Source organism: Micromonospora sp. NPDC050417 (assembly GCF_044458865.1).
In the GTDB taxonomy this organism is placed as follows: Bacteria; Actinomycetota; Actinomycetes; order Mycobacteriales; family Micromonosporaceae; genus Micromonospora_G.
On the sequence record NZ_JBITIH010000005.1, the window covers coordinates 57,260 to 172,602 of the forward strand.

99 protein-coding genes and 1 tRNA gene (1 of these 100 cut by a window edge) are annotated in these 115,343 nt (G+C 70.6%); 47 read left to right on the forward strand and 53 right to left on the reverse strand.

The annotated features are described in order from the left end of the window. The 4 genes from ACIBF5_RS08660 to ACIBF5_RS08675 form a co-directional block, all read right to left on the reverse strand. A protein-coding gene (locus tag ACIBF5_RS08660; RefSeq protein WP_396809522.1) for a hypothetical protein crosses the window boundary here: on the reverse strand, positions 1-94 show its 5' portion. Its footprint begins 257 nt before the window's first position; 94 of the gene's 351 nt are visible here — the first part of the coding sequence; its start codon is at positions 92-94; its stop codon lies beyond the left edge, outside the window. Between the two features lie 86 nt (positions 95-180). Beyond that, positions 181-924 (reverse strand): GntR family transcriptional regulator, encoded by a 744-nt coding sequence (locus tag ACIBF5_RS08665; protein ID WP_396809524.1) that lies wholly within the window; start codon positions 922-924, stop codon positions 181-183. A gap of 103 nt (positions 925-1,027) precedes the next feature. Next, complete coding sequence (locus tag ACIBF5_RS08670; protein WP_396809526.1) at positions 1,028-1,582, reverse strand: two-component system response regulator; 555 nt, start codon at positions 1,580-1,582, stop codon at positions 1,028-1,030. A 24-nt stretch (positions 1,583-1,606) separates the two neighbouring features. Next, the gene (locus ACIBF5_RS08675; protein ID WP_396809528.1) at positions 1,607-5,971 is read right to left on the reverse strand and encodes a HAMP domain-containing protein; all 4,365 of its coding nucleotides are present in this window, start codon (positions 5,969-5,971) and stop codon (positions 1,607-1,609) included. Positions 5,972-6,138: 167 nt separating this feature from the next. On the opposite strand from ACIBF5_RS08675, the gene ACIBF5_RS08680 reads away from it, so the two are divergent. Next, positions 6,139-8,211 (forward strand): SpoIIE family protein phosphatase, encoded by a 2,073-nt coding sequence (locus ACIBF5_RS08680; protein ID WP_396809530.1) that lies wholly within the window; start codon positions 6,139-6,141, stop codon positions 8,209-8,211. Positions 8,212-8,324: 113 nt separating this feature from the next. Next, the gene (locus ACIBF5_RS08685) at positions 8,325-8,951 is read left to right on the forward strand and encodes a TetR/AcrR family transcriptional regulator (RefSeq protein WP_396809532.1); all 627 of its coding nucleotides are present in this window, start codon (positions 8,325-8,327) and stop codon (positions 8,949-8,951) included. A gap of 79 nt (positions 8,952-9,030) precedes the next feature. Here ACIBF5_RS08685 and ACIBF5_RS08690 read toward each other — a convergent pair whose 3' ends face one another. After that, the gene (locus ACIBF5_RS08690; protein ID WP_396809534.1) at positions 9,031-10,338 is read right to left on the reverse strand and encodes an FAD-binding oxidoreductase; all 1,308 of its coding nucleotides are present in this window, start codon (positions 10,336-10,338) and stop codon (positions 9,031-9,033) included. A gap of 81 nt (positions 10,339-10,419) precedes the next feature. Here ACIBF5_RS08690 and ACIBF5_RS08695 point away from each other — a divergent pair, with 81 nt between their 5' ends. Further along, positions 10,420-12,507, forward strand: a complete 2,088-nt coding sequence (locus ACIBF5_RS08695) for a S9 family peptidase (protein ID WP_396809536.1) — start codon at positions 10,420-10,422, stop codon at positions 12,505-12,507. 148 nt (positions 12,508-12,655) lie between these two features. Then, positions 12,656-13,891 carry a family 16 glycosylhydrolase gene (locus ACIBF5_RS08700; protein WP_396809538.1) on the forward strand — a complete coding sequence of 412 codons (1,236 nt, stop codon included), beginning with the start codon at positions 12,656-12,658 and terminating at the stop codon, positions 13,889-13,891. Positions 13,892-14,022: 131 nt separating this feature from the next. Here ACIBF5_RS08700 and ACIBF5_RS08705 read toward each other — a convergent pair whose 3' ends face one another. Continuing rightward, positions 14,023-14,967 carry a threonine/serine dehydratase gene (locus ACIBF5_RS08705; RefSeq protein WP_396809540.1) on the reverse strand — a complete coding sequence of 315 codons (945 nt, stop codon included), beginning with the start codon at positions 14,965-14,967 and terminating at the stop codon, positions 14,023-14,025. A 119-nt stretch (positions 14,968-15,086) separates the two neighbouring features. On the opposite strand from ACIBF5_RS08705, the gene ACIBF5_RS08710 reads away from it, so the two are divergent. The 5 genes from ACIBF5_RS08710 (at position 15,087) to ACIBF5_RS08730 (ending at position 18,133) form a co-directional block, all read left to right on the forward strand. Continuing rightward, a complete protein-coding gene (locus ACIBF5_RS08710) occupies positions 15,087-16,142 on the forward strand; it encodes a DUF4352 domain-containing protein (protein ID WP_396809542.1) in 1,056 nt (351 codons plus the stop codon). A 200-nt stretch (positions 16,143-16,342) separates the two neighbouring features. After that, entirely contained in the window at positions 16,343-16,699 is a 357-nt protein-coding gene (locus ACIBF5_RS08715; protein WP_396809544.1) for an STAS domain-containing protein, read from the forward strand. Between the two features lie 155 nt (positions 16,700-16,854). Continuing rightward, the gene (gene mscL / locus ACIBF5_RS08720) at positions 16,855-17,376 is read left to right on the forward strand and encodes a large conductance mechanosensitive channel protein MscL (protein WP_396809546.1); all 522 of its coding nucleotides are present in this window, start codon (positions 16,855-16,857) and stop codon (positions 17,374-17,376) included. A gap of 65 nt (positions 17,377-17,441) precedes the next feature. Then, positions 17,442-17,678 carry a hypothetical protein gene (locus ACIBF5_RS08725; RefSeq protein WP_396809548.1) on the forward strand — a complete coding sequence of 79 codons (237 nt, stop codon included), beginning with the start codon at positions 17,442-17,444 and terminating at the stop codon, positions 17,676-17,678. Positions 17,679-17,755: 77 nt separating this feature from the next. Next, complete coding sequence (locus tag ACIBF5_RS08730; protein ID WP_396809550.1) at positions 17,756-18,133, forward strand: hypothetical protein; 378 nt, start codon at positions 17,756-17,758, stop codon at positions 18,131-18,133. Between the two features lie 31 nt (positions 18,134-18,164). Here ACIBF5_RS08730 and ACIBF5_RS08735 read toward each other — a convergent pair whose 3' ends face one another. Beyond that, a complete protein-coding gene (locus tag ACIBF5_RS08735) occupies positions 18,165-19,097 on the reverse strand; it encodes an SCO2521 family protein (protein WP_396809552.1) in 933 nt (310 codons plus the stop codon). Positions 19,098-19,433: 336 nt separating this feature from the next. Here ACIBF5_RS08735 and ACIBF5_RS08740 point away from each other — a divergent pair, with 336 nt between their 5' ends. Beyond that, positions 19,434-20,405 carry an FAD-dependent oxidoreductase gene (locus ACIBF5_RS08740; RefSeq protein WP_396809554.1) on the forward strand — a complete coding sequence of 324 codons (972 nt, stop codon included), beginning with the start codon at positions 19,434-19,436 and terminating at the stop codon, positions 20,403-20,405. 128 nt (positions 20,406-20,533) lie between these two features. Next, a complete protein-coding gene (locus ACIBF5_RS08745) occupies positions 20,534-24,883 on the forward strand; it encodes a HEAT repeat domain-containing protein (RefSeq protein WP_396809556.1) in 4,350 nt (1,449 codons plus the stop codon). 41 nt (positions 24,884-24,924) lie between these two features. On the opposite strand, the gene ACIBF5_RS08750 is transcribed toward ACIBF5_RS08745, so the two are convergent. The 4 genes from ACIBF5_RS08750 to ACIBF5_RS08765 form a co-directional block, all read right to left on the reverse strand. Next, entirely contained in the window at positions 24,925-25,884 is a 960-nt protein-coding gene (locus ACIBF5_RS08750) for an SCO2522 family protein (RefSeq protein ID WP_396809557.1), read from the reverse strand. After that, positions 25,881-26,801 (reverse strand): SCO2523 family variant P-loop protein, encoded by a 921-nt coding sequence (locus ACIBF5_RS08755; RefSeq protein WP_396809559.1) that lies wholly within the window; start codon positions 26,799-26,801, stop codon positions 25,881-25,883. Before ACIBF5_RS08755 ends, ACIBF5_RS08750 begins: the two co-directional genes overlap by 4 nt. Positions 26,802-26,803: 2 nt before the next feature. Continuing rightward, positions 26,804-28,645: an SCO2524 family protein gene (locus ACIBF5_RS08760; RefSeq protein WP_396809561.1), complete on the reverse strand. Its 1,842-nt coding sequence runs from the start codon at positions 28,643-28,645 to the stop codon at positions 26,804-26,806. A gap of 323 nt (positions 28,646-28,968) precedes the next feature. Next, positions 28,969-30,000: a LuxR C-terminal-related transcriptional regulator gene (locus ACIBF5_RS08765; RefSeq protein ID WP_396809563.1), complete on the reverse strand. Its 1,032-nt coding sequence runs from the start codon at positions 29,998-30,000 to the stop codon at positions 28,969-28,971. A gap of 63 nt (positions 30,001-30,063) precedes the next feature. Between ACIBF5_RS08765 and ACIBF5_RS08770 the strand changes: the two genes are divergently transcribed. Continuing rightward, positions 30,064-30,783: a PP2C family protein-serine/threonine phosphatase gene (locus ACIBF5_RS08770; protein WP_396809565.1), complete on the forward strand. Its 720-nt coding sequence runs from the start codon at positions 30,064-30,066 to the stop codon at positions 30,781-30,783. Between the two features lie 63 nt (positions 30,784-30,846). Here ACIBF5_RS08770 and ACIBF5_RS08775 read toward each other — a convergent pair whose 3' ends face one another. Together ACIBF5_RS08775 and ACIBF5_RS08780 are read right to left on the reverse strand one after the other, a co-directional pair. Beyond that, the gene (locus tag ACIBF5_RS08775) at positions 30,847-31,158 is read right to left on the reverse strand and encodes a hypothetical protein (RefSeq protein ID WP_396809567.1); all 312 of its coding nucleotides are present in this window, start codon (positions 31,156-31,158) and stop codon (positions 30,847-30,849) included. A gap of 120 nt (positions 31,159-31,278) precedes the next feature. Next, complete coding sequence (locus ACIBF5_RS08780) at positions 31,279-32,184, reverse strand: NAD-dependent protein deacetylase (protein WP_396809569.1); 906 nt, start codon at positions 32,182-32,184, stop codon at positions 31,279-31,281. A 213-nt stretch (positions 32,185-32,397) separates the two neighbouring features. Here ACIBF5_RS08780 and ACIBF5_RS08785 point away from each other — a divergent pair, with 213 nt between their 5' ends. Continuing rightward, entirely contained in the window at positions 32,398-33,192 is a 795-nt protein-coding gene (locus tag ACIBF5_RS08785; RefSeq protein WP_396809571.1) for a DUF4184 family protein, read from the forward strand. Between the two features lie 59 nt (positions 33,193-33,251). Here the strand turns inward: ACIBF5_RS08785 and ACIBF5_RS08790 are convergent, their stop codons facing one another. Then, positions 33,252-33,524: a helix-turn-helix domain-containing protein gene (locus tag ACIBF5_RS08790; protein ID WP_396809573.1), complete on the reverse strand. Its 273-nt coding sequence runs from the start codon at positions 33,522-33,524 to the stop codon at positions 33,252-33,254. Positions 33,525-33,559: 35 nt separating this feature from the next. Between ACIBF5_RS08790 and map the strand changes: the two genes are divergently transcribed. Beyond that, positions 33,560-34,327, forward strand: a complete 768-nt coding sequence (gene map, locus ACIBF5_RS08795; RefSeq protein WP_396809575.1) for a type I methionyl aminopeptidase — start codon at positions 33,560-33,562, stop codon at positions 34,325-34,327. 109 nt (positions 34,328-34,436) lie between these two features. Here the strand turns inward: map and ACIBF5_RS08800 are convergent, their stop codons facing one another. The 9 genes from ACIBF5_RS08800 to ACIBF5_RS08840 form a co-directional block, all read right to left on the reverse strand. Next, positions 34,437-35,123, reverse strand: a complete 687-nt coding sequence (locus ACIBF5_RS08800) for a hemerythrin domain-containing protein (protein WP_396809576.1) — start codon at positions 35,121-35,123, stop codon at positions 34,437-34,439. A 362-nt stretch (positions 35,124-35,485) separates the two neighbouring features. Continuing rightward, on the reverse strand, positions 35,486-38,821 hold the full coding sequence (locus ACIBF5_RS08805) for a BTAD domain-containing putative transcriptional regulator (protein WP_396809578.1): 3,336 nt from the start codon (positions 38,819-38,821) through the stop codon (positions 35,486-35,488). A gap of 141 nt (positions 38,822-38,962) precedes the next feature. After that, positions 38,963-39,361 carry a hypothetical protein gene (locus ACIBF5_RS08810; protein ID WP_396809580.1) on the reverse strand — a complete coding sequence of 133 codons (399 nt, stop codon included), beginning with the start codon at positions 39,359-39,361 and terminating at the stop codon, positions 38,963-38,965. 140 nt (positions 39,362-39,501) lie between these two features. Beyond that, positions 39,502-39,574, reverse strand: a tRNA-Lys gene (locus ACIBF5_RS08815). 137 nt (positions 39,575-39,711) lie between these two features. Next, on the reverse strand, positions 39,712-41,037 hold the full coding sequence (locus ACIBF5_RS08820) for an ABC transporter permease (protein ID WP_396809582.1): 1,326 nt from the start codon (positions 41,035-41,037) through the stop codon (positions 39,712-39,714). Continuing rightward, positions 41,034-41,810: an ABC transporter ATP-binding protein gene (locus tag ACIBF5_RS08825; RefSeq protein WP_396809584.1), complete on the reverse strand. Its 777-nt coding sequence runs from the start codon at positions 41,808-41,810 to the stop codon at positions 41,034-41,036. Before ACIBF5_RS08825 ends, ACIBF5_RS08820 begins: the two co-directional genes overlap by 4 nt. Then, on the reverse strand, positions 41,807-42,691 hold the full coding sequence (locus ACIBF5_RS08830) for an efflux RND transporter periplasmic adaptor subunit (protein ID WP_396809586.1): 885 nt from the start codon (positions 42,689-42,691) through the stop codon (positions 41,807-41,809). The genes ACIBF5_RS08825 and ACIBF5_RS08830 overlap by 4 nt, the downstream gene beginning before the upstream one ends. Before the next feature lie 257 nt (positions 42,692-42,948). Then, positions 42,949-43,701, reverse strand: coding sequence for a YoaK family protein (locus ACIBF5_RS08835; protein ID WP_396809588.1), 753 nt, complete (start codon positions 43,699-43,701; stop codon positions 42,949-42,951). Positions 43,702-43,831: 130 nt separating this feature from the next. Further along, a complete protein-coding gene (locus tag ACIBF5_RS08840; RefSeq protein ID WP_396809590.1) occupies positions 43,832-45,352 on the reverse strand; it encodes a condensation domain-containing protein in 1,521 nt (506 codons plus the stop codon). Positions 45,353-45,601: 249 nt separating this feature from the next. On the opposite strand from ACIBF5_RS08840, the gene ACIBF5_RS08845 reads away from it, so the two are divergent. Continuing rightward, positions 45,602-45,748 (forward strand): hypothetical protein, encoded by a 147-nt coding sequence (locus tag ACIBF5_RS08845; RefSeq protein WP_396809592.1) that lies wholly within the window; start codon positions 45,602-45,604, stop codon positions 45,746-45,748. A gap of 21 nt (positions 45,749-45,769) precedes the next feature. Here the strand turns inward: ACIBF5_RS08845 and ACIBF5_RS08850 are convergent, their stop codons facing one another. After that, entirely contained in the window at positions 45,770-46,636 is an 867-nt protein-coding gene (locus tag ACIBF5_RS08850; RefSeq protein ID WP_396809594.1) for an SDR family NAD(P)-dependent oxidoreductase, read from the reverse strand. 128 nt (positions 46,637-46,764) lie between these two features. On the opposite strand from ACIBF5_RS08850, the gene ACIBF5_RS08855 reads away from it, so the two are divergent. The 3 genes from ACIBF5_RS08855 to ACIBF5_RS08865 all read left to right on the forward strand — a co-directional run bounded on the left by ACIBF5_RS08855 (position 46,765) and on the right by ACIBF5_RS08865 (position 49,443). Then, on the forward strand, positions 46,765-47,331 hold the full coding sequence (locus tag ACIBF5_RS08855) for a TetR family transcriptional regulator (protein WP_396809596.1): 567 nt from the start codon (positions 46,765-46,767) through the stop codon (positions 47,329-47,331). Between the two features lie 71 nt (positions 47,332-47,402). Beyond that, on the forward strand, positions 47,403-48,143 hold the full coding sequence (locus ACIBF5_RS08860) for a class I SAM-dependent DNA methyltransferase (RefSeq protein ID WP_396809598.1): 741 nt from the start codon (positions 47,403-47,405) through the stop codon (positions 48,141-48,143). Positions 48,144-48,279: 136 nt separating this feature from the next. Then, on the forward strand, positions 48,280-49,443 hold the full coding sequence (locus tag ACIBF5_RS08865) for an NADH-quinone oxidoreductase subunit D (protein WP_396809600.1): 1,164 nt from the start codon (positions 48,280-48,282) through the stop codon (positions 49,441-49,443). A gap of 48 nt (positions 49,444-49,491) precedes the next feature. Here ACIBF5_RS08865 and ACIBF5_RS08870 read toward each other — a convergent pair whose 3' ends face one another. The 4 genes from ACIBF5_RS08870 to ACIBF5_RS08885 all read right to left on the reverse strand — a co-directional run bounded on the left by ACIBF5_RS08870 (position 49,492) and on the right by ACIBF5_RS08885 (position 54,423). Beyond that, positions 49,492-51,603 (reverse strand): hypothetical protein, encoded by a 2,112-nt coding sequence (locus tag ACIBF5_RS08870; protein ID WP_396809602.1) that lies wholly within the window; start codon positions 51,601-51,603, stop codon positions 49,492-49,494. Positions 51,604-51,749: 146 nt separating this feature from the next. Further along, on the reverse strand, positions 51,750-52,754 hold the full coding sequence (locus tag ACIBF5_RS08875) for a glycine betaine ABC transporter substrate-binding protein (protein ID WP_396809604.1): 1,005 nt from the start codon (positions 52,752-52,754) through the stop codon (positions 51,750-51,752). Between the two features lie 260 nt (positions 52,755-53,014). Then, on the reverse strand, positions 53,015-53,737 hold the full coding sequence (locus ACIBF5_RS08880) for an ABC transporter permease (protein WP_396809606.1): 723 nt from the start codon (positions 53,735-53,737) through the stop codon (positions 53,015-53,017). Next, positions 53,734-54,423: an ABC transporter permease gene (locus ACIBF5_RS08885; protein WP_396809608.1), complete on the reverse strand. Its 690-nt coding sequence runs from the start codon at positions 54,421-54,423 to the stop codon at positions 53,734-53,736. The genes ACIBF5_RS08880 and ACIBF5_RS08885 overlap by 4 nt, the downstream gene beginning before the upstream one ends. Positions 54,424-54,533: 110 nt before the next feature. On the opposite strand from ACIBF5_RS08885, the gene ACIBF5_RS08890 reads away from it, so the two are divergent. Beyond that, entirely contained in the window at positions 54,534-55,496 is a 963-nt protein-coding gene (locus ACIBF5_RS08890) for an ABC transporter ATP-binding protein (RefSeq protein ID WP_396809943.1), read from the forward strand. Positions 55,497-55,655: 159 nt separating this feature from the next. Here ACIBF5_RS08890 and ACIBF5_RS08895 read toward each other — a convergent pair whose 3' ends face one another. The 7 genes from ACIBF5_RS08895 to folP form a co-directional block, all read right to left on the reverse strand. Beyond that, positions 55,656-56,147, reverse strand: coding sequence for a hypothetical protein (locus ACIBF5_RS08895; protein ID WP_396809610.1), 492 nt, complete (start codon positions 56,145-56,147; stop codon positions 55,656-55,658). 175 nt (positions 56,148-56,322) lie between these two features. Continuing rightward, positions 56,323-56,637, reverse strand: coding sequence for a hypothetical protein (locus ACIBF5_RS08900; protein WP_396809611.1), 315 nt, complete (start codon positions 56,635-56,637; stop codon positions 56,323-56,325). A gap of 81 nt (positions 56,638-56,718) precedes the next feature. After that, on the reverse strand, positions 56,719-58,134 hold the full coding sequence (locus ACIBF5_RS08905; protein ID WP_396809613.1) for an ABC transporter permease: 1,416 nt from the start codon (positions 58,132-58,134) through the stop codon (positions 56,719-56,721). A gap of 180 nt (positions 58,135-58,314) precedes the next feature. Then, positions 58,315-58,833, reverse strand: a complete 519-nt coding sequence (locus ACIBF5_RS08910) for a DUF3180 domain-containing protein (protein WP_396809615.1) — start codon at positions 58,831-58,833, stop codon at positions 58,315-58,317. Positions 58,834-58,931: 98 nt separating this feature from the next. Continuing rightward, on the reverse strand, positions 58,932-59,456 hold the full coding sequence (gene folK, locus ACIBF5_RS08915) for a 2-amino-4-hydroxy-6-hydroxymethyldihydropteridine diphosphokinase (RefSeq protein WP_396809617.1): 525 nt from the start codon (positions 59,454-59,456) through the stop codon (positions 58,932-58,934). Next, complete coding sequence (folB, locus tag ACIBF5_RS08920; protein ID WP_396809619.1) at positions 59,453-59,818, reverse strand: dihydroneopterin aldolase; 366 nt, start codon at positions 59,816-59,818, stop codon at positions 59,453-59,455. Before folB ends, folK begins: the two co-directional genes overlap by 4 nt. Continuing rightward, entirely contained in the window at positions 59,815-60,636 is an 822-nt protein-coding gene (gene folP / locus ACIBF5_RS08925; protein ID WP_396809945.1) for a dihydropteroate synthase, read from the reverse strand. The genes folB and folP overlap by 4 nt, the downstream gene beginning before the upstream one ends. Positions 60,637-61,086: 450 nt before the next feature. On the opposite strand from folP, the gene ACIBF5_RS08930 reads away from it, so the two are divergent. From ACIBF5_RS08930 to ACIBF5_RS08960, 7 genes are all read left to right on the forward strand, one after another. Then, a complete protein-coding gene (locus ACIBF5_RS08930; protein WP_396809621.1) occupies positions 61,087-61,401 on the forward strand; it encodes a hypothetical protein in 315 nt (104 codons plus the stop codon). A 16-nt stretch (positions 61,402-61,417) separates the two neighbouring features. Then, positions 61,418-61,780 (forward strand): hypothetical protein, encoded by a 363-nt coding sequence (locus ACIBF5_RS08935; protein WP_121158026.1) that lies wholly within the window; start codon positions 61,418-61,420, stop codon positions 61,778-61,780. A gap of 124 nt (positions 61,781-61,904) precedes the next feature. After that, positions 61,905-65,537: an ATP-binding protein gene (locus ACIBF5_RS08940; protein WP_396809623.1), complete on the forward strand. Its 3,633-nt coding sequence runs from the start codon at positions 61,905-61,907 to the stop codon at positions 65,535-65,537. A gap of 1 nt (position 65,538) precedes the next feature. Next, complete coding sequence (locus tag ACIBF5_RS08945; protein WP_396809625.1) at positions 65,539-67,506, forward strand: MFS transporter; 1,968 nt, start codon at positions 65,539-65,541, stop codon at positions 67,504-67,506. After that, complete coding sequence (locus ACIBF5_RS08950; RefSeq protein WP_396809947.1) at positions 67,507-68,058, forward strand: hypothetical protein; 552 nt, start codon at positions 67,507-67,509, stop codon at positions 68,056-68,058. A 19-nt stretch (positions 68,059-68,077) separates the two neighbouring features. Further along, positions 68,078-69,232: a peptidoglycan DD-metalloendopeptidase family protein gene (locus ACIBF5_RS08955; protein WP_396809627.1), complete on the forward strand. Its 1,155-nt coding sequence runs from the start codon at positions 68,078-68,080 to the stop codon at positions 69,230-69,232. Between the two features lie 46 nt (positions 69,233-69,278). Continuing rightward, positions 69,279-69,896 (forward strand): hypothetical protein, encoded by a 618-nt coding sequence (locus ACIBF5_RS08960; RefSeq protein WP_396809629.1) that lies wholly within the window; start codon positions 69,279-69,281, stop codon positions 69,894-69,896. A gap of 18 nt (positions 69,897-69,914) precedes the next feature. Here ACIBF5_RS08960 and ACIBF5_RS08965 read toward each other — a convergent pair whose 3' ends face one another. Beyond that, the gene (locus ACIBF5_RS08965; RefSeq protein ID WP_396809631.1) at positions 69,915-70,439 is read right to left on the reverse strand and encodes a hypothetical protein; all 525 of its coding nucleotides are present in this window, start codon (positions 70,437-70,439) and stop codon (positions 69,915-69,917) included. A 260-nt stretch (positions 70,440-70,699) separates the two neighbouring features. Between ACIBF5_RS08965 and ACIBF5_RS08970 the strand changes: the two genes are divergently transcribed. Further along, positions 70,700-73,348, forward strand: coding sequence for an FtsK/SpoIIIE domain-containing protein (locus ACIBF5_RS08970; RefSeq protein ID WP_396809633.1), 2,649 nt, complete (start codon positions 70,700-70,702; stop codon positions 73,346-73,348). Beyond that, a complete protein-coding gene (locus ACIBF5_RS08975; protein WP_396809635.1) occupies positions 73,345-73,800 on the forward strand; it encodes a hypothetical protein in 456 nt (151 codons plus the stop codon). Before ACIBF5_RS08970 ends, ACIBF5_RS08975 begins: the two co-directional genes overlap by 4 nt. Positions 73,801-73,818: 18 nt before the next feature. Here ACIBF5_RS08975 and folE read toward each other — a convergent pair whose 3' ends face one another. The 4 genes from folE to ACIBF5_RS08995 form a co-directional block, all read right to left on the reverse strand. Further along, positions 73,819-74,487, reverse strand: a complete 669-nt coding sequence (gene folE / locus ACIBF5_RS08980) for a GTP cyclohydrolase I FolE (protein WP_396809949.1) — start codon at positions 74,485-74,487, stop codon at positions 73,819-73,821. 29 nt (positions 74,488-74,516) lie between these two features. Continuing rightward, positions 74,517-76,541 (reverse strand): ATP-dependent zinc metalloprotease FtsH, encoded by a 2,025-nt coding sequence (ftsH, locus tag ACIBF5_RS08985; RefSeq protein WP_396809637.1) that lies wholly within the window; start codon positions 76,539-76,541, stop codon positions 74,517-74,519. A gap of 482 nt (positions 76,542-77,023) precedes the next feature. Next, positions 77,024-77,599, reverse strand: a complete 576-nt coding sequence (gene hpt, locus ACIBF5_RS08990; protein ID WP_396809639.1) for a hypoxanthine phosphoribosyltransferase — start codon at positions 77,597-77,599, stop codon at positions 77,024-77,026. Between the two features lie 98 nt (positions 77,600-77,697). Next, positions 77,698-77,832 carry a hypothetical protein gene (locus tag ACIBF5_RS08995; protein WP_396809641.1) on the reverse strand — a complete coding sequence of 45 codons (135 nt, stop codon included), beginning with the start codon at positions 77,830-77,832 and terminating at the stop codon, positions 77,698-77,700. A gap of 150 nt (positions 77,833-77,982) precedes the next feature. On the opposite strand from ACIBF5_RS08995, the gene ACIBF5_RS09000 reads away from it, so the two are divergent. After that, on the forward strand, positions 77,983-78,936 hold the full coding sequence (locus ACIBF5_RS09000; RefSeq protein ID WP_396809643.1) for a GlxA family transcriptional regulator: 954 nt from the start codon (positions 77,983-77,985) through the stop codon (positions 78,934-78,936). 87 nt (positions 78,937-79,023) lie between these two features. Here the strand turns inward: ACIBF5_RS09000 and ACIBF5_RS09005 are convergent, their stop codons facing one another. The 4 genes from ACIBF5_RS09005 to dacB are packed head-to-tail and all read right to left on the reverse strand — an operon-like array spanning position 79,024 to position 84,297. Then, a complete protein-coding gene (locus ACIBF5_RS09005) occupies positions 79,024-80,676 on the reverse strand; it encodes a gamma-glutamyltransferase family protein (protein WP_396809645.1) in 1,653 nt (550 codons plus the stop codon). A 9-nt stretch (positions 80,677-80,685) separates the two neighbouring features. After that, positions 80,686-81,732 carry a tRNA lysidine(34) synthetase TilS gene (gene tilS / locus ACIBF5_RS09010; protein WP_396809647.1) on the reverse strand — a complete coding sequence of 349 codons (1,047 nt, stop codon included), beginning with the start codon at positions 81,730-81,732 and terminating at the stop codon, positions 80,686-80,688. Between the two features lie 10 nt (positions 81,733-81,742). After that, positions 81,743-82,813: a zinc-dependent metalloprotease gene (locus tag ACIBF5_RS09015; protein ID WP_396809648.1), complete on the reverse strand. Its 1,071-nt coding sequence runs from the start codon at positions 82,811-82,813 to the stop codon at positions 81,743-81,745. A gap of 47 nt (positions 82,814-82,860) precedes the next feature. Continuing rightward, a complete protein-coding gene (gene dacB / locus ACIBF5_RS09020; protein ID WP_396809951.1) occupies positions 82,861-84,297 on the reverse strand; it encodes a D-alanyl-D-alanine carboxypeptidase/D-alanyl-D-alanine-endopeptidase in 1,437 nt (478 codons plus the stop codon). A gap of 915 nt (positions 84,298-85,212) precedes the next feature. Between dacB and ACIBF5_RS09025 the strand changes: the two genes are divergently transcribed. After that, positions 85,213-85,722 carry an inorganic diphosphatase gene (locus ACIBF5_RS09025; protein WP_396809650.1) on the forward strand — a complete coding sequence of 170 codons (510 nt, stop codon included), beginning with the start codon at positions 85,213-85,215 and terminating at the stop codon, positions 85,720-85,722. Between the two features lie 120 nt (positions 85,723-85,842). Here ACIBF5_RS09025 and eccD read toward each other — a convergent pair whose 3' ends face one another. Then, positions 85,843-87,270, reverse strand: coding sequence for a type VII secretion integral membrane protein EccD (gene eccD, locus ACIBF5_RS09030; protein WP_396809652.1), 1,428 nt, complete (start codon positions 87,268-87,270; stop codon positions 85,843-85,845). 133 nt (positions 87,271-87,403) lie between these two features. On the opposite strand from eccD, the gene eccCa reads away from it, so the two are divergent. From eccCa to ACIBF5_RS09045, 3 genes are all read left to right on the forward strand, one after another. After that, on the forward strand, positions 87,404-91,411 hold the full coding sequence (gene eccCa / locus ACIBF5_RS09035; RefSeq protein WP_396809654.1) for a type VII secretion protein EccCa: 4,008 nt from the start codon (positions 87,404-87,406) through the stop codon (positions 91,409-91,411). 86 nt (positions 91,412-91,497) lie between these two features. Then, complete coding sequence (mycP, locus tag ACIBF5_RS09040) at positions 91,498-92,922, forward strand: type VII secretion-associated serine protease mycosin (protein WP_396809655.1); 1,425 nt, start codon at positions 91,498-91,500, stop codon at positions 92,920-92,922. A 35-nt stretch (positions 92,923-92,957) separates the two neighbouring features. After that, positions 92,958-93,500: a GNAT family N-acetyltransferase gene (locus tag ACIBF5_RS09045; RefSeq protein WP_396809657.1), complete on the forward strand. Its 543-nt coding sequence runs from the start codon at positions 92,958-92,960 to the stop codon at positions 93,498-93,500. Between the two features lie 95 nt (positions 93,501-93,595). On the opposite strand, the gene ACIBF5_RS09050 is transcribed toward ACIBF5_RS09045, so the two are convergent. The 5 genes from ACIBF5_RS09050 to ACIBF5_RS09070 all read right to left on the reverse strand — a co-directional run bounded on the left by ACIBF5_RS09050 (position 93,596) and on the right by ACIBF5_RS09070 (position 98,218). Then, positions 93,596-94,774: a MarP family serine protease gene (locus ACIBF5_RS09050; protein ID WP_396809659.1), complete on the reverse strand. Its 1,179-nt coding sequence runs from the start codon at positions 94,772-94,774 to the stop codon at positions 93,596-93,598. Positions 94,775-94,834: 60 nt separating this feature from the next. Further along, positions 94,835-95,560, reverse strand: a complete 726-nt coding sequence (locus ACIBF5_RS09055; RefSeq protein WP_396809661.1) for an NUDIX hydrolase — start codon at positions 95,558-95,560, stop codon at positions 94,835-94,837. Further along, positions 95,557-96,192 (reverse strand): TlpA family protein disulfide reductase, encoded by a 636-nt coding sequence (locus tag ACIBF5_RS09060; RefSeq protein WP_396809663.1) that lies wholly within the window; start codon positions 96,190-96,192, stop codon positions 95,557-95,559. The genes ACIBF5_RS09055 and ACIBF5_RS09060 overlap by 4 nt, the downstream gene beginning before the upstream one ends. After that, positions 96,189-96,914, reverse strand: a complete 726-nt coding sequence (gene nth / locus ACIBF5_RS09065; protein ID WP_396809953.1) for an endonuclease III — start codon at positions 96,912-96,914, stop codon at positions 96,189-96,191. Before nth ends, ACIBF5_RS09060 begins: the two co-directional genes overlap by 4 nt. A gap of 110 nt (positions 96,915-97,024) precedes the next feature. Beyond that, a complete protein-coding gene (locus tag ACIBF5_RS09070) occupies positions 97,025-98,218 on the reverse strand; it encodes a CapA family protein (RefSeq protein ID WP_396809665.1) in 1,194 nt (397 codons plus the stop codon). Between the two features lie 338 nt (positions 98,219-98,556). Between ACIBF5_RS09070 and ACIBF5_RS09075 the strand changes: the two genes are divergently transcribed. The 9 genes from ACIBF5_RS09075 to ACIBF5_RS09115 all read left to right on the forward strand — a co-directional run bounded on the left by ACIBF5_RS09075 (position 98,557) and on the right by ACIBF5_RS09115 (position 108,798). After that, entirely contained in the window at positions 98,557-99,234 is a 678-nt protein-coding gene (locus ACIBF5_RS09075) for a Crp/Fnr family transcriptional regulator (RefSeq protein ID WP_121158004.1), read from the forward strand. 138 nt (positions 99,235-99,372) lie between these two features. Then, complete coding sequence (locus ACIBF5_RS09080) at positions 99,373-100,122, forward strand: metallophosphoesterase family protein (RefSeq protein ID WP_396809667.1); 750 nt, start codon at positions 99,373-99,375, stop codon at positions 100,120-100,122. An 81-nt stretch (positions 100,123-100,203) separates the two neighbouring features. Beyond that, positions 100,204-100,863, forward strand: a complete 660-nt coding sequence (locus tag ACIBF5_RS09085) for a TetR/AcrR family transcriptional regulator (protein WP_396809669.1) — start codon at positions 100,204-100,206, stop codon at positions 100,861-100,863. Then, on the forward strand, positions 100,851-101,723 hold the full coding sequence (locus ACIBF5_RS09090) for a TIGR03084 family metal-binding protein (RefSeq protein WP_396809671.1): 873 nt from the start codon (positions 100,851-100,853) through the stop codon (positions 101,721-101,723). Before ACIBF5_RS09085 ends, ACIBF5_RS09090 begins: the two co-directional genes overlap by 13 nt. Continuing rightward, entirely contained in the window at positions 101,720-103,495 is a 1,776-nt protein-coding gene (locus ACIBF5_RS09095) for an acyclic terpene utilization AtuA family protein (protein ID WP_396809672.1), read from the forward strand. Before ACIBF5_RS09090 ends, ACIBF5_RS09095 begins: the two co-directional genes overlap by 4 nt. A gap of 86 nt (positions 103,496-103,581) precedes the next feature. Next, positions 103,582-103,815, forward strand: coding sequence for a hypothetical protein (locus tag ACIBF5_RS09100; RefSeq protein WP_396809674.1), 234 nt, complete (start codon positions 103,582-103,584; stop codon positions 103,813-103,815). Positions 103,816-103,879: 64 nt separating this feature from the next. Beyond that, positions 103,880-105,451: an acyl-CoA carboxylase subunit beta gene (locus ACIBF5_RS09105; RefSeq protein WP_396809955.1), complete on the forward strand. Its 1,572-nt coding sequence runs from the start codon at positions 103,880-103,882 to the stop codon at positions 105,449-105,451. Between the two features lie 37 nt (positions 105,452-105,488). Continuing rightward, entirely contained in the window at positions 105,489-107,546 is a 2,058-nt protein-coding gene (locus ACIBF5_RS09110) for a biotin carboxylase N-terminal domain-containing protein (RefSeq protein WP_396809676.1), read from the forward strand. Between the two features lie 88 nt (positions 107,547-107,634). Next, positions 107,635-108,798 carry an acyl-CoA dehydrogenase family protein gene (locus tag ACIBF5_RS09115; RefSeq protein ID WP_396809678.1) on the forward strand — a complete coding sequence of 388 codons (1,164 nt, stop codon included), beginning with the start codon at positions 107,635-107,637 and terminating at the stop codon, positions 108,796-108,798. Positions 108,799-108,874: 76 nt separating this feature from the next. Here the strand turns inward: ACIBF5_RS09115 and ACIBF5_RS09120 are convergent, their stop codons facing one another. Next, positions 108,875-109,789 carry a CU044_5270 family protein gene (locus ACIBF5_RS09120; protein WP_396809680.1) on the reverse strand — a complete coding sequence of 305 codons (915 nt, stop codon included), beginning with the start codon at positions 109,787-109,789 and terminating at the stop codon, positions 108,875-108,877. Then, positions 109,782-110,402 carry an RNA polymerase sigma factor gene (locus ACIBF5_RS09125; protein WP_396809682.1) on the reverse strand — a complete coding sequence of 207 codons (621 nt, stop codon included), beginning with the start codon at positions 110,400-110,402 and terminating at the stop codon, positions 109,782-109,784. The genes ACIBF5_RS09120 and ACIBF5_RS09125 overlap by 8 nt, the downstream gene beginning before the upstream one ends. Positions 110,403-110,567: 165 nt before the next feature. Here ACIBF5_RS09125 and ACIBF5_RS09130 point away from each other — a divergent pair, with 165 nt between their 5' ends. Next, positions 110,568-110,792 carry a hypothetical protein gene (locus ACIBF5_RS09130; RefSeq protein ID WP_396809684.1) on the forward strand — a complete coding sequence of 75 codons (225 nt, stop codon included), beginning with the start codon at positions 110,568-110,570 and terminating at the stop codon, positions 110,790-110,792. A gap of 82 nt (positions 110,793-110,874) precedes the next feature. On the opposite strand, the gene ACIBF5_RS09135 is transcribed toward ACIBF5_RS09130, so the two are convergent. After that, positions 110,875-113,331, reverse strand: a complete 2,457-nt coding sequence (locus ACIBF5_RS09135; RefSeq protein ID WP_396809686.1) for an alkaline phosphatase D family protein — start codon at positions 113,329-113,331, stop codon at positions 110,875-110,877. Positions 113,332-113,565: 234 nt separating this feature from the next. Between ACIBF5_RS09135 and ACIBF5_RS09140 the strand changes: the two genes are divergently transcribed. The 4 genes from ACIBF5_RS09140 (at position 113,566) to ACIBF5_RS09155 (ending at position 115,072) form a co-directional block, all read left to right on the forward strand. Then, positions 113,566-114,048 (forward strand): NUDIX domain-containing protein, encoded by a 483-nt coding sequence (locus tag ACIBF5_RS09140; protein ID WP_396809688.1) that lies wholly within the window; start codon positions 113,566-113,568, stop codon positions 114,046-114,048. 14 nt (positions 114,049-114,062) lie between these two features. Further along, positions 114,063-114,350, forward strand: a complete 288-nt coding sequence (locus ACIBF5_RS09145) for a helix-turn-helix domain-containing protein (protein WP_396809690.1) — start codon at positions 114,063-114,065, stop codon at positions 114,348-114,350. A 73-nt stretch (positions 114,351-114,423) separates the two neighbouring features. Beyond that, the gene (locus ACIBF5_RS09150) at positions 114,424-114,708 is read left to right on the forward strand and encodes a hypothetical protein (RefSeq protein ID WP_396809692.1); all 285 of its coding nucleotides are present in this window, start codon (positions 114,424-114,426) and stop codon (positions 114,706-114,708) included. 133 nt (positions 114,709-114,841) lie between these two features. After that, complete coding sequence (locus ACIBF5_RS09155; RefSeq protein ID WP_396809694.1) at positions 114,842-115,072, forward strand: hypothetical protein; 231 nt, start codon at positions 114,842-114,844, stop codon at positions 115,070-115,072. Positions 115,073-115,343: the final 271 nt, after the last annotated feature.

Sequence of the window (115,343 nt, forward strand, 5' to 3'; positions counted from 1 at the left end):
CCGGTTCGTCGGCGATCAGTTCCAGCAGGTCCCGATCTTCGATCTCATAACCGAGGTCGACCGCGAGCCTGCACACCTTTTCACGAAGGTCCATGCCATCCCCCACTCCACGGAGATATCGATGGGACCAACTCTTGCAGAGACTTCCAACTCTTGGCAAGAGTTACCGGGGAGCAAGAGTTAGGCCGGGAAGCTGTACTCCAACTCGTAGGCGGAGGCGTCGAGCACCATCCGGGTCACCTCTACGCAACGGTCTGCCCCGGTGTACGCGTACCGGGTGATCTCGATGACTCGTGCGCCGGCCGTGGACAGGGCCAGCCGGTCCCGCTCGTCCGGGTGGGGCGCCCGGTCGGTCAGACGTTCGACGAACCGCGCCGGCCCGAAGCCCAACTCGGCAAGTCGGGCGTACGCGCCACCCGGCCCGGTGTCTGTGTAGGTGATCGCCGTTCCGCGTACCAGTTCGAGCGGGAGGTAGGAGGTGGCCAACTGGACCGGACGTCCGTCGACCTCGAACCGCCTGGACCTGCTGAGCACCGCGTCACCGACGTCGACGCCCAACGCGGCCGCCACGTATTCCGGGGCGGGCACCTCACTGACGACTACGTCCAACACCCGCGCCCGGACGCCGGTGTCGTGGTCCTGGATGGCCAGACCCTGTCCCCAGTGCGATCGGGACAGCCTCCCCGGCGAACTACGGAGGATCCGTTCAAAGCGACGGATGAAGGCGCCCGCACCCTGCCGGGTCACCACCAGACCCTCGCCACGGAGCACGTTGACCGCGCTGTGCGCGACGGTCGTGGTCACACCGAACTGGGCCGCCAACTCCGGCAGCGACGGCATCCGGTCACCCTGCGCCAACTCGCCGGAGAGGATGGCTGCGCGGATCTCGTCCGCGACCCGCTGATACGCCGGCCCACTGCCCACGATTCTGCCCAGATCCCTTTCCTCCGCGAACAGTGCGACTCTACGCGGCTTGCACCGTCGCGGCGGTTGCCGTCCGCGATCGCTGGCGCCGGGCGGCGAACGGTCAGGAGGTGGTGCCCCAGCGGGCGTGTTCGAGGATTTCGACGGCCTGGTCGCGGGCGTCGGTGTCGTCCGAGCGGAGCAGCCGGGTCGCCTCGTCCACCGCGTCGGTGAGGTTGCGCCACTGGGCGTTACGTTCTCGTACCACCTCGGACTGGGCCACGAGCTGCCGGTTCTTGGTCCAGAGGTCGACGAAGACCGACACCTTCGCCCGTAGCACCCAGGGGTCGAACGGCTTGGTCAGGTAGTCGACCGCACCGACGGCGTAACCCCGGAGCGCGAGCTGGGCGTCACGGTCCGCAGCGGTCAGGAAGATGATCGGTACGTGCCGGGTCCGCTCCCGCCGTTTGATGTGGCTGGCGGTCTCGAACCCGTCCATGTCCGGCATCTGTGCGTCGAGCAGGATCACCGCGAAGTCGTCCACGAGAAGCTGCTTGAGTGCCGCCTCGCCGCTCTCGACCGCCACCGAGTGCACCGGCAGGCCCTGCAGGATCGCCTCCAGGGCCAGCAGGTTCTCCCGCCGGTCGTCGACCAGGAGTGCCTTCGCCACCTCGCTCATCGGACTACCGCTTCGCTGCCGTGCTCACTCACTGGGCATCTCCCGTCCGCCGCCGTTGACCCAGGAGGCCATCAGTTCGATCAGCTCATCCAGGTCGACCGGCTTGGTGATGTAGTCACTGGCTCCGGCACCGAGCGCCGACTCACGGTCGCCCGGCATGGCCTTCGCGGTCAGGAAGACGACCGGCAGGTCAGTGAATCGGTGGTTACGACGAATCGCCCGGGTGGTCTCGTAACCGTCTTGATCCGGCATCATCGCATCCATCAACACAATATCGACCTCGGGATGTTCGGCGAGCAGCCGTACGCCGTCCACCCCGTTGTCCGAGTAGAGCACCGTCATCCCGTGCAGCTCCAACGCGCTGGTCAGCGCGAAGACGTTCCGTACGTCGTCGTCGATGATCAGTACGGTGGCGCCGTCGAGTTGGCGGGTGACCGGGGCGTTCATCCGTTCGACCTCGGTCGGACGCAGTAGCGGCGGCAGGTCGTTACGGACCGGTGCGGCCGGCAACGGCATCGGAGCGACCACCGTGTCCGGGGCCAGCACGTCCGGTACGAACAGGGTGAAGGTCGAGCCCTGGCCGGGTGCGGACGAGACGGTGATCGTGCCACCGATCAGGCGGGCCAGGTCCCGGCTGATCGAGAGCCCGAGACCGGTGCCGCCGTAGCGGCGACTGGTGGTTCCGTCCGCCTGCTGGAACGCCTCGAAGATCAACGAGAGCTTGTCGTCGGAGATGCCGATACCCGTGTCGATCACGGTGAACGCGACCACCTGGCGGGCCGTGGCCAGGGCCGGCACGTCGAAGTACGTCCCCTCCTGTGCCGGCGCGATCCGGAGTGTCACCGCCCCGTTGTCGGTGAACTTGACCGCGTTCGAGAGCAGGTTGCGCAGAATCTGCTGGAGTCGCTGGGCGTCGGTGATCACCGCGGCCGGCAGGTCCCGGGAGACGCGTACCTGGAAGTCCAGGTGTTTCTCCTCGGCCTGCGGCGCGAACGCCTGCTCGACATAGGCTCGGATCTCGTCGAACCGCACCTCGGTCGGCTCGACGTCCATCCGGCCAGCCTCGATTTTGGACAGATCCAGGATGTCGTCGATCAGCCGGAGCAGGTCGGAGCCGGCACTGTGGATGGTCCTGGCGAACTCGGTCTGCTTGTCGGTCAGGTTCTGCTCCGAGTTGTCCGCCAGCAGCCGGGCCAGCAGCAGCAACGAGTTGAGCGGCGTACGCAGCTCGTGGCTCATGTTGGCGAGGAACTCCGACTTGTACGCCGAGGCGCGGGTGAGCTGCTGCGCCTTCTCCTCCAGACCGATCCGGGCCATCTCGATCTCCCGGTTCTTGGTCTCGATGTTGCCCTTCTGCTCGGAGAGGAGCTGCGCCTTGTCCTCCAGTTCGGCGTTGGTGCGCTGGAGTTCGGCCGACTGTTCCTGCAACTCGTGCGCCAGCCGCTGGGACTGGGCCAGCAGCTCCTCCGTACGCCGGTTGGCCTGGATGGTGTTGACCGCGATGCCGATCGTCGTGACCAGCCGCTCCAGGAAGGTCAGGTGCAGCTCGGAGAAGGCGGCGACGCTGGCGAACTCGATCACGCCGAGCAGTTCGCCCTCGAAGAGCACCGGCAGCACCACCAGGTCAGCCGGGGGTGTCGCGGCGAGCCCGGAGCGTACGGTCAGTTTCCCGTCCGGTACGCCCACCCGGATCGTCCGGCGGGAGAGCGCCGCCTGTCCGACGAGTCCCTCGCCGGGGCCGAAGGTGACGTTGTGGTGCCGGGCGACATAGCCGTACGAGGCGGTCAGCCGCAGCCGCATCACCGCCTCTTCGGTGTCGGCGAGGAAGAACGCACCGAGCTGCGCGTCGACCAGCGGAGTGACCTCCATCATGATCATCCGGCAGACCTCACCGAGATCCCGCTGCCCCTGGAGCAGGCCACCGATCCGGGCCAGGTTGGAGTCAAGCCAACCCTGCTCGGCGTTCTTCTTGGTGGTCTCCCGGAGGGTGACGATCATCTGGTTGATGTTGTCCTTCAGCTCGGCGACCTCGCCCTGCGCCTCGACCGTGATCCGCTGGGTCAGGTCACCCCGGGTCACCGAGGTCGACACCTGCGCGATCGCGCGCAACTGGGTGGTCAACGTGGAGGCGAGCTGGTTCACGTTCTCGGTCAGATCCCGCCAGGTGCCGGAAACCCCCTTCACCTGCGCCTGACCACCGAGCTTGCCCTCGATACCGACCTCGCGGCCGACCCGGGTCACCTCGTCGGCGAACGACGACAACTGGTCCACCATCGTGTTGATGGTGTTCTTCAGCTCCAGGATCTCGCCCTGCGCGTCAACGGTGATCTTCTGCCCCAGGTCACCCCGCGCGACCGCGGTGGTCACCGAGGCGATGTTCCGCACCTGGGAGGTCAGGTTCGACGCCATCGAGTTCACGTTGTCGGTCAGGTCCCGCCAGGTCCCCGAGACGCCCTTCACCTCGGCCTGACCACCGAGCTTGCCCTCGGTCCCCACCTCACGGGCCACCCGGGTCACCTCGTCGGCGAACGACGACAACTGGTCCACCATCGTGTTCACCGTCGACTTCAACTCCAGGATCTCACCCCGGGCATCAACGGTGATCTTCTGCGACAGGTCACCCCGGGCGACCGCCGTGGAGACCTGGGCGATGTTGCGGACCTGGGAGGTCAGGTTCGACGCCATCGAGTTCACGTTGTCGGTCAGGTCCCGCCAGGTGCCGGCGACTCCGCGTACCTGGGCCTGACCACCGAGCTTGCCCTCGGTCCCCACCTCACGGGCCACCCGGGTCACCTCGTCCGCGAACGACGACAACTGGTCCACCATCGTGTTCACCGTCGACTTCAACTCCAGGATCTCACCCCGGGCATCAACAGTGATCTTCTGCGACAGGTCACCCTTCGCCACCGCGGTGGTCACCGAGGCGATGTTCCGCACCTGGGAGGTCAGGTTCGACGCCATCGAGTTCACGTTGTCGGTCAGGTCCCGCCAGGTCCCCGAGACGCCCTTCACCTGGGCCTGACCACCGAGCTTGCCCTCGGTCCCCACCTCACGGGCTACCCGGGTCACCTCGTCGGCGAACGACGACAACTGGTCCACCATCGTGTTCACCGTCGACTTCAACTCCAGGATCTCACCCCGGGCATCAACAGTGATCTTCTGCGACAGGTCACCCTTCGCGACGGCGGTGGAGACCTGGGAGATGTTGCGGACCTGCGAGGTCAGGTTGCCGGCGAGCTGGTTCACGTTCTCGGTCAGGTCCCGCCAGGTGCCGGAGACGCCGCGTACCTGGGCCTGACCACCGAGCTTGCCCTCGATGCCCACCTCACGGGCCACCCGGGTCACCTCGTCGGCGAACGACGACAACTGGTCCACCATCGTGTTGACGGTGTCCTTCAGCTCCAGGATCTCGCCCTGCGCGGCCACAGTGATCTTCTGACTGAGGTCGCCCCGGGCCACCGCAGTCGACACCTGGGCGATGTTGCGGACCTGCGAGGTCAGGTTCGACGCCATCGAGTTGACGCTGTCGGTCAGGTCCTTCCAGGTTCCGGCGACGTTCGGCACCTCGGCCTGGCCGCCGAGCTTGCCCTCGGTGCCCACCTCACGGGCCACCCGGGTCACCTGCTCGGCGAAGAGCCTCAGCGTGTCGGTGAGCGAGTTGAAGGTGTGGGCCAGCTCGGCCACCTCACCCTTCGCCGACACGGTGATCTTCTGCGACAGGTCGCCACGCGCCACTGCCGTAGCAACCTGTGAGATCGATCGCACCTGATACGTCAGGTTCGAGGCCATGGTGTTGACCGACTCGGTGAGGTCCTTCCAGGTCCCGGCGACCCCGCGTACGTCGGCCTGGCCGCCCAGCTCACCCTCGGTGCCCACCTCGCGGGCCACCCGGGTCACCTCGTTCGAGAAGGACGAGAGCTGGTCGACCATGGTGTTCACGGTGCGGCCGATCCGGAGGAACTCACCACGCAGCGGGCGACCGTCCATCTCCAGCGCCATGTGCTGGGACAGGTCACCGTCGGCGACCGCCACGATGACCCGGGCGATCTCGGTGGTCGGATTGGTCAGGTCGTCGATGAGCGAGTTGACCGCCCGTTGCCCGTCGGCCCAGGCCCCGTCGAAGCCCTCCTCGTCGAGCCGCTCGGTGAGCCGGCCGTCCCGGCCGACGATCCGGCTGACCCGCCTCAGGTCGAGATTCTGCCGCTCTTGAAGGGAGACCACCTCGTTGAAGGCGTCCGCGACCTCGCCCGCAACCCCCGCGCGGCGCGGCAGCCGTACCTTGAGATCACCACGGCGAACCCGCCGCAGCGCCTCGGCGAGTTCGCCGAGCAGGACCGCGTCATCCGAGGTCGACGGGTCCGCGACGGGCAATTGTTTCGCCGTGGTCATACTTCCTCGCTCAGTTCGCCGGAGGGGGGACAGGGCGTCTGACCGGCCCCGTGCCATGGCAGCACCCCCATCATTGTGCTCCGACAGCGTCGATACCAGCCCGCGCTGACCTGCGGCGGCGTGCCGCCAGGCTTGGCACCGGGAGCCTGTCAGTGGAGGATGAAACAGTGTCAGCGGAAATCGGGGGGCCGTTCAGTGACCGGACGGACGAGCGCGTCCGGCGGGTAAGGCTTCCCGCCGACCGGCGCACGCCGGCCGCGGCGCGGGCCATCGTGCGGTCGGTTCTGGCCGAGGCGAAGCTGGACGAGCTGCTCAACGAGGCACTACTGCTGACTACCGAGTTGTCCACCAATGCAGTGGAACACGCCGGGACAGAATTGGACATCGAGGTCGTCGCGGACGAGAGCGGACTGACCGTCACGGTCTCCGACTTCGCCGTCGGACCGATCGAAAAGGTGACCGCCCGGCCGAAAAACGACCTGACAGATATTTCTGAGGTGTCGGAACGAGGGCGGGGCCTCCTCCTCGTCGACCACTTCGCCAGCCGCTGGGGAACCACCCACCTCCCCACCGGCAAGGGCGTCTGGTTCCGGCTGGACCGCAAGGCCCCGACACCCACCGGCACCGCGTCGCCACAGGGCACCCAGACGTCACCTGCGGCCGGTCAGGTCACCGTCCCCGCGCCGAGCGCCGGCGCGCTCAGCGCGCTGATGCAGATCGCCCCCGACTCGTACGCGGACGACCCGCTGCCCGACTTTGCCGGCGCCCTGCTGGCCCGGGTCGGCGAGATGGTCGGGGCGGCCGGCGGCACCGTCCGGCTGGACCGGGGCGACGGCAACGGATCCCAGGTGCTGGCCCGTTACGGCCGGCAACCCCGCCTCGGCGACGACCTGCTCCGGGTGCCGCTCGCCGTGCACCGGCCGTACAGCGGAGAACTGGAGCTCGACGCGGCGCCGTCGGGTTACGCCCAGCCGCTCGCCGCGCTGATGGCCGAGCGCCTCTCGTTGCACCTGGAGAACGACCGACTCCGTCGGGCCGACGTACGTCGACAGAGCTGGCTGACCTTCCTGGCGGAGGCGAGCGAACTGCTGGCCCAGTCGCTGGACGTCGAGCTGACCATGGCGCTGATCCCGCAACTGGTCGTACCCCGCCTGGGGCAGTGGTGCGCGGTGCACACCACCGACGAGTGGGGGCGGCTCAAGCTCGCCGCGGCCAGCCACGCCGACGAGGCGGTCCTGCCCGAGCTGCACAAGGTGCTCAACGACGAGGGTGCGGACTCGGTCCAGGCCCGGCTGCGGGAGGCGTCCCGCAGCGGATCCCAGGTGCCGATCGGCGGCCCGATGGACGGCTTCGCCGTCCCACTGGTCGCCCGGGGGCAGCGGCTCGGCACCCTCGCGGTCGGCCGCCACCTCCGCCACCGGCACGACCCGGACGAGGTCGCGGTGCTGGAGGACGTGGCCCGGCGGGCGGCACTGGCGATCGAGAACGCACGCATCCACGCCGAGCGGCGCCGGGTGGCGCACACCCTGCAACAGTCGCTGCTGCCACCGGTCCTGCCGGTCGTCGACGGCATCGGCTTCGCCGCCGAGTACGTACCGACCGGCGACGATGCCGACGTGGGCGGCGACTTCTACGACGTACTGCCGCTGCCGGACGGCCGGTGGCTGGTGGTGGTCGGCGACGTCTCCGGCAAGGGCGTGCAGGCTGCGGCGGTGACCGGGCTGGTCCGGGACGTGATCCGGGTGCTGGTCGGGGACGGCAAACCGCTGCCCGAGGCGCTGGCCCGGCTCAACGAGACGCTGGTGGAGCGGGGCGGCGGACGCTACTGCACGCTCGCCCTGGCGGCGGTGGAACAGGACCACGACGGTCGGCTCGCGGTCGAACTGCACCTGGCCGGGCACGACCGCCCGGTCCTGGTACGCGGCAACGGCCGTACCTCCTTCGTCGGCACCGGTGGGACCGCACTCGGACTCCTCGACTCGATCGCCACCCCGGCGATGACCGTGCCGATGGCTCCGGGCGACGCGCTGATCTTCTACACCGACGGGGTGACCGAGCGGCGGCGCGGCCGGGAACTGTTCGGCCTCGACCGGCTCCGGGACGCGGCCGCGCCGTTGGCCGGCTACTCCGCCGACGTGGTCGCCGCCCGGCTCCGCTCCACCGCGATCGGGTTCTCGGGTGAGACCCCCCGCGACGACATCGCCATCCTCGTGCTACGCAACGATGCGGTCCCGGTCTGAGGCGGTCCCGGTCTGAGCCCTGGCCGCGCCGGGTGCGGGCCACCACCTCGGTCGCCTCGGCGGCGGGCACGCCATGGAGAGTCCGCCCCGAGCAGCCGATTTAGACTGCGGCAATGCCATCGATCACCCGACGCGCGACTGATCCCGGCCGCCGTGCCTCGGTCGAAGCCCAGATCCTCGCCGCGACCGAACGGCTGCTGGCCGGCGGGGCGAGTTTCACCGAACTCGGCGTGCAGCGGATCGCCGCCGAGGCGGGTGTCGCCCGGTCGACCTTCTACACGCACTTCCGGGACAAGAGTGAGCTGCTCGTGCGGTTGGCCCACGAGATGCGGACCATCGGCTACGACACCGGCATCGACTGGAAGCCCTCCGACGGGCTGGACGTCCTGATCGACGTCTTCCAGCGGATCGTGCGGGTCTACCGGGAATACGCCGCCGTGCTCGCCGCGATCAGCGAGGTCGCCGCGTACGACGCAACGGTGCGGGATTTCTGGATCGCCGGGCACAGCCGGTTCGTCGAACACACCGTGCAGGTGTTGACCTCCGAACGGGACGGCAACCGGATCCCTGACCTGCACGTGTCGTACGCCGCCCAGGTGATCGTGATCGGTGGCGACCGTGCCATATCCGAGTACGTGGCGACGACCCCCGGTGACAGCAGCGGCGACGACGCGTTCGGTGAGGAGCTGGCCAAGATCTGGTGGTACGGCGCCTACCAGCGCCGCCCGCAACAGGGCTGACGCCTGGCGCCCTGCTGGTGGGCGGCGCCAGGCGTCAGCGGCACAGGGGCCGGCGGGGAATCAGGTGCCGGCGGCGGACTCAGAGGCCCCCGACGTAGCGACCCGGGGCGAATCGGTGGTCCGGGTCGAAGCGTTCCTTCACCCGGCGCAGCAACGGCAGAGTGGGCAGGGTGCCCCAGAAGTCGATCTCCCCTCGGATCCGGGGCGGGGCCGACAGCACCACGCAGCGACCGTTACGAGCCGACAGCACGCGGCGCACCACCGAGAGGATCGATCCGATCTGCTCGGGGGCGACGTAGCCGGGCAGCGCGGCGTACACCACGCCGAGGCCGGCAGAGCCGCGGACCGAGATCGGGGTACCGGCGGCGTCGCCCAGCGCGTAGAGCACGGCGTGCAGGTCGGTCGAGGGTACGTCGACACGTACGGCGACGTCGTCGGCCGTGAACGGGTAGCGGCCCCACCAGGCCGGTGCCCTGGTGTCGACCCGACTGTCACCGTCGAGCAGCTCGACGAGACGGGCCACCCGCCCACCGACGTCGGCCTGGCCGCCCTCCAGCAGGACGGAGAGGCTGCCGGCGGCTGGCAGCCCGGTGCGGTGGCCGCCGCCGATGCCCTCCTTCGGCAGATCGACCTCGATCGCCGCCGGGCTCAGCCAGGCGCCGTGGATGGACCGGACGAGCTGGTGCACCTCCAGCGGAGACCGGACCGAGCGGGACACCCAGATCCGGGTCGCCGGGGTCGTCTGGAGCCGCATCGTCGCCGAGACCAGCACACCGAGTGCACCGTTGGAGCCGCAGAGCAGCCGGGCCAGGTCGTAGCCGGTGGTCTCGCCGGCCGCCCAGCCACCGGCGTGGTGCAGCGCCCCGGTCGCGTCCACGTAACTGACTCCGACGAGCCGGTCGCCGGGCGAGCCATGCCGGTGACGCATCGGGCCGGTCTCGTCGGCGGCCACCATGCCACCGATGGTCGCGTCGGGTGACGGCAGGTCGAGCGGGAGCCGTGTACCGGTCCGGGCCAGCGCGGCCTGCACCGCGCGGACCGGCGTGCCGGCCCCGACCTCGGCCACCATCTCGTCGACGGCGTGGTGCCAGATTCCGGCCAACCGACCGGTGTCGAGCACGACGTCCACCCGTGACGGTGGCGCACCCCAGTCCATTTTGGTGCCGGCACCGCGGGGCACCACCGAGAGCGCGTGGTCGGCGGCGACCCGCAGCACGGCACTCACCCCGTCTGCGGTGCCGGGCGCCGCCACCCAGTTCGCCGCCCTTCCGGCCACCCCGTCGGCCATGCCGGCCGGGCGGACGAACCGTTCCCCACAGATGTCGGCCAGTCGCTGGCCGATCCCCCCACGAGCTGCCCGCTCCACCGCTGTCATCGATGTCCCCACGACGCTTATCGTACACATGTTCTAATCTTTGCCAACGGTCAGTGCCGGTCCGGCGCCGTCGGGGGCGGTAACGTGGCCGTCGTGAGCACTGAGACACCCGCCGCCCCCATCGCCAACCGGGTCCCGAGCGAGCGCACCCACCACGGCGACACCGTCATCGACGAGTACGCGTGGCTCGCCGCGAAGGAGGAACCGTCGACGATCGCCTACCTGACCGCCGAGAACGACTACACCGAGGCCGTGACGGCACCCCTGGCCACGCTGCGGGAGACGCTCTTCGTCGAAACCAAGGACCGCACCCAGGAGACGGACCTCTCGGTGCCGGCCCGAAAGGGCGGCTACTGGTACTACACCCGCACCGTCGAGGGTCAGCAGTACGGCATCCACTGCCGACGCCCGGTCGCCGAGGGCGAGACCGAGCCACCGGCCACCGGTGACGGCGCCCCGCTCGACGGCGAGGAGATCCTGCTCGACGGCAACGCCCTCGCGCAGGGCCAGGACTTCTTCGCGCTCGGCACCTTCGACGTGAGCCCGGACGGGAACTGGCTGGCGTACTCCACCGACTTCGCCGGTGACGAACGCTTCACGCTGCGGGTGAAGGACCTACGCACCGGGGAGGTGCTCGCCGACGAGGTCCCCGACACCTTCTACGGCAGCGCCTGGTCCGGGGACGGCTCGACCCTGTTCTACCTGACCGTGGACGAGGCATGGCGGCCGAACCAGGTGTGGCGGCACACCGTGGGCGGGGCTGCCGCTGACGACGTCGTGGTCTACCAGGAGGACGACGAGCGGTTCTGGGTCGGTGTGGAGCTGACCCGCTCGGAGAAGTTCATCGTCGTCGAGTCGCACAGCAAGGTCACCAGCGAGGTACGGGTCATCCCGGCCAGCAACCCGACCGGCGAGCCGGCGGTGGTCGCACCCCGCCGACAGGGCGTCGAGTACTCGATCGAGCACCACGGGCACCGGTTCCTGATTCTGCACAACGACGGCGCCGAGGACTTCGCGCTCGCGTACACGTCGGCGGACAACCCCGGCGACTGGGTGCCGTTGATCGAACACACGCCCGGCACCCGACTGGAGTCGGTGGACGCGTTCGCCAACCACCTGGTGGTCTCGCTGCGCAGCGAGGGTTTGACCGGGCTGCGGGTGCTCACCACCGGCAGCACGGACTCGTACGACATCGACTTCCCGGAGCCGATCTACAGCGTCGGGCTGGACTCCAACCCGGAATACCAGACCAGCACCGTGCGGTTGCGCTACACCTCCCTGGTCACCCCGGACTCGGTCTACGACTACGACCTGGTGACCCGGGCGATGGTGCTGCGCAAGCAGAAGCCGGTGCTGGGCGGCTTCGACCCGGCCGCGTACGAGCAGCACCGGGACTGGGCGTTGGCCGACGACGGCACGCGGGTGCCGATCTCGCTGGTCTGCCGCGCCGGTACGCCCCGCGACGGCTCGGCCCCCTGCGTGCTCTACGGCTACGGCTCGTACGAGGCGAGCATGGACCCGTGGTTCTCGATCCCCCGGCTCTCGCTGCTGGACCGGGGCGTCATCTTCGCGGTCGCACACGTCCGGGGCGGCGGTGAGCTGGGCCGGCACTGGTACGACGAGGGCAAGATGCTGGCCAAGAAGAACACCTTCACCGACTTTGTCGCGGTGGCCCGGCACCTGGTCAAGTCCGACTGGACCACGGCCGACAAGCTGGTGGCCCGGGGCGCGTCCGCAGGCGGCCTGCTGATGGGCGCGGTGGCGAACCTGGCACCGGAGGCGTTCGCCGGCATCGTGGCGCAGGTGCCGTTCGTCGACGCGCTGAACTCGATCCTCGACCCGTCGCTGCCGCTGACCGTGACCGAGTGGGAGGAGTGGGGCAACCCGCTGGCCGACCCCGAGGTGTACGCGTACATGAAGTCTTACACCCCGTACGAGAACGTGGCGGCGGTGAGCTACCCGGCGATCCTCGCGGTGACCAGCCTGAACGACACCCGCGTGCTGTACCACGAGCCGGCGAAGTGGATCGCCCGGCTGCGGGCGGTGGCACCGGAGGGGTCGTACCTGCTGAAGACGGAGATGGGGGCTGGGCACGGCGGGCCGAGCGGGCGCTACGACTCGTGGCGCGAGGAGGCGTTCATCACGGCGTGGACGCTGGACCGCTTCGGTATTTCCCACTGAGACGGCTCGCCGTCTCGTCCGGAGGCCTACCACCGGGGCCCGGCAACCTGTCGCTGGGCCCCGGCAACTCACGAATATTGCCGGAATTGACGCAGTTATTAGTTAACAACCTTGTTAAAAAGCCATCAGTTGTTATAGAAGTATGTCCATGCGTACACGACGGATCGCCCTGGCCCTCGCCCTGCTCGGGGCGAGCCTGGCCACCCTGCTGACGGCTCCCGCGCCCGACGCCGCCCAGGCGGCGCCGGGCGCACTCACCTGGAGCGACGAGTTCAACGGAGCCGCGGGCACCGGCCCGGACGGCAACAAGTGGAAGTTCGACATCGGCGGCGGCGGCTGGGGCAACAACGAGCAGCAGTACTACACCAACTCCACGCGCAACGCCGCGCACGACGGCAACGGCAACATGGTGATCACCGCTCGCCGCGAGAACCCGGCGAACTACCAGTGCCACTACGGCACCTGTCAGTACACCTCGGCCCGGTTGCTCACCGCGGACCGGTTCAGCCAGACGTACGGTCGCTACGAGGCCCGCATCAAGATTCCGCGTACGCAGGGCATCTGGCCCGCGTTCTGGATGCTCGGCGGTTCACAGTGGCCGGACAACGGCGAGATCGACATCCTGGAGAACATCGGCCGGGAGCCGAGCACTGTCTGGGGCACCCTGCACGGTCCCGGTTACTCCGGCGGGAACGCGATCAGCAGCAGTTACACCCTGCCGAACGGGCAGGCGTTCGCGGACGCCTTCCACACCTTCACCGTGGACTGGGCACCGGACTCGGTGACCTGGTACGTCGACGGCATCCAGTACGCCCGCAAGACCCCGGCCGACCTGCGCGGCAATCGTTGGGTCTACGACCACCCGTTCTTCATGATCATGAACGTGGCGGTCGGCGGCTACTGGCCCGGTTACCCGGACGGCAGCACCCAGTTCCCCCAGCAGATGCTGATCGACTACGTCCGGGTCTGGGCCTGGAACACCGGTGGCGGCGGAAACCCCGGCACCGGCGGGCCACTGATCGGGTACGGCAACAAGTGCGTCGACATCCCCGGCGCGAACCCGATCGACGGCGCCCAACTCCAACTCTGGGACTGCAACGGCACCGATGCCCAGCGGTGGAGTTTCCCGGGCGACGGTACGGTCCGGGCGATGGGCAAGTGCATGGACGTGGCGTGGGGCTCGACCGCCAACGGGGCGAACATCCAACTCGCCACCTGTAGCGGCAACGCGGCCCAGCAGTTCGTCCTCACCGGCGCCGGTGACCTGGTCAACCCGCAGGCCAACAAGTGCGTGGACGTACGGGACTGGAACACCGCGAACGGCGCCAAGCTCCAGACCTGGACCTGCGGCGGGGGCGCGAACCAGAAGTGGCGCCGAGGCTGACGACACGTTCAGCGGAGGCGGCACCAGGTAGCACGGCTACAGCAGTCGGCATCGGCTACAGCATCGGCATCGGCATCGGCATCGGCATCGGCATCGGCTGACCGTCGGTGGTCGCCCGGGTGGAAGAGCACTCAGGCGGCCACCGCGGCGGCGAGCACGGCCGGGTCGACGTTGCCGCCGCTCACCACCGCCACGGTACGTCCGGACGGCAGTTCGTCCCGGTGGAACAGCCGGGCGGCGGCAGCCACCGCGCCGCTCGGCTCGACCACCAGCCGGGCGCCCCGGACCAGCTGAGCGGTGGCGGCGGCGATCTCGGACTCGGTGACCGTGAGGATGCCGTCGAGCCGCTCCCGCAGATGCGCCAGGGTGAGTTCGGAGAGGCTGGTACGCAGCCCGTCGGCGCTCGTGCGGTGGGTCCGTGCCAGGTCCCAGACCACGAGTCTCCCGCTCTCCAGCGACTCCCGCGCGTCGGCCGCGTACGCGGGCTCGACCCCGTAGACCCTGGTCAGTGACGGGAGCGCCTTGATCGCGGTGGCGACACCGGAGGAGAGACCACCGCCGCCCACCGGCACCAGCACCACCTCGACCCCGGGCAGGTCCTCAACGATCTCCAACCCGATCGTGCCCTGTCCAGCGATCACGTTCCGGTCGTCGTAGGGCGGGATCAGGGTGCGGCCCCGCTCGGCGACGATCCGCTCGGCAGCGGCGAGACGTTCGGCCGCGGGTACGAGCACCACCTCGGCACCGAGCGCCCGTACCTGTTCGATCTTGATCGACGGCGCCCCCTCCGGGATCACCACCGTGCAGGGCGCCCCGGCGTCGCGGGCCGCGTACGCCAGCGCCTGACCGTGGTTTCCGGAGGAGTGGGTGACCACGCCCCGGGTTCGCTCGGCATCCGTGAGCCGCGCGACCGCGTTGGTGGCACCACGCAGCTTGAACGAACCGACCGGCTGGAGGCTTTCCGGCTTGAGCCAGAACTCCCGATCCCAGCCGACCGGGAGCAGTGGGGTACGGACGACCCGGCCGGCGATCCGCGTTGCCGCGTCCCGGACATCGTCCAAGGTCACCAGGTCCATCCGATCATCTAACCGCAGTATGGGCTGCTGTGGCGGGGTCAGAAACGGCGATCTCGAACGGACAAAGAGGCACCTAAGCCTAGAATCAGGCAAAGTGTTCGCGTGATCGGGGGACCGCGATGCCCACGTCCGACCGACCGGAGAACGAGCCGCCCGAACCCCGTCCCGAGCCCACCCCGCGACCGGATCCGGGGCCCGAATCCGGAAACGACGCCCCTGGCCCGCACGCACAGCCGTGGAGTTGGTCGGTCGACCCGGACCCGCCCACCAGCGAGCCGACCCCGGATCCGGAGGGAGGCTCCACGGTCGACGAGCCACTTCCGCCTCCCCCGGTCGACGGACCGGCAGCCGCCACCGGTCCACCCGACCCACGGCCCGACCCCCCGCCGGACTGGTCCACCCCGGACACCCCCGTGGTGGCCCCACCGATCGGCGGCGACCCGCCACTGCCCCACCCCGACCCACCACCGTCGTACGCCGACCAGTCGCGGCCCGACCCGCCGCCCGACGAGCAGTGGCATGTCGAAGAGTCGTTTCCGGACCAGCCGCGATCCGAGCAGCCGCCCCCGGACGACTGGTCACCGGGCCAGTCGGTCTCCTGGCTCGACGACCCCGACGCGGACCCGCACCCGGTGCGTCCGGAACGCCGACGACGACTCTGGCTGCTGCTCGGGGTCAGCGTGGCACTGGTGATCTGCTGCTGCGCCGGCGTCGTGGGTACGGCGCTGACCTGGGGCGGTGACATCTACACCCGGGTGGAGAGCCGGGGGCAGCGGGTCGTCGGGCTCAACCAGGCCGGTCGGGACGGGGATCTTGAGTTCCTGGTGAGCGGGATCCGATGCGGCGTCGACCAGGTCGGTGACCGCCTGGTCAACCAGGCCGCCGTCGGCCAGTTCTGCCTGGTGGAGCTCGCCGTCCGCAACGTCGGGAAGCGTCCGGCGTTCTTCACCGACGCGCTCCAGCGGGCGTACGGGCCGGACGGGGCGCTGTTCACCGCCGACAGCGAGGCGAGCCTGCTCGCCAACGCCGACCAGCAGGTCTTCCTCAACGAGATCAACCCGGGCATCCTGGTGACGGGCGCACTGGTCTACGACATCCCGGTCCGCGCCCGGATCGTCCGGCTACGGCTGTACCACGTACCCTCCTCGCCCGGTCTCGTCGTCCGCGTCGAATAGCCGCCGCTCCAGCCGCTCGGAAGCAGTCACGGTCACCTCCGTCCGCCGGGAGTTGGCGGATCGTTCGGCGGAGTGTCGGCAGGGGCGGCTCCCGGCCGCCGCCACCCGGTAAGGAAAATGGTGTTCGCCAACCGGGCGTCCCGGTCCTGCCACCACACCTCTCGGTGGAGTACCGTTCTGTCGATAACAGGAGGTCGCGAATGTCCTTGACGGTGCACACGGAGCAGCGCGGCGACGTGGTCGTCGTAGCGGTCGCGGGCGAGCTGGACATGGCCACGGCCCCGCAGTTGCAGGACGAGATCACTGATCTGCTCGACCGGGGCAAGTCTCGGCTGGTCTTCGACCTGACCGAACTCACGTTCTGCGACTCGACCGGGCTTTCGGTGTTCGTACGCGCGAAGAACAGCTCCGACGAGGCCGGTGGGGTGGTACGACTCGCCTCCCCGCAGCGCGGCGTGTTGCGCATCCTGGAGGTCAGCGGGCTGGTGGAGGTGCTGCAGACCCACCCTTCGGTGGAGCAGGCCATCGCCGCGGACCAGAGCCCGGCCTCGTCCTAGTACGCCCATCGTCGCCCCGCGCGGCGGTGCCTCGCTCGGTGGTGGAACGGTCGCCGCCTGGTCCGCCCCACCCGGCCGACCAGGCGGCACTTTTCTTCGCGCCCTTCCCGGGGCATAGGTTGTCGGTCGACACCGCCAACCTTCCGGAGACGCGAATGCTCAAGGGTTTCAAAGACTTCATCATGCGTGGCAACGTCGTCGACCTCGCGGTCGGCGTCGTCATCGGCGCCGCGTTCACCACCGTGGTCACTCAGCTCACGCTCTCGTTCCTCAAGCCGTTGATCCAACTGCTGGGCGGTTCCGTTGCCACCCCTGCCCCGACCGGCACCCCCGCCGCGCCCGGCACGGAGGTGCCTCCGGCGCCTGGCGCCTGGCACCTCAACGGTGTCGTGTTCGACTGGGCCGCCTTCGTGAACGCGGTGATCACCTTCTTCATCACCGCCGCGGTGCTCTACTTCCTGGTGGTGCTCCCGCTGAACAAGCTGGCCGAGCGCCGCCGCCGCGGCGAGGAGCCGCCGCCGGCCGCGCCGAGCGAAGAGGTCAAGCTGCTCACCGAGATCCGGGACGCGCTGGTCGCCGGCGGTCGGGTGCCGTCGCAGCACCGGGAGGCATTCGACAACCTGACCGGTCGGGACTACCCGCCGGCGGGACGGGACTACCCCACGCCGGGCCGCTGACCCGCCACGTCTCGAATTTCCGCCTCCCCGCACCCTATCGAACACACGTTCGATAGGGTGCGATCATGGAACAGCGGAAGCACTGGTGGAACGGCAAATGGGGGCACCTCGCCCGGCGGGACGTCTACCTGCGTACGGATGCCGACCAGTGGTACCTGGAACAACGGGCCGGCGGCGCCGAGGGGATCTCCCGGTTCTTCGAGTACGACAGCGAGGACGAGGCGTACGAGGCGGTACGCGGCCTGCTGGTCGGACCGGACAACTGGCGGGAGCTCTCGGCCCGGCCGCCCGGACTCGGCTGAGCGCGGCCACTCGCGGTGCCGTCCGCCGGGCCCCGCGTCCGGGTTTAGCGCGGTGACCAGCAGGGAATCGCCCAGACATGCACAGCAACGTCCCAACCAGCCCCGAGCCCATCGCCCAGGTGACCACCGGCATGCGGGTCGTCGACCCGGTCGGCGAGGAGGTCGGTACGGTCGTCGCGGTCCGCGTCGGCGACCCGAACGCGGTGACCGCGCACGACCCCCCGGGTGGTGACGGCGTGCTCGGTGACCGGGTGCCGCACACCGAGTACGGGGAGGAGCCGGACGTACCGCCAGACCTCGCCGCCCGGCTGCTGCGAACCGGGTATCTGAAGGTGGACAGCCCCGGCCTGCTCGCCCGTGACCTCTACATCGAGGCCGACCAGATCGCCGACGTGAACCAGGATGTGGTGGAGTTGACCGTCGGTCGGGCCGAGCTGATCCCCGAGGCCCACTGACCCGTCTCCGCGGTCTCGGACCGGCCGACGCTCAGCGACTCGGGGTTTCGAGCAGGGCGATGGCGCTGAGGCTGACCTGGTCGCGAATGCGGTTCACCGACGACTCCCACTGCCGGGTGAAGCCGGGGCGCCGTTCGAGCGCCTGCCAGACCGAGAGCACGGACTCGTCGAGGCGGGCGGCGGGCATCCAGAGGTGCAACAGGCAGTCGATCGCCGGCCGGAGCCGGTCGAGCTTCTGCGACCGGCTACCCGGACCGGTGAGACTGGCCTCCATCAGGGCGAGCAGCGTGGTGAGCAGCCAGTCGTGCAGTGCCAGGTCCTCGCAGAGTTCCACGATCGTCTGCACGTCCCGGTCCGCCGCGGTCAGTTCGAGCGTACGGAGGGTGTCCGACTCGACCCGGAAGGTGCCGCTCAGTTCGGCCTCGGGGTCTTCGGACGGCAGCAGGACCCAGCGCAGGCAGGTTCTCTGGGCTCGGAACGGCGGGCGGTGGTCGAGCGTTGCCGACGCCTGCACCGTGTCCATGCTGCGGGCGCTGATCGCGCCGAGGTTGAGCGCGGGAGACTGGTACGCGGCGCCGAGGAACCCCCGGGTCATGTCCCGTACGTCAACCTTGCCGATCGTCTCCACCTGCCCCGGCCGGGAGAGGTAGTGCGACCAGACCAGCCGACGGTTGGCGGCGGCGCGGGCGATCCGGGTGTGGGTGGAGCCCTGCAACACGTGCCCGCCGGTGACGGCGGCGTGCGAGACCACCGTGCCGACACCCCGGCTCCGACTGCCGGTGCCGGTCGGAAGTCGGCAATCGACTCCGGTGAGCTGGTCCGGCGAGACGGCGTACGCGATCGGCCGTTCCGAGCGACGAACCCGTTCACCGGTCAGCAGGTCCAGCAGTTGGGCGGTCCGATCCAGCGACAGCGCGGTCGAGTTCTGGAGCAGCCCGGTGTGGACCTCGCCCACGGTCAGCATGGCACCTCCGCAACGTCACGCGCCGCCCTGCCGCGGCTTGCGACCAGGACGTCTCATCGATCGACCGGTTTTCATCCCATCATCGGACCGGCGTGCAACGTGAGGGACACGCGAAATGCACGCGTAACGATCGTCGCTCAGGTGTGGCGGGCTTCGGCCGGGCGGATCAGCCGTGCCTTCGGTGCCTCCGGCGGCGAACGGCGTACCCGGGTCCGGGTGTTCATGCCGAACGGCACCGGTTCCGCACAGGCTTTTACGACGGAAGTCCCGGATACACCTTTTCACTGAACTTCCAGGGGTCGACCGGCAACGCAATCCGCGCCATAGGCTCAAGTGGTGACGGCTGCCAACATAGACGTACTTGTTGTCGGTGCCGGGGTGACCGGCCTGACCACGGCGGTATGTCTTGCCGAGAGCGGACGGTCGGTTCTGGTCCGGACCCGGGAGCGACCGGCGGAGACGACCTCGTACGCGGCCGGCGCGATCTGGGGACGGGTGATCGCCGCGCACGAGCGGGCGGCCCACTGGGGCCAGCAGACGCTCGCTGCGCTCAAGCCGCTCGCCAGGGCGACCGGGACCGGGGTACGCCTGGTGACCGGCATGGAGGCCACCCGCACCTGGTCACCACCGCACCCGTGGCTGACCGAGGTCGACGACTTCGCACTCTGCCGACCGGCCGAGCTGCCCAGCGGCTTCGTCTCCGGCTGGCGGTACACCGCACCGGTCATCGACATGCCGCGCTACCTCGACTACCTGGTGCGCCGACTGCACCGGGCCGGTGGCCGGATCGAGCGGGCCACGGTCGGCTCGCTCAGCGAGGTCGCCGCCGAGGCTCCGGTGGTGGTGAACTGCACCGGTTCCAGCGCCCGGGAGCTCGTGCCGGACAACGAGGTACGACCGACCCGGGGACAACTGGTGGTGGTGGACAACCCCGGCGTTGACTGGTTCTTCGCGGAGAGCAGCAACGATCTCGCCGAACTGACCTACTTCCTCCCGCACGGGGACCACATCGTGCTCGGCGGCACCATGGAGCCCGAACGCTGCGACGCGACACCCCGGGCGGAGACGGCGGCAGCGATCGTACGACGCTGCGCCGCCGTCGAACCCGCTCTGGCACGGGCCCGGATCCTGAGTCACCGGGTAGGTTTCCGGCCAGTTCGCTCGCAGGTCAGACTGGATCTGATCAATGTGGACGGAACGCGGATCATCCACAATTACGGCCATGGCGGCAGCGGGATCAGCCTTTCCTGGGGCTGCGCTCTCGACGTGCTCGACATGATCGAATCACGTACCGCAACCTCGTCCTGAAAATCATCAACGATGATGCCTTCTTCGACCGCCGATACTGCTGTCGGGGGCTCGATGACGGGCAAATTATTCTTGCGTCCTATTGATACGGTTACGTCACGCGCCGCTCACGCCGCATAGGAGCCGCCGTGACCAAGGTCTACGTGTCAGCCACTTTCCGGGATCTACAGGAATGTCGCGCCGCGGTGCAGCTCGCGCTGCGCCGGCTCCGGGTCGAGGACATGGCGATGGAGTCCTATGTCGCGGAGGATCGGCGCCCGCTGGAACGATGCCTCGAAGATGTCCGGGAATGTGATGTCTACGTGGGCATTTTCGCCTGGCGCTACGGTTTCGTGCCGCCCGGCTACGGCCGCTCGATCACCGAATTGGAATACCGTGAGGCGCTGAACAGCGGAAAGCCCTGCCTGATCTTTCTGCTCGACGAGGAAGCGCCGTGGCCACGAACCTTCGTCGACCGGGGCGCGGACGCCGAACAGATCGAGGCGCTCCGCGCCGAACTGGCTGATCGGCACATGTGCAGCATCTTCACCGACGCCGCCGACCTGGCCGCCCGGGTCACCGCCGCGGTGGCCGTACGGCTGGCGGAGACCGGGTGGCCCGGTCACGGGCTGAACGCCCTCGGCCAGGACACGGTCAAGCGCTACTTCGCCCGGCTGCGCCAGCACTACGGCGTACTGGACCTGGACGCCCTCACCCCGACACAGAGTGAGGACTACCTACAGATCGGTCTCGCGTCGGTCTTCGTGGAACAAACCGTACGGGCGGATCCGCCGCCGGCCGAGGTTCCCCGCGAGTGGCGGCAGCGGGCGCCGGTCGACGGGAACCTGTCCCCGGAGAACGTGCCGGCCGAGGTGAGCCCGAGTGAGCTGGCCCATCTACAGGAGTCCTACCGGGCCAAACCGTTGCAACGACTCTTCGACGTGCTCGGCTCACCCGAGCAACGGACCGTGGTGCTTCTCGGCGACCCCGGCTCGGGCAAGTCCACCGCCGCCCGCTACCTCGTCCTCACCCTGGCCGGCGGGCACCCCGACGACCGGCTGGCGACCCTGACCGACCACCTGCCGCTGCTGGTCGAACTCCGCTCGTACGTCACCCTCGCCGCCGAGGGCCGCTGTCAGAGCTTCGTCGACTACCTGGACCACCGGGCGCACACCGACGGCCTGGGCATCGACCGGACGGCGCTGCTGCGCCACCTCACCCTCGGCCGGACGGTGGCCGTCTTCGACGGTCTCGACGAGGTCTTCGACCGTCGCCGCCGGCAGGAGGTGGTCAGCCAGATCGCCGGCTTCGCCGCCGACTTCCCACAGGTACGCGTCATCGTCACCTCACGGGTGGTCGACTACGCCCGACGGATCCTGACCGACGTCGGGTTCACCCACTTCACCCTCCAGGACCTCGACTCCGACCAGACCGCGGAGTTCCTCGGACACTGGTACCGGCTCGCGATCCACGACCGGCCGCAGGACGCCCTGATCCGCCAGGCGCGCCTGCTCGACGCGATGCGCCACTCGCACGCGATCCGGGAGCTGGCCGGAAATCCACTGCTGCTGACCATCCTCGCGATCATCGGGAAGCACCAGGCACTACCCCGCGAACGGTGGCGGCTCTACGACCACGCGGCAACCGTGCTGGTCGAACACTGGGACGTCAACCGCCACCTCCGCGACCAGCACCAGGATCCGGACTTCATCGGCACCGAGGACAAGAAGGAACTGCTCCGGCGGCTCGCGTACCGGATGCAGTCCGCCGAGGGCGGCCTCAGCGCCAACTACATCGAGGCCGAGGAGCTGAGCCAGGTCTTCGAGGACTACCTGGTCGAGCGCTACCACCGCGACCCGGCCGCGGCCCGCGCCATCGCCCTGTCGATGATCAACCAGTTCCGGGAGCGAAACTTCATCCTCAGCCGGTACGGCTCCCACCTGTACGGCTTCGTCCACCGCACCTTCCTGGAGTTCTTCTGCGCCGACGCGGTGCTGACCAAGTTCCAGCACGACCGGGTGCTCACCATCGGCGAGGTGAAGGACCTGTTCCGCCAGCACTGGCCCCGGCAGTCCTGGCGGGAGGTGCTCCGGCTGCTCGCCGGCGCGCTACCCGAGGAACGTACGGCGGAGATCATCGATCTGCTGACGAACGAGGTGAACCAGTCCTGGCCGCCGACCCCGTTCAGCCGGCCGCCCTGGAACCTGGCCCTGGCGGTGCAGTGCCTCGCCGAGGTCCGCACCATCTCACCGGTGGTGGCGAAGCCCGCCGCCGCGCTGCTGCGCAAGCTCATCCTGCTGTTGGAACACGGCGTGTCGATCCACGACCGCAAGACGGCGGAGCTGATCGAGGAGGAGATCCTGCCGGCGGCACAGGCGGTCGGTACGGACTGGCCGGACCGGGAGGCGTACCTGCGCTGGTACCGCCGACGCGGGGTTCGGGTGGCCTGGAGTCCGGTCTCGGCGTACGCCGCCCGGCTCGCCGCGATGCTCTCCACGCCGAACGAGCGGATCGACGAACTCTTCGACCAGGAACTCGGCGAGCAGGAGGGCAGCTCGGCCGCGTACGCCTGGGTCGCCGGGCTGAGCGAGGTGGCACAGCTCGCCACCGCGTCGGCGGAGAGCACCGCACACCGGACGGCAGCGGAACTGGTCCGCGCCCGGCTGATCAGGCGTGCCCGCGACGACGACTACACCGGCGTCCGGCTCGCCGCGGTGCAGGCCCTCGGAGAACGTTTCGGCGCCGACCACCGGGCCCGCGAACTGCTCACCGAGCGGGCCTGCAAGGACGGGTACTCCGGGGTACGGCTCGCCGCGGTGCAGGCGCTGGGCGAACGCTTCCGGGGCGAACCACCCGTACGCGAGCTGCTGCTGGAGCGGGCCTCCACCGACGAGAACGCCAGCGTCCGGCAGGCGGCGGTGCGGTTGCTCGGTGAACGCTGCAGCGGTGAGGACGAGCTGCGGGCGATGTTGCTCGACCGTCTCGACAGCGACTGCGACGCGGACGTGGTCCGGATGGCCGCCCAGGTCCTGATCGAACGCTTCAACGCGAGCGGGGAGGTCCGTGACCGCCTGATCGAGCGGGCCCGCGACGACGTCGACCCCGTGCTGCGTCGGGCGACGGTACGGGCCCTTGGCGAACGACTCGGCGTCGACCCGGTGGTCCGGACGCTCCTGGTCGCGCGCATCCGCTCGGACAGCGACGCCGCGGTGCTCCGTGCCGCTACCCAGTCCCTGGTCGAGCGGTTCGGACCGGACCCGGAACTGCGCGAGCTGCTGGAGATCCGGATCCGGTCCGACGACGACGAGGTGATCCGCCGGACCGCGCTGCGGGTGCTGGTCGAATGCTTCGCCGACGAGGAGTCGCTGGTCGAGCTGCTGACGGTGGTGGCCGGGCACGACCGGGACGCGGACGTACGGCTGATCGCCGTCGAGGCACTGGTCGACCGGCTGCGCGGCGCACCGGAGCTGGTGGAGAGCCTGGTCCGGCTGGCCAGGGTCGACTCCGATCCCCGGATCCGGCTGGCCGCGGCGAGGGCGCTGGTGCACCGGATCGGCATCGACCCGGAAGCCCGGGAGACGTTGACCGGGTTGGCCCGGGACGACGCCAGCTCGGCGGTACGCCTGACCGCGGTACGCGCGCTGGCGGAGTGGGTGGCCGAGGACGACGTACGACAACTGATCATCGAGCGGGCCGTCGACGACAGCGGGGCGGAGGTACGCCTCGCGGCGTCGCGCGCCCTCGCGGCACAGGCCGGATCGGATCCTCGGGTGCACGCCGTACTCGTCGACCGAGCGCGCCGGGACCAGGCCGGTGAGGTCTTCGCCCACGCCGCGTCGGTGATCGCCGGACTGCCCGGGACCGACACCTCGGTCGTGTGGGAGCTGCTCGCCGGACGGGCCGTCGACACCAGTCCCCGGCTGCGGCTCGCCGCGGTGCGGATGCTGGTGGAGCGGTTCCGGGGCGCACCGGAACTCGCCACGATCCTGCTGGACCGGGTTCGTCTGGACCCGGACGCCGAACTGCTCCGGGCAGCGGCGACCGCGCTGGCCACCCACCCCGCCGCGACCGAACTGGGCGCGGCGTTGGCGCGGCGGGTCGAGAGCGAGGAGGGCCTGGTCCGCTGCGTGGCGGTACGCATCCTCGGCGACCATTTCGGCGCCGAGCCCGGAGTCCGTGAACTGCTGCTCGACAAGGCCCGACACGACACCGACGTGCAGGTACGCCGGGAGGTGTTGGGAGTGTTGGGTGAGCGGCTGGCCGAGCATCCCCAGGTGCGGGCGCTCTTCGTGGAACGGCTCTACGACCACGACTGGTCGGTGCGGGTGACCGCCGTGCGTCTGCTCGGCACCCGGTTCGGCGACGACCCGGAGACCCGTACGCTCCTGACCGGGCTGGCCCGACACGGTGACGATCCCGGCTTCCGCCGGTTCGCCGGCCAGGCGCTGACCTGGCTACCCGGAGCGGATCCGGACCACCTACCGGACATTCCGCGATGACCGCAGGCCGAGCCGGTGAACCGCACCGGGTGACCGTGGGGTCAGTCGGAGATGAAGACGTACTCGATCCGTTCGACCAGGTCCTTGGGGAGGTCGACGTGCTCGTTGCGGCTCCGGGTGTGGATCTGGTCGAGCACCGCCGGGCCGATCGACACCTGGCTGAGGATCGTCCGTACGGCGTGTTCGATCGGGAGGAAACGCGACCCGAGCACCGAGAAGGTGCGGTACGCGCTGAACGGCGCCGCACGCGGGTTCAGTTTGACCACGGCCGGCAGTTCGTCCCAGTCGTCCGGCCATTCCTCCAGCTGGTACGGGTTGGTCACCCCTTCGCCCTCGTGCCGCAGCAGGCCGAGGCGCATGAGCTGCCAGACCCCGGCGAGGAAGGGGCAGGACCAGATCAGTTGCCCGTTCTCGTCGAAGTCCCAGAGTTCGACGTCCATGAAGATCGAGTGTCGGTTGGCCGCGTTCTGCACCGGCGGCTGCCAGACGTAGTCGCTCATCGCCTGTGCCGGCCCGGTGGCCGGGGAGCGCCTGCCGTTGCAGAGCCAGCCGGTCTCGGTGAGCGGTGGCCGGTCCCCGTTGGTCTCCGGCACCGGGTCGGAGACCAACTGGTCCACCACGAGCTGGGCCAGCGGAATGCCGTCGGCCTCCGCGCAACCGGACTCGCGAGCGAAGTAGTCGATCACCAGACCGGTGCCCTCGACCGCCTCCTGGAGTTGCCGAACCACCTCGCCGGGGGTACTGAACCGGGTGAAGTAGTCGTCGATCAGGAAGCAGGTGCTGATCCTGGCCCGTCCCTTCGGCACCCGGTCGACGGCCGCCTGTCGGGCCGCGGCCACCCAGGGCGCGACCCGGGAGAAATGTCGGCGCAGCCTCTCGACGCCGCCGGCGAACTCCTCGATGTAGAGGTGGCCGAGTTCGATCGAGAGATGGGAGAGCGGGACCGATTCGACGCTTCGTCGGGCCGCCGTCTCTTCGAAGCTCACTTCCGGTTTTGTCACAGCGTCTCCCAGGCCGCGTCGTCGACTATGCGTTTGGCCAGGGAGGAGAAGGCTTCGACCGTCTCCAGATTGGCGATCCGCCGGGCGTACACGTCGTTGTCGGAGATGAGCTGCTCCCGCCATTGCAACACCGGGTCCAACGGCACCGAGCCGATCCTCATGGTCCGACCCACCCGGTTGGTGCTCGCCATCTCCAGCAGGTCCTGGTTGCACTCGCGCAGCCAGGCCACCTGGGGCGGTTGCAGCCCCTCCAACTCGGGTGAATCGGGGTCGACCACGGCGGTACGCACGAACCGCAGCCCGTTGAGCAGGTCGTCGTACGTGTGGCCGCGGCGTACCCCGGTTTCGAGAATGCCCCTGTCCCCGTAGACCAGACTGGAGGCGGCCAGCACGTGTTGCCGGGTCCAGCGGTGGAACACCAACCAGCGCGCCTTGACCGAACGGAGTTCCGGTGAGGCGGTGGCCGCGAGAACGATGTCGGTGGCGTACGACCGACCGGCGCTCAGGTCCACCAGGCTGAGTTCGAACTCCTCCTCCAGCCGGAGGAAGAGGCGAATGCACTGGCGCACCCGTTCCTCACTGCTCGGGAACTCTCCGCCGCCGACGTCGCCGGGGAGCAACGTCAGCCGACCCGCTCCCGGTGGTCGGTTCCGGAGGCTGGGCCGGTCGGAGTCGGCCCAGACGTCGAGGCGGTGTGGTTCCGCGCACTCGGAGTTGAGGTAGTTGTGCAGCCCGGTCTGGGTGGTGGTGCCGTGCACCGCCCGGTCGATGTTGAAGATGGCGCCGGCCGTGGGCGAGCCGAAGTCGAAGTCGAGATAGCAGACGTCGGTCCCCTGCAACGCGCTGCGATAGAGCACGTTGCTGCTGGTCACGGAGCGGCCGGTGCCACCCTTGTCGGAAGTCGCGAAGATCAGCATGATCAGCCCGCCTCGGAGACGTCGCGGCGGGCGGCGGCGAGTTCGTCGAGCGCACGCAACACCTCGGTGGCCAGCGCGGCGGCGCTGCCGGGCCGGTCCTGCACGATCTCCCGGGACCGGCGCAGGTTCACCCGGATCAGGTGCAGGGTCTGCTGCATCTTCGGGCCGCCCTCGGCGGCACCGCTGAGCAGCTCCATGTCGTACAGGTGCTCCGCCTCGCTGAGCAGGTCCAGCGCGTAGTCGGCCAGCTTCTCACTGCGTAGCGGCGGTCGGTTGAGCATGTTCGCGGTCGTGACCAGCCCCTGCACCACCCGTTCGGTGTAGTACCAGGAGGTTCCCTCCTGGGTGTGCTTGAGCTGCCGGAAGACCTTCGCCGGCTGGTCCCAGAGACTCCGTCCGACACCGCCGTCGAGCCGCCGGGCGGAGAGGTGCTCCCAGACCCGGTCGGCGAGGTCGAGCAGGGCACCCCGCTGCTCGGCGTCGCTGAGCAGGCCGGCGATGAAGGCCGTACGTTGCAGCAGCAACGCGGAGAACTCACTCACCATCCAGCGCAGCCGTGGACCACCGAGTTGTTCGCTGCCGTTGAGGGTCAGCCGTACGCCGGGTGAGTGCAGCGTCAGCGCGGGGTCGGCGTCGAACGGGCGGCGGGTGATCCGCGCCCGGTTGGCCAACTCGACCAGGGCCAGGCCGACCCGACTCAGCTCGGCGTCCGTACCCCGCTCCTGCACCAGCCCCTTCACCGCGAGCGAGGTGACCAGCAGGGTGTAGTAGTCGGAGGCGTCCTCGTCGGTGGTCCGCCACGGGATGTCCTCCAGCGGCCAGCGGTGGCTGTCGCCGAAGGTCGCGACCGTGGCCCAGTAGGTCCTGGTCAGCTCCCACCGCAGTTGCAGCGCCCGGGAGAGTCGCTGCTGCTCGTCGTTGAGCAGACCGAGGATGCGGGTCCGTTCGGAGAAGAGGTCCTCGATGGCGTCGACCGCGATGACCGTGAAGTAGAGGTACGGGGCGTCCTGCGCCACTCCCTTGGGCTGCTCACCGACCAGTTCGTTGGTCTCGATCAGCGGGGCGTCGTTGACGATCCCCCAGGACCATCCACACTCGAACAGTCGGTTCGGGCTCTCCAGGTCGGCAACCTGGCCGGATCCGATCAGAACCTCACGGAACGTGGCCATCGTCTGGCGCAGTGCCCGACGGAGTTGGGAGACGATCTGCCGTTGCGGCAGTTCGGACTGGTTGACCGTACGGATCAGGGCCCGACCCTCGGTGGAGTCGACGTCAAAGACGTTGACGGAGAAGCTGCGCAGTAGGCCGATCATGGCGGCGCTGAGCCGGGTGCTCGCCATCGTCTCCAGAGAAGTGATCTCCTGGAGGATCTCCTCGCGCCGGACCGCGTTGCGGAAGACCCGGAGGAAACCGATGGTCGCCAGCGAGAGGGTGACCGACATCGCGAAGGAGTCCACGATGTCGAGGTGGCGCTGCTCCTCGGTCGCGGGCTGGGTCGGGTCGTCGATGCCGAAATAGCTGTCACCCGAGAAAATGGGCGTACCGGACGGGTCGGTGTAGCGGGTGAAGTACTCGGTCAAGATCTGTACGAGCATCAGCGGTATCTGGGTCGCCGTGCCGAGCGGACGCAATACCTTGATCATTTCATCGGCCGTCTCGTCCGGACGGTCGATGTTGAACGCCGTCACCTGCGTCGACGGCAGGAGCAGGCAGAGCAACTGTTCCGCGTCACTGATCGAATTGGAGCCGTCCGCACCGCCCCACACCCAACGGCCGTCGCGCCAGGACGACCTGACGACGCCAGCCCAGATCTCAAGAAGCTCCTGACGAGGCTGAATCCTCATCTGTCCTGCACCACCATCCGCCAATTGTCATGCAACCGGGTACACCAAGGGGCCCCGGAGAACGGGTGCTTATGGATCATGGCTCGGTGCGAATGCGACCGGAACCAGCTCAGCCAGTCAAGCAAAGACGCTGGTCAGCCCGCGGAATATATGATCTTTCTACAGTGGTGCCACGAATCATGGCGACCACCCCCTCTCGCGGGCCAGTCCTATCTGCCAATGATGGCGTACGCGTCAAGGGTGGAGAAATCGGGACCAGCCGCTGAGACAATTGATCAATAAGAACGGGACGGCGACCGCCTGGAGCGGTTCCGCCACCACACTCAGACCGACTGTGTCGGCCCGGTGAGCTGCCGCCGTACCGCCCAGAGGGCAGCCTCCGTACGGGACGCCGAGCCGGTCTTGCGCAGCAGGTTGGAGACGTGCACCGTCACCGTGCGTACAGAGATGCCCAGGGAGCGGGCCACCTGCTTGTTCGACATCCCGGCGGCCAGACAGCCGAGCACCTCGACCTCACGAGCGGTCAGCTCCGCGCCGAGCGGTTCGACCGGCCACTCCACCACGGGCAACGGCTGCTCCGGCGGCGACTGCTGGACCAACCCCGCCGGCCCGTGCCCGCCCTGGGTCGCGAGCAGCTCGGTGAGCCGGTACGGGTTCCCCCCGGTCCGTTCCCGCACCGCCTCGACCAACGGCGGGTCGACGACGCCGTCCGGGTAGACCTGCGCCAGCACCGCCGCGACCTGGTCCCGGGTCAGCGGGCCGAGGTGCTGGCGGATCGAGCCCGGGGCACCGGCGAGACGGGCCAGCGTACGGGCGGCGAGTTCGGGTGCGACCGCCGCTTCCGGCGGCCGGCTGGCAACCACCAGCAGGGCCGGCAACTCGGGCGCGGCGGCCAGTTCGCCGATCAGGTTGAGGCTCGCCGGATCGAGCGCGTGCAGGTCCTCGACCACGAGTACCGCCGGTCCCGCCCCGACCAGCGCCCGCACGGTCTGTACGGCGAGCCGGAGCAGAGTGCCGGGGGCATAGCGCTCACGGGGCGCGTTCGGGTGCTGGGCCAGCCACGCCAGCGCGTCGGCCGGCAGCGGCAGGTCGCCGCTGTCCCGCCCGGTCAGCACCGCCGCCAACCAGTCGTACGGCGCCGGGCTGTGCACCCGGGCGGTGCCGAAGAGTACGGTGCCGGGCGCGGGGTCGAACGCGTCCAGCGCGGCGGCGACCAACATGCTCTTGCCCACGCCACCCGCCCCGGTGATCAACGCGGTACGGCGTGCCGGCCGGGTCGAGCCGGCCAGGCTGCACCAGGCACGGGCGAGCTCGGTCAGCTCCGCGACGCGCCCGACCATGGCGACCGGCATCATGGACCAACCCTACGCAACAGTGCGTAGAGACGATCCGGTGCTCCGCTTGGCATGCTGCACTCCATGAACCTGAGCCTGCGTACCGCGATCGTCAGCGACCCCGGCCTGGTCCGCACGAACAACGAGGACGCGGCCCATGCTGGCGAGCGGTTACTCGTGGTCGCTGACGGGGTCGGTGGACAGCCGGCTGGCGAGGTGGCCAGCGCGATCGTGATCAAGAACCTGCTGCCGCTGGACCGGGCCCCGATCGGCCCCGACCCGCTCGCCGCACTCACCGGCGCACTCGCCGCGGCGAACCGCCAGATCGCGGCTGCCGCCCAGTCCGATCCGGACCAGGCGGGTCTGGGCACCACGGTGACCGCGGTGCTGCTCACCGGCGACCAACTCTCGGTGCTGCACGTCGGTGATTCCCGCTGCTACCTCGCCCGTGACCCCAACTTCTACCAGTTGACCCGGGACGACACCTTTGTGCAAGAGCTGGTGGACCGGGGCGCGCTTACCCTGGAGCAGGCACACCGACACCCTCAGCGCTCGATCATCACCCGGGCCGTACAGGGCGGTGAACTCGTCCCGGCCACCGCGCTCGTGACGGCGGCACCGGGCGACCGGCTGTTGCTCTGCAGCGACGGACTCTCGGACGTGATCGACGACGACGCGATCGGCGAGGCGCTGGCCCAACACGCGGACCCGCAGCAGTGCGCGGAGCAACTGGTCAAGCTGGCCCACCAGGGCGGCGCCCCGGACAACGTCACGGTGATCATCGCCGACCTCCTGCCGGCCTAGCCGCACCGGGCGGCGGCAGGGGCCGAGTGCCGGCAGGGGCCGAGTGCCGGACGGGCCGGCCGTCTACAGGCCGAAGACGTCCTCGGCTGCCCCGTCGCGGGCGCCGTCGACAAAGCCACGGAACGCGGGGTCGTCGCGGTCGGCGGTGACGCTGGTGACGGTCTCGCCGATGGCCTCGGCCACCGCGTCGATCAGCGGCGGGTAGTCGAGTTCGACGTCGCCGAGATCGTCGTCGTCCGCCTCGGCCAGGTCCAGAACCTGTTGGAGGTCGTCCGCCGAGGTGTCCTGGTCCGTCGCCCAGGCGTGCCCGATGGAGTAGCACTCGTCGTACAGGCCGCGCTGATCATCGGTCCAGTCGCTGTCGTAGTCCGGCACGCTGCGCCTCCTTCGGGGCCGTTCCCATGTGCAGCATGCCCGGCCGTGGCCGGAAGCCGCCAAGGGACGAGAAAACTCGACCCGACCCAGGCGGGAACCCGCGTGTGCAGGCGATCCGATCTACGCCGTGACCGGCGACCCGGCACCGACCGGGCCGACCGCGACCGGCGGCACGGCAACGGCGGGAGGTACGGCGGTGAGCCGGACGAGTTCCGGAAGTACGACACCGAGCGGGGCGTCGATGCTCAGCGCCGCGTACGTGTCTCCCCTGGTGGGGCCCTGGTTGACGATCACCACCGGGATGCCGAGCTTCGCCGCCCGGATGACGAACCGGCGCCCTGACATCACCGTCAGGGACGAACCGAGCACCAGCAGGAGCCGGGCCTTCTCCACCATCGCGAAGCACTGCTGGACCCGGTCGGCCGGCACGGTCTCGCCGAAGAAGACCACGTCGGGCTTGAGCGTGTCACCAGCGCAGGCGGAACATTCGACCATCCGGAACCGGTCGATCTCCTCGTCCGACAGGTCGACGTCGCCATCCGGGTTGAGTGCGGTCACCCGCGCGTCGAACCTCGGGTTCGCCCACGCCATGCGGCGGTCGAGTTCCGTACGGGAGGTCAGGTCGCCGCAGCCCAGGCAGATCACCTTGGCCAGGCTGCCGTGCAGCTCGACCACCCGGTCCGCGCCGCCGGCCTGGTGCAGACCGTCGACGTTCTGGGTCACCACGCCGGTCACGAGTCCCTGGCGCTGCAACTGTGCGACCGCACGGTGCCCGGCGTTCGGGCGGGTCTGCGCCATCCGCCGCCAGCCCAGGAAACTCCGCGCCCAGTAACGTCGGCGGGCCAACGGATCACCGGTGAAGGTCTGGTACGTCATCGGGCTGGTCCGCACCAGCGCCCCGCTCGGTCCCCGGTAGTCGGGGATCCCCGACTCGGTGGAGAGGCCCGCGCCGCTCAGCACCACCACGTCGCCGCCGGCCAGCAACCCGGCCAGCCCGGCGCAACTCTCGGCTGTACCCTCATGCACCGGTCCATGCTGCCGCAGTCCGGGCCCGATCGCCCAGGCTCGGCTGACAACGTGGTCGATCACTCAACGGACATGACCGGCCATTTGGGTACTTTGCGAGTTTCATTCGTTTCACGAATGGCTGACCCCACCCTTCACGCCTCTCGGTCGGGACGAACGGGGCGGTTAGCTGGAGGGGACCGACCACGTACGTGCACGCGGATCGGAGGAGACATGCCGTTCACCGGTAGCCACCCCGCCGCCGTACTGCCGTTCATGCGCTCCGGGCTCGTCCCGTCCGCCCTGGTCATCGGCAGCATGGCACCGGACCTGCCGTACTTCGTGCCGACCGCGTTCGACGGGACCACCACACACACCCTGAGCGGGGCGCTGACGGTGGACCTGCTGCTGGGCGGGGTTGCCTTCGCGGTGTGGCAGGCCGCGCTGGCCCCGTTCGCGATCGCCATCGCGCCGACGACACTGCGGGACCGGATCGATTCCCGGCTTCCCCGAGGGCTCACCTTCCACCTGCGGAGCCCGCGGCGGTTCCTGGTGCTCGTCGCCTCGCTCGGGGTGGGGGCGCTGACTCACGTGGTCTGGGACTCCTTCACCCACTTCGGCCGGTGGGGCACCCGGCACATCGGCTGGCTGGCCGAAATCCACGCCGGACTGCCCGGATACCGTTGGGCGCAGTACGCGAGCGGCCTGGTCGGCGGGGCGGCCCTGCTCGCCTGGTTCGTCCACTGGTGGCACACGAGTACGCCGCAGCCGCGTACCGACCCGCGTACGGCCCCGGTCCCGCGCCCGCTCGCGTACGCGATCTGGGCCTTCATCGGCCTCGCCACGGTTGCCGGCGGCCTGCTCGGCGCCCACCCCTACCTGCACGAATCCGGTCCGTACGTCACCGCGTTCGTGGTCGCCACCCGAGCCGGCGGCGCGGGCATGATCGCCGCCCTCGCGTGCGCCCTCTGCTGGCTGGCGCGCCCCCGCCCACACGACCTCGCCGGCCCACTCCCACCCACCCGGTAGCCCCGACAGGCCCGACTCCCCGGACGCTCCCGGACCGCGTCCACCCGCGCTGGGCGACGCTAAGAGGCCAGTCGGTCGGGCAGATGCGCCGGGGCGGCGAGTTCGTCGACCAGGTCGTTGAGGTTCAGGCCGAGCACTTCCGCGAGGGCGGCCACGGTGAAGAAGGCCGGGGTGACGATGGCCCCACGTTCGATCTTGCGCAGCGTGTCCAGGGAGATGCCGGCGCGGAGTGCGATCTCGGCCGCGCTGCGGGTGCCCCGCGCACGTTGCAGCGCCCGGCCCAGCGCGAGCCCCCGCAGCCGCTCGTCCTCGGTCAGTGGCATACGTACCATGGCCCGATACTAATCCTAGTATTAAAATACCAACCATGGTTGTCCTGAAATCAGAAGCCGAAATCGCGACGATGCGCGAGGCGGGCCGGGTCGTCGCCAACACCCTCGCCGCCGTCGCCTCGGCCGCCCGGTCCGGCGTACGCCTGATCGACCTCGACCTGCTCGCCGCCGAACTCATCGCCAGCGGCGGCGCCAAGCCGTCGTTCCTGAACTACCACCCCGCCTGGGCCCCGACGCCCTACCCCGGCGTGCTCTGCCTCTCGGTCAACGACGTGGTCGTACACGGCATCCCCGACCGTCGGGTGCTCGCCGACGGCGACCTGCTCTCGATCGACTGCGGCGCGTACATCGACGGCTACCACGGCGACGCGGCGATCACCGTCGCCATCGGCGAGATCGACGACGCCGCCCGGCGCCTCTCCGAGGCCACCGACCGGGCGCTCGCGGCCGGCATCGCCGCCGCCCAGGTCGGCGCCAGAATCGGCGACATCTCGTACGCCGTCGAGTCGGTCGCCCGCGCCGCCGGCTACGGCCTCCCGGACGGGCTCGGCGGACACGGGGTGGGAACCGCCATGCACGAGGCCCCGTCGGTGCCCAACACCGGCAAGGCGAACCGTGGCCTGCCGCTGCAGGAAGGGCTGGTGATCGCGATCGAACCGATGCTGATCGAAGGCGGCGGCAGCCACACCCGCACCCTGCCCGACGGTTGGTCGATCGCGACCGCCGACGGCAGCCGTGCGGCCCATTGCGAACACACCATCGCGGTCACCGCCGCCGGTCCGGTGGTGCTCACCGCACCCTGACACGCCGGGGTGACCGGGCGCCCCCCTCCCCCGCGCCCGGTCACCCACCGTACCGCCGGCGGCGACACGGAGTCCCCGCCTCAGGTCGAGCCGAACTGATCGGGCCTGCTCAGCCTGCGAAGCGGGCGGGCGTGGCCGTGCCGTAGATACGCCGGGAGTGCTTGGCGTACGCGCGCGGACCGAGACGGGAGAAGATGAACCAGACCGGCGCCGGAACAGCGTCCTTCAACACCTGCACGTGCTCGGGCTCCGCCTCGTAGAGTGCCATGCCGATGGTGAGCGGCAGCTTGCCCTTGGGGAGCTTGGCCATGCCGGCGGCGGCCACCTCGGCCCACTCGGCGGCGGTCAGGTGCTTGTCGATCAGTGACAGGAGGTTGGCTTCCTCCGTGTCCAGGTGTTCGAACAGCGGCGGGATCAGCCGCTCGACAGCGGTGGCGAGCACATCGCGCTCGATGGCACCCGCCGTCTGGCGCCACTGGCCGAGCCTCGCGTCCACCTCCTCCAGCGGGCCGTGGATCGCTTCGTGCTGGCGCTCCATCGTCTCGACCATCGGAGCGATCTCGACCGCGCCGCGCTCAAGCAGCTTCGGCCAGACCAGATTGTCCTCACCCTGGTGGTGGTGTTCCAGCACGAAGGTGAGCAACGCGAGATGGTCGGCGACCAACCGTGCGCGCTTGACGTCCCCGTCCGCGACGTTCCGGATCACCTGCGGGGCCGCTCCGAACTCGCGCCGGAAGACGGTGTGCACCATGTACATGTCACGGCTGTCGGCCATCGGTGTGGCAGCGCTGGGCATTTCTCTTCACTCCAGTGTTCGTTGGTTGACTCGACACCGGCCCGACCACAACAAAACCGGCGGGCGGTGGGCGCGATTCGGACGTGACGAATGCCGTGTCACCGGTAACGGACGCACTCGGCGATGAGAACAGCCGACGTCGCGAAGCGCGGGGAGCCTGTCGTGCGGAGTCCCCGGCACCACCGGGTCGAGCACCTGCGGACAGTGCACGACAACATTGGCTTCGGCGCAGGAAACACGCAGGAAGGGCACGCGCGGGACATAACGCCCTCCGGGACACGGGTGTGGCATCGTACTGTTCGACCAAGGGTGTCCCGTGCCACTTGCCATCGGCTTGGAATCGGCTAATCAGCCTGCCGGGCTCAGCCGGCGAGCGCGGACTCCGCCTCCGCCAGCCAGTACGGCGCGTCCCAGCGGCGGGCCACCTCCGCCGCGAGCGCGAAGTGCCGCGCCGCCTCCTCGGTACGGCCCAGCAGACGAAACAGCTCGCCGAGCGTCAGCGCCACCGGGCGCAACGTGATCGCGGTGCTGGAGAACCCGGCCAACTGCTCCCGGACCGGAAGCAGCGCGTCGATGACAGGTTGGGCCATATCGGTGCGGCCCAGTGCCACGACGACCATTGCCCGGATCGTGAAAAGGGTCGACCTGAAGTAATCGGGACGGTAGGGGTGGGCGCCGAACGGCGTGGCCCTGGCCTCCTCGATCCGGCCGCTCTCAATGAGCGCCAGCGCCAACAGGTCGTCGACGATCGGACCGAAGATCCCGCGTGCGCCCCGGATCGGCTCCAGGTACTCACCGAGGCGCCGCTGATCGGCCAGCAGTATCGCGGTGGAAAAGAAACGGAGGCTCTCGGCGTGCAGCGACCCCTGCTGTTGCATCTGGTTGGCGGCCTCGTCGTAGCGGCGCAGCGCGGTCGCGAAATCGCCGGCGATATGTGCGAATGCGGCCTGCGTGGCGAGACCGATCCCGATCGCCTCGTGGAGCCGGTAGGTGCTGACCGTCGCCGCCTGCCGGGCGATGCTGGCCCGCAACTCCTCCGGTTGGTTGAGCGCGGCGGCGCTCTGGCTCAACGCCTGCTCCGCCAGCCAGTAGTAGGTCACCAGGGCGTGCTCGGTGGCAAGCTCGCGAAGTTCCAGCGCCAGGTCCCGCCGCTGCGGTGCCTCCAGATCGAACCGCATCGTACGGAGGCGAGCGGCCAGCCCGAGGGCGCGCAACTCGGGGTCGTCGAACCCACGCGAGATGCGCAGCGCCTCCAGCCCTGCCGCCGGACCTCGCGGATCCGACTCGCCGTCGAGCTCGTTGGTCAGCGCCTCCAGCAGCCGACAGCGGTCGACCGGATCCAGACCGTCCTTGCCCAACAACCGCGTCAGCAGCTCGACAACCCGGTGGTCCACGACGCCGTACGCACGGATCAGCCACGGTGTGGCGACCTTCCACGCGGTGAACGCCGCCACGAGCAACTCGTCCCGGCCCGACGCGGCGGCGATGTCGACCGCGCGGGCACGGGAGTCCCGGGCCGCGGCCACCGCCCCAGCACGGGCCTGGGCACGCAACAGGCGGCCCAGCAGATCCACCCGCAACGCGTCACGATCCCCAGGCACCGCACCGGCGCTGTCAACGGCGTTGGTCAGCAGCTCGATCGCGGCGTCGTACGCGTACCGCCGCTCGGCCAACTCGGCGGCCCGGACCGCGTAGTCAACGGCGAGCCGCGCCGTGTCCGACGACGCGGCCCGAGCATAGTGATGGGCCAACGCCGGGTAATCGTCCGGCCGCAGCCGACGGGTACAGGTGGCAACCCGGGCGTGCATCCGAGAGCGACGCAGGTGGGACAGGTCCGCATAGATGGTGTCGCGGACCAGACCGTGCACGAACCGCACCCGCCCCGGCGCCGGCTCGGTGAGCAGCCCCGTCACCAACCCGGCCTCCAGGGCGTCAAGAACCGTGTCCTCGTCGGCGTCAGCGGCCTCGACAAGCGTCTCCACATCCGCCTCCCGACCGACAATGGCGACGAGACGCAACACCGCGACCGCCGGCCGCGGCAACCGGGAAAGGCGTCGGCGCAACACATCCCGCACCCCCTCCGGCACCTCCGACGTGGCGACGAGCGCACCCTCGGAGGCAAGCAACCGGGCCGACTCCCGCACATAGAACGGGTTCCCGCCGGTGCGCTCGGCCAGTGCGGCGACCGTTTCCGGGTCGACAGCCGTCCCGGTGAAGGTGCGGACCAGTTGTTCGACGTCGACCGCCGCGAGCCCACCCAGATGCACCCGCCGAGGTGACCGGCGAGCCAACGCGGCCATGCTCTCGTCAAGCCGCTCCCGGTTGTCGGCTGGCCGGAACGCCGCGACGAACAGGACGGGCACGTTGGTCAGCTCGGTGACGCTGGTGAGCAGCAACAACGTCTCCGCGTCAGCGGCGTGCAGGTCGTCGAGGAGAATCGCAACCGGCCTGTGGTTCGCCGCGGCACGCAGCCAGGCACCCACGGCCCGATGCAGCCGGAACCGCCCGGCGGCAACGTCACCACCGAGATCACGATCGGTGTCGTCGAGCAGCGGGGCAACTGCCGGAGCGAGATCCCCGGGCGGCACCTCCTCGGCAAGCTGCCGGAGCGCCTCAACCCACGCCCACGCCGGCGGGGCACCCTCAACCTCCGGACACCGACCGACACTGACCAGCCAACCACGAGCAGCGAGCTCCCGCCGGAACCGGACAAGCAGACTGGTCTTGCCGGCACCCGCCTCCCCGGTGAGCAACACGATCCGAGGCCCGTCGGCGACCGCCTCCGCCGCCGCTTCCCCGAGGGCCGCCAACTCCTGCTCCCGCCCGACGAACAACTCGTCCGGTGCCACCACCGGCAGCGGGTCCAGGCTCGGCGGCTCGACACCGACATGCGGCACGACAGGCCCGGCCGCCGCCGCGGTCCCGGCCGCTGGCGGGAGCAGGTCGAGGCGCTGGCCCAGGATGGCATTTTCCAGCTCGACCAGCGCCGGCCCCGGATCCAGGCCAAGTTCCTCCGCCAAGGTGGCACGCGCCCGGCGCAGCGCGGCGAGCGCGTCCCCCTGCCGACCGGTACGCCACAGCGCCAACGCCAGCAGCCGCCAACTCCCCTCACGCAGCGGGGCCTGGCGCGTCAGCACCTCTGCCTCCGCCACCGCCTCGGCGGCGCTTCCCGTACGCAGCGTCACGTCGAGGAGCAACTCCCGGGCCACGAGGCGCAGCTCCTCCAGCCGCGCCACCTCCGACTGCGCCCACGGCTCTGCCGCGAACTCGGCGTACGCGTCCCCGTGCCAGAGCCGGAGCGCGGTCCGCAACAGTTGGCAGGCGCGGGTCGGGTCGGTCGCGCTGACCGAACGGGCCTCGGCGAGCAGCCGCTCGAACCTCCACGCGTCAACAGCATCGGGAGGCACCCTGATCGCGTAGCCGGGCGGGGCGGTTACCAGCAGCCGGGCCGGCGCCCCGCGCTCACGGGACGGCTCCAGCAACCGCCGCAGGTTGGAGACGTACGCCTGAAGGGAGGCGATCGCCCGGGGAGGCGCCTCGCCCCGCCACAGATCGTCGATCATTCGGTCGACGGAGACGACCTCGCCTCGGGCCGACAGCAGCAGCGCGAGTACGGCACGCTGACGGGGTCCCCCGAGATCGACCGCATCACCCTCGTTGACCTCGACCGTGAACGGTCCGAGCACCCGCAGCAGCATGACGCGGGCAATGTTAGCCCTGCCGGCCACCTTCGGGGCCGGTTACGGCGATCAGGAGTCAGCCGCATCACCCGGGCTTCGCCCGGCGTCCCCGATCCCACGCCCGGGTTCGCGCGGACAACCGAAACGGGTCGTCGGCACTCACGCGACGTTCAATTCCTGGGCCGCGACATACACACCACGCCGCCGGAATGCCGCCGGCGCATGCACCAACGCATCGACCCGCGCTGCCCGAGTATTGAACGGAAACCACAGCCGCCGTAGCGACCTCGTCTCCACCCACGCCGGCGCACCCCGCCCGTCCTTGGCCGCGAGATGCTCTGCCAAGGCCGCGAGGAACACATCCCAGTGCTCATCACCGGTCGCCGCCGGCTCCTCGTCCAGCAGCGTGCTCCGCGTCTCGACTGGTTCCCAGCGGTGCTCTTCGAGGAACTCCGCGATCAATCGCCACCGCCGTGTCTCGTCCGAGTCGGTGATCAGAGCACCAAGACGCCGCAACGTGAGCGGCTCGTACCCCGGCACAGCCTCGCGATCGTCCACGACCCTGACGGTAGTACACCCCGAACCGGGATCCCGGGTAGGCGCTGCCGATTACGAGCAGCCTCGTCCATCGCAGCGTCCGACCCCGGGTCCACACAACGGTCGGTATGTCCCGAAGAAGTACAGGTCAAGGGAGTACGTGGGCCGCCTGGGACTCGAACCCAGAACCCGCTGATTAAAAGTCAGCTGCTCTGCCTATTGAGCTAACAGCCCGCTGGGAGCAAAGACTACCGGATGGCCCCCTGATTACGCCGGACCGGCCAACGGAGCAGGGCGTACGGTTATCCGACCGACATGACGCCCGAGGACGGCCCGGCAGCGACCCGCTGACCCTGCTCCGCCCGGCGGTCTCAGGCCCGCATGACGGTGGCGATCGGGATCCGGGCCGCCCGGACCGCCGGGATGAGACCACCGAGCACACCGGCGACCAGGCCGGCGATCACCCCGGCCACCCCCGCCTCCCAGGGGAAGACGAGATCCTGGAGGAACTGCTCCCGGCCGCCGAAGATCGCGCTGGCGGCGCTCACCCCGGCGGCGCAGAGTCCGATCGCCAGGGCCGCGGTGAAGAGCCCCGTCAGCAGTGTCTCCGCCAGGACGATCCCGGCCAACAGCGAACGTGGGGTGCCGACCGCCCGACGCAGTGCGAACTCCTCCACCCGCTCGCCGACGGTGGCGAGACCGACGTTCAGGATGCCGGCGACCCCGATCAGCAGGACGAGCCCGGCCATGCCGAGAAAAATCCAGCGGAACAGTGCCAGCTCCTTGGCGATCCGCTCACGCGCGTTGATCGTCTCGAAGTGGATCTGGTCGGCCGGGACCCCGGCAGCGACCATCCGTACCCGTAGCAACTGCTCCGCGTCGCGCGCGGTCGGTGCCAGCATGACCTGGAGACCGGGCCCGTAGTTGCCGCCGCCGGTCGGCGCCGGCAGCCAGTTCCCCATCTCGTCGGCCCGGGTGTACGCGGTCGGCTGCTGGTTGCCGTCGTCCACCACCCCGATGATGCGCGGGGTCGGATTGGCGGTCGCGCCGACGACCCGCATCTCCGCCGGCACCTGGTAGCGCGCGAAACCCTTCGCCGCCTCCTCGTTGAGGACCAGTCCGGGAGCGAGTGACGGTGTCGAGGAGAAGTCCAGCCAGTCACCGGCGACGGACCGGAACGGCTTGAACTGGCGTACGTCACCGGTCAGGGCGATCAGACTCAGCTCGATCGCGGCACCGGGGACCGACGCCTCCCCGCCCGCACCCTTGAGCGGTACGGAGTAGCAGTTCCCGCTCAAGTCGCAGGTGGTCTGGTAGCTCTGGCCATCAAACATGCCGGGTTGGTCGAACGGGGCCGCACCGGGGTTGACCGGGACGATACCCGGCTCCCCGATGATCGCCTGCATGCTGAGGATCGCGGTCGCGTCCGGCCGCCCGGCCAGTGTCTCCTGACTGATCCGGACGCTGTTGGGATCACCCGACAGGTAACCCTGCCGGGTGCCGTCCTTGCCCACCTGCAACTCCAGGTTGCTGAGTTGGGCTCGTTCGGCAAGCTCGGCACCGAGTTGTACGACGACCACGGCCAGCACCCCGAGGAAGAGGCTGACCATCGACAGCAGCGTACGGGTCTTCCGCGCCCGGATGCCCTGGCCACCAATGATCAGGGCGGAGCGGAACCGCCCGGAGAGACGGATCACCGGACCACCGTCCCCGCCTCGACCGACGGCAGCCCGTCGGGCATGCCCGAGTAGGCGGCGGTCGTCGACGACATGGCGGCTGTGCCGGCGCCGGCGACCGGATGGAGCACCCCGTCGTGCAGGCGTACTACCCGCTGCATCTTGTTGGCGTGGTCCTGGTCGTGGGTGACCAGGATCAGCCCGCAACCCCGGTCGGTCGCGGCCCGCATCACCTCGATCACCAGGTTGCCGGTCTCGGTGTCGAGCGCACCGGTCGGCTCGTCCGCCAGCAGCAGGCGGGGCTCGCGGACCAGCGCCCGCGCCACCGCCACCCGCTGCTGCTCACCGCCGGAGAGGCGGGCCGGCCGGTGCTTGGCCAGGTGTGCGATGCCGACCTGGTCGAGCGCCGCGAGGGTCTTCGCTCGGCGTTTGCGGCGCGATGTCCAGCCCTGACCGTTGACCAGTGCCATCGCCACGTTCTGCGCGGCGGTCAGGTGTTTGAGCAGGAAGAACCGTTGGAACACGAAACCGAACTCGGCGCTGCGCAGGGCTGCCGCCCTGCGCTCGGGAAGCTTCGTGATGTCGCGGCCACCCAGCAGGTACTGGCCACCGTCGGGCCGGTCGAAGAGCCCGATCAGACTCAACAGGGTGCTCTTGCCGGAGCCGGAACGGCCGAGGATCGCCACGCTCTCGCCCCGGTCGACGCTGAGGTCGGCACCGGTGAGGATCGGCCGGGGGGCCTGCTGCCCCTTGAGCGTCTTGGTGATGCCATGCAACTCCAGCAGGGCGGTCATTTCACGCCCATCGGCGCGTTGGGGTCACCCTCTGCCGGCTTCGCGGCCGGGATGTCCGGACCCGGTACGGCGACCGTCTCCGTACCGGTGAGGCCCGACTTGATCTCCACGACCTTGCCGTCGCTGAGCCCCAGCACCACGTCCCTGGTCTCCCGCACGCCCTCCGGGTTGACCACGTCCACCTTGCCCTTGCCATGCGCGCCGGCGACCGACTCGACCGGCAGCACCAGCACGTTCGCGGCGCGTGCGGTCACCACCTCAAGAGTGGCGCTGGCACCGTTGATCAGCTTTACGTCGGCCGGTGCGGTGCAGACCAGACGCAGCCCGGTCGCCTCTGACGGCTCGGTCTGGTTCCGCTCCTGCGGCACCACCGCCACCGGCGGGGCGGAGGGCGCTCCGGACGGCGGCGCGGCGGGCGGCGGGGCCGGTGGGTCCGGAATCGTCCCGGCGGGCAGCGCCGCGATCGTGCCGAGCACCGCGCAGGGGAACGGCCCCGGTCCGTTCTTGATCTGGGCCTGGACGGTCGCCAGCCCGTCGGCGATCTGGTACGCCTGGGCACCGTCCAGGTCAGCGACCAGCCCGTAGCCGATCATCTTCGCCGAGACGACCGGCATGCCGGCGGTGACCGTCGAACGGTCGTCGGCCAGGCGGCCACTGAACACCGCTCCGGCGGGCACGTCGATTCGGTGCGCCTTCCCGGAGACCCAGACGCTCGCCACTCGGGTCGGTTTGGTCGGAGTGTTCTGTGGCGCCTTGACGTCGAGATAGCGCACCTGTCCCTTGACCGGCGACACCAGCCCGAAAACCGGGTTGATGGTCACCTTGCCGGCGAGGCTGACCTTGTTCGTCAGGTCCTGGCGGGTGGGCTGCACCGTGGTCATCGTCGTACCCCGGGACGCGAGCCCGGGGACCTCCGCGCTCGGGCCGGACTCGGTGCACCCGGCGACGGCCCCCACCGCCAGGGCGAGAACGCACGAACGGAGTAAGAATTGCCTTCGCACCGGTGCCCCCAACTCGATTGCTTCAGGCGTGCATCCGTACAAGACGTGGGGTAATGGTGACCCACGCAGGAAGGCGATCGTCGCGTCGACGATCGAAACCTGGCAAAGACTACCGTCAGAGGCGAGTTCTCGATGTCCTATGACACCCCCCGACCTCCACTTTGTCGTCCGCCGATCGCGTTCGCGAGTAGAAGCCCACCAGCGGTAACCGTGAACAACACGGGCGGCAACGGCCCCGCCCAGCGGAGCAATTCCGTTGCCAGCACGGCGATTCCCGCGCCGATCAGAACCCCGGCGAGCGCGAGTGCCTGCACACCGTCGAATTGTCGCCGCCACTCGGGAGTGCCGATCGCACTGACGATCCGGGTGAGTGAACCGGTGAGATAGGTGGTGGAGAGATTGGTGCGGCCAAGTGCCCGTACGGCAACGCTCTGCATCCCCATCGCCAGACCGGCGAGCGCGATCAGCGGGAGCTGTACGTCACCCCTCGGCGCACCGTGGGCGGCCAGCCAACCCGCCCAGAAGGCGATGAGCAGGAGCACCTCGATGGCCAGGCAGGTGATCGCCGCCCGGGGACGCCACCGTAGACCGGGCGGGGTCGCATACCAGGGCAACGCCGTCAGTCGGGCCCCCGCGAAGACGCCCAGTCCGTAACACCCCACCGCCGCCAGCACCCGTACCAGGGTCGGCACCTCCACTCCGGTGGCCGAGGCGCCCAGCACCACAATGTTGCCGGTGACCACGCTGGAGAAGATCCCGCCGAGGTGGAGCAGGCTGATCGCGTCGGTTCCGCCGGCGGCGAGCGAGAGCAGGACGACGGTGGCGACGAACGGCCGGCGTTGATCGGAGATCGCGGGAACCGGCGGGCCGGGACCGACGGGTCTCACCATGCGCCACCGCCCCCGTCCGAGCCGAGCAGGCCGTTGCCGGCAGCCCACCGGGCGGCGTGATCGCTGCGAGCATCGTAACCATCGGGCAGCGCCGGGTTACCGGTTCGACCGAAGCCGACGTCGGAGCGGGCTACTCCCAGGGCCAGGGCACGTCCCGGAAGGCCGCCTCGACCAGCAGGTGTTCCAGTTCGCGCAGGAAACGCTCGGCCTCGGCCGGCGGCAGGTACGCGCTGTCGGCGGTGAGGATGAAGCCGAGCGCTCCGGGCCGGTCCACCACCTCCACCCGGGTACGCCAGGGGAAGTCGTCGAGGTGTTCCAGCCAGGAGAACGTCGTACCCGTCATGGCGGCGCGTACCTCGGTTTCACTGGTCGCACGGCCGAAGAGGTCAAGGTCGGTGGCGAGCCGGATGTCGTTGAAGTAGCAGTGTGGGCTGGTTCCGGGAACGCTCGGGTAACCGGTCGACTCGGGGTCGCGGCGTAGGTCGGACGGGTCGTAGTAGGCGTGCCGGTAGGCGTCGAGTGCGGCCCGCCACACGGTGGGCAACAGGTCGGCGAAGCTGGGCCGGTCGGTCAGGTCGACGACGGCGAGCCCGAGTTGGGCCAGGTTCGCGACCGCGTCGCGGTAGCCGTCGACCGCGCGGTTGCTGACCATGGTGTAGAGGCCGACGACCTGGTTGCCGGAGCGACGGGCGAGGAGCACTGTTGTCGCCGCGAGGAGCACCGTCGAACTGGTCACCCGGTGCCGGGCGGCCAGCAACCGGAGCGCGGTGTCGGCTGCCCCCGACTCCAGGAACGCCCGTCGGAACCTCGGTTCGAGCGGCGGTGCCCGCCACGGCAGGGTCTGCCCGGTGAGGCGGGCGAAGCTGGCGCTCCACCGGTCGACGCAGCGAACACTGCGGCGTCGGTACCGGGGGTCCTGCTCCCGTTCGGCGACGTCGATCGACTGCGGGCCGACCGGGGCGTCGACCGTGCCGCGCAGCAACAGCAGGCGTAGGTCGCGGAGCAGGATCTCGACCGCTCCGAAGTCGACCGTGGTGTGGCTGAAGACGACGACGATCTGCCGTACCCGCCCGCCGACCAGGACGAGCGCCACCCGCAGTGGCCACTCCTGCGCGAAGTCGAAGGCGGTGGCGGCGAGGCGGTCCGCGAGGGCCCGGGCCGTCGCCGTACCGTCGGGGTCGCCGTCGGCGGCGCGGACCAGGAGGGTCGGGAGCCGGCCGGCAGCGGCGACCGCCTGGTGCCACTGCCCGTCGATGACTCGCAATCGGGTACGCAGCGAGCTGTGCCGGCCGACCAGCGCCCCGACCGCCCGGCGTACGGCGTCGACCTCGTCCGGGGCACGTCGGGGCATCGGCACCACCCGCCGCATGTTGATCAGAACTCGGTTGGCGGGGTAGCGCTCGACTCCGAACCGCAGTGCCCACTGTCCCCAGGTCAGCGGCGCGGTACGGTCCGGCGCCTCGGGCCGGCGCCGTCCCGCTCCCTCGGCGTCCACATCGACGTCCACGTCCACGTCGTCGTCCACGTCGTCGTCCACGTCCACAGTGGCGTCGGCGTCGGCGAAATCGATGTCGATCCACTCGTCCGCCGGTCGCGGTGGGTCATGTGCCGGGCACCTCTGCACGAGCGCCGCTTCCTCGGGTACCGACACTCGACCTCCCGCCTCACGGTCCGGCCCGTTCGGCGGAGGGTGGCCGACGAGCCCTGCCGGCGAGCCCGTACCGACCCGTGCGACAAGTATCGGGGCGGCTCCCCGCCCGCCGGCTCCGGCGAGAAAGTGAAGTCGGTGCCCGTTCGGCCGATCCCGGCGTGCGGCGATCTCGCCACCACCGCCCGTGTTAGCTTCCCGAGCCATGATCGAGGACGTGTACGTCGGCAATGCCGGGGTGGACGCTTCCGGGTGGAGTTGCCGGGGCGGACAGTCCTGCTGTCCGAAACAGGGCGACTACGTGGTCTGGGGTCGGGGGACCACTCCTGGTACGCCGAGGAGGAGTCGGTGGTGCTGACCGTACGGTGGCCGTCGGTCGCGGGTTACGCCGTCGCGTGATCCTCCGTCGGGAGCTGTCGGTCAGGACATGCCGAGCGGGTCGAGTTCGGCGGCGGTGGAGTCGTCGTGATCGGTAGCCACGCTGAGGTGGCGCCACCGGACGTCCGAGTCGTCCCGGGTCCGCGCGACCTGGCTGGCGTAGTTGACCGCGTCGCTGCCGAGCAGCAGCCGCAACGGCGGCTCGTCGAGGTCGGCGACGGTCAGTAGCACCTGGGCGACCTTCGCCGGGTCGCTGGCCACGTTTCCGCTCCCGCCCCGGAGCATCGCCGCGATCGCGCCGACGGTCTTCTGGTACGGCTCGCTGACCGGCGGGACGGCCATCGACGAGCCCGCCCAGTCGGTACGCATGCCGCCCGGCTCCAGCACGGTGACCTTGATCCCGAGCGGGGCGACCTCGGCCGCCACGACCTCGGAGAACCCGCCGACCGCCCACTTCGACGCCTGGTACGCGGAGAGCCCGGGGGTGGCCATCCGGCCGCCGAGCGAGGAGATCTGGATGATGTGCCCCGCGCCCTGTGCCCGCAGTACGGGGATCGCCGCCCTGGTCACGTTGACCACGCCGAAGAAGTTCGTCTCGACCTGGGCGCGAAAGTCCTCGGCGGTGATGTCCTCGGTCGAGACGAGGTTGGCGTAGCCGGCGTTGTTGACCACGACGTCGAGCCGACCGAAGGCGTCGACGGCGGCCTGAACCGCGGCCTCGACGGCCGGTACGTCGGTGACGTCGAGCGCCACCGGGCGGATCCGGTCGCCGTAGCGGGTGACCAGGTCGGCCAACTGTTCCGGCTGGCGGGCGGTGGCGACCAGCGAGTGGCCGGCGGCCAGCACCGCCTGGGCGATGTCCCGCCCGAGTCCACGGGCGCTGCCGGTTACAAGAAAGACCTTGGGCATTTTCGGCACCTTTTGTCATGTTCCGGGACGGAATCGACCGATGACCCCGTGCAACTGACCGGTTAGTTGAAGTGAAGCACGGGATCGGGAGAGCGTCAACTAGACGGTTAGTGAGTTAACCTTGGCGCATGACCGGAGACGCGCAGGCAACGAAGAAGCGTCTGCTCGACGCGGCGACCAGGGAGTTCGCCACGTACGGCATCGCCGGTGCACGGGTGGACCGGATCGCCGCTTCGGCCGGGTCCAACAAGGCGCAGATCTACCACTACTTCCAGAGCAAGGACGGTCTCTTCGACGCGGTCTTCAACGCGATCGTCGCCAACACCGTCCGCGATGTCCCGATCGACGCCACCGACCTGCCCGGCTACGCCGGTCGACTCTTCGACAGCTACGAGGCACACCCCGAGGTGACCCGGCTGGCGACCTGGCACCGGCTGGAGCGGGCCGACTCGCAGGCTCCACTCGAATCGATCCTGGCCAGCAACCGTCACAAGATCGACGAGATCGCGCGGGCGCAGCGGGACGGCCTGCTCCCCACCCGGTACGCACCGGTGGACCTGCTCGCCCTCATCGTGCACCTGGCCGCGCTCTGGACCGCCACCACACCCGAGTACGCCACGCTTGTCGTCACCCACTCACGCGCCCACCGCCGCACGATCGTCACCGACGCCGTCGCCGCCCTACTGAAGCCGTAACCCGTCCGACCGGCGGCCGTCCCGAGTTATCTCGGTCGCGGGCCGCCAGACGAACCTGATAGACAAACGCGATGGTCGACCACCACTTCGCCGACAGCGGGCTCGCCGAGTTGTACGACCTCTTCCACCCCTGGCAGGAGCGGGACGACCTCGGTTTCTACCTGCCCCTGGTGATGGCGGCGGAAAACGTACTCGACATCGGCTGCGGCACCGGCATGCTCCTGCACCGGGCCCGGTCCGGCGGGCACACCGGACGGCTCTGCGGACTCGACCCGGCGCACGGCATGCTCGAACAGGCCCGGAGCCGACCCGACATCGAGTGGGTGACCGGCGACCTCGGCTCGGTCTCCTGGGACCAGGAGTTCGACCTCGCGGTGATGACCGGACACGCCTTCCAGGTGCTCCTCACCGACGAGGACCTACGGACAGCACTCGCCGCAGTCCGGTCCGCCCTCACCGGCCCGGGTCGCTTCGCGTTCGAGACCCGCAACCCCACGGCACGGACCTGGGAGCGCTGGACACCGGAGAACGCGGTCGAGACCACCGGCCCGACCGGTGCCCCGGTGCGGATGGAACACCAGGTCGAGACACCCCTCGACGGTGACCTCGTCAGCTTCACCACCACGTACACCAGCCCGGGCTGGGACGGGCCCCGGATCAGCCGGAGCACGCTGCGCTTCCTGGACCGCCGATCGCTCGCCGCGCATCTCACGGCGGCCGGGCTCACGGTCGAACGACAGTACGGCGACTGGACCGGAAACCCGGTCACCGCCACCAGCCCGGAGATCATCACCATCGCCCGGCGCTCCTGACCCTCGGCTGCCCTGAACGGAACCTCCTCCCCCGTACGGAACCCGAGGCGGTGATCGACGCCCTCGTGGCCGGGACCGGGTGGCCGGCGGGCAGATCGGGCGGGGCTCTGCCGTCGCGACGGCGCGGCGTGCCACGATGACGGGTATGACCACCGATACCGGCGCCTTGCGGGAGCTGACCGTCGGCACCGGGGCGGGACTCGACACCGCCGACATGGTGCTCAACATCGGCCCCCAGCACCCCTCCACACACGGCGTACTCCGACTCAAGCTGCTGCTCGACGGCGAGCGGGTGGTGGCCTGCGAGCCGATCGTCGGCTACATGCACCGGGGCGCGGAAAAGCTGTTCGAGGTCCGCGACTACCGGCAGATCATCGTCCTGGCCAACCGGCACGACTGGCTCTCCGCGTTCTCCAACGAACTCGGCGTGGTGCTGGCAGTGGAACGGCTGATGGGCATCGAGGTCCCCGAACGGGCGACCTGGCTGCGTACCGCCCTCGCCGAAATGAACCGGGTGCTCAACCACCTGATGTTCCTCGGCTCCTACCCGCTGGAGATCGGCGCGATCACGCCGGTCTTCTACGCCTTCCGGGAACGGGAGACGCTCCAGGCGGTGATGGAGGAAGCCTCCGGCGGCCGGATCCACTACATGTTCAACCGGGTCGGCGGGATCAAGGAGGAGGTGCCGGCCGGCTGGACCGGTCGTGCCCGGGCCGCGATCGGCGAGGTACGCCGCCGGATGCCCGACCTGGACAACCTGATCCGGCGCAACGAGATCTTCCTCGCCCGTACCGTCGGGGTGGGTGTGCTCTCCGCCGAGGACGCCGCCGCCTTCGGTGCCTCCGGTCCGGTGGCCCGCGCCTCCGGCCTGGACCTGGACCTGCGCCGGGACGAGCCCTACCTGGCGTACGGATCACTGGACGTACCCGTCGTCACCCGGACCGCCGGGGACTGCCACTCCCGGTTCGAGGTCCTGCTCGACCAGGTGTACGTCTCACTCGATCTCGCCGAACAGTGCCTCGACCAGGTCGACCGGATCAGCGGCCCGGTCAACGTACGACTGCCGAAGGTCGTCAAGGCACCGGAGGGGCACACCTACGCCTGGACCGAGAACCCGCTCGGCATCAACGGCTACTACCTCGTCTCCCGGGGCGAGAAGACCCCGTGGCGGATGAAGTTGCGCACCGCTTCGTACGCGAACGTCCAGGCCCTCGCCACCCTGCTCCCCGGCTGCCTGGTACCGGACCTGATCGCCGTACTCGGCTCGATGTTCTTCGTCGTCGGCGACATCGACAAGTAGTCCGCGAAGGTTGGCAGGCCGGCGCAGTTGCCGGACCGGCGGGGCGGATCAGCGCCAGCGGGCACCACCGGCGCGCGGCGCGTCGTCCTCGGGTGGATAGCCGTACGCCTGGTCCTCGGCCCGGCGGCGCCCGCCCGGAGCCGGCGGCGAGCCCGGCGCCTCACCTCGGGTCGCCCGCCGGTCCCCGCTCGACCCCGCACTCCCGGGCGGCAGGGCCGGTACGACCGGCGACCGGTCCCGGCCACGATCCGGCCACGCCCCGGCGCCCGCGTCCGGCCAGCGGTTGTCGCCCTGGCCCGCCCAGCGGCTCCCGACCCGGTCCTCGCCCCGGTCCTCGTCTCGGCCCGACCTGCGGCCCCCGGCCAGTTCCTCGTCTCCGCCCGACCTGCGGCCCCCGGCCAGTTCCTCGTCTCGGCCTGGCCTGCGACCCGCACCGGACCTGCCGGGCTCGGCCCAGTACACGTCCCCTGCGCCGGCTCGCGGCCCATGCCCCGAACCGGCCCACCGCGAGTCACCCCGACGGTCCCCGTCGGCGGAGGCACCACGGTGCCTCCGGTCATCATCGGCAGAGGCGCCTCGGTCGGCGTCACCCCACTGGTCGGCCCGGCGACGCCCCCCGCCCTCTGGAACCGGGCGGTCACCACCCCAGCCCGACTCGTCCCGCCGAGGCTCGGCCCGCCAGGACTCCTCGCGCCTCGGCTCCTCCCGCCGCATACTCGCCCAGCGGTCCTCGACCCGCAGCTCGGTACCGGACTCGTCCGCGCGTACGGCCGCCCGCCGCTCGCCCATCCGAAGCTCGCTGCCCCGCTCGTCGTTGCGTACCGACGCCCACCGGTCTCCCGCCCGGCCGGACCAGCGGGACGCGTCCTCGAACCCAGCCTCGTCCGGCTCCGCCGAGGCGTACCGCTCGGATCGTGGCGTCTCGCCGCCGCCCGAGTGTGCCCCCGACCACGCGCCCCGATGCTCGTCGTCCGGGCTGGCCGCCCGCCGGCCCCGTGCGGGCCGGTCGGACCACTCGTCCCGGTCCGCCCCACCCCGACCGCGATAGCCCTCGCCCGGCGGATAGCGCTCGCTCGACGGGTAGTCGGCCTCCGGGTCGTAGCCGCCACCACTGCCGTAGACGTTGCCGTAGACGTGCCCGGCGCCGCCGTCGTCACCCGGCGGTCCGACGATCGTGTGCCGGGTGGTGACCTTCACCGTCTCGGTGTGCCGGACCACGCCACCGCCGAGGTGCGGACGAGGCGGGGCGGCGCCAGTGGCGGGCGGCGCCGGGGCGCGACCGCCCCGCTCCCGGCTGCCGTAACCCGACTCCGGCGGGGGTCCGCCGTACCGACCTCCGCCGTACGGCTCGCCGCCGTCGTACTGGCCCCCGTCGTACTGCTCGGGCCCGCCCTGCTGTTGGGCCCCGCCGTACTCGCCACCCCCGTACGGTTCGGCGCCGTACTGCTCCGCGCCGCCGTACCGAGCGCCGCCGTACTGGGCGCCACCGTACTGGGCGCCACCGCGCCCAGCGCCGCCGTACTGGGCCGGGTACTGCTCGTTGTTCCGGGCGGGACCGTCGTACGCCTCCTGCCGGACCGGTTCACGGTGGTCCGCCTCGCCTCGGTCGGAGCCGGAGTAGCCCGCTCCGGGGCGGACGCCCGCCGGCCCGCCGGCGGGCGGCACCGACGGAGCGCCGTTCCGGACGGCCTCCGGCGGCACGCCCGGCCAGCCCGGAGCGGGCTCGGCGCGAGCGGCACCACGACCTGCGGCCGAGTCCTCGCGACCGGGTACGGATTCGCTGCCAGCGGCGTCGACCTGTCGCCGCAACGCCTCCACGTTGTGCTGGACCGTCTGGAGTTGCTCACCGAGCGTCTGGTGGGTGGAGCGGGATGCGGTGGCGATGTCCTTACGGAGAGTGCCGCGCACCTCCTCGATCCGATCGAGGAGGGCCTCTTCCAGTTCAGCACCCTCGGTCCGCGAGGCGCCACCAAGCGTGACCGACAGTCCAATCAGGACAACAGCGAGTACGGCCAGCAACGCGGTGATCCGCAGCAGCCCGTTGCTCTGCCCGAACAGAAGCATGAGCGCAGCCAGCGATGCCAACCCGACGCCCACCCAGGAGAGGGTCGTCAGGAGTTGCCGACGACGCGGCGGCTCGGTGTCATCCCCGGCGGGCATGGCACTGCAGCCTACCCACAGTTGCTGAATCCGGGGAGACGGCGCCCATCCGTCAGGTCGGTCACACCCGCGCACCCTCCGTACACGGCCGTGGGGCCGGCATCGCTTCGCGATGCCGGCCCCACGGGAGACGCGAGGAGGTCGACTCAGCCGGCGGCGAGTTCACCGTCGGAGGAGAGCACCAGGCCAACACTGATCGCACCGGTGGTCAGCGCCGTCTTCGTCTGTGGTCCACCGGCATCCAGGGAACTGAACGAACCGGCCTTGAAGTCGTAGACCTGGACCAGTCCGGCCTGGCACTTCGGCCGCTGGGGGCACTCCGGCGGGCCGCCGAGGATGGTGGAAGACCCGGAGCACTTCGCGGCCAGGTCGGACAGGGTCTTGAGACCGTGCTGGTCGGCAAAGGTCTGGGTGACCGCGAACGCGTTCTGGTCCTGTGCGGTCGACGCCGCGCCGAAGGTGAGGCCGACCTTCTCGCCGAGACCCTTCAGGTTGGTCACTGTCTGGTTCAGGTCGGAGGAGGCGACCTGGGCGGTACTACCCTGGTTGATCTTGCCGTTGAGGAATGTGGCCAGGGTGGCCGCGTACTCCGGCACCACCTGGAGTTCACCCTTCTCCAGCGCCGGCTCGTAGAGCTCACGGTTGCCGACCGTCTGGACCTTCACCGTGAACCCGGCGGCGGTCAGCGCGATCGAGTAGAGCTCACCCAGCGTCTGGTTCTCGCTGAAGTTGGCCGCGCCGACGGTGATCGGGCCACCGGCGCCCTTGCTGATGCCACTGGTCAGGTTGTTCGCCGAGGCGAATTCCTGGGCCGCCACCTTCGACGACTTCCGGTCGACGTCGACCGCCTTGTTCAGCTGGATCAGCTTCGGCGTGTCGATTGCGGCGGATACCTTGTCCAGGGCGGCGACCAGCTCCGGCGTGGCGGCCTTCGCGTTGATCGCCGGAATGACGTTGTCCGTGTCCTGCAACTTCTTGTCGTCCGCGAGGACGACCAGCTTCTTACCGGCCACCGGCGCGCAGCCGGCACCGGCCGCCGCGCTCGGCGGAGCCTCGGTGCCCGACGACCCGGATTCACCGCACCCGGCGAGGAATGTGGCCACGGCGAGCGCGCCTACCGCTCCCGCCGCCAGACGTGTACGTGCGCGCATGACGCCCGCCTTCCGTGTCCCGGCGCGACCCGACGGGGCCGGCCGCGTGTCCGACGGACGATCAGACCTGGCGATCGCCCGCGACCTCCCACCCAACATCGTCGCGCACGCGGCGACAACTCGAGGGCGATGTCGTCACCGGATCGTCACACTGTTAGCCGGACGGATTAACGGGTAAGCCACGCGCCGGAATCGGGCTGATCCGGCGGTCAGTCGGAGGGTTCCGCACCGGGGCAACACCGGGGCACGGTCGTACGGCCTCAGGAGCCGCTGATCGCCGCGGCGGCCCTCCGGTTCGCGCGCCGGGTGGTACGACGCAGCGGGCGCGGGGTGACCGCCCGCTCGACGGTGGCCAGGATCACCTCGACCAGCAGGGCGAGCAACGCCACCAGCAGGCCACCGGCGAGGATCTGCCCGCCGCCGACCCCGATACCGAGACCGAACCCGGCGCTGATGATCTGTCCGAGACCACCGCCGTTGACAAACGACGCGAGCGCCGCGGTGGCGACCACCTGGACGGCTGCGGTACGGAACCCGGCGGCGAGGTACGGCACCGCCAGCGGCAGTTCGACCCGCCGCAGCAGTTGCCCACCCGAGAGCCCCATCCCCCGGGCGGCGTCCCGCGTCTCCGGGTCGACCTGCCGCACGCCGGTGTACGCGTTCGCGAGCAGCGGTGGCACCGCGAAGACGGCCAGCGCCACGATCACCGGGCGCTGGCCGAAACCGAGCGCGGTCAACGGCAGGATGGTCAGCAGTGCGAGGGTGGGGATGGCGAGCGTCACGTTCGAGATCAGCAGGACGAGGGCCCCGCCCCGACCGCGGTGCCCGAGCCAGAGCCCGATCGGCCAGGCGACCAGGCAGCCGAGCGCCACCGCCGCCGCCGAGATGGTCAGATGCTCGCCCAGCCGATCCAGAATGCCACCGGGATTGGTCCAGTTCAGCGGATCGTTGAGCCAGCGCACCGCCTGTTCGAACGCGTTCATCGGGTCCTCCCCCGGGCGGTCCACGGCGTCAGCAGCCGGCCGATGCCGGCCAGGATGAGGTCGAGTACCAGCGCCAGGACGACGCAGAGCACAGTGCCGACCATGATCTCGGCTTTGAAGAAGTTGTTCCGGAAACCGCCGAGGATCAGTTGTCCGAGCCCGCCATGGCCGACCAGCACCCCGACCGTGACCAGCGCCACGGTGGAGACCGTCGCCAGGCGCAATCCGGTGAGGATGCCGGGCAGGGCCAGCGGCAGGTCGATCCGGATCAGGCGGTTGAGGCGCCCGTACCCCATTCCCTCGGCGGCGTCGCGTACCTCCGCCGGCACCTGGTTGAGCCCGGCGAGCGCATTCCTGATGATCAGAAGCAGGGCGTAGAGCACCAAACCGACCAGTACGGTGGTGGTCCCGATGCCGAGCAATGGCGCCAGGAACGCGAAGAGAGCCAGTGACGGAACCGTGTAGAGCACCCCGGAGAGTGCAAGAATCGGGCCGGCGAGGGCACGGAACCAGTAGGCCACGACCGCAAGGGGTATCGCTATGAGCGCGGCGAGCAACACCGCCTGGGCGGTCAGGATCGCGTGTTCTCGCAGTGCGCCGAGAATGGTGTCAGAGTTGTCCCGCACGTACTGCCAGGAGAACCACGGATTACCCGGGGCTTCCCGGTAGAGCAGGTGGAAGGACATAGGTGAACGCTACCCCGGAGGACGATTCCGCGGCATCGCACCGAAGCGCGCCGTACGGTGACTCCGGCGACGGTGCCACCCGCACCGCCGGTACGCCGAGTGCGGCGTCGATCCGGCTGGACGGCGTCCGCAAGCAGTACCCGGACGGGACCGTCGCGGTCAACAAACTGAGCCTGTCGGTGCCGGCCGGCGAACTGGTGGTGCTGATCGGCCCCTCCGGCTGCGGCAAGTCGACCGTCCTGCGCATGATCAACCGACTGATCGAGCCGTCGGCCGGACGGATCCTGCTCGACGACGAGGACGTCACCGAGACCGATCCGGTGCAACTGCGGCGCCGGATCGGTTACGTCATCCAGAACGTCGGACTCTTTCCACACCAGACGGTGCAGGCCAACGTCGGCACCGTACCCCGCCTGCTCGGCTGGTCCCGGTCACGGATCCGGACTCGCTCCGACGAGTTGCTGGACCTGGTCGGCCTCGACCCGACGAAGTTCGGCCGGCGTTACCCACACGAACTCTCCGGCGGACAACGGCAACGGGTGGGGGTGGCCCGTGCGCTCGCCGCCGACCCGGTGGTGCTGCTGATGGACGAACCGTTCTCCGCCGTCGACCCGATCGCCCGCGCCCGCCTCCAGGAGGAGTTCCTCCGCTTGCAGGACGAGGTACGCAAGACGATCGTGTTGGTCACCCACGACCTGGACGAGGCGGTACGGCTCGGCGACCGGATCGCCATCCTGTCCCAGCGCGGGCGGCTGGAGCAGTACGACAGTCCCGCCACCCTGCTCGGCGAACCGGCGTCGTCCTTCGTCCGGGAGTTCGTCGGCGCGGACCGGGGAATCCGTCGACTCGCCGTCACCCCGATCACCCGGGACCTGCTCGAACCCCTCCCCACCACGGCGTCGCCGGGTTCGCTGCCCCGGGTGGCACTCGGCTCGTCGCTCTACGACGCGCTCGCCACTCTGCTGACCACAAACGCGGACGAGACGTGGGTGACCGAGGGCAGCGAGCCGGTCGGCCTGCTCAGTCGGCACCGCATCCTGAGCATCGACTACCCCGCCGACCCGGTCGGCTGAACCCCGGGACCACGCCCGGGCCGTTCGGTGGACGCGGAGCCACAGCGCGAGCCGCCCGAACGGCGGGCCGCGCCCCGGGCCGGTGGATCGGCCCGGAGCGGTGGATCGGCCCGGAGCCGGCGAGCGGTCAACGCCCGGATCGGCTCCGGCTGCGGTCGGTCAACGCCGGCCGCGCCAGCCACCGAGGGTGGCGAGGCCGACGACCCAGCCCACGAAGAGTCCGTACCCGGCCCCGTCGCCGGCCGCCCGGAACGCGCCGAGCAGCGTCGGGTCCGCCTGGATCAGCGTCGTGACCAGGGCCGCGAAGGCGCCAGCGAAGACGTACGAGGACCAGCCGGCGAAGAACTGGCTGAGTGTGCCCCGGGCTCGGGCCAACTGCGAACCGGGCAGCAGGTAGAGAAAGAGCGCGGTGAGCACGACGACCAGGATCGCCCTGAGGTCGGCGGCGACGACGTTCTGCACCGAGTCGTCGGAGTCGAACCGCCAGGACGGCCAGGAGAGCAGCCGCAGGAACCAGCCGCCGGCCGTGTTCGGGTCGGTGTTGTCCCGGGACCAGTCGGCGTACCAGGGGCTGCCGAAAACCAGAACCAGGATGAGTGCGGCGAGTGTGCCCGCACCGGTTGCGGTCTTGTAGCGATTGGTGAGAGCCATGCGGCGCTTATTTCCCGGCGCCCACAAGTGGGCAAACCCGAAAACCGCTCACCCGTTGTCGCTCAACTAATGAATAGGCACCAACGGTACGTAGCTCAAGAACTGTGCGCTACGTACGGATGTCCGGAAGAGCGGATTTGGGACTAGCAACGGTCCTGGCACGTGCTCCGACGCGTCAGTGTCGCTGGAGGTAGTCGATGAAGGCGGCACGCAGCAGCGGTTCGGTGTCCGGCTCGGCGTACCCGTGACCGGTCAACTGCCGCCACAACGCCACTGCCTCGTCCACCGTCGGCCCCACCGAGTTCGGCGAGCCGTCGAGGATCGTGGCCTCGTCGGCGTTCGGCAGGTGGCGCAGCACCGACCAGAAGAAGCCGACATCGAGGTGTTCCCGGGCCCGGGCGAAGGCACGCTCCCGCAGCTCCTCTGTGGACAACGTGTCGAGCTGCGCGAACTCGGACTCGTTACGGTCGCCGGCTGACGATTCGGTCATGCTGCCGAGCCTAGCCGGGGCTGGTCCCGCCGGCACCCGGAGTGGCCACGTGTCGCCCTGCCACTGCCCGCGGGAGGCCGCTCAGCGCTCGTCACCCCAGCGGTCGTTGCCCCATGGGTCGCTTCGACTCGCCGGCGCCTGGTCCGGCAGCACCGAAGACCACTCCGGCCGCTCCGGTGGCTCCTCGTCCCAGCCCGACGCGGTCGTGGCGGGCGCCGGTTCGGGCTGCCACTCCTCCTCGACGGTGCCGGCGGACCGGGGCCGCCCGAACGACTCGACCAGCCGGGTCACCACCAGCCCGGCGGCGACGGTCACGGCGGCGGTGGCGGCCAGCGCGATGTCCCAGTCCCGGGCGTTCTCGTAGGCGAGGAAGAGGGTGAGCGCGGCGACCGCGAAGAGCGTGCCGAAGACCCCGCCCCGGCGACCGTACGCGCTCGTGCCGCCCACCAGCGCGACCCCGATGGCCATCCCGGTCCACTCAAGCCCGGATGTCGGCGCCACTGACCCGGTCCCGTCGGCGGCGAGCAGCAGACCGGCCAGGGTCGCCGCCACCATCGACACGATGATCGACAGCATGGTGATCGTCGCGGCCACCCCGCCCCGACGCCGGGCCGGATCACCGATCGGCCGGAACCGGCCCACCGAGCGCCGGATAGCCTTGATCATGCCGAGCAGGCCGCCCAGCAGCGCCAGCGCGGCGAAGCCGCCGAACAGGTAGAGGGCGTGCTCGGTCGGGTCGTAGTCACCCTGCACGTCCACCCGCCCGGAGCGCTGCTGAATGAAAACGATCACCCCGAGCGCGACGGCGAGGCTGGCGCCCCAGCCCGGTACGTGGAATCCGACCACCAGCAGCGCGAGCACCAGACCGGCGGCGATCGCCCAGAGCACCGCGGGGAGCATGGCGTCGACCACTCCCCGGTCCCCGTTCTCGGCGAAGTGCAGGGCCGCCGCGACGGCGACCGGGCCGAGGGCGAGGTTGGGCGCCCCGGCGCGGAGTGTCAGCCCCGCGCCCAGCGCCAGCGCCCCCAACGCCGCCCCGTCGACCAGCAACCGGTTCAGCGACGCTCCCCGGAGCAGATCGGGGTCGGTCTGGTAGAGCGCGTACGCCAACAGCCCGGTCACCAGCAGCAGCACGAACTCCCAGCCGAAGTGCACACCGAGCCGGTCCCGGCCGGGCTCGCCGTGCGCCGGGTCGTCGAAGACGTCGTCGAGTACGGCCGGCGAGACGCTCGGCCGGGCCGGCGCCATCGGCTCGGGCGCTTCGGAGAACTGCGCCGTCGTCGAGCCCCGGCGGTAGTTGCCGGTGTACTCGTCGGCGGGATAGCCGGCGGCGTAGTCGTCAGCCGCATAACCGGCGGCGTAACCGGGGTCGGGGCGAGCGGTCCGGTCATCGGCGTAACCACGCTCGTCGTACCAGGAGTCATCCCGCGCGCCCGCGCCGGCCGGCTCCGAGCCGGCTGACTCGTGCCGCCGGTAGATCGACTCGTCGTACGCCATCTCGCGCGCCTCCCGCGGTCGTCTTGCCGACCATCCCAGCCCCTCGGCTGTCGCTGGGGCCCGGGCCGGTCACAGCGCCGGACCCGACCCGGCGGAACTCACGTTTCCACCGGTCGCAGGCACGCTACTCGGATCCGGCAGCGCCGTCACCCCCTGCGGGGGCCACTTCTGATTCGGGCGTCAGCCCTGGCGCTCGTCGTTTTCCCGGTCGTCGCCGGGACGCTTCGGCACCCGACCGGACCGTTCCAGTAGTAGCGCCGCCACGACCAACCCCAACGAGGCGACCAATCCGGCGGTCGCCGCCGGCACGTCGTTGCCCGCCGCCCGGGTCGGTTCGACCAGCAGCCAGGCGTCCAGGCCGGCGTAGAAGCCGGCGAAGATCGCCCCGGCGAGCGAGGATGCCTTGGCCAGCACCACAAAACGCGCCACCGCGAGCGGGTCGACCGGGTCCCGACCGGGCCGCTGCTCGATCCGCGCCCTGGTGTTGATCGCCGCGTACCCCTCCAGGATCGCCAGCGCGGCGATGGTCGCCGGGGGAAGCCACGGAAGCGGTGGGATGTCGGCGTAGAAGAGGCTGACCAGCAGCCAGGCGAGCGCGGCCGAGGCCAGCGCGGCGACCACCAGGGTGGCCAGCCGGGTCGGGCCCATCCGGGGGCGTTCTTCCGTCGGCCCGCGCGGTGGGGACTGCCGCTCGGTCATGGACGTCTCCTCGCTCTGTTCGGCCGCGACGATCCACTCGCTCCGCCGGGCCGCACCCGCCGTCGGCGCGCTCCGCGACCCTCCGGCCGACTCGTTCCTCATATCGACTCTAACTGGAGATCGGGCCGGGCACGCACGTCCAGGACGTCGGTGGCGACCGGCTCGGTGCTCATCAGATCGGTCAGCCAGCCGTGGCCGGGGAGCTTGCCGTACGGCTGGATGTCTATCCACGGGCGCAGCACGAACGCCCGCAGGTGGGCCCGAGGATGCGGAAGGGTCAACTCGGGGTCGTCGCTGAACACCGGTTCACCCGCGCCGGTCCAGACCCCGATCACGTCGACGTCCAAGCTGCGGGGGCCGTACTGGCGGGCCGGGTCACGGACCCGGCCGGCGGCCTCCTCGATCCGGCGGGCCCGGTCCAGCCAGTCCCGGGGCGTGGCCGCCGGGTCCGCGGCCAGCAACGCGGCGTTGAGGTACGCCGGCTGGTCCGGATCGCCCCACGGTGGCGTCTCGTAGACACCGGAGACGACCAGCAGTACGTCCTGGAGCGCCGTCACGGCCGCACGCAGGTGCCCGAGCCGATCACCGAGATTGCTGCCGAGCGAGAACACCACCTGGCTCACCGCGCACTCCGCCGGGTCAACGTGACGGCGACGTCGGCGAACTCGTGCCGGATGGGCGCCTGCGGCTTGTGTACGGTCACCGTCGCGACCTCCACCCGGGGGTCGGCGAGACAGGCCGCGACGAGCCGGTCCGCGAGGGTCTCGATCAGGTTCACCGGCTCGCCCCCGATGATGCCGACCAGCACGTCCGCCAGCTCGCCGTAGTGCACGGTGTCCGTCACCTCGTCCGAGCGGGCCGCGGAGCCGAGGTCCAGCTCCAGCACCACGTCGACCAGGAAGTCCTGCCCCTGGACCCGTTCGAAGTCGAAGACACCGTGGTGGCCGCGGGCGCGCAGGCCGGTCAGGGTGATCCGGTCGGTCATCGGGTCGGCCCCGGTACGGCCAGTCGCGGTCGCCCGCTCGCCTCCCAGACGGCGAGCGCGTCCGCGGTGCCGCGTACGTCGTGCACGCGTACCCCCCACGCGCCGGCTGCGACCGCGAGCACGCTGGTGGCGACAGTCGCCGCCGCGCGTTCGTCGGTCGGGCGGGGGCTGCCGTCCGGGCCGGCCAGCAGCGCCCCCAGGTACGACTTCCGGCTCGCCGCGAAGAGCAGTGGGAAGCCGAGTGCGAGCAGTTCGGGGAGCCGGGCGGTGAGCTGCCAGTTGTCGGTCGCCCCCTTGGCGAACCCGAGGCCGGGGTCGACCACGATCCGGTCGGCGGCGACGCCGGCCGCCAGCGCGTCCGCGATCCGCTGGCTCAGCTCGGCCTTCACGTCGGTCACCACGTCGGTGTAATTGGCCAGGTCCCGCATCTGCTTGGCGTGACCGCGCCAGTGCATCAGCACCCAGGGGCAACCCGCGTCGGCGACCACCCGGGCCATGTCGGGATCGGCGAGCCCGCCGGAGACGTCGTTGACCACCGTCGCTCCGGCCTCCAGCGCCGCCACCGCCACCCTCGCCCGGTACGTGTCGATGCTCATCGGTACGCCGTGGGCGGCCAGTTCGCGGATGACGGGGAGCACCCGGGCGGCCTCGGTCTCGGCGTCCACCCGGTCGGCACCGGGTCGGGTGGACTCGCCGCCGACGTCGATCAGTCGAGCACCCTCGTCACGCATCCGCAGTCCATGGCGTACGGCCGCTTCAAGATCGGCGTACCGGCCACCGTCGGAGAACGAGTCGGGGGTGACGTTGAGGACACCCATCACCACCGGGCGGGCCGGTCGGAGCAACTCGTCCGGATCCGTGCCGGTCAGTCGGGTCAGGTCGGGCGCCGGCGCGGGCGCACCGGAGGTGCCAGCGGGGCCGTGGGCCAACTCAGTCACGGCTAGACGTTACCCATGGGCATCGGACGCACCGCGTCCCACCTGGGCGGTAGCTGGCCAAACAGACCGGACAACCGGGTCGTAACGGTGACACTCCGCTTGGCTTGTTCCAAGCAGGCACGGGCCGTACCCTTTGGAATTGCGCAACAGCCGGACGTCGAAGCTTGAGGAGATGGGCCGAAGCGGACCAAAACGCCCAGAAGCCGTCACCGCTCGCGGTGAGGGTCGAGACAGAGGGTCAACCCGGCACCGCATCGCCGACCCCCTTGTTCGGCCGGGTTCGACAACTGCAGTGCCGCGACTCCCGTCGCCGCACCGGGGAGGATTCCGATGATCGCCATGGAGCTGGTGGAGACGGCGTGGGCCAGCACCACGCACGCGCTCCTCACGATCGCTCCCGTTCTCGCCGCCGAGCCGACGCCCACGGGCATCAACACCGACGGTGTCGTCAGCTTCTTCGCCAGCAAGGTCGCGCCCATCCTGCTCGCCGTACTCGGAGTGATCTTCATCGGGCGGGCCAGCCGGGGTGAGATCTCGAAGGTGCTGACCAGTTCGGCCATCGCCATCGTCGGCCTGGCCTTCATCGCCGGTGCCGCCACGCTGTTCTTCGTCGGCGACTACCTGATCAAGCTGATCTTCGAGTAGACCGCGGAGCATCCAGATGCGGCTGCGCACCGACGACGACATCTACCGGGCACGTCTGGTCTACCTCGGGCCACCCGGCTACACCCTGCCGGTGCACCTGCCCTACGCCCAGTACGGACTCTTCCTGCTACTGGTGCCGCTCTACATCTTCATCCACTGGCTGTTCACCCTCAAGGTCGAGCTCTTCCCGGCCTGGGAAATCGCACTCGCGATCGTCACCACGTCCTTCATCTTCCGGCACGTCGACCCTGACCGGCCCGCGCGAATGGTCATCCGCACCGCGCTGACCGACTGGCGACGTACCCGCGAGCCGGCCACGGAGCAGCGCGATCCCCGACTGATCGCCACCCGCATCCGGATCCGGGAGGACCTGGCATGAGTAGGCAGCGGACGAGCGTAGGGCTCGGGGCGGCGGCCGGTACGGCCGCGTGGAACGAATCGAGGCGGCGCGTGAAGATGTGGTCCCAGGCAACGGGAGCGGCCCGGTCGGGCGAGGCAGCGGCATGACCCGCCCCGCCACGCCGGGTTCCCCACACCCGGCCGAAGGTACTGCCGCCCACAGAGGTAACGGTACGCGACCGATCAGCTACGCCGAGCCCGATCTTGACGAGGACGAGACCGTCAACGACGCGCTCGCCGCCACCCCCGGAAACGGTGGCGTGGCGGTCTTCCAGGCGCCGCAACCCGCCCGCGACAGGTCCACCGCGCCGGCCACAACACCCACCGTCGCCAGCCCTCCACCCGTCGACGGTCCGGACATCGACTCGCCATTCCTCGACCTGTTCGGTGGCGCGATGCCGCCCGCCCCCCGGGCACCCAGCCAGCCACAGCCGGTTGGCATCCCAGCGGCCCTCTCCGCACCCCCGGGTCCCCCGCCCCGGCCGACGGGCAACCGGACGGCCGGCGGGACCGACACCCCCCACACCGAACCCGCCCGTACGTCAGCCGAGTCACCGCCCCGTACCGACACCGGATGGGCCGCCCACCCGGCCGAACTCCCCACCTGGGAACCCGACGAACTGCCCGAACCGGCGGTACGGACCCGAACCCCGGAGAACGGCATCGGCGTACCGGCGATGGACCCGGCACGACGACGGATCGCCACCGCGCCGCCCAGCCAGCGCGTCGCCCCCGCCACCGGCGCCCCCGCGCGCAGGCGCATCCCGGAACAACCGACCCACCCGCCGGTGACGTCCGAGCCGCACCCGTCGCCGCCCGCGAGCGACCCGTACCCGGAGGATCGCCGGGAGGCACGGCGCACCATCGACCCACCATCGCCCGCCCGACCGGGACCACGGCAGGCCGAGGCCCGACCCGCCGGATTCGCCGGTGACCGCGGTGAACCGCCCACCGGATTCGCACCCGGCCGAGGCGATCAGCCCACCGGACCGGACCCCCGCCAGGACCGCCCCGGCCAACACGGCCCGGACCCGGCGGACCCCGGCCCGCACCAGCAACGGAACGGCTCCGGGCCGGGACAGCCCCGGGAGGGCGCCGGCTCCTCGAAACAGAAGTCCGGCCGCTCCCGGCGACGCGAGTCGGAACCAAAACCCACCCAGGTCCGCGCACCGAAGGTGAAGTTCACCGACCGGGACCCGGCCATCGAACTCGCCATCACCGAGATCGCCGGACACCTGACCTTCACCCCCAACACGGTCACCGCCTGGTACTGGCTACCAGAAGTGCGCTGGGCCTTCCGCCCGGACGCCGAACGGGAGGCACTGCTCGCCGCCATCTCCGAGCAGTACGCCGGACTCGCCGGCTTCCGACTACACCTGCGCCGCACCACCCGCCCCTTCCCCGCCGACGAGTGGGCCCGGACCGTCGACGCGCACACCCCCCACCCCCTGGCATCAGTACCCGGTGCCGCCAGCTGGTCCGACCACCTGGTCGCCGCCCAACGGCACCTTCTCTCGGTGAACCACGCCGAGGGACAGACCTACCTCGGGGTCACCTTCGCCCGCCGCTCCCTCGGCAACTCGCTCACCGAACGGATCCTGCGCACCTTCGGCCGCGGAGTGGCCGACGGGGAGCGACGCAAGCTGGGTCGCACGGTCGAGCAGTTCGACGAGGTGCTCGGCGCCTTCGGCATGCGCGGGCGGCGAGTCACCGCCGGTGAACTCGAATGGCTGCTCTACCGCTCGGTGGCGCTCTGCATGGCGCCGCCCGGAACACTCTCCCCGGTCACCAACGGGCAGTGGGAACGCGGCGACCTGCTGGCCCTGACCGAACAGGTCGAGCGCTACCGCAGCCCGTACGGATCCACCGTCAAGCTGGTCAACCGGATGACCGGCGAGGAGCGACACGTCGCCGTACTCGCCGTCGGCCGGATGGAGCCACTGGAGATCCCCGAACGGCACGAGCCCTGGCTGCACTTCCACGAGCGGCTGCCCTGGCCCATGGAACTCTCCACCCGGGTCGACATCCTCGGCTCCGGCGACTCGTTCCGTAACCTCGAACACCGGCTGCGGATGATCCGGTCGCAGCAGCTCGACTACGCCGAACACGGCATCGACGCCCCACCGGAGCTGGAACGGCTCGCCAAACGGGCACTGGTCATCGGCGACGAGATGACCACCGGCCTGCCCGTCGACTCCGCCCGGGCACACGGCTGGCACCGGATCGCGGTCGGTGGGCGCACTCGGGAAGAGTGCCTGGAGCGCGCCCGCCGGCTCATCCAGCTCTACTCCCGGGAGCTGCGCGTGTCGCTGCAGCACCCGAAAAACCAGGACTGGCTGGCCCGCGAGTTCATCCCGGGTGAGCCGATCGCCAACACCGGATACATCCGGCGGATGCCGGTCAACCTGCTCGCCGCCGCGTTGCCACAGGCCGCCTCGACGGTCGGCGACCGGCGCGGCGACCTGATCGGGCGTACCGCCGGCACCTGCCGCCGGCCGGTCTTCCTCGACCTGCACTTCCCGATGGAGGTACGGGAACGCTCCGGGCTCGCCGTCTTCGTCGCCGAACCGGGTGGTGGCAAGTCGACGCTGCTCGGTGCCCTGGGCTACCTGGCCGCCCGGCGCGGGGTACAGGTGACGCTCCTGGACCCGTCCGGTCCGCTGGCCCGGCTCTGCTCGATGCCGGAACTGCGACCGTACTCGCGGGTGCTGAACCTGACCGGTTCGGAACAGGGCACCCTCGCCCCGTACGCGCTTATCCCCACCCCGCTGCGGTCGGAGTTTCCGAGCGGTGCCGGTGGCGACCGGGAGTTCGAGATCGCTATCTCCAACTCCCGGGCCGAACGACGGATGCTGGTGCAGGACATCTGCATGATGCTGGTCCCACCGCAGGTGGCCCGGGAGGCATCGACCGCCACCCTGCTGCGGCACGCGGTACGTCAGGTGCCGGCCGAGGAGACGTCCACCCTGGACGATGTGGTCGCCTGCCTCGCGACCCTCGACAACGACGAGGGCAAGGAGTTGGCGAACCTCCTGCTGGACACCGCGGAGATGCCGCTCGCGCTGCTCTTCTTCGGTCGGCCGCCGGCCGGGTTGCTCGGCGCCGACGCCGCGCTGACCGTGATCACCATGGCCGGACTGCGCCTGCCCGACCTGAAGATCGAACGGGAGTACTGGTCAGCCGAGGAGGCTCTCGCGCTGCCGATGCTGCACACGGCGCACCGACTGGCCGTACGCCGCTGCTACGGCGGCTCCATGGGCTCCCGGAAGATGGTCGGGCTCGACGAGGCGCACTTCATGGAGGGCTGGCGATCTGGCCGCTCGTTCCTGGTCCGGCTTGCCCGGGACTCCCGGAAGTGGAACCTCTCCGCACTGGTGGCATCTCAGAACCCTCGGGACATTCTCGGTCTGGACGTACAGAACCTGGTCTCGACGGTGTTCGTGGGTCGGATCGCCGAGGACACGGAGATTGCCTCCGAGGCGCTACGGCTGCTCCGAGTACCCGTGAACGACGGTTACGAGGCAACCCTCGCCTCGTTGTCGAATGTGGATTCGTCGTCGGCCTCGCGACTTGGCTTCCGGGAGTTCGTCATGCGCGACGTCGACGGGCGGGTGCAGAAGATCCGGGTAGACGTGTCGTACGTCGAGGGTCTGCTCGACCATCTCGACACCACCCCGGCGAGCGCGGCCTCGACCCCGGCCAACCTGCCCATTTCCCTCGCGGACCTGGAGGCTTGACATGGCGCGGGCCGGCGTACGCAGCATCGCGTTCCTCCTCGCCCTCGCCGTGATCGCGGTGGCGACCGTCTCCTGGCCGCTGCTCGGCGGCACGGCGACCGCAGCCCCCGCGACGACGGTGCCGACCTACGCCCCGGCCGACCTCTGCACGACGGAGGAGTGGCAGGCGGACTTCCGGACCTGCGTCGACAAGCTCCAGGAGGTCGGTGGGTCAACCGCCGAGTGCCTGGATCCGCCCACCCCGGGTACGCCCGACTCCGGTCTCGCCGGCTGGTTCGCCGCCCGCCCCGACTCGGTCAAGGAACCCGGTCCGCGCGGGCTCTACAGCGACTACGGCTATGCCGGCTACAGCTACGAGACCTACGACCTGGAGGGTGGCTGCGCGTCGAGCGTGGTCAACCCGGCGAGCCTCGCGCTCACCAAGGTGGCAAGTGGTGAGCTGATGGCGGCAACGGCGGTCATCGGCGCGTCGAACGCGCTCCGGGAACGGGCCTGGGATCCCCGGACCATGTGGGACTGGGCGAATCCCCTGGTCGAACAGGCAACCAAGGCAGTGTACGAGAAGGTCTTCAGCGTCTTCGGCATCATTACTCTCTGTGTTGTCGGGCTCTATCTGCTGTGGCGGTCGCGGCAGTCCGAGATGAGCCACGCGATGACGACCGCCGGCTGGGCGCTGTTGGTGATGGTGGCGGTGACCGCACTGGCCGCGTGGCCGGTGCAGTCGGCGAATGTCGCCGACAACGCCCTGATCTCCTCGCTCAGCGTCGTGCACGAGGCCGTCGGACCCTCGACCAAGGATGTCCCTGCGGGGGAATGCGCGGCGCCTGACCCGGACTGGTGTGTAGACAAACGGCCGCCAGCGGTACGAGCCAGTGACATCTCGACCGAGACCATGCTCTACCGGAACTGGCTGCGTGGCCTGCTGGGCTCGGCCGACAGCGTGACCGCGAAGAAATACGGCGAGGCGTTGTACGACGCCAAGTCGCTGACCTGGGAGGAGACCGAGCGGCTACGGGCGAACCCCACCACCCGGGACACCATCTTCGAGGCGAAGAAGAACCAGTGGAACAAGGTCGCCCAACAGATCAAGATCGAGGACCCGGAGGCGTACGAGTACCTACAGGGCAGCCGGGACATGGAGCGAATCGGCGCGGGCTTCATCGCCGCGCTTGCCGCCCTGCTCTTCGCCCTCTTCGACCTGACCGCCTCGCTGTTGGTCCTGCTCGGCTTCCTGATCTTCCGTTGGGCTGTCATCGCCGCGCCGGTGCTCGGCACCGTGGGCCTGATGCGGCCCGCGAGCGCCGGGCTGCGTCGGCTGGCGAACGCGGTCGTCGCGGCGGTGTTCAACATCGCCATCTTCGGGACCGGCGCGGCCATCTACCTGTTCGCCGTCGACCTGGTGATGAGCACACCGACCCTGCCCGGCTGGTTGCAGGTCGTGCTCGTGTTCCTGACCGGCGTGGTCGGGTGGCTGCTACTGCGGCCGTACCGACGGATCACCCAACTCGGCGGCAAGACGACCACGCGTACGGTCGATGCCGAGCAGTCCTGGCACCGCCGCTTCCTTCGTGACCTGCGGGAGTCGTCCCGCTCCGACCAGTCCGACTCCCGCAGCGACCGAGCGGTCGGCAAGCGCCGCGAGGTGATGGCCGAGCAGACCAACCTGCGGCCCGAGGCCCGGTTGGAGGATCCGTCGCACTCGGCCGACACCCGTGCCAGCGAGCGACCGGATGGCCCGGAGGGTCGCCCGGACGGCCGGGAAGAGTCCGGCGGGGACGGCCAGCCGGGCCGGGACAGCCCAGCGAAGCAGACCGCACCACGTCCCCGAAGCGGACGGGGCGCGGAGTGGACCGATCCGGACGTGCCGGCGGAGAAGCCGACGTACGTGCTCTACCGCCCCGACTCGGCCAAGCGGCCGGAGACGACGCCGACGCCGACCGCACCCCGGATCCGGTCCGAGGCGAGGTAGATCGTGCGACGCGCACTCGAGACCCTGGTCACCGGCATCCTGCGGTCCCGACTCGGGGTCGCACTGATGCTGGCCGTGCTGATCCTGGGCGTGGTGGGTGCGGCCCGACTCGTCTCCGGCGTCTCCGGTTCCGATTCCGGGCTCGCCGGGGCACCGGTCGAGCCGATCGCCACGGTCGACCCGACGACCGGCGACGACGGCGTCATCGCCACCGAACCGCCTCCCACGCCACGGACCAGTCCGGGCGCGGCGGCGCCGGAGGAGGTCGCCGCCAGGTTCGCCGCTGCCTGGCTCGCCCACGACGGGGTGTCGGCACAGCAGTGGTACGACAAGCTCCGTCCCCTCTCCACGAGCGGACTGGCCGACCGGCTCAGCGGCGTGGACCCGACGGGAGTGCCGGCGGAGCGGCTCACCGGCGACCTGGAGGTCGTCACCCGCAGCGACGAGTTCGTCGAGGTCAGCGTGCCGGTCGACGCCGGCACGCTACGTCTCGAACTCGTCGCCCCACAGGGGCGGTGGTTGGTCGACGCGGTGGATTGGGAGCGAGGATGAGCACTGTCCGGAGTGGGCGATGAGCGACGACCAGGATTCCGCGGCGAGCGCCCGGCGCAGGCGGCTGCCGGCGCTGGCAATCGCGCTCACCGCCGCGCTGGCGCTGCTCTGTTGCACCGGGGGGACCGGGGCGCTGCTCTTCTCCGAATTCCTCGGCAGTTCGGATGACCCGGCGCTCACCACCTTCGGCTGTGGCCAGGACAAGCCAATCGAGATCAAGGACGGTCTGCCGATCGTCGAGCCGTACGACGCGGCCCAGATGCGCAACGCGGCAGTCATCATCAACGTGGGTGCGCAGATGCAGGTTCCCCCACGAGGCTGGGTGATCGCGGTGGCGACAGCCATGCAGGAGTCCCGGTTGAGCAACCTGCCACATCTCGGCGCCAGTAACGACCACGACTCGATCGGCCTGTTCCAGCAGCGGCCCTCGCAGGGCTGGGGTACGCCCCAGCAACTGCTGGACCCCGAGTACACCTCACGCAAGTTCTACGAGAAGCTGCTGGAGGTACCCGGCTGGCAGAAGAAACGGCTGACCGATGCCGCGCAGCGGGTCCAGCGCAGCGCCTTCCCGGACGCGTACGCCAAGCACGAAACCATCGCCACCCAGATCGTGAACGCACTCACCAAGGGTGCCGCCCGCGCGGCTGGCGCCGGTGTGCCGGTGAGCGGTGCCGATCTGCAATGCGCCGCCGGTGCGGACATCGCCGCCTCCGGCTGGACCCTGCCCATTCCGGGCGCGGTCGGCTCCGGCTTCCGCACCGCCTCGCGACCGTCGCACAACGGGGTCGACATCGGTGCGGTGAAGGGGACGGAGATCCGCGCCGCGGCGAGTGGACGCGTGCTGGTCGCCCGCTGTGATCCGGACCGGAACGGCGTACGCAGTTGCGATGTCGACGGGTTCCCCGGCAAGGGCGGCTGCGGCTGGTTCGTCGACATCCTGCACGCCAATCAGATCATCACGCGTTACTGTCACATGGTCAGCAAGCCACTGGTGAACGTGAACGACATGGTGGAGGCCGGACAGGTGATCGGCAACGTCGGGTCGAGCGGTAACTCCTCCGGGCCGCACCTGCACTTCGAGGTGCACGTGAAGGGCGACCGGAGCAGCCGGGGGGCGATCAACCCGGTGCCGTTCATGCGGGATCGCGGCGCGACGTTGCAGGGGAACGGATGAGGCTGGTCCGGCCAGCGCGCTCCGATCGGCACGGGAAACCTCGGCCGTGACCGGCGACCCTCTCCCCGATCCGTTCGCCGGGCAACCGGACTGGGCGCCCCGGCCCCCTCGGCCGGTCGTGCTCACCACCAGCGGGGAACAACTCGATCTGCGCGGTCGCCGGGTCCTGGTCGGTCTGCCCGGGCTGGGATGGCGGGCCGACCTGCGTTCGGATGAGCGGGTGGTCCAGGGCAGCCGCACCTACGTGCCGGTGATGCCCGAACAGGAGTGGTACCGGGCCGAAGCGGAGCAGGTCGAGGTCTTCGCGCCGCTGGTACCGGCGGACCGGGTCTGGGTGGAGACCCTCGGGGAGCCAGCCGGGCCGGATCTGAGCCTACGTCTCCCTTCCGGCGACGTGCTCTCCCGGCTCGTCTCACTCGACCGGCCCGCGCACCGGGCCCCGCTCCCCGTTGTCGATGCGGACTCGGTCTCCGGGCGTCGGGTGGTGCACGTGGTGGACAGCGTCGAACGCCGTGACCTGCGGGCCGTCACCGAGGTCTACACCAGCACGGACGGTGACATCTGCGTGAGGGTGACCCCGGAACTCGACTGGTACCGCTGGGGGTGGAGCGGGCAGCCGCCGGCCACACTGGAGATTCCGGTCCATCTGCTCTGGATCGAGTAACCGTCCGGTCGGCGATCGTTACGTGACCTGGGAGGCTTCGCAGACCCGCCAGGCTCCGTCCCGTTGGGTGACAAACCGCCAGGACTGCCGACCACTCTGCGTGATCTCGTTCATTCGAGTGGAGATGACGAGGTCGACCAGGACCTCGGCCCTGTCACCCTCCTCGCGTACGTCCAATTTGCCCCACTTAACACGGAAGATGGTGTCGAACCGCTTCTCGCGCTCCACCAGGTCGGCCCGCAACGTGGCCAACTCGGCCAGCTTGGAGGTGTCCGCACACGCCAGCGGCTTGGCCCGGACGTCGTTCCGGTCGGCCATGTACGCCTGGAGGTAGTTGTTCACCGTGATGTCAGGCGCGCTCTGGTCCGGGCTGGTGTAACGGTCGTACGCGACGTACGCGACGGCGGCACCGGCGACACCCAGCACGGCGAGCAGCCCGGCGACCATCGCCAGGACCGTACGCAACCGGCGACGCTTCGGGGCGGGTGGAATCGCGACCGGATCAGGGCTCTCCTGTCCCGACCTGGTGCGCTGGGCCGGCACCCACGACACCTGGGAACCCGCGGGGGGCTGCACTGATTCCACACCCCCGAGGCTATCGGTTGCCGGGTCCCGACCCAATGGGCGAGAAGCACAGCTTGATAACTCAATGGCAGCAAAGTGTGACGATATGCAGTTGATGCGACATGAGCACCCTCCGGGTACGGCTGTGCGTCCACGATGATCGGATCCGGCTGGGATAACGTTTCGGGCAGAAGAGGTGCCCGACCCGGGTGACCCGCCACGAGTGAGAGGTGGAGGGGGTGACCCAAGTGAAGACGCGGACCAGTCAAGCCGCGGCGCTGCACCGCCAGGCAGCAGCCACCGCTGTGGCCGCCGCCACCACCTTGGACGCGACCCAACCGGCCCCGGCCGACCAGCGGGAGCAGCACGAACTCGCGGAACGGCTGCGGGCCGCAGCGGCGGCACTGGTGCCCGGCTGGCTCGGCGCACCGCTGGGCGCCCAGGCGGCGGACGCTCCTCTGGGAGGCCCCGAGCTTCCCGGCTTCGTCCGGGTCGGCACCGCGCAACCGCTCGACGACGCCCGGTTCCCGGCAGTCGTACCGCTGCTTGGCACCGGCCACCTCACCATCGACGCGGACACCCGCGACCCCCGCGTGTCCGGCCTGGTCCGCGCGGTCCTGCTCCGGCTGCTGGGCGCCGCGCCTGCCGGCTCGCTGCTGGTACGGGCGGTGGACGCGGCCACCGCAGGCCGACTCTTCGCGCCGTTCGCGCCGCTGGCCGACGCCGGCCTCATGCCACCGCCGGCAACCGACCGGGCCGGTCTCCGGGCCATCCTGACCGAGGCCGAGCAGTGGGTACGCCCCGCTCGCCCGCACTCCGACCGGGGCCGCCGCCACGAGCGCACCCTGCTCCTGGTGATCGCCTCGCTGCCCGAGCTGACCGAGGCGGCGGACCTGGCCCGCATCGGCGCACTGGCCCAGCACGGACCCGCAGCCGGGCTGCACCTGGTCGTCGCGGGCTGGCCCCCGCCACCACTGACCGCGGAGACCACCCAACCACCCCTGGCCGACAGCACGATGATCGCGTTGCGCAATCCGTACGCGCTGGTCGGTGACCCGCCCGGCGCCTCGTTCGGCAGCCCGGGCGAACATCTCCCCTCCACCGGGCTCAACTCCCCGGTCTTCCTCGACGAGGACCCACCGGCTCAGCTCTTCCAACGCGTCTGCCAGGAGCTGGCCGCGCGGGTCAACGCGAACTCACGCCCACATCTGGCCGACCTGCTGCCCGAGGAGGCGGACGGCCTCTGGACGGCGGATCCGGCCGAAGGGCTGGTTACCACGGTCGGCCGGGACGGGGAGATCCCGGTGACGCTGCGGTTCAACGAACTCACCCCGCACTGGCTGGTCAGCGGGCGGTACGGCGCGGGTAAGTCCGCGTTCCTGGTGAACGTGATCTACGGCCTGTGCGCCCACTACTCTCCCGGCGATCTGATGCTCTACCTGCTCGACTTCGCCGAAGGGTCGTCGTTCGAGGAGGTCGTACCGGCGGGTCACGATCCGTCGTGGCTGCCGCACGCACGGGTGGTCGGGATGGAGTGCGACCCGGAGTACGGGCTGGCCGTACTCGACGAACTCGACGCGGAGGTGACCCGGCGGGCGGCCCTGGCCGAGTCCGCCGGCGTGACCCGGTTCGCGGACCTGCGCGCCCGGCACCGGATGCCCCGGATCCTCTGTGTGCTGGACAGTTTCCGGTTCCTGCTCGACGCCGAGGACGATGCTGACCCACGGGCCCGCCGCCGACTCGAATCACTGGCCCGACGCAGCCGCCCGTACGGCGTACACCTGGTCCTGGTGAACCGGGCCGTCTCCGACCCGGCGCCGGGGTACGGCCAGCGGGACTCGGTCTACGCCCAGTTCCCGGTGCGGGTGGCGCTGCCCGGCGGCGGTGAGGTGCTGGAGCCGACCAACGACGCGGCGGCCGGGTTGCCGATGGGAAATGCGGTGATCAACACGGCGGGCGGGCTGGGCGGCCCACGCGGCGCCACCCGGGGACACGAGCGCCTGGTCCAGTTCCCCGACCCGCAGGCGGACCCCGGTGCGCTGGACGCGTTGCGACAGCGTCTCTGGCGTGCACGGGGGGCGGATGCCGTACCGCCGACGATCTTCGCCGGGTACGCGGAGCAGCGGCTGACCGAAGATCCCGGTTACCGGGCGGCGGCTCTGGGTCTGAGCGCCGGACCAGCCGCCCTGGTCGGCCGAGTGCTCGCACCGGCGCTGGACACCGCCGCGATCTCCTTCGACAAGTCGAGCGCACGGCACCTGGTGGTCCTCGGGCCGACGGGGGCCGACGTACTTGAGGTGGCGGCGCGCAGCCTGGCCGCGCACCTTCCGAGCGGTGCCGGCCGGTTCGTGGTCGCGTCGCTCGCGCCGGGGACGGTTGGTCCGGCAAGCCGACTCGCGGCCGACCTCACCGAGCGACACGAGGTGCTGATGGTCGACGCCACCGGGCTGAATCAGGTCCTCGACCAGGAAGAGCCGGGCTACCTGGTGCTCTTCGGTCTGGACGGGCTCGCACCGGCGGCTCTGCCCACCGACCGCCTCGCCGTGCTGCTGCGCGATGGGCCGAACCGCGGCGTGCACCTGCTCGCCTGGGCGGAGCGGCCCGGTCGCTTCGCTGAGGTTCTCGGCGTCGAACCGGCCGCCGCACCGGCTCCCGCGGACGGTATCGACCCCAGCGGGGAGGGTGCGACCAGGCCGGACGGCGACGGGACCACCGGTGCTCTGGTCAGCGACCTGGTCGTCCTGGGGCTTCCGGAAGCCGAACTGGCCGGACTGCTCGGCCGGCCAGCGGTCGTACGGCCGCGCCGTGGTCGGGCACTCTGGCATGACCGGTGGTCCGACCGGCTCACCACGATCGTCCCGTTCGTTCTTCCGGAGGTGCTCCGGTGAGCGCCTGGGAGGAATACCTCGCCGCCGCGCAGCGACTCGACGCGGTTCGCCGGGGGGCGGCGACCGCGGCCGGCGAGCAGGCTGAGGCGGTGCAGGACGCACGGGAGGAACTGACCGCCGTACGAGCCCGGTTGGTGCCGCAGCAGGCGCGTCTTCGTGCGCTGGGCGTACCGGAACCGGAACTCGTACCGGCCCCGGCCGAGGTGGCCGCCGCCGGTCAGGCGATGGCGGCTGGTCCAGCGGCGGTCCTGGCCGGGTTGCGTCAGGCGCGGGGCACGGCGGACGTTGCGGACGTCATGGTGACCGCGACCCGGCTACCGGCCGTGGCGAGCGGGGCGGACCGCCGGCACCGGACCTGGGTGCACGGACTGGTGGTGTACGGCCCGTTCGCCCTCGCGGTGCTGGTGCTGCTGAGCTGTCTGGGCATCGGCGCGTTCGCGTTGTTCGGCTAGGTGCCACTGTGGCGGCAGCTAGGAGTGCATGATCAGCGCCATCGCCTCGGCGCGGGATCTCGAGTCCTCCTGGAGCGATCCGCGTACCGCTGAGGTGATCGTCTTGGCGCCGGACTTCTGGATGCCCCGCATCGCCATGCACATGTGTTCGCACTCAAGTACGACGACCACACCGCGTGGTTGTAGCTTCTCGGTGAGCAGGTCGGCGATCTGACTGGTCAACCGCTCCTGGACCTGTGGTCGCCGGGCGTAGACCTCAACCAGGCGCGCCAGCTTGGAGAGGCCGGTGATCCGCCCGTTCGCACCCGGGATGTACCCGATGTGGGCCATTCCCCGGAACGGGAGCAGGTGATGCTCACAGAGGCTCATCACGTCGATGTCGCGAACCAGCACGAGCTCGCTGTGGTTGGCCTCGAAGGTGGTGCCGAGCACCTGGGCGGGATCGACCCGCAGGCCGGCGAAGAGTTCCGCGTACGCCCGCGCGACCCGGGCCGGTGTCTTCACCAGCCCGTCCCGATCGGGGTCCTCGCCGACCGCGATGAGGATCTCGCGTACCGCCTTCTCGATCCGCAGCAGGTCGACGGCGTCCTCCACCGGGCTGCCGGTGAGCTTGCCGTCGACCAGTCGGGCGGCGAGGTAGTCCAGCGTGTCGTCGTTGTCGGGCTCGGTGGACGAGGTGTCCTGCACCTCGTCCACCGGGCCGACGATGTCGCTGCTCAGTGCGGGCCGTCCGAGTTGGGCGCGGGCGGCGTGGCACCGCCGCCGACGGTCGCCTCGGCGCCGTCCGCCTCGGCCTGCGCCTTGAGCTTGTCCTTCTCCGCCGGGGTGAGCACCGGGGGCTCGGTCGAGGGCTGCCGCTTGCCGAACCCGTTGTACGGGGCGAGCGGCGGGCGCTTGACCACCCGGGCGCAGATCCGGGCCATGTCGGCGGTGGAGAGGGTTTCCTTCTCCATCAGCTCGAGCACGATGTTGTCGAGCACGTCGCGGTACTCGACCAGGATCTCCCAGGCCTCGTCGTGGGCGAGTTCGACCAGCGCACGCATCTCGGCGTCGATTTCGGCGGCGACCGAGTCGGAGTAGTCCCGCTCGTGACCCATGTTGCGGCCGAGGAACGGTTCGTCACCGGTGGTGCCGTACTTGATCGCGCCCAGCTTCGAGCTCATGCCGTACTGCGTGATCATCGCGCGGGCCAGTGCGGTGGCCTTCTCGATGTCGTTGCCGGCACCCGTGGTTGGCTCGTGGAAGACGAGTTCCTCGGCCGCCCGACCGCCGAGCGCGTACGCCAGCGTGTCGACCATCTCGGCCCGGGTCTGGGTGTACTTGTCCTCGGTCGGCAGCACCAGGGTGTGGCCGAGCGAGCGTCCCCGGGACAGGATGGTCACCTTGTGCACCGGCGCCGAGTGCGGCAGCGCCCAGGCGACCAGCGCGTGCCCACCTTCGTGGTACGCGGTGATCTTCTTCTCCTGGTCGCTCATCACCCGGGTACGCCGCTGCGGGCCCGCGATCACGCGGTCGATCGACTCCTCAAGCGACTCGTTGGAGATCGCCCGCTTGTTGCCACGGGCGGTCAGCAGTGCCGACTCGTTGATCACGTTCGCCAGGTCGGCACCGGTGAAGCCCGGGGTGCGGCGAGCCACCGCGTCGAGGTCGACGTCGGGCGAGAACGGCTTGCCCTTGGCGTGCACCCGCAGGATTGCCTTACGGCCCTCCATGTCCGGGGTGTCCACCGCGATCTGCCGGTCGAACCGGCCCGGGCGCAGCAGCGCCGGGTCGAGGATGTCCGGCCGGTTGGTCGCGGCGATCAGGATCACGCCACCCTTGGTGTCGAAGCCGTCCATCTCGACCAGGAGCTGGTTGAGGGTCTGCTCACGCTCGTCGTGGCCACCACCCATGCCAGCGCCCCGGTGCCGGCCGACCGCGTCGATCTCGTCGACGAAGACGATCGCCGGAGCGTTCGACTTCGCCTGCTCGAACAGGTCACGGACCCGACTGGCGCCGACACCGACGAACATCTCGACGAAGTCGGAACCGGAGATCGAGTAGAACGGCACCCCCGCCTCACCGGCGACCGCCCGCGCGAGCAGGGTCTTACCGGTTCCGGGCGGGCCGAAGAGCAGTACGCCCTTGGGGATCTTGGCGCCGAGCGCCTGGTACTTCGCCGGGTTCTGCAGGAAGTCCTTGATCTCGTGCAGTTCCTCGACAGCCTCTTCGGAGCCGGCCACATCGGCGAAGGTGGTCTTCGGGGTGTCCTTGGTGATCACCTTCGCCTTGGACTTGCCGAAGTTGAGCACCCGGGACCCGCCGCCCTGCATCTGCGACATGAACAGCAGCAGCAGGATCACCAGTACGGCGATGGGCAGCAGGTTGACCAGGAGCGTCAGGAAGACGTTGTCGCTGGACACCTTGGTGTCGGCGGGGCCGGTGATCCGGTTCGCCGCCTTGGCCGCCTCGACCTGGTTCCAGACGTCACGGCCGATCTCGGCTGGGAACTGGGCCTGGATCCGATCGGTGGTGGTGTCGCCGAACTTGGTCTTGTTCGCCAGGTCGAGCTGGAGCGTCTGCTCCTTGTCCTGGAAGATCGCCTTCTTGATACTGGCCGTGTGGAGCTGATCAAGGGCGACCGAGGTGTCGACCTTGTGGTAGCTCGGGCCGCCGGTGAAGAACGAGCTGAGCGCGATCGCACCGATGATCACCAGGATGATCCAGACCACCGGGCGGCGGAAGAAACGCGTACGTTCCATACTGTTGTCGAGCGCCTTGGCGCCCGGACCCTCCTGATCGACGTCCTGACCGTCTGGGTTGGCTTGTCGCCGCGCGGAGCGGCGGCCGGGGCCGCCTTGCGGGCCGGCCTCGACCTCGACGCGAATATCTCGCCGGGGTGATTCGACGGTACACCGTGACCGCGAGGAGTGAGCTTGCGAGCCCAGCAGTCGCGATCCGGTGCCGCTCCGTGAGCGCTGGAGGAAACCCTCCGGGGACGCCCTCGGCTCACCCGTCGTGCCAGCGTGACGGCGAACTCGCGCCCGGTTCCCGACCTGTCCGGTCAAACAGGGCGAAAGACCCGGCGCGGAGATACGTCCGCGCCACCACCGCATACCGTAGCCGGTCTTCCTGAGAGCGCGCTGTACGACTGCTCGATATTTCCTCACGCCGATACCGGGCGACAGCTCGGACAGATCGACGGACGGAGTCGTACGGGGGGCGCACAGGGGGCCTCCCGGAGTCAGGACCGGGTGTAGACCTCGGGCTTCAGTACGCCGACGTAGGGCAGTTCGCGGTACCGCTCGCCGAAGTCGAGCCCGTAACCGACCACGAACTCGCTCGGGATGTCGAAGCCGACGTACTTGACCGGAACGTGGACCTTGATCGCATCCGGCTTACGGAAGAGGGCGACCACCTCGACGCTCGCCGCCGAACGGGACTCGAGGTACCGGAGCAGCCAGGAGAGGGTCAGCCCGGAGTCGACGATGTCCTCGACCACCATCACGTGCCGGCCGGCGATGTCGCGGTCCAGGTCCTTCAGGATGCGCACGACGCCCGAGGAGGTGGTCCCCTGGCCGTACGAGGAGACGGCCATGAACTCCAGCTCGGACGGGGGGCCCTGCCGCCCCAGTGCCCGCGCGAAGTCGGCCATGAACATGACCGCGCCCTTCAGGACGCACACCAGCAGCAGCCCGTCCTCGACCGAGGCGTAGTCGGCCGAGACCTGCTTGGCCAGTTCCTCGGTCTTCTCGCGGATCTGCTCCTCAGAAATGATCACGTGATCGATGTCGGCGTCGTACCAGGAGCCGTCAGCCATGCACCTAGCCTGCCGTACGTCGGTGACGGCCTGTCGCCGGGGCGGCCAGATCGTGACGTGACCACCCCGGCGAGGGCCCGGGACTCCGGACAGACCGGTCAGCAGGTACGGGAACGCCACTCGCGACCCCCGTCCCCGGACCGGCGTCCGGTCGATTCGCGGCTGTCGGCGGTCAGGCCGAACGCCGAGGCAAGTGCGAGCAACAACACGAAGAGCAGGATGAAGAGTTCCATGGCGGCGTGGACCTTCCAACGGTTCCTGTGGGTTCGCCGCCGGTGCGCACCGGACGTCCTGTTCAGTTTCCGCCGAGCGCGAACACGCGGACAGTGGCAGGAATGCCATCGAGCCTCGATTTCCTGCCACCGAGGGCATATCCTCCGCACATGCTGAGCAAAGTCGCGGTGATCGCCCTCGACCAGGTGGCGGCCTTCGAACTCGGCGTGCTCTGCGAAGTGTTCGGCACCGACCGGACAGCGGACGGCTTCCCCGGTTATCGCTTCGACGTCTGCACCGTCGACGGCGCCCCGGTACGCAGCCGGTCCGGCTTCCAACTGGTGCCCGAGGCGGATCTCTCCCCCACCGAGGACGCGGACCTGGTCGCCGTACCGGCCCTGTACGACGGCACCCCCGTCCCCGAGCCGGTGCTCGACGCACTGCGCCGGGCCCACCAGCGCGGGGCGTACGTGCTCAGCGTCTGCTCCGGCGCCTTCGTGCTCGGCGAGGCCGGGCTGCTCGACGGGCGCGAGTGCACCACCCACTGGAAGTACGCCGACCAGCTCGCCGCACGGTTCCCCCTGGCCCGGGTCCGTTGCAACGAGCTGTACGTCCAGGACGGCAACCTGCTCACCGGCGCCGGCACCGCCGCTGGCATCGACGCCTGCCTGCACCTGGTCCGCCAGGAACACGGCTCCGCGCTCGCCACCAAACTGGCCCGCCGGATGGTCGTGCCACCGCACCGCGACGGCGGTCAGGCCCAGTTCATCGAGGCACCGATCCCCCGTACGCCGGACGCCCCCACCCTCGAACCAGTGCTCGGCTGGCTCGTCGGCCACCTCGACCAGAGCCTGACCATCGACGACATGGCGGCCCGGTCACACATGGCCCCGCGTACGTTCGCCCGGAGGTTCCGGGCCGAGACCGGCACCACCCCGCATGACTGGCTCACCAACCAGCGGATCCTGCTCGCCCGGCGTCTGCTGGAGGAGACCGAACTCGGCGTCGAGGCGATCGCCAGCCGGGCCGGCTTCGGTGAGGCCGCCACGCTGCGTCACCACTTCACCCGCCGGGTCGGCACCACCCCGCACGCCTACCGCACCCTCTTCCGCGAACGGGTCTGAGCCACAGCAGGCGTTCCGACAAGGCGTCAGGCGTTAGGAAGGGCCCCTTCCTATACGGAAAACGATAAGAAGGGGCCCTTCCTTCGGCTAGTAGACGACGGCGCAGCCGTCGGCGCGGGGGTCTGAGCCGGCGACGTAGCCACCCTCCGGCAGCCGCCAGATCGCCTGGCCGTAGCCGAACGGCGGTGAGTCGTCGTCATCCGCGACCGCGAGCGCGTGGCCGCGCTGGCGCAGCTCACCGATTGCCATCGGTCCCGAACGGGCATTCAGCAGGTCCGGCTCGACCAGCACCGACCGATCGGCGTGCCAGTACCAGCGGGGAGCGTTCAGCGCCGCCTGGGGATCGAGGCCGTCGTCGACCGTGTGCGACACCAACTGCAGGTGCCCCTGCGGTTGCATGTGGCCACCCATCACCCCGAACGGGCCGACCGGTTCGCCGCCCCGAGTCAGGAAACCCGGGATGATGGTGTGGTACGGACGCTTGTTCGGCGCGACCACGTTCGGGTGCGCCGGGTCGAGGCTGAAGCCGGTGCCGCGGTTCTGGAACCCGAAACCGAACCCGGGCAGCACCACGTGCGAGCCGAACGCCAGGTAGTTGGACTGGATCAGGCTCACCATCATCCCGCCCGAGTCGGCGGCACAGAGGTAGACCGTGCCGCCCCGCCCCGGGCTTCCCGGCTCGGGCGTACCGGCCCGGTCGGTGATCAGCTTCCGGCGGGTGGCCGCGTACTCGACGCTGAGGAGCTCCTCGGTGGGTACGGCGACCTTCTCCGGGTCGGCCACGTACGCGTGCGCGTCGGCGAAACCAAGCTTCATCGCCTCGATCTGCCAGTGCAGCCGGTCGGCGAGGGACATCCCGGTCAGGTCCACCCCGTCGAGGATGTTCAGAGCGAGCAGCGCCGCCACACCCTGCCCGTTCGGCGGCAACTCCCACACCTCGTGCCCCCGGTACCCGGCCTTGGTCGGCTGGACCCAGGTCGAGGTGTGCCGGGCGAGGTCGTCGGCGGTGAGCAGCCCACCGGTCCGCGCCGCGTACCCGGCCAGCGCCTCGGCGATCTCACCCCGGTAGAAGGCGTCCGCGTTGGTGGCCGCGATCCGGCGCAGGGTGCGGGCCGCGTCCGGATTGCGCCACCGCTCACCCGGGCGGGGAGCCCGCTTGCCATCCGCCGTGAAGACCTTGGACCACTCGTCGAACTCCGGGCCGGTCAGCTCGGCCTGGGTCTCCACCGATCGGGCCCAACCGGCGGCCACGTTCGGCGAGACCGGGTAGCCGTTCTCGGCGTAGCCGATCGCGTCGGCGAAGAGGTCTGCGAAGGGCAGCACCCCGAACCGGTCGTGCAGGTCCCGCCAGCCCGCCGGGGCGCCGGGCACCGTCACCGGCAGCCAGCCCCGGGCCGGCATCGCCGGACCGGACGCCTGTGCCCCGCCGAGTGCGGTCGCCGGCGTCGCCCCCACGCCGTCGGTGGCGGCGAGCACCGCCTCCCTGGTCAGAGCCGCAGGGGAGCGGCCCGAGGCGTTCAGGCCGTGCAGCCGCTCGCCGTCCCAGACGATGGCGAACAGGTCGCCGCCGATGTCGTTGGAACCCGGTTGGACCACGGTCAGGGCGATCGCGGTGGCAAGCGCGGCATCGACCGCGGTGCCGCCTTTACGGAGTACGGCCAGCCCGGCGGCGGCGGCGAGCGGTTGACTGGTCGCGACCGCGCCGTGCGGCGCGTAGAGGGGTTGACGGGGATGTGCCATGCACCCTGTCTACCCCCTGCCGAGAGTGTCACCGCGCCGGGCCACCGTTATTGCCCCCGGCAGGTGCACCGATCCCTGGCCGTGCCAGTCGGTGACGAGCGCGTCGAGGGCGGTCACGTGGCGGGCGGAGAGCGCGGCGGGCGGGGCACCGAGCTGTCGCGCCCAGCGGTGCAGCACCCGGGAACGCACCGCCGGGGAGAGCCCGGCGAGTACGGCCACCGCCAGCCCGGCACCGGCACCATCGTCCCGGCCGACGGAGGAGTCGACCACCGGCCCGACAGAGGGATCGGCGCCCGGTCCGACCCGGGCGGCGCGTAGCGCGGTCGCGGCCAGGTCGTCCAGTACCTCGGTGTCCTCCGCGATCATCCGAGCGGTGCGGGCGAGGTTCGCCACCACGCCCGGACCGAGCGTGGCAACGAGCGCCGGAAGCAGATCGGACCGGACCCGGGCCCGGGCGTACCCGGGGTCGGTGTTGTGCGGATCCTCCCAGGGGCGCAGCCCCAGCACCGCGCACGCCTCGCGAGTCTGTTCCCGTTCGACGTCGAGCAGCGGGCGCAGCAGCGTCACTCCGTCCAACTCCCGCCGTGCCGGCATCCCGGCCAGACCGTGCGGTCCGGCGCCCCGGGCGAGCGCGAGCAGCACCGTCTCCGCCTGGTCGTCCCGGGTGTGGCCGAGCAGCACCGCCGACGCGTCGTGGCGCCGGGCGCTGTCGACCAGGGCCTGGTAACGCGCCTCGCGCGCGGCGGCCTCCGGTCCACCGGGGCGTCCCCGCACCGTCACGGTAGCCACCTCGACCGGGGAAAACGCCTGATCAGCCGCCCAACGGGCCACGTCCCCGGCCCGGTCCGCCGAGCCGGGCTGCAGTCCGTGGTCGACGGTGACGAGCCCGGCGGCGAGACCGAGCCGGGGGGCGACGAACGCGGTGGCGGCGGCGAGCGCCAGCGAGTCGGCGCCACCGGAGCAGGCGACCAGGACGGGACCTGGTCGGCGTACCCCGGTCAGGGCCGCCCGGACCGCGACCCGGACGGCGGCAACCGATGGGGCGAGCGCGGCCACTCGGCGCGGATCAGCCGGCGGCCGGCGTCGGGCCGGCCTTGCCGTGGACCCGGTTCACCCAGGCGTCGGGATCGGCGAGTTCCTCCAGCCGGGGCAGGGTCAACGGCGAGCTGAAAACCCGGTTGAAGCCCTCCATGCCGACCCGGTCGACCACACCGTGGACGAACTTGCGGCCCTCCGCGTACTGGCGCATCTTGACGTCCACACCGAGCAGCTTGCGGATCGCCTTCTCCAGCGGATTGCCGGACTCGCGGCGGCGGTTGAACTTCGCGCGAATCCGTTCCACGCTCGGGATGACCTCCGGGCCCACCCCGTCCATGACGAACTCCGCATGCCCCTCGAGCAGGGTCATCAGCGCGGTGAGCCGGTCCAGCACGGCACGCTGGCCGGGAGTCTGCACGATGTCGAGCACGCTCGCCCGGCTGTCCGGATTGCGGACCGAGTCGGAGAGCGTCGCCACCCCACGCCGCAGCCGGTCGGTGAAGTGCTCGCCACCGGCCTGGGAGGCGTCGACGAACGCCTGCACCTCGCCGAGGAAGTGTCCACGCATCCACGGCACCGCGGTGAACTGGGTGCGGTGGGTGACCTCGTGCAGGCAGACCCAGAGCCGGAAGTCCCGGGGCTCGGCCTCCAGCTTCCGTTCCACCTCGACGATGTTCGGCGCGACGAGGAGGAGTTGACCGGGGTCGGCGGAGAAGACCTCGTACTGGCCGAGGACCCGGCCGGAGAGATAGGCGAGCACGGTTCCGGCCTGCACACCGGTGAGCCGCGAGCCGATCGCGTCGCTGATCACGCCGGGCTGCTTGTCACCGGAGAGCCGGTTGACCAGCGGCGTGATCACCTCGCGAAGGCCGGCGATGTTGGTGGCCGCCCAGTCCCTGCGATCCACCACCCGCACCGGTGGGTGCGCCACCTGGGACCGCAGCCCGGTGTACGCGACCACGTGCCCCGCCGCCTCGTCAGTCAGCTGCCGCAGGTCGCCCACGACCGCGGTGGCCTCGTCGTACGAGACCCTCGGGCCCGTCTTGCCCAGCGCGCCAGCGGTGGCGGCGGCCAGGTCCCAGTCCACGAACTGCGCCATGGCACCCACCGTACCCGCGCCCGCACACCCCTACCGTGTCGTCCGGTTCAGCCGGCGCAGCCACAGGCGGCGAGGGCGGCGGCGATTTTGTCCAACGCCGACGCCGCCTGCTCCGGGCCGCTCGGCACCTTGTCGGCGAGTACGGCGAAAGCGAGCAGCCGCCCCTGTGCCGTGGTCACCGTCCCCGAGATCGCGTTCACCTCGCTCAACGTGCCGGTCTTCGCGCGTACCGCCCCGAGGGCGGCGACCGCCGACGGGCTGGCGAACCGCTCGGCGAGCGTGCCGGACCAGCCGGCGACCGGAAGTCCGGCGAAGATGCCGGCCAGTTCCGGTTTGCTGCCGCCAGCCGCCAACCCGAGAACGTCGGTGAGCAGGGCTGGACTGATCCGGTTGCGTCGGGACAGACCGCTGCCGTCGCTGACCGTCGTCTGGTTGGCGTCCAGCCCGAGTTCACCCACCACGGTGTCCATCGCGGCGGCGGCGCCGTCGAACGACGCGGGCTGCTGGCGGGCCAGCGCCACCTGCCGGGCGAGCGTCTCGGCGACCACGTTGTCGCTGTCGGCGAGCATGAACTCGACCAGCCGCACCAGCGGTGGCGACTCGACCCGGCCCAGTTCGGTGCCGGGGGCGATCGTCGCGCCGGGCGAGGCCGATGCACCGGTCGCGTCCGGCGGGGCGGCCGGGGCGGTTCCCTTGGCCACCGCGTTCACCGTGGCCGTGGGAAGCCCGAGCGCCTTGGCGAAGAGGCGGCCAGCCGCCACGTCCGGCTTCTCGTACCGCTCGGCGCCCTTGATGTTGTCCTTCGGGTCGATCCGGGCGCCGTCGGTCATCAGCGCGGTGATCGGCGCCGCGAAGCCACCGGTCGGGATGTCCGCGTCCCAGCCCGGTCCGTACACCGGCCCGGAATAGAGGGAGGAGTCGACGGTGACCTTGGTCGGCACGGTCCCACCGAGAGCTTGCTTCACCTTTGCCGCCAGGTCGTCGAGGCGGCCGGCACCGGGGTAGATCCCGGTGGCGTTGATCGCGAGCGTGGGGTCGCCGCCGCCGACGATCACCACCTCGCCCGGGGAAGCCCCGGCCACGACCCGGGTCGCGATCCGATATGCCGGGCCACGGGCCGCCAGCACGGTCGCCGCGGTGACCAACTTGGTGGTCGAGGCGGGCACCGTCGGGGTGTCCTGTCCCTCGCCGTAGAGCTGCTCTCCCGTTGCCACGTCGAGCACGGCGACATGCACCGAGGAGCCGAGTAGGGCGGCGCCCACCAGCGGTCCGATTGCCGCCTGTAGGCCCTGCTGGGTCGGCACCGGCGCGGTGGCGCCGGCGGCGAGGAGCACGGGTGCGGGCGGCGGCTCGGGCGGCTCGGACTGGCCGGTGGGACTGGGGTCGGCCTGGCCCAGCCAGCCGGCGACCGGCCCTGGGCGTACCACGGCCACCCCGGCGGCGGCGAGTGCCAGCACGACCACCGCGGCGGCCCCGGCGACCAGCCGCGTCCGACGCCGGGCGGGTGGTGGTGGCGGGGTCGTCGGCGCGGGCGGGACGGCGACCGGCGGCGCGGGCGGGACGGCTGCCCGACCTGCCCCGCCGTGCTCGGGCAGGAGCGAGGCGTCGGCGGGACCGTAGCCGCCCGGGTAACCCGCGACCGGCGGGACGGCGGCCCGCCCCGGGACGGCTGCCGAGCCCGGGTGGTGCGGCGGGTTGACCGGGTAGTGGCCCGGGTTGCCCGGGTACTGACCAGGGTTCGGCGGGTACTGGCCGGGATGGGCCGCAGCGGCGGGCGGATTCGGACCGGGCGGCGGGACGACTTGAGCGCTACCCGACGCCGGGCGCACCGGGGCCGGCGGACCCTGGCGGTAGGGAGTGCCCGGAGGAACCGGAGGAATAGGTGGCCCCGGAGGAACCGCCATCGGTGAACCGGGATGAACAGGGCGAGCGGAGCCCGAAGTCGACGGCGCACCGGAGTAGTACGTCCCCACCGGGGCAGAACCGGGCGGAACCGGACTCGCCGACCCCGACGCGGAACGGTACGAACCCGGGGGCGGGCCGGACGCAGCCGGCGGGCGCGGAACGGGGTGGCCGGGGTGGTGTGCGGCCGGCTGTGGCACGCTGGCCCGGCCGGGAGCCGGTCGGCCGTCGTACGGCGGTTGCCCCGCCGGTGGGTGCGCCTGGAATTGCTGCTCAGGCGGGTGCGACCCCGGCGCTGGTGGCTCGTTTATCCACCCCGAGTGTGAATCTTCACTCTCCACCGGCCCCTCCTCCCAGTCAGCAAACACCTTTGGGTGACACTACTTCCGTCCGAACACTAAGCGGCGCCCGGTGCATTCGGGAGTGGGACAACACTCCTCCGGCACACGCCGCCTACATTCCGTTAGCCAGCGTCGGCGAACGAGGGAGCGTGGAAGATGGATTTCGACGTCACGGTTGAGATCCCTAAGGGTCACCGCAACAAATACGAGGTCGACCACGCGACCGGCCGGATCAGGCTGGACCGTACCCTCTTCACCTCAACCCAGTACCCGGCCGACTACGGCTTCATCGAGGGCACCCTCGGCGAGGACGGCGACCCGCTGGACGCGTTGGTCCTGGTGCCCGAGCCGACCTTCCCCGGGTGCCTCATCCGCTGCCGGACCATCGGCATGTTCCGGATGAAGGACGAAAAGGGCGGCGACGACAAGGTCCTGTGCGTGCCGTACGAGGACCCGCGGCAGGAGCACCTGCGCGACATCCACCACCTCGGCGAGTTCGACCGGCTGGAGATCCAGCACTTCTTCGAGGTCTACAAGGATCTTGAGCCGGGCAAGTCGGTGGAGGGCGCCACCTGGGTCGGCCGTACCGAGGCCGAGGCGGAGATCCGTGCCTCGGTCCGCCGCCAGCAGGAGGCCGAGGAGAACGGCACCGCGCACGCGCACTGACGCGACGTACCGTTCCCGCCGGCTGGACTCACGGCGGGCGGGAACGAGGCCGCCGGGGCCACCGTGGGCGTCAGGCCAGCGGGGCCCCGGGCACGCCGAACAGATCGACCGCCCAGCGGATCAGCCGAGCAGACCGCGTACCTGGGCGTAGAGGCCGAGCACCGCGCAGGCCACCGGCACCACCGAAACCACCATCAGGGTGTCCACCAGGTCGGCGGCGCGCCCGAGGTACGGCGACGGGGTCCGGTACGCGTAGGTCGCACCGGCGGCGACTGTCACCAGCGCCGACACCAGTGCCGTTCCGACGAGCACCAGCAGAGTGTCCGTACCAGCGCCGGTGACCAGCGCCAACCCGAGCACCACGAAGCCGAGGATGCCGGCGACCACCAGCGGCAACCGCTGGCGGAACGTGACGAAGAGCCGGGAGCGCAGCAGCAGCGCCGCCGCGGCGACCGCCACCAGCAGCCGGCCGGCGAAGCCACCCGCGAGCACCAGCAGCCCGACCCCCACGGTGGCGAGCACGGCGTGTCCGATCAACATGCCGGTGAGAAGTTCCTCGGTACGGGCGACCGCGGCGAAGACCCGCTCCCGCTCCGGCCGCTCCCGTGCCCCGTCGAGTGGGCCGCCGGCCGCGGTGAAGCCCTCCGTACCGTCGGTCCCGGCGGGCAGGGTGATCGGCGGCATCGGCAGCTTGCCGAACCGGATGGCCAGCAGCGGCAGCACCCCGATCCCGCAGACCAGCACCGAGAGCAGGATCGCGGCGGCCCCACCGGCGGAGAGCGCGAACCCGGCCAGCGCGGTCGCCGCGCCGAGCAGGCCGACGGTGGCACCGGCCGCGAAGACCCGCAGCCCGGCGGCGACCCCGACCGCGCCGAGTACGGCGACCAGCAACACCGCCACCGACCCGGCCAGCGCCTCCGGGGCGCCGAGCCAACGCACCGGGGCCAGCACTCCGACCGGATCCCCGGAGGCGATCAGCAGTGCCCCGCCGACGAACGCGTACGGCACGGCGTAGCCGCCGAGCGCGGCACCGGCCGCGGCGTCGCCGTACGCGCGGGAGGCCACCACCCCGGCGAGCGCCAGCAGTACGGAGATGACCAGCGCGGCGATCGGCCCGAGTCCGGCCCCCGGGCCGGCGGCGAGAACCGCGACCAGTCCGACCGTGAGCAGTGCACCGGCACCGGCCAGGCTGGCGCCCCGGGTGGCCGGGGCCGACCAGGCACCGCCCCGCCGCCGGGCCCCGTCGGCGATCGCCTCGACCACGTCGTCGTACTCCGGCTCGGGCCACTGTGCCCGGGCCGGTACGAGATGCAGCACGTCGCCGTCGCGTACCCCCTGCGGAAGCAGCGCCTGACCGTTGGAGAGGGCGGCACCGTCGGTACGCCGCAGCACCCAGCCACCGTGCCGTTCACCGTCGTCGGCCAGCCCGTCCCCGGCGTGTCGGAGCACCTCGGGCAGGAGTTCGGCGAGCGGGAGGTGCTCTGGTAGCGCGACGTCGACCCGGCGCTGGGGGGCGCTGATCGTGACCCGGGCAAGCCCGCTACTCATTGGCTTTCCTCCATCACCGACTGCCACGGCTGCGCGGACGACCGCACTTTACCTACCATGGGCCAGGCTTTGCCTACCGAGCGTCAGGGGGAGATCGGATGAGCGGCCACGGTGCACTCGACGGGATGATGGCGTGAGCACGGTTGTCGTCAAACGGCCCCCACGCCGCCCCGCGCCGGACATCCCTACGGGCGAGTTGCCAGTGGACCCGCCACCGGAGATTCCGGCCGCCGCCGGTGGACGGATGCAGCAACTGATGATGGTGCTGCCGATGCTCGGTGGCTCGGTCGCGATGGCGATGATGTTCGGCCGTGGCGGCGGGGCCTACTCGTACGTGGTCGGCGCGATGTTCGGGGTGTCGTCGCTGGCCATGCTCGCGTCCTCCTGGGGCAGTGCCTCCGGCACGCCGAAGAAGGCGGAGATGATGGCGGCCCGCCGGGAGTACCTGCGCCACCTGGCGACGCTGCGTCGCCGGGCCCGGGACACCGCCGGCAAGCAGCGCGCCGGGCTCTTCTACCGGCACCCCGACCCGGCCCGGCTCTGGTCCACCGTGGGCAGTCACCGCGTCTGGGAACGCCGACCGGCCGATCCGGACTTCGGCGTGGTCCGGGTCGCGGTCGGCCCGCAGACCCTGGCCACCCCGCTGATCCCGCCGGTCACCCGACCACTGGAGGATCTGGAGCCGATGACAGCCGGCGCGCTGCGCCGGTTCCTGGACGCGTACGCGGTGGTGCCGGACCTGCCGGTCGCGCTCTCGTTGCGGGCGTTCGCCCGGGTCTTCGTCCGGGGTGAGGCGCCCCGGGTCGAGTTGGGCCGGCCCGACCTGGGTTGGACCGATTCCGGTCCCGGCACCCCGACCACCGGCACCGAGGGCCCACAGGCGCTGGCCCGGGCGATGCTGACCCAGCTCGCCGTCTTCCACGCCCCGGACGAGCTGTTGATCGCGGTCTGCGCCGGTCCGGAGCGTCGCGGGCTCTGGGAGTGGTTGAAGTGGCTGCCGCACGCGCAGCACCCGAACCGGGTCGACGCGCTCGGCCCGGTACGCCTGGTCGCGAGCTCCGCCACCGAACTCGAACAGTTGCTCGACGAGGTACTCGGCAACCGGTCCCGGTTCAGCCCGGCCGGTCCGGCCACCGACGGCCCGCACGTGGTGGTGGTCCTCGACGGCGGCGACCTGACCGGGGCGGCGGCGCTGGTCAGTGACGGCGGTATCGACGCGGTGACCATCATCGACCTGGACAGCCCGCCGCCCCGGCTGCTGGACCGCTCGACGCTGGTGCTGGAGGTGCGCGGCGGGCGGCTGGACACGTACACGATGGACGGGCAGGCGGAGGTCGGCACGGCGGACCGGCTCACCGCGGTGGAGGCGGAGGCGGTCGCCCGACGGCTCGCCCCGCTGCGGCTGGCGGCGGCCTCCAAGGGTGCCGACACGCCACTGAACACCGAAATGGGCCTGGCCGACCTGCTCGGCATCGGTGACCCGGAGAACTTCACCACCGCCCAGGGTTGGGCACCCCGTCCGGCCCGGGACGGGCTGCGGGTGCCGATCGGTGTGGGCGGTGACGGTGGCGCGATCGAGCTGGACCTGAAGGAGTCGGCGCAGGACGGTATGGGCCCGCACGGGCTGCTCATCGGGGCGACCGGCTCGGGCAAGTCGGAGCTGCTCCGTACGCTCGTGCTCGGACTCGCCGCCACGCACTCCTCCGAGGCGCTCAACTTCGTCCTGGTCGACTTCAAGGGCGGCGCGACCTTCTCCTCCCTGGACCGGTTGCCGCACACTGCGGCGGTGATCACGAACCTGGCCGACGAACTGCCCCTGGTCGACCGGATGGTCGACGCGATCAACGGTGAGCTGATCCGCCGACAGGAGCTGCTCCGGCGGGCCGGCAACTTCGCCAGCCTCCGCGACTACGAGAAGGCCCGGGGCGGGGGAGCCGCGCTCGCCCCGCTGCCGTCCCTGCTGATCATCTGTGACGAGTTCTCCGAACTGCTCTCCGCCAAGCCCGACTTCATCGACCTCTTCGTCCAGATCGGGCGGTTGGGCCGGTCGCTCGGCGTACACCTGCTGCTCGCCTCGCAGCGGCTGGAGGAGGGGCGGCTGCGTGGTCTGGACACGCACCTGTCGTACCGGATCGGGTTGCGGACCTTCTCCGCCCTGGAGTCCCGGGCGGTGCTCGGTGTGCCGGACGCGTACGAGTTGCCCCGCTCCCCCGGGCACGGCTACCTCAAGTTCGGCACCGAGCCGCTGGTGCGGTTCAAGGCCGCGTACGTCTCCGGCGCCTTCCGCCGGGACGGGCTCGGTGGGGCCGGCGGTGGCCAGGGCGGTGCGCCGCGCCTGCTGAACTACTCGACCCACCTCGTGCCGGTGCCCGATCCGGTCACCGCCGCCGCGCCGGTGCCGGAGGGGGTGGCGGCCGGTCAGAGCCTGCTCGACGTGATGGTCTCCCGGCTGGTCGGTCAGGGGCCGCCGGCGCACCAGGTGTGGCTGCCGCCGCTGGCCCAGGCGCCGGCGCTGGACGATCTGCTCGGCCCGGTGGTCGGTGACCCGGCCCGGGGGCTGACGTTCGGCAACCCGGAGTTGCACGGCGCGCTCCAGGTGCCGGTGGCGCTCATCGACAAGCCGTTCGAGCAGCGGCGGGACCTGCTCTGGCTGGCGTTGGACTCGGCCGCCGGGCACGTCGCCGTCGTCGGCGGGCCGCAGAGCGGCAAGTCGACCCTGCTGCGGACGCTGATCTGCGGCCTGGCACTCACCCACACCCCGGCCGAGGTGCAGGTCTACTGCCTCGACTTCGGTGGTGGGGCGCTCGCGGCGCTGCGGGACCTGCCGCACGTCGGCGGGGTGGCCGGCCGGCTCGACACAGCGGCGGTACGGCGCACCATCGGCGAGATCTCGACCCTGCTCGCCGAGCGTGAGCGGCGCTTCGCCGATCTCGGGGTCGACTCGATGGCGGCGTACCGCAGGCGGCGGGCGGTTGGTGGGGTCGGGCCGGGAGCGGACCCGTTCGGTGACGTGTTCCTCGTGGTCGACGGCTGGCCGACGCTGCGTGGCGAGTACGACGACCTGGAGCCGATGATCACCGACCTCGCCACCCGGGGCCTGTCGTACGGCGTGCACGTGGTCGCCGCCGCGCCGCGCTGGATGGACTTCCGGCCGGCGATCCGGGACCTCTTCGGTTCCCGTCTCGAACTGCGGCTCGGCGACCCGACCGACTCGATCGTCTCCCGCCGGGCGGCGACGAACGTGCCGGAGAAGACGCCGGGGCGTGGGATCACCGCGGAGAGCCTGCATTTCCTGACCGCGCTGCCGGAACTGACGAGCCTCGGCGGCGACACCCCGTCGCTGGTGAAGGCGGTGGCGAGCGGCTGGTCCGGGTCACCGGCGCCCCGGGTGCGCCTGTTGCCGCCGGTGCTGCCGTACGCGGAGTTGGACATGTCCGGGACGAGCGGCCTGCGGCTGCCGATCGGCATCTCCGAGGCGGACCTGCGCCCGGTCGTGCTCGACTTCGCGAGCGAACCGCACTTCCTGCTCTTTGGGGACGCGGAGTGCGGGAAGTCGTCGTTCCTGCGTGCGCTGGCCACGTCGATCACCAACCGGTTCACGCCGGAGCAGGCCCGGGTGATCCTGGTCGACTACCGGCGCAGCCTGCTCGGGGTGATCCAGACCGAGCATCTGATCGGGTACGGCACCGCGGCGGCGGCCACTGCCGAACTGGTCGAGTCGGCGGCGGGCTACATGTCTCGCCGGCTTCCCGGCCCGGACGTCACTCCGCGGCAGTTGAAGGACCGGTCCTGGTGGACCGGCCCTGAGCTGTTCGTCCTGGTCGACGACTACGACCTGGTCGCGAGCGGTCCGGCGAACCCGCTGCGCCCGTTGGAGGAGTTCCTGCCGCAGGCCCGGGACATCGGGTTGCACCTGGTGTTGACCCGTCGTTCCGGGGGTGCGTCCCGCTCCCTTTACGAGCCGATCATCCAGCGGCTACGCGAGCTTTCCTCGCCCGGCCTGGTGATGTCCGGGGACAAGGACGAGGGTGCTCTGGTGGGTGCGGTACGTCCTGGTCCGATGCCGCCGGGGCGGGGCCGACTGGTCACGCGCAAGGAGGGTGTACGCCTGGTCCAGCTGGCCCATCTGCCTCCGGTGTGATCGATTCACCTCGTTTGCCCCGCCACCACAGTGAAAAGGGGTAACCTCCGTGCATCATGTTTCCACCGGGGTGAAATGGCCAAGCTGTGACAGGGCTGGTGTATCGAGACCGTAGTGCCGGGGCACGGGCTGCCGTGTCGGCGCTACTCGCCATGGTCGGGGTCGGGGTGACCCTGACCGGTCCGGCCGTGGCCACGGCCGCGCCTCGTACCCGGCCCGTGTTGTCGCAGGTCCAGCCGGTGGAGTTGCCGATCCGGGCGGACGCGATCCGGGACGAGCAGTGGCAGCTCGACGAGTTCGACGCGAAGGCCCTGTGGAAGGTCTCGACCGGCGCCGGGGTCACCGTGGCGGTGATCGACTCGGGCGTCGACGGTGACCATCCGGATCTCGCCGGCCAGGTGCTGCCCGGTCTCGACCTGGTGCAGCCGGGCGGTGACGGGCAGACCGACCCGGTGGGCCACGGTACGACGGTGGCGGGGCTGATCGCCGGGCGGAACGACGACACCCGTGGGGTGGCCGGTCTGGCCCCGAAAGCCAAGATCCTTCCGGTTCGCGTGCTGGACGCGCAGAACCGCTACGACGACGCCATGATCGTGGCGAAGGGCCTGCGCTGGGCGGTCGACAACGGCGCCCGCGTGGTCAACCTGTCACTCGGTGGTGCCGGCAACAGCCCCGCCCTGGCCGCCGCGCTCGACTACGCGTTCGTCCGCGACGTGGTCGTGATCGCCTGCACCGGCAACCGGGGCGTCTCGACGTCGACCGATGTCTGGTACCCGGCCCGGGAGCCGGGTGTGGTCGCGGTCGCCGGGATGGATCGCGACAGCGACCGACTCTGGGCTGATTCGATCACCGGCTCGCAGACCGTGCTCACCGCCCCCGCCACCGGCCTGTACGGCGCAGGCCGCGACGGCGGGTACTGGCGGGTCCAGGGGACCAGCTTCGCCGCTCCGATGGTGACCGCCTCGGCAGCGCTGGTCCGGGCCAAGTGGCCGCACATGTCCGCCGCTGACGTGGTGAACAGGTTGGTCCGTACCGCGCGTGACCTGGGGCCGGCCGGGCGGGACGACACGTTCGGCTTCGGCCTGGTCGACCCGCTCGCGGCCCTGTCGGAACAGGTCGAACCGGTGCCGCTCAGCCCGCTCGACGACAACCTCTCCCCCGGTGAGGCGGGCTTCGGTCCGGCCCCTGGGCTGAGCGCGGCGAGCGGATCGGGCAGCCACCAGACCGACCAGCTCAAGGTCGCCCCGCCGGGTAGCCGGATTCGTTGGGCGGCGCAGCCGGCCGGTGGCCTGGAGGGGGCGAACGGGCAGTCGGGGGTCTGGGTCGGGAGCGCACTGCTCGTGGCCGTACTCACCGGCAGTGCCCTGCTGGTGAACCGGCTCCAGTACGCGCAGGCCGCACGGAACCGGCTGTGGCGGCCGAGGGGCCGGCGGGACCGGGTGAGCGCGGCGCCAGAACCGGAAAGCCGCGACACCGCCACTGACGACAGCGATTTGTCAAGCGAATCCTGACGACCGTCGGCTGCCTCCGGCGCTAGTCTCGCGCCATGACCTACAAGATCGTCACGGAACGACTGCGGCTGCGGAACTGGCGTGAGTCCGATCTGCCGGTGTGGGCGACGATGAACGCCGACCCCGAGGTCCGCGAGCATCTCGGCCGGCTACTGAACCGGGACGAGGCCGCCGCGTCGATGACCGCGTTCCAGGACGACCTGGACGGCAACGGCTTCGGTTTCTGGGCGGTCGAGGTCCACACGACCGGGGAGTTCATCGGCTTCACCGGACTGGACCGGGTGGACGAGGGAATGCCGTTCCACGGGGTGGAGATCGGCTGGCGGCTCGCCCGAGCGGCCTGGGGGCACGGGTACGCCACCGAGGCGGCACGGGCCGTGCTCGCGTACGGCTTCGACACGGTCGAACTGCCCGAGATCCTGGCGGTCACCGCGCGGACGAACCTGCGCTCGCAGGCGGTGATGCGGCGGATCGGAATGACCACCGACCCGACGGACGACTTCGACGATCCCGAGCCCGATTCGCCCGAACTGCGCCCCCAGGTTCTCTACCGCAAGCGCCGCGACCAGCGCGACTAGCCCGCCCGAGGTCAGATGCAGGGCTGCGCGGGGTCAGGTGCAGGGCCTGCCCGGGGGGTGCAGGGCCTGCCCGGGGGTGCAGGGCCTGCCCGGGGTCAGGTGCAGGCGCCGGTCCCGGTGGCTCGGGTGCGCTCGGTACCGGCGGTAGCCACCGGCCGGGCTTCCTCGGCGGTCACCGCGAAACCGGTGTTCGGATCGTCCGCGGCGGCGGCGAAGATGACGCCGAGCACCTGCCCGTTCGGTGCGACCAGCGGGCCGCCGGAATTGCCGCTCTGGACCAATGACCGGATCGTGTAGATCTCACGGGTGACGTCCCCGGAGTCGTAGATGTTCGGACCGGTGATCTTTGTGACGTCCCGTACCCGGGCCGCCTGCGCGTTGTACGGCCCGTCCAGCGGGAAACCGAGCACGATCGCGTCCGCCTCGCTCGGCGCCTGGCGGGGAGCGAACGGCATCACCGGCGCGGTCAGCCCCGGCACGAAGATGACCGCCAGGTCGCGTTCCGGGTCGTAGACGACCACCCGACCGTTGTGCCGGTCGCCTTCCACCTCGACCGAGACCGACTTGGTCCCGGCTACCACGTGCGCGTTCGTCATCACCCGGTCGTCGGCGTAGACAAAACCGGAGCCCTCGATCCGCCGCGAGCAGGCTGGCGCGGACCCGAGCACCTTGACCACCGACCGCTGCCCGTTCACCACCACCTGTGATCCGGCCAGCGCCGGGTCGGGGGGCGCTACCTGCCGGGCGCGGGTCGCGGCGAGGCCGCCGAAGACGTCCGGAAAGCCGTTCGTGTCGACCGTGTCGCGCAGTTGGTTGGAGAGCGCCTGTGCCTGGGCGGGTAGCACCTGGTCGACGGCGTCCAGCAGGGCACTGTTGCGTACCGCACTGGCGATCCAGGGCACGGAGGAGGAGCCGAGCGGAACCGCGACCAGCCAGGCTCCCAGAAGCACCGCGAAGAGCGAGACGAAGGCGCCGCCGATGTCGTCGGCCTTACGGCCCACCGGACTGTTGATCGCGTGCCGCAGGTGTGAGCCGACCCAGCCGGAGAGGGTCTGCCCGAGCACCGCCAGCCCGAAGATCGTGATCAACGCGACCAGGATCCGCATCGACTCGCCGCCGAACTGGTCGGCCAGGAGCGGGCCGAGTTGCAGCCCGATCAGCAGGCCGACGAAGAACCCGGCGAGGGAGAGCCCGCCGATGACAAAGCCCTGCCGGTAGCCGATGATGGCGAACACCAGCATGAGCAGGATCAGCACCACATCCACCACCGACACAGGTCCAGCGTACGGGGACCAGGGCCCGAAGATGACAGCCCGCTGGTAGTGGTCGGCGAATCAGCGCCCGGGACGGACCGATCCGCTCGCCGTGCCGGGCTCCGCACGCGCCCCGTCCGGCCCTCCGCCGGCGTACGGCGCCGGTGCCGCGCCGACCGGCGGAAGCTCGACGATCCGCTCCTGCGACCAGGGACGATCCCAGCCGGCCATGCCGAGCAGGGCGGTCAGCACTCCGGCGGTAAAGCCCCAGACGAGCATGCCTCGGACCTGGAAGGCGGGTCCGATCCAGCCGCTGGGGTGGCGAACCCGTACCCGGTTGGCGGGGTCGACCAGTTCGGCGACGGGGAGTCGGGCGACGTGGGCGACCTCCGCCGGCTGGCGGGCGTGCACCGGGTGCGGGGCGTGCCACCAGGCGAGGACCGGGGTGACGACGAACTCGCTGACCGGGATCCAGAGCGGTGGGAGTTGCGCCAGCACCGTCACGCTGGTCGGGTCGAGGCCGACCTCCTCCTCCGCCTCACGCAGCGCGGTCGCCACCGGGCCGGTGTCGTCCGGGTCGGCCGCACCGCCGGGGAAGGCGGGCTGCCCGGCGTGGGTACGCATGGTCGCCGCCCGCTGGAGCATCAGCACGTCGGGGCCGTACGCCGGGTCCTCGCCGAGCAGCACCAGGACCGCGCTGGCCCGTCCGCCGGTGGTGGGCGTACGGATTCGGGTGAAGTCCTCGACGCGGGCGGTCCTGACCCGGCTGACCAGCGGTTCGCACCACGGGGGCAGTTCACCGCTCATGCCGGCAGCACCACCCCGAGGTGCTGTTCGACCAGGGCGGTGAGGGTCGCGTCGTCGAGCGCTCCGGAGACGTCGAGGTGACGTACCCGTCCCTGGGCGTCGACGAAGGCGGTGGCGGGCAGGCCGGGTGCGGCGAGCCCGGTCCGGAGCTTCTCACCGGCGTCGAAGAGGGTGGGGAAGGTGAGGCCGATCTCGGTGGCGAGGTCGCGGGCGTCGTCCCGGTCGTCCCGGCTGTCCACGCCGACGACGCGCAGTTGACCGCCGGAGCGTGCGGCAAGCCGCTGGAAGGCGGGCAGTTCCTTGCGGCACGGCGGGCACCAGGAGGCCCAGAGGTTGATCACCGCTGGTCCGCGTACGTCGGAGAGGGGCACGTCGGCGCCGCCGGTGAAGCAGGGCAGGACGATCGCCGGTAGCGGTTTTGTCGACCCGTCCGGTCGGCCGGTGGTGGCGCCGCCGGTGCTGTCGGTCTCGCCGCCGGTCGCCCCGGGCGACGCGGCGACCGGCGTGGTCAGCGCGGCGCAGTCGGCGAAGGGTGCCGGCGGTTCGGGCTCGTTGGCGGGGCCGGACCGGCCGCAGGCCGCCCCGGCGAGCAGGAGCAGGGGCAGGAGGAGCCCGGCGAGCGGACGTTTCACGGTGCCTCCGCCGCCGCGGCGGTCGCCGGCACCAGCGTGGGGTCGACGCCGGCCTGGATCGCGAGTTCCTTGGCGCGGGGCCCCTTGAGTAGCTTGGCCGCGTTCGGGGCGTCGGTCGGCCCGAGGCCGTACGAGGGGCAGAGCGGTGCGAGCGTGCAGGCGCCGCAGGCGGGTTTGCGGGCGTGGCAGACCCGTCGCCCGTGGAAGATCACCCGGTGCGAGAGCATGGTCCATTCACGCTTCTCGAAGAGCGCACCGACCGCGTGTTCGATCTTGACCGGGTCGGTTTCGGTGGTCCAGTTCCACCGGCGCACCAACCGTTGGAAGTGGGTGTCGACGGTGATGCCGGGAACGTCGAAGGCGTTGCCGAGGATGACGTTCGCCGTCTTGCGCCCGATTCCGGGCAGCGTGACCAGCTCGGTGAGTTTGCCCGGCACCCGGCCGTCGTACCGCTCGACCAGGGTGCGGCCCAGGTTGATCAGCGAGGTGGTCTTGTTGCGGAAGAAGCCGGTGGGCCGGAGCAGCTCTTCCATTTCCGCCCGGTCGGCGCTGGCGTACTCGGCGGCGCTGCGATAGCGGGCGAAGAGCTTCGGGGTGACCTCGTTGACCCGCTTGTCGGTGGTCTGGGCGGAGAGGATGGTCGCCACGGCGAGTTGCAGGGGCCCGTCGTGGTCGAGTTCGCAGTGGGCGTCCGGGTGCGTCTCGGCCAGCACCCGACCCATCCGGCGGGCCCGTCGCTTACGGCCGAGGTCGGTCTCGGCGTCCAGGGCAGGGGTACGACTCACGTCGGTCAGCCTACGTCGGCGCGCCGACCTGGCGACTGGTCCCGCTCTCAGGCCCCCGGGCTGATCTTTCCGGCCGCGTCGAATGCCGCGGCGGTGTCACCGAAGTCCGCCTCGGAGAGTTCCTGGACCGCCTTGAGCCCACGCTTCTGGGTGTCCGGGGTCGGCTTGCCGGCGCCGTTCATGTACGTCGAGACGAACTCGCCACCGGCCCAGGTGCCGTCGACGCCGAGGGACACCTTCAGCACCCCGCCCCAGCCGAGCCGGCCGCTGTTGTTGAGCGCGCCGGCACCACCGGAGAAGTTGCCCAGGCTGTACGCGATCAGCCGGCCCTGGTAGAACTCCATGCCGCGCAGCACGTGTGGCCCGTGTCCGACGATCAGGTCCGCGCCAGCATCGACCATGGCGTGGGAGAACCTGATCGGGTCGCCCCGGTTCTCACCGAGGAACATCTCCGTCCCCGGCTTGACGTGAATCTTGTCGACCCCCTCGCCGCCCATGTGCACCTGTACGACAACCAGGTCGGCCATGCCCGCCGCCTGCTTGATCAGCTTCTCGGCGGCGGGGATGTCGTTCAGGTTGTTGTTCCAGGCGTACCCGGAGAAGCCGACCACGGCGACCTTGACGCCCTTGGCGTCGACCACGGTGATCTGGTCGCGCGCCCCGGTGTGCGCGAGCCCCTGTGCCTCCAGGTGCTTCTGGGTGTTGCGGTAGCCGGCGGCGCCATAGTCGTGCCCGTGGTTGTTCGCCTGGTTGAGCAGGTGGAAGCCGGCGTCCTTGAGGTGTGCCGCGTATGACGGGGGGACCCGGAACTGGTGGCACTGGGTGGCGTCGGCCCCGCACTTGGAGGCGCCGGTGTCGTCGGTGATCGGCTCTTCCAGGTTTCCCATCACCAGGTCGGCGGCGAGGATCCGCTCGACCGAGTCGAAGAAGCCCTCGCCGCCGTTGGCGGGCAGCCGCCCCGGGGCGTTGCCCATGACGATGTCGCCGGTGGCGGAGAGCGAGATGACCTTGGCGGTGGGCGGGGCGCTGCCCGGAGGGTTGGGTACGGTCGCCCCCGCCCCCGGGGAGTCGGCCTGCCACCGAGGCTGCACCGGGTCACGACCGGTGAGGCGGAAGGCGGCGACCCCGGCGATCACCACGCCGACCAGGAGGACCAGGACCGCGCCCGCCACGAGGAGGGGGCGCCCGGCGCCACGGCGCTGGCCGCGTTGGCCTGACGGGGGTCGATTGCTGTCGTACATCGCCCGCGACGCTACATAACCCGTTAACCTGCGAAGGTCCACCGTTCGGTGGGGAAGAGCGGGCAGCTTGGTCAGGGAATTCCGGTCAGCGGGAGCAGACGGGCACGAAGGCTGCCGTTGAGGCCACGTATCGGGGCTGATCCGAGGACTCGGGTGGACGAAGCCACCCGGCGCGCGGATGATAGCCGCTGTCATGGTCGGACGGGTTTCCGTACCGGATCAAGTTTCCAGGGGTGCACCCCCGGATCACGTTGACGTGCGCTTAGACTTGGCGGCGCGCGACGGATCATCAGCCGGCGGACCCGGCCGACGGAGGTGCGCGCAGTCGGAGGTGCGCGATGGACGAGGTACTGGCCCGCAGCGGGATCTTCCAGGGCGTAGACCCGGAAGCGGCCGAGGCGCTCGCCAAGGAGATGGAGACGATCGACGTCCGAAAGGGCGAAATCGTCTTTAACGAGGGCGAACCCGGTGACAGCCTCTATATCCTACTCACCGGCAAGATCAAGGTTGGTCGACGCGCCGCGGACGGCCGCCAAAATCTGATTGCCGTGATGGGTCCGTCGGACATGGTCGGGGAGCTGTCCCTCTTCGACCCGGGTCCGCGTACGGCCACCGCGACCGCGGTCACGGACACGAAGCTCGTACGGCTGCGCAAGCAGGCCCTGCGGCCCTGGTTGAACAACCGGCCGGAGATCGCCGAGCAGCTACTCCGGGTGCTCGCCCGCAGGCTGCGCCGGACGAACGACTCACTGGCCGACCTGATCTTCACGGACGTACCGGGCCGGGTGGCGAAGAACCTGCTCCAGATGGCCGGTCGCTTCGGCACCCGCGACGGCGGCGTGCTGCGGGTCACCCACGACCTCACCCAGGAGGAGATCGCCCAGCTCGTCGGCGCCTCCCGGGAGACGGTGAACAAGGCGCTGGCGGACTTCGCCTCGCGGGGCTGGCTCCGGCTGGACGGCAAGAGCATCATCATTCTCGACCCGGAGCGCCTGGCCCGACGCGCCCGCGTCTGAACCACCGCACCCAGCACCAACGGGGATCGCCAGCCGGCGATCCCCGTACTGCTGTCCGGTCCGGGGCTCCGCGTCCGACTTTCTGCTCCCCGCTAAAACGTCTCGACGTCAGCGGTGCTCCCGCGCGACGGTGGGGACATGCCGCAGACCGTTGCCGTCCTCTCCGACATCCACGGGGTGCTGCCCGCGCTCGACGCGGTGCTGGCCGAACCGGAGGTCCGGGCCGCCGACCGGATCGTGCTGACCGGGGACATCGCGGCCGGGCCGCAGCCGGTGGAGGTGCTTGACCGGCTGACCGGGCTGGACGAGCGGGTGGTCTGGGTGCGCGGCAATGCCGACCGGGAGCTGGTCGAGCTGCGGGCCGGCAAGGAACCCGTCATCCCCGACCCGATCGCCCCGTGGGCGGCCACACAGCTCCGCGACGACCAGCTCGAACTGCTCGCCGGCATCCCGGAGACGGTGACCATGCCGGTGGCGGGACTCGGCACGGTGCTCTTCTGCCACGCGACCCCGCGCGACGACGAGGAGGTCGTGCTGGTCGACTCGCGGCTGGCCCGGTGGGCCGAGGTCTTCACCGGGCTGCCGGACGAGGTCGAAACGGTGGTCTGCGGGCACACCCACATGCCGTACGTCCGGCTCGCCCACCGGCGACTCGTGGTCAACCCGGGCAGCGTCGGCATGCCGTACGGGCGGGTGGGCGCGCACTGGGCGCTGCTCGGGCCGGGAGTGCAGCTACGGCGGACCGCGTACGACATCGAGGCGGCCTGTGCCCGGGTGACGGCCGAGTCCGGCTACCCGGACGCGGCGACCTGGGCCGACTACTACCTGCGCTCCCGGGCGAGCGACGCGGAGGCGCTCACCGTCTTCGGGCCCCGCGACGGCCGGTAGGTGACCATCCGGCCCCGGGGCCGACGGGCGGAGAAAACAAGCAGGCTTGACTGTTTGTTTCGTGGACGGGACGCTGTTCGGGTGTCCGCCCCCACACGTGTGCCCCAACAGGAGCGCAGCCGCGCGACCCAGGCCCGGTTGCTGGAGGCGACCGTGGAGTGCCTGGTCGAGTTCGGCTGGTCGGGCACGACGAGCACGGTCGTCGCCAACCGAGCCGGGGTCTCCCGGGGCGCCCAGTTGCACCATTACCCGACCAAGGCGGCGCTGGTCATGGCCGCGGTCGTCCACCTCACCGAGCGGCGGGCGGCGGAGATCCGGGCCGAGGCGGTCGCGCTGCCGACCGGCCCCGGCCGGCTCGACCGGGTGATCGACATGCTCGCCACGGCGTTCACCGGGCCACTCTTCGTCGCCGCCCTCGAACTGTGGCTGGCCGCGCGGACCGACCCCGAGCTGCGGGACGCACTGATGCCGTTGGAGGCCCGGGTGGGGAGGGAGATGCACCGCCTCACCGTCGAACTGCTCGGCGCCGACGAACGGAAACCGGGCGTACGGGAGGCGGTGCAGGCCACGCTCGACCTGCTGCGCGGGCTCGGGGTGGCGAACCTGCTCTCCGACGACTCGTCCCGGCGTACCGCCCTGCTCGGCACCTGGAAACGCCAGCTCGCCACGATGCTGGGCACCTCGAACACACCGAACACCACCGCCCCGGACACCACAGTGGAGGTCTCGTGGTCGACCTGAGTCAGCTCCTGGACGATCTGGCCGCAGAGTCGGCCGAGTTGGACGTACTCGTCGCGGACCGACCGGCTGCCGACTGGGCGGAACCGACCCCCGCACCGGGCTGGACCATCGCCCACCAGATCGCCCACCTGGCGTGGACCGACCACGTGGCGCTACTCGCGGCGAGCGACGCACCGGCGTTCGCCGAATCGGTCCGGCACGCGGCGACCGACCCGGGCGGCTTCGTCGACCGGGGCGCGAACGAACTCCTCGACGAGGTGATGGCGACCGCCGCACCGGGCGGCGCCGTGGACCGGGCCGCAGCCCCGGCGGCACTGCTCGGCCGCTGGCGGTCCGGACGGGCCGCGCTCGCCACCGCTCTTGCCGCCGCGCCGACCGGGAGCAGACTTCCCTGGTACGGCACGCAGATGTCGCCGGCCTCGATGGTGACCGCCCGGATCATGGAGACCTGGGCACACGGGCAGGACGTCGCGGACACCCTCGGGGTGGTCCGGGTGCCGAGCGAGCGGCTGCGGCACGTGGCGTACCTCGGTGTCCGTACCCTCGGGCACAGCTTCGCGGCCCACGGCCGCACCACGCCCGACGGACCGGTCCGCGTCGAACTCCGCGCGCCCGACGGCGACGAGTGGGCCTTCGGGCCAGCCGACGCCGCCGATCGGGTCGCCGGGCCGGCGCTCGACTTCTGCCTGCTGGTCACCCAGCGGCGGCACCGGGCGGACCTGGCCCTGGTGGCGACCGGGCCGGTCGCCGACGAGTGGCTGGACGTGGCACAGGCGTTCGCCGGGGCACCGGGCGCGGGCCGCGAACCCGGCAGCGGCCGGGACCTCGGCCGCCGACGTCGGGCCGGAACACGACCATGACCCCGCCCACCCCACCGCACCCGGCCCGGAGTACGCCCACCGCGCCGGAGGTGCTCCGGATCGGCAACGCCTCCGGTTTCTACGGTGACCGGTTCAGCGCCTGGCGGGAGATGCTCGACGGCGGGCACCTCGACGTGCTGACCGGCGACTACCTGGCCGAGCTGACCATGCTGATCCTCGGCCGGGACCGGCTGCGGGACCCGGGTCTCGGCTACGCCCGGACGTTCCTACGCCAGATGGAATCGTGCCTGGGTCTCGCGGTCGAGCGTGGGGTGACCCTCGTGACGAACGCCGGTGGGCTGAACCCCGCCGGGCTGGCCGAGGCGTTGCGTACGCTCGCCGAGCGGCTGGGCGTGCCGGCCCGGGTCGGCTACGTGACCGGAGACGCTGTCGACCTTCCGGGCGCGTTGACCGCGAACGCGTACCTGGGGGCGTTCGGCATCGCGCGTTGCGTGGCCGGGGGCGCGAACGTCGTGGTGACCGGGCGGGTCACCGACGCGTCGCTGGTCGTCGGCCCGGCGATCGCCCGGTTCGGTTGGTCCCGGGGCGACCTGGACCGGCTCGCCGGGGCTACCGTCGCCGGGCATCTGCTCGAATGTGGAGCGCAGGTGACCGGCGGCAACTTCAGCTTTTTCACGGAGTTGCCGGACGGTGGCCGTCGGCCCGGATTTCCGATCGCCGAACTGTCCGACGACGGCTCGTCGGTCATCACGAAACATCCCGGTACGGGTGGTGCGGTAACCCCGGAGACCGTCACCGCGCAACTGGTCTACGAGATCGGCGCCCCGGACTACCTCGGCCCGGACGTGGTGACCCGGCTCGACACGGTGACCCTCTCCGACGACGGCCCGGACCGGGTACGCGTCACCGGCGTGCGGGGCCTTCCGCCGCCGCCGACCCTCAAGGTGGGCGCCAACTCGCTCGGCGGTCACCGCAACAGCGCCACCTTCGTCCTGTGTGGACTCGATGTCGAGGCGAAGGCGGAGCTGGTGCGGGCGCAGCTCGTCGACGCACTCGGCACGGACGGGTTGGAGTTCACACTCGCCCGTACCGACCACCCGGACGCGGCGGAGACGGAGGCGGCGAGTGCGCTGCTGCACGTGCACCTGCGCGACGCCGACCCGAAGCGGGCCGGGCGGACCTTCTCGGCGGCGGCGGTGGAGCTGGCCCTCGCCTCCTACCCCGGATGCACACTCACCGGCGTTCCCGGCGACGCCAGCCCGTACGGCGTCTTCACCGCGAGTGAGCTGCCGCAGTCCGAGGTCACCCAGATCGCGGTCCTCCCTTCCGGCGAACACCTCCCCGTTCCCGCCCCCACTGTCACCGCCTCCCCGCAGGACCGTTTGGAAGGGCCCCTTCCTATACCGAATCCGATAACAGGGGGCCCTTCCTTACCCGTGCCGTTGGGGCGGGTGATGGGGGCACGATCGGGGGACAAGGGCGGGGCCGCGAACCTCGGGGTGTGGGGGCGCACCGTGGACGGGTACGCCTGGCTGCGCGAGTGGCTGACCGTCGAGCGGCTGCGGGAACTGCTGCCGGAGACGGCGAACCTGACGATCGAGCGGTACGAGTTGCCGAACCTGCGGGCGGTGAACTTCGTGATCCGGGGACTGCTCGGCGAGGGGGTGGCGGCGTCGACCAGGTTCGACCCGCAGGCGAAGGCGCTGGGCGAGCTGCTGCGGGCCCGGGTGGTCGACGTACCGGCGGCACTGCTGGCCGCGCCGACTCCCGCGACGGTCTCCTCGGGCGTGTCGTCGGCGGGTCGACGATGAGCCCGGCGGTCGATATGACGGGCGGCCACGTTCGACCACACGGGGTCCGTATCGAGATCGGTGAGCCGTTCGTTACGGAGTTGGCGATGGCTCAGACCATCGCCTTCGTCATGGCGGGCCCGCGCGACGCAGAGGTCGAGCGGCTCTCCCGCGACGCCCGAACCGCGAGCGACGCCCGTACCAGGAGCGACACCCGAACCACAGGCGACGCCCGAACCACGAGCGACGCTCGCACGAGGAGCGACACCCGCACCATGAGCGGCAACGGTGGCACCACGGAGATCATGAACAGGATCATCGCGAAGGGCATGGGAAACTGACGTGGCCGTTCTGGAGAGCGCGGTGCAGCCGCGACAGTCGGCGTACCAGGAGAACCGGGCGGCGATGCTGGAACGCCTCGCCGAACTCGACACGGCGGTGGCGACCGCCCGCGCCGGCGGTGGTGAGAAGTACGTGACCCGCCACCACGCCCGGGGCAAACTGCTGCCCCGGGAGCGGATCGAGCTGCTGGTCGACCGGGACTCGCCGGTGCTGGAGTTGTCACCGGTGGCGGCGTGGGGCACCGACTATCCGGTCGGGGCGAGCGTGGTGACCGCGATCGGAGTGGTCGAGGGTGTCGAGTGTGTGATCGTCGCGAACGACCCGACCGTACGCGGCGGCGCGGTGAACCCGTACACGCTGCGCAAGACCGTACGGGCGGGTGAGATCGCGCTCGCGAACCGGCTGCCGTTGATCAACCTGGTGGAGTCGGGCGGGGCGGACCTGCCGAGCCAGGCGGAGATCTTCATTCCCGGCGGGCAGGTGTTCCGGGACCTGACCCGACTCTCCGCCGCCGGCATCCCGACCGTGGCCGTCGTCTTCGGCAACGCGACCGCGGGCGGCGCGTACGTCCCGGGCATGTCCGACTTCACGATCATGGTCCGGGGCCGGGCGAAGGTCTTCCTCGCCGGGCCGCCACTGGTCAAGATGGCAACCGGTGAGGTGACCGACGACGAGTCGCTGGGCGGGGCGGCGATGCACGCCACCACCTCGGGACTGGCCGACTTTCTCGCCGAGGACGAGCGGGACGGGATTCGCCTCGCCCGGCAGTGCGTACGCCGGCTCAACTGGCGCAAGCACGGCCCGGCGCCCCGGTCCACCACCCCGGCGGAGCCGAAGTACGACCCGGAGGAGTTGCTCGCGATCCCGGGTGCCGACCCGCGCGTGCCGTTCGACCCGCGTGAGGTGCTGGCCCGGATCCTGGACGGTTCCGAGTTCGACGAGTTCAAACCCGGGTACGGCACCGCCCTGGTCACCGGCTGGGGTGAGCTGCACGGCTATCCGGTCGGGGTGCTGGCCAACGCGCGCGGGGTGCTCTTCTCCGAGGAGGCGCAGAAGGCGACGCAGTTCATCCAGCTTGCCAACACCGCCGGCACTCCCCTGATCTTCCTCCAGAACACCACCGGTTACATGGTCGGCACCGAGTACGAGCAGCGCGGCATCATCAAACACGGCGCGTTGATGATCAACGCGGTGTCGAACTCGTCCGTGCCGCACCTGACGGTGAACCTCGGCGCGTCGTACGGGGCCGGCAACTACGGCATGTGCGGTCGGGCGTACGACCCGAGGTTCCTCTTCACCTGGCCGAACGCGAAATCAGCGGTGATGGGGCCGACCCAGCTCGCCGGGGTCCTGTCGATCGTGGCAAGGCAGGCGGCCGAGGCGAAGGGCCAGCCGTACGACGAGGCACGTGACCAGGCCATGCGCACCATGGTCGAGGCACAGGTCGAGTCACAGTCGGCCGCGCTCTTCCTCTCCGGTCGACTCCTCGACGACGGGGTGATCGACCCCCGGGACACCCGTACCGTGCTCGGGCTCTGCCTTTCCGCGATCCACAGCGGCCCGGTCGGCACGGTCGGCACGCCGCCACTCCACAGTGGAGGCCGGAGCTCCGGCTTCGGCGTCTTCCGGATGTGAGGGGACTCGTCATGATTTGCAAGCTGGGGGACTCCTCATGATTCGCAGACTGCTGGTGGCGAACCGGGGCGAGATCGCCCGACGGATCTTCGCCACCTGCCGGTCGGTCGGCGTCGAAACCGTCGCGGTCTACTCCGACGCGGACAGCGACGCGCCATTCGTGGCCGAAGCGGACTTCGCCGTACGGCTGCCCGGCCAGACCCCGACGGAGACGTACCTCCGCGCGGAGCTGCTGATCGCGGCTGCCCGACGGTCCGGCGCGGACGCCATCCACCCCGGGTACGGCTTCCTCGCCGAGAACGCCGACTTCGCCACCACCGTCATCGACGCCGGGCTGACCTGGGTCGGCCCACCGGCCAAGGCGATCGCGATGATGGGTTCCAAAATCGAGGCGAAGGCGCTGCTCGACGACGCCGGGGTGCCGATGCTGCCGACCGAGACCGACCCGGACCGGGTCACCGAGTTCCCGGTGCTGGTCAAGGCGTCAGCCGGCGGTGGCGGGCGCGGCATGAGGGTGGTCCGGGACGCGGCCACGCTGACCGAGGCGGTCGCCTCCGCCCGACGGGAGGCGGCCGGCGCGTTCGGCGACGGCACCGTCTTCATCGAGCGGTACGTGGAACAGGCCCGCCACATCGAGGTGCAGATCTTCGCCGACTCGCACGGGCACATCGTGCCGCTCGGCGAACGGGAATGCTCGATCCAGCGGCGCCACCAGAAAATCATCGAGGAGACGCCGTCGACGGCGGTCAGCGACGAGCTTCGGCTGAAGCTGTTCGAGGCGGCGACAGCGGCGGCCCGCGCGGTCGGCTACCTCGGCGCGGGCACGGTCGAGTTCCTGCTCGCCCCGACCGGCGAGTTCTTCTTCCTGGAGATGAACACCCGACTCCAGGTCGAACACCCGGTCACCGAGGCGGTCACCGGTTTCGACCTGGTCCGCTGGCAGCTCGTCGTCGCCGAGGGCGGCCCCCTGCCCACCGCGACCGGCTCCGGCGCCTACTCGTCCTCACTGATCCTCACCACCGGACACGCGATCGAGGTGCGGCTCTGTGCCGAGGACCCCGCGAACGTGTGGATGCCGGCAACCGGCACCCTGCACCGCTTCGCCATCCCCGGGGTGGTGACCGAGTTCGAACCGGTGCCGACCGCTGGCGGCCGGGCCGCGCTGCGACTCGATTCCGGCGTACGCGACGGCGCGACCGTCGGGGTGCACTACGACTCGATGCTGGCGAAGCTCGTCGCCTGGGCACCAACCCGGTCCGAGGCGGCCCGGCTGCTCGCCAACGCACTGAGCCGGGCCGAACTGCACGGCGTACGCACCAACCGTGACCTGCTGGTACGCGTACTCCGACACCCGGAGTTCCGAGCCGGGGCGATCGACACCGGGTTCCTCGACCGGCACCCGGAACTCTTCGCCCCGCTGCTCTCCTCGGTCGAGGCCGTACGCGTCTCCTGCCTCGCCGCCGCGCTCGCCGGTGCCGCCGCCCGCCGCCGGTCCGCCCCGGTGCTGGCGAGCCTGCCGTCGGGTTGGCGCAACGTCCCCGCCGGGGCGCAGACCAGCGTCTTCGACGGCCCGTCCGGCCCGGTCGAGGTCGGCTACCGGCTGGACCGCACCGGCGCCCTCGCCACCTGGTGGGTACGCCCGGTCGACCCGGACGAACTCGACCTCGCCGGCCTGCACCCCACCGTCGCCCCGCTGCCCGACGACTCACCGGCGGTGACGATCCTGGCCACCGAACCGGACCGGGTGGTGCTCGACGTCGCAGGGGTACGCGTCGCGTTCGCCGTACACCGGGTCGACTCCGTCTCCTACGTGGACGGCCCGGACGGTTCGGTGACCCTGACCGAACTCCCCCGGTTCCCCGAGCCCACCCCGGAGCTGGCCGAAGGTTCCCTGGTCGCCCCGCTCCCCGGCGCCGTCAGCCGCATCCTCGTCGTCCCCGGCCAACGTGTCGCCGCCGGCGACCTGCTACTCACCCTCGAAGCGATGAAACTCGAACATCCGGTCCACGCCCCCACCGCCGGCACCGTCACCGAACTCCCCGTACCCCCCGGTGCCCAGGTCGAAGCCGGCACCGTCCTCGCCGTCCTCGTGTAAGGAAGGGCCCCTTGTTATCGCTTTCTGTATAGGAAGGGCCCCTTCCTAACGCCCCGCCCACCCCCAAGCGCACCTCCGGAGGCCCCTCATGGACTTCGACCCCACCCCGGAACAGGAACAGTTGCGCGACGCCGTACGCGCACTCGGCAACCGGTACGGGCACGAGTACTACGTCAGCAAGGCGAAGGCCGGCGAGCACACCACCGAGCTGTGGCAGGAAGCCGGCCGGCTCGGCTACCTCGGCGTCAACATCCCCGAGGAGTACGGCGGCGGTGGCGGCGGCATCACCGACCTCGCCATCGTCTGCGAGGAACTGGCCGCTACCGGCTCCCCACTGCTGATGATCGTCGTGTCGCCCGCCATCGTCGCCACCATCATCAGCAGGCACGGCACCGAGGAGCAGCGCAAACGCTTCCTGCCACCGATGGCCGACGGCACCCTCAAGATCGCCTTCGCGATCACCGAACCGGAGGCGGGATCGAACTCGCACAAGCTCGGCACGATCGGCCGACGGGACGGCGACGACTGGGTCCTCTCCGGGCGGAAGTGCTTCATCTCCGGGGTCGACGACGCGGCGTACGTGCTGGTCGTCGGGCGTACCGAGGATGCCGCCACCGGCAGACTCAAGCCGGCGCTCTTCCTGGTCCCGACCGACGCGCCGGGTCTGACGAAGTCGAAGCTCGACATGGAGATCGTGTCACCGGAGAGCCAGTGGATGCTCTACCTCGACGACGTACGGCTCCCCGCCGATGCGCTGGTCGGCGGTGGCGCCGACGTCGGACTCCAGGCGCTGTTCGCCGGGCTGAACCCCGAACGGATCCTGGTCGCCGCGCTCGCCGCCGGCTCCGGCCGCTACGCGATCGAACGCGCCTCGTCGTACGCCGCCACGCGGAAGGTCTGGGGAGGCCGGACCATCGGCTCCCACCAGGGCATTTCGCACCCGCTCGCACACGCGGCCGTACAGGTCGAACTGGCCCGGCTGATGATCGCGAAGGCGGCGGCCCTCTACGACGCCGGCCGTGACCTGGAGGCCGGCACCGCCGCGAACATGGCGAAGTACTCAGCGGCCGAGGCCGCCGCACTCGCCGTCGACACCGCCATCCAGGTCCACGGCGGCAACGGCATGACCACGGAGTACGGGGTGGCGACCCTGCTCGGCACCGTACGCGCGACCCGGATCGCCCCGGTCAGCCGCGAGATGATCCTCAACTTCGTGGCGCAGCACGTGCTCGGGCAGGAGAAGTCGTACTGACCCGCGACGTGCCGATCAGACCGCGAGTGGGGCGGGTCGTCCGAGGACAACCCGCCCCACTCCCCCCGTACGGATCTCAGCCGGTCTGGCCGACCTGGTCCACGATGGCGAGGTCGAGCACGGCTGATGTCGCCGCCAGGCCGAGGTAGGCATAGGTCTGGGCGTGGAAGACGAGGACCGTCTCACCCTTACCGCTGGTCGACGGCCAGGCGATCCCGATGCCCGACCGGCCGGCGCCGTCCTGGGCGTGCTCGACGACACGCAGACCGGGCTGCCCCGCTGCGGCCTCGTAGAGCGCGGCCCGCGACGCGGGTCGCAGATACTCCTGGCCGAGGCTGCGCACATCCTTGGCGAAGTTGTTCACGTCGCCGGGCACGCCGTTGCCGTGCTCGACCAGGTAGACCCGCAGGGCATCCGCGTCGGTCGGCAGGTCGGGGCGGTACGCGGGCGCGGGTGTGCACGGCTCGGTCCGGTTCGGATCCACCTGGCCACCCTTGACAAAAGCGGCCCGTCCGTTCCGGCAGCCCGGAAGCGGGATCTCCTCGCTGTTGCCGCCCGTCGTCTTCCTGACGAGCCCGTCGCGGGTCCCGTCCACCGACCGCCAGCTCTCGTAGACCTCTTGGCCGTCCTGGCTCCGCAGGTAGACGTACTGGTCGGGGTCGGGGATGGTGTCGGGCAGCCGGAGCGCCGCCGCCGCCGCGCTGTGCAGCACCTGGGTGGGATCGGCCTTCGCGACCGACACGCCACCGCCGACCTGGTCGGGAGCCAGCACGAGCACCGAGGCGACGGCCGCCGCGACGCCGACCGCCGCCACCCCGCTGAGCACCAGTCGCCAGCGCGGCCGGGCCCGACGCCGGGAGTCGGTCAGCGAGGTGACTGCGGGCGTGACCGGCATCGCGGCCAGCAGCCGGGCGCGGGCGGGCGCCAACTGTACGGGGGTGGCCAGCGGGACCTCGTCGCCGAGTTCCCGGACCAGTCGCAGGTCATCCATTGCCCAGTGCCTCCTCGATCGTGGTGGTGGTGTCGGCGTCGCCCAACGCCTCGCGGAGCTGCTTGCGGGCGCGGTTCAGTCGTGACCGCACCGTGCCGACGGGGATCGCCAGCGCGGCGCCCACCTGCTCGTACGTGAGTTCCTCCCACGCGACCAGGAGCAGCACGTCCCGGTCACCCGTGGAGAGCTTGGCCAGGGCGGCGGAGAGCAGCCCGCGCAGCGATCGCGCCGTGACGACGGTGGCGACCCGGTCGGCGTGGGACGCCTCGCTCGTCGCCGGGACGTACGCCTGCCGTATCCGGTACCGGCGGTCCTCGTCACGCCGGTGCTGGCTGACGATGTGGGTGGCGATCCCGTACAGCCAGGGCCGGGCATCACGGTGGGCGGTGTCGAACCTTTCCCGCCGCCGGAACGCGGCCAGGAACGTCTCCCCCACCAGGTCGTCGGCGGCCTCCGCACCGAGCCGCCGAGCCAGGTAGCGATGGATGTACGGTGCGTGCCGGTCGAATATCGCGGCGAACCTCTCGGGATCCCGCGCTGACCGCTCGATGATTGTTGCGTCGTCCTCCGATGGGCTGATGTCGGCTACCTCGACTTGTTCCGATCGATTCATACAGAACCTTCCACGGCCCGGGAATCATCACCTGTTATCCGTCGACCGTGGAGAAATGGTTCACGCCCCGCTGGGGGGTGACGCCGCCGCTCAGAGTGCTCGCTCTGACCAGGGCATGCCGTACGCGCGGACTGCCGGGACCATCACCATCGGCGGACCGGCCTGGTGAAGTCTCTGGCGGTCGAGATCGCCCCGTACCGGGTCAACGTCGTGCACCCGGGCATCGTCGGCGACAGCCCGAAGTGGCGCGACGTGGCCAACCACCCGCACCTCGCCCGTACCCCGATCGGTCGGCTGGTGACGATGGCCGAGGTCGTCGACGCGACCGACGTCCTGCTGCGCGACAACGGTGTCAACGCCCAGGAGCTGTTCGTCGAGGCGGCGTCCTGACCGTCTGACCCGTACGCCGAAAATCGCGCGGGCGGCCGGTTCGACCGGACGCCCGCGCGACTGACTCAGTTGCTCGACGGACTCAGAGGGTGCCGAGGACCGCGAACGGGTCGGCGCCGCTGCCGCTGTCCACGGCGGCGATCCGCCGACGCAGGGTGAAGGTCTCGCCGGGGGCGAGGGTCACCTTGTACTGGCTCATCACCCAGTTGTAGGCGGCATAGGCGATGAAGCCGCCCTCGGAGTAGAGCAGCCCGTAGGTCTGCCGGTCGGTGCCGGTCATGCCGATCCACGGCGCGGTCGGCGGGTAGTCGGCCGGTACCTCGGCCTCGATGGTCCCGTGCCCCGCGACACCACTGCGCTGGCCGGCACCGTCGTAGTCCATCGCGTCGCCGGCCCAGAAGGTGCTGGGCGCCGCGCCACGGTTGGTGAAGGCGCTCTCGGCCATCACCCACGGCTCGTTCGGGCGAATCATGTAGGTGGTGATCACCTCAAGGTCGGCAACCGTGGTGCTGGCGCCGGTCGTCCGTACGGTCGCGACCGGACCGGTGGCGGAGAGCACCTCGATCGCGGTGGAGCGTACGGTCCGCTGCTGCCAGGCGTTCGTGCCGCGCGGCTGGGTCAGGGAGGCGTACGGCAGGTTGATCCAGTCGAGCTGGTCGAGGCGGCCGACGGCGGCCATGTCGAGCGGCTTGCCGAGGGCGACCGGGGTCAGTTGCGAGTCGTCCGTACCGGCGGAGACAGCGAGCGCCACCAGGTCGTTGCTGAGGACGATGTCGGAGGTGGCCGCCGACGCCTGCGGGCCAGGGACGGTGCGCCCGGTGCCGGCCCGGGTCGCCGCCCGGTCGAGCCGCAGGTCAAGCTTGGTCTGCACCCCGTCGACAACCGTGACCGTACGGGTCACCGGCTCGTAGCCGACCCCGTTGACCGCGACGGTGTAGTTGCCGGGAGGCGCGAACGCGAGCACCTCGCCGGTCGGGTCGGTGGTGCTCGCCACGAGGCGGCTGCCGTCCTCCCGGGTCACCGTGACCTCGACGTTCTGGAGGGCCGCACCGGTCACCGCGTCAGTGACCCGGCCGACGATTCCGTCCCCGTCGTCGATCCGCTGCGCGCCGGGCTTGCCGTCGCGGACCGCGAAGGCCGCGATCGTGTACGCGGGCGAGGCGGCGTTGCGCGCGTCGAGCACGATCCGCAGATCGGCCCGCCAACGCTTCTCGTTGACGTCGCAGATCACGTAGCCCCGGTAGCTGCCGTTGTAGAACTTGACGTGCGGGTTCGCGGCAAGACCGGCCCGTACGTCAGGGTCCCAGCTCGCGCCCGACGAGATCGACGTGCCGACGAACTCGCTGGCGACGACCATGGCGCGCGGGTCGTCAAAATCGGTCTTCAGGTCGTTGACCCAGTGGGTGTGCCAGTCACCGCCGAGCACGATCGGGTTGCCGATATCGTGCTTCACGATGTGGTTGAGGATGCGGTTGCGGGCGAGCGGGTAACCGTCCCACTGGTCCAGGTTCACGATCTTCGTCGGGCCGAGGTCGTAGTCGAACTGGGCCATGATCGTTTGCTGGGCGATGACGTTCCACTGTGCCTCGGACTCGCGCAGCCCACGGAGCAGCCACTGTTCCTGCTTCGGGCCGGTCATCGTCCGCTCCGGGTCGAAGACCTCACCGGTCGGTTCCTTGCGCCCGTCACCGAGCGCCTGGTCCGTGCGGTACTGCCGGGTGTCGAGCACGCTGAACTGCGCCAGCTTGCCGAAGTCGAAGCGGCGGTACATCAGCATGTCGGCGCCGTCCGGCCGGTGCATGGGGCGCAGCGGCAGGTGCTCGTAGTACGCCTGGTAGCCGTTGGCCCGACGCTCCAGGAACGGCCGCCCGTCACCGGCGCCCCCGGCGACGTCACCGGCGTAGTTGTTCTGCACCTCGTGGTCGTCCCACGTCATGATGAACGGGAACCGGGCGTGCGCGGCCCGCAGGTCGGGCGAGGTCTTGTAGAGCGCGTGCAGCCGACGGAACTCGGTCAAACTGCCGTTCGTGGTCTCGTAGATGTAGTCGCCGAGGTGCACGACAAAATCGAGTTCCTGGGCAGCCATGTCCCGGTAGGCCGGGTAGGGGCCGCCGACCCACGACTGGCAGGACGCGAAGGCGAACCGCATGTGCGTGACGTCCGCCCCCGGCAGCGGGAACGTCCGGGTACGTCCGACGCGGCTGTAGACGCCGTTGGCCTCGAACCGGTACCAGTACCAGCGGTCGGGCGCCAGATCGTTGACCAGGATGTGTACGGAGTGCGCCGCCGCTGGGTCGGTCGTCCGCTTGCCTGTCTGGACGATGCGCCGGAACTCCGGGTCGGTGGCGATCTGGTAGGTCACCTTGACCGGCTCCGCCGGCATGCCACCGTCGGTGGTGTTGAGCGGATCCGCCACCAGCCTCGTCCAGATCACCACACTCTGGTGGTCGGGCTCGCCCGAGGCCACCCCGAGGGTGAACGGCGCCGGGTCCAGTTCATCGGCGTACGCGGGAGGAAGTTGTGCGATCAGTTGGCTCACGGCGACCGCACCCGCGGTCCCTCCAGCCAGGGTGAGGAAATGTCGACGGCTGATCGAGAAAGCGTCCGGCACTGACACACCTGCTTCTGTAGGCACGGGGGTTGTGCCGACACACACTGGTCACCCCGGCTGCCCAGTGCCTGAAGCGCGCGTTAAGTCAGGCGGTACGGCGAGTGGCAAGATCAGCGACCGCGCATACTCCCGGGGAGGCCGCTGGCGGGTTAACGTCCGTTGATGACGACAGCTCCGGACGACTACATCGCCTCGTTGCCGCGCAAACGCATGAGTTCGGCCGTGCTGTTCCGTGACCCCGGCGACCGGATCCTGCTGGTAGAGCCCGTGTACAAGGACGACTGGGAGCTTCCCGGTGGCACGATTGAGGCTGACGAGTCGCCGTACCAGGCCGCGATCCGGGAGCTGACCGAGGAGTTGGGCCTGTCGGTGACCCCGGGCCGGCTGCTGGTGGTCGACTGGGTCCCGCCGAAGCCCGGGCGTACCGATGGTGTCATGTTCGTCTACGACGGCGGCCCACTCGACCCCGCCCGTACGTCCCAGATCACGCTGCCGGCCGACGAACTCCGCAGTTGGGCCTGGTCGACGCCGGCCGAGGCGCAGTCTCGTCTCTCACCCCTGCTCGCCCGCCGAGCCGCCGCCGCCCTGCTCGCCGTCACACAGGGAACGACCCTCTACCTGGAAGACGGGATCCGCATCATCTGATGACCCCCACGACCATGCCCGAGACACTGACTACGCAACAGGCCGCCGACCTGCTCGGAGTCAGTCACCCAGCGGTGATCAATCTGCTCGAAAACGGCATGATCCCGTTCGAACGAGTGGACACCTACCGCCGCATACTCCTCTCCGACCTTCTCGCCCACCGGGAGCAGCGCCGAGCCGAGCAGTACCCCGCACTCGAAGCCACCGCTGTCGACCTTGAAGACGAACAGGATCTTGAAGCTGTGCTCCAACGACTACGCAAGACGCGAAGCGTAATCGCACGCCGCCGCACAGGAGCCTGACAGTCGAGCCAGGCACAAATGCGTCCCGGCATCGCGGACCGTCCGGGTGCTTCCCTCAGCTCGCCAGAGCCTCGTGCAAACTCTGTACGGCGGGCAGGTCGGGCCAGCGCTGGTGGAGCCGGCCATCCAGGTCACGCAACTCGTTCCCGATGCGCGCCAAGCCGGATCGGCGGGATGTGTCGACGCATCGCAGACCGAGGTTCGCGGCGCGCTCGGGATCCGGGTCTGCGGCCTCAACGATGACGTTGGCGAGCTTGGCCATTTGGTGCGCCTGATCGCGGGCAAGGTGCTCAGGTGTATCGCCGAGCTTGCGTTCGAGGATGGCGATGGCCTTTCGGTGTCACCCGCGCTGCGATAGCAGCTCACCGATTGCTCTTCAAGCATGCCGAGGTCGTAGTGGTGCAGGTAGACCGGTGCTTCGGAGTCCATTCACGCGCACGGTCCTTCCGTCGGCGGTCCGCAACTCCACCGTATAGCCGACGGACGTGGTCATGGTGGCTGCTGGTGCTACGCCGCGTCCACGCCGGGTCGACCAGGCCGACGGTTTCGCACCGCGCCGCCCGTACCACCTGAGCCTGGTCTCGGCGGTCGCCGCCCGTCACGCGTACCTCGAACTGGCAATCGCCGCGACCGTTCCCACCGACCAACGCCAACCGATCCCGGTGCCCCAGTCGACCGCCGAAAGCGTCGCGCCTGACGATCCAGAAGGATCGATCCGCTAACTCGGCCGCTGTCACCCGGGCCAACCGGTCACCGCGATCCTCGCTCTCACCGGCTGACACGTCCATACCTGAAGACTGGCGCTGATTTCTCCCTGTTGAGGCTCGTCAGGCCAGCGGTGGCACCTCCGCTCAGCCCAGAACCCGCTATTCGCGCGGCAAGAGGCGGGTGAGCGTGAAGTCACTGCGAAAAGCCATGGCACCACACAACTTCCTCACAGTTGGTGGTGATTCTGGGCGCCGGTGGAATGGCACTGGGCCAGGAACCTCCACG

What these genes read in the sequence shown, in the direction of transcription:
- ACIBF5_RS08670 (WP_396809526.1), bottom strand. Translation starts at nt 1,582, where the DNA reads ATGAGCGAGGTGGCGAAGGCACTCCTGGTCGACGACCGGCGGGAGAAC.
- ACIBF5_RS08675 (WP_396809528.1), bottom strand. Translation starts at nt 5,971, where the DNA reads ATGACCACGGCGAAACAATTGCCCGTCGCGGACCCGTCGACCTCGGAT.
- ACIBF5_RS08685 (WP_396809532.1), top strand. Translation starts at nt 8,325, where the DNA reads ATGCCATCGATCACCCGACGCGCGACTGATCCCGGCCGCCGTGCCTCG.
- ACIBF5_RS08700 (WP_396809538.1), top strand. Translation starts at nt 12,656, where the DNA reads ATGCGTACACGACGGATCGCCCTGGCCCTCGCCCTGCTCGGGGCGAGC.
- ACIBF5_RS08705 (WP_396809540.1), bottom strand. Translation starts at nt 14,967, where the DNA reads ATGGACCTGGTGACCTTGGACGATGTCCGGGACGCGGCAACGCGGATC.
- ACIBF5_RS08710 (WP_396809542.1), top strand. Translation starts at nt 15,087, where the DNA reads ATGCCCACGTCCGACCGACCGGAGAACGAGCCGCCCGAACCCCGTCCC.
- ACIBF5_RS08715 (WP_396809544.1), top strand. Translation starts at nt 16,343, where the DNA reads ATGTCCTTGACGGTGCACACGGAGCAGCGCGGCGACGTGGTCGTCGTA.
- mscL (WP_396809546.1), top strand. Translation starts at nt 16,855, where the DNA reads ATGCTCAAGGGTTTCAAAGACTTCATCATGCGTGGCAACGTCGTCGAC.
- ACIBF5_RS08725 (WP_396809548.1), top strand. Translation starts at nt 17,442, where the DNA reads ATGGAACAGCGGAAGCACTGGTGGAACGGCAAATGGGGGCACCTCGCC.
- ACIBF5_RS08730 (WP_396809550.1), top strand. Translation starts at nt 17,756, where the DNA reads ATGCACAGCAACGTCCCAACCAGCCCCGAGCCCATCGCCCAGGTGACC.
- ACIBF5_RS08735 (WP_396809552.1), bottom strand. Translation starts at nt 19,097, where the DNA reads ATGCTGACCGTGGGCGAGGTCCACACCGGGCTGCTCCAGAACTCGACC.
- ACIBF5_RS08755 (WP_396809559.1), bottom strand. Translation starts at nt 26,801, where the DNA reads ATGCTGATCTTCGCGACTTCCGACAAGGGTGGCACCGGCCGCTCCGTG.
- ACIBF5_RS08760 (WP_396809561.1), bottom strand. Translation starts at nt 28,645, where the DNA reads ATGAGGATTCAGCCTCGTCAGGAGCTTCTTGAGATCTGGGCTGGCGTC.
- ACIBF5_RS08765 (WP_396809563.1), bottom strand. Translation starts at nt 30,000, where the DNA reads ATGATGCCGGTCGCCATGGTCGGGCGCGTCGCGGAGCTGACCGAGCTC.
- ACIBF5_RS08770 (WP_396809565.1), top strand. Translation starts at nt 30,064, where the DNA reads ATGAACCTGAGCCTGCGTACCGCGATCGTCAGCGACCCCGGCCTGGTC.
- ACIBF5_RS08785 (WP_396809571.1), top strand. Translation starts at nt 32,398, where the DNA reads ATGCCGTTCACCGGTAGCCACCCCGCCGCCGTACTGCCGTTCATGCGC.
- ACIBF5_RS08790 (WP_396809573.1), bottom strand. Translation starts at nt 33,524, where the DNA reads ATGGTACGTATGCCACTGACCGAGGACGAGCGGCTGCGGGGGCTCGCG.
- map (WP_396809575.1), top strand. Translation starts at nt 33,560, where the DNA reads ATGGTTGTCCTGAAATCAGAAGCCGAAATCGCGACGATGCGCGAGGCG.
- ACIBF5_RS08800 (WP_396809576.1), bottom strand. Translation starts at nt 35,123, where the DNA reads ATGCCCAGCGCTGCCACACCGATGGCCGACAGCCGTGACATGTACATG.
- ACIBF5_RS08805 (WP_396809578.1), bottom strand. Translation starts at nt 38,821, where the DNA reads ATGCTGCTGCGGGTGCTCGGACCGTTCACGGTCGAGGTCAACGAGGGT.
- ACIBF5_RS08825 (WP_396809584.1), bottom strand. Translation starts at nt 41,810, where the DNA reads ATGACCGCCCTGCTGGAGTTGCATGGCATCACCAAGACGCTCAAGGGG.
- ACIBF5_RS08830 (WP_396809586.1), bottom strand. Translation starts at nt 42,691, where the DNA reads ATGACCACGGTGCAGCCCACCCGCCAGGACCTGACGAACAAGGTCAGC.
- ACIBF5_RS08835 (WP_396809588.1), bottom strand. Translation starts at nt 43,701, where the DNA reads ATGGTGAGACCCGTCGGTCCCGGCCCGCCGGTTCCCGCGATCTCCGAT.
- ACIBF5_RS08850 (WP_396809594.1), bottom strand. Translation starts at nt 46,636, where the DNA reads ATGCCCAAGGTCTTTCTTGTAACCGGCAGCGCCCGTGGACTCGGGCGG.
- ACIBF5_RS08855 (WP_396809596.1), top strand. Translation starts at nt 46,765, where the DNA reads ATGACCGGAGACGCGCAGGCAACGAAGAAGCGTCTGCTCGACGCGGCG.
- ACIBF5_RS08860 (WP_396809598.1), top strand. Translation starts at nt 47,403, where the DNA reads ATGGTCGACCACCACTTCGCCGACAGCGGGCTCGCCGAGTTGTACGAC.
- ACIBF5_RS08865 (WP_396809600.1), top strand. Translation starts at nt 48,280, where the DNA reads ATGACGGGTATGACCACCGATACCGGCGCCTTGCGGGAGCTGACCGTC.
- ACIBF5_RS08870 (WP_396809602.1), bottom strand. Translation starts at nt 51,603, where the DNA reads ATGCCCGCCGGGGATGACACCGAGCCGCCGCGTCGTCGGCAACTCCTG.
- ACIBF5_RS08875 (WP_396809604.1), bottom strand. Translation starts at nt 52,754, where the DNA reads ATGCGCGCACGTACACGTCTGGCGGCGGGAGCGGTAGGCGCGCTCGCC.
- ACIBF5_RS08880 (WP_396809606.1), bottom strand. Translation starts at nt 53,737, where the DNA reads ATGAACGCGTTCGAACAGGCGGTGCGCTGGCTCAACGATCCGCTGAAC.
- ACIBF5_RS08885 (WP_396809608.1), bottom strand. Translation starts at nt 54,423, where the DNA reads ATGTCCTTCCACCTGCTCTACCGGGAAGCCCCGGGTAATCCGTGGTTC.
- ACIBF5_RS08895 (WP_396809610.1), bottom strand. Translation starts at nt 56,147, where the DNA reads ATGGCTCTCACCAATCGCTACAAGACCGCAACCGGTGCGGGCACACTC.
- ACIBF5_RS08900 (WP_396809611.1), bottom strand. Translation starts at nt 56,637, where the DNA reads ATGACCGAATCGTCAGCCGGCGACCGTAACGAGTCCGAGTTCGCGCAG.
- ACIBF5_RS08905 (WP_396809613.1), bottom strand. Translation starts at nt 58,134, where the DNA reads ATGGCGTACGACGAGTCGATCTACCGGCGGCACGAGTCAGCCGGCTCG.
- ACIBF5_RS08910 (WP_396809615.1), bottom strand. Translation starts at nt 58,833, where the DNA reads ATGACCGAGCGGCAGTCCCCACCGCGCGGGCCGACGGAAGAACGCCCC.
- folB (WP_396809619.1), bottom strand. Translation starts at nt 59,818, where the DNA reads ATGACCGACCGGATCACCCTGACCGGCCTGCGCGCCCGCGGCCACCAC.
- folP (WP_396809945.1), bottom strand. Translation starts at nt 60,636, where the DNA reads ATGGGTGTCCTCAACGTCACCCCCGACTCGTTCTCCGACGGTGGCCGG.
- ACIBF5_RS08930 (WP_396809621.1), top strand. Translation starts at nt 61,087, where the DNA reads ATGATCGCCATGGAGCTGGTGGAGACGGCGTGGGCCAGCACCACGCAC.
- ACIBF5_RS08935 (WP_121158026.1), top strand. Translation starts at nt 61,418, where the DNA reads ATGCGGCTGCGCACCGACGACGACATCTACCGGGCACGTCTGGTCTAC.
- ACIBF5_RS08940 (WP_396809623.1), top strand. Translation starts at nt 61,905, where the DNA reads ATGACCCGCCCCGCCACGCCGGGTTCCCCACACCCGGCCGAAGGTACT.
- ACIBF5_RS08945 (WP_396809625.1), top strand. Translation starts at nt 65,539, where the DNA reads ATGGCGCGGGCCGGCGTACGCAGCATCGCGTTCCTCCTCGCCCTCGCC.
- ACIBF5_RS08955 (WP_396809627.1), top strand. Translation starts at nt 68,078, where the DNA reads ATGAGCGACGACCAGGATTCCGCGGCGAGCGCCCGGCGCAGGCGGCTG.
- ftsH (WP_396809637.1), bottom strand. Translation starts at nt 76,541, where the DNA reads ATGGAACGTACGCGTTTCTTCCGCCGCCCGGTGGTCTGGATCATCCTG.
- hpt (WP_396809639.1), bottom strand. Translation starts at nt 77,599, where the DNA reads ATGGCTGACGGCTCCTGGTACGACGCCGACATCGATCACGTGATCATT.
- ACIBF5_RS08995 (WP_396809641.1), bottom strand. Translation starts at nt 77,832, where the DNA reads ATGGAACTCTTCATCCTGCTCTTCGTGTTGTTGCTCGCACTTGCCTCG.
- ACIBF5_RS09000 (WP_396809643.1), top strand. Translation starts at nt 77,983, where the DNA reads ATGCTGAGCAAAGTCGCGGTGATCGCCCTCGACCAGGTGGCGGCCTTC.
- ACIBF5_RS09005 (WP_396809645.1), bottom strand. Translation starts at nt 80,676, where the DNA reads ATGGCACATCCCCGTCAACCCCTCTACGCGCCGCACGGCGCGGTCGCG.
- ACIBF5_RS09015 (WP_396809648.1), bottom strand. Translation starts at nt 82,813, where the DNA reads ATGGCGCAGTTCGTGGACTGGGACCTGGCCGCCGCCACCGCTGGCGCG.
- ACIBF5_RS09025 (WP_396809650.1), top strand. Translation starts at nt 85,213, where the DNA reads ATGGATTTCGACGTCACGGTTGAGATCCCTAAGGGTCACCGCAACAAA.
- eccD (WP_396809652.1), bottom strand. Translation starts at nt 87,270, where the DNA reads ATGAGTAGCGGGCTTGCCCGGGTCACGATCAGCGCCCCCCAGCGCCGG.
- ACIBF5_RS09045 (WP_396809657.1), top strand. Translation starts at nt 92,958, where the DNA reads ATGACCTACAAGATCGTCACGGAACGACTGCGGCTGCGGAACTGGCGT.
- ACIBF5_RS09055 (WP_396809661.1), bottom strand. Translation starts at nt 95,560, where the DNA reads ATGAGCGGTGAACTGCCCCCGTGGTGCGAACCGCTGGTCAGCCGGGTC.
- nth (WP_396809953.1), bottom strand. Translation starts at nt 96,914, where the DNA reads ATGGGTCGGGTGCTGGCCGAGACGCACCCGGACGCCCACTGCGAACTC.
- ACIBF5_RS09070 (WP_396809665.1), bottom strand. Translation starts at nt 98,218, where the DNA reads ATGTACGACAGCAATCGACCCCCGTCAGGCCAACGCGGCCAGCGCCGT.
- ACIBF5_RS09075 (WP_121158004.1), top strand. Translation starts at nt 98,557, where the DNA reads ATGGACGAGGTACTGGCCCGCAGCGGGATCTTCCAGGGCGTAGACCCG.
- ACIBF5_RS09080 (WP_396809667.1), top strand. Translation starts at nt 99,373, where the DNA reads ATGCCGCAGACCGTTGCCGTCCTCTCCGACATCCACGGGGTGCTGCCC.
- ACIBF5_RS09095 (WP_396809672.1), top strand. Translation starts at nt 101,720, where the DNA reads ATGACCCCGCCCACCCCACCGCACCCGGCCCGGAGTACGCCCACCGCG.
- ACIBF5_RS09100 (WP_396809674.1), top strand. Translation starts at nt 103,582, where the DNA reads ATGGCTCAGACCATCGCCTTCGTCATGGCGGGCCCGCGCGACGCAGAG.
- ACIBF5_RS09105 (WP_396809955.1), top strand. Translation starts at nt 103,880, where the DNA reads ATGCTGGAACGCCTCGCCGAACTCGACACGGCGGTGGCGACCGCCCGC.
- ACIBF5_RS09110 (WP_396809676.1), top strand. Translation starts at nt 105,489, where the DNA reads ATGATTCGCAGACTGCTGGTGGCGAACCGGGGCGAGATCGCCCGACGG.
- ACIBF5_RS09115 (WP_396809678.1), top strand. Translation starts at nt 107,635, where the DNA reads ATGGACTTCGACCCCACCCCGGAACAGGAACAGTTGCGCGACGCCGTA.
- ACIBF5_RS09120 (WP_396809680.1), bottom strand. Translation starts at nt 109,789, where the DNA reads ATGGATGACCTGCGACTGGTCCGGGAACTCGGCGACGAGGTCCCGCTG.
- ACIBF5_RS09125 (WP_396809682.1), bottom strand. Translation starts at nt 110,402, where the DNA reads ATGAATCGATCGGAACAAGTCGAGGTAGCCGACATCAGCCCATCGGAG.
- ACIBF5_RS09140 (WP_396809688.1), top strand. Translation starts at nt 113,566, where the DNA reads ATGACGACAGCTCCGGACGACTACATCGCCTCGTTGCCGCGCAAACGC.
- ACIBF5_RS09145 (WP_396809690.1), top strand. Translation starts at nt 114,063, where the DNA reads ATGCCCGAGACACTGACTACGCAACAGGCCGCCGACCTGCTCGGAGTC.
- ACIBF5_RS09155 (WP_396809694.1), top strand. Translation starts at nt 114,842, where the DNA reads ATGGTGGCTGCTGGTGCTACGCCGCGTCCACGCCGGGTCGACCAGGCC.